General features: G+C 60.6%; 108 protein-coding genes (2 of these 108 cut by a window edge). 60 read left to right on the forward strand and 48 right to left on the reverse strand.

Translation table 11 applies throughout. The features are described 5' to 3' along the window. Positions 1 to 1,397, forward strand: partial view of a sigma-54-dependent transcriptional regulator gene (locus tag KZO34_RS07950; RefSeq protein ID WP_219475465.1) — the 3' portion only. 1 nt of this gene lie to the left of the window's left edge; the window shows 1,397 of its 1,398 coding nt (coding positions 2-1,398); the start codon is cut by the window's left edge — 2 of its three bases fall inside, at positions 1 to 2; it ends in the stop codon at positions 1,395 to 1,397. An 84-nt stretch (positions 1,398 to 1,481) separates the two neighbouring features. Here the strand turns inward: KZO34_RS07950 and KZO34_RS07955 are convergent, their stop codons facing one another. Further along, a complete protein-coding gene (locus KZO34_RS07955) occupies positions 1,482 to 1,736 on the reverse strand; it encodes a hypothetical protein (protein WP_219475468.1) in 255 nt (84 codons plus the stop codon). A 476-nt stretch (positions 1,737 to 2,212) separates the two neighbouring features. On the opposite strand from KZO34_RS07955, the gene KZO34_RS07960 reads away from it, so the two are divergent. Together KZO34_RS07960 and KZO34_RS07965 are read left to right on the forward strand one after the other, a co-directional pair. Then, positions 2,213 to 3,526 carry a YjgN family protein gene (locus KZO34_RS07960; protein ID WP_219475470.1) on the forward strand — a complete coding sequence of 438 codons (1,314 nt, stop codon included), beginning with the start codon at positions 2,213 to 2,215 and terminating at the stop codon, positions 3,524 to 3,526. Continuing rightward, positions 3,495 to 4,586: a M48 family metallopeptidase gene (locus KZO34_RS07965; RefSeq protein ID WP_219475472.1), complete on the forward strand. Its 1,092-nt coding sequence runs from the start codon at positions 3,495 to 3,497 to the stop codon at positions 4,584 to 4,586. Before KZO34_RS07960 ends, KZO34_RS07965 begins: the two co-directional genes overlap by 32 nt. A gap of 89 nt (positions 4,587 to 4,675) precedes the next feature. On the opposite strand, the gene KZO34_RS07970 is transcribed toward KZO34_RS07965, so the two are convergent. The 3 genes from KZO34_RS07970 to dauA form a co-directional block, all read right to left on the reverse strand. Further along, entirely contained in the window at positions 4,676 to 6,268 is a 1,593-nt protein-coding gene (locus KZO34_RS07970) for an isocitrate lyase (protein WP_219475475.1), read from the reverse strand. A 237-nt stretch (positions 6,269 to 6,505) separates the two neighbouring features. Then, on the reverse strand, positions 6,506 to 8,455 hold the full coding sequence (locus tag KZO34_RS07975; RefSeq protein ID WP_219477239.1) for a CASTOR/POLLUX-related putative ion channel: 1,950 nt from the start codon (positions 8,453 to 8,455) through the stop codon (positions 6,506 to 6,508). 77 nt (positions 8,456 to 8,532) lie between these two features. Continuing rightward, positions 8,533 to 10,257: a C4-dicarboxylic acid transporter DauA gene (gene dauA / locus KZO34_RS07980; RefSeq protein WP_219475477.1), complete on the reverse strand. Its 1,725-nt coding sequence runs from the start codon at positions 10,255 to 10,257 to the stop codon at positions 8,533 to 8,535. 180 nt (positions 10,258 to 10,437) lie between these two features. Between dauA and KZO34_RS07985 the strand changes: the two genes are divergently transcribed. Further along, positions 10,438 to 11,367, forward strand: coding sequence for a ChaN family lipoprotein (locus tag KZO34_RS07985; protein ID WP_219475480.1), 930 nt, complete (start codon positions 10,438 to 10,440; stop codon positions 11,365 to 11,367). Here the strand turns inward: KZO34_RS07985 and KZO34_RS07990 are convergent. Beyond that, the gene (locus tag KZO34_RS07990) at positions 11,336 to 11,863 is read right to left on the reverse strand and encodes a macro domain-containing protein (RefSeq protein WP_308318780.1); all 528 of its coding nucleotides are present in this window, start codon (positions 11,861 to 11,863) and stop codon (positions 11,336 to 11,338) included. The genes KZO34_RS07985 and KZO34_RS07990 overlap by 32 nt on opposite strands. 101 nt (positions 11,864 to 11,964) lie before the next feature. Here KZO34_RS07990 and KZO34_RS07995 point away from each other — a divergent pair, with 101 nt between their 5' ends. Next, positions 11,965 to 12,675, forward strand: coding sequence for an SIMPL domain-containing protein (locus tag KZO34_RS07995; RefSeq protein ID WP_219475483.1), 711 nt, complete (start codon positions 11,965 to 11,967; stop codon positions 12,673 to 12,675). Between the two features lie 9 nt (positions 12,676 to 12,684). Here KZO34_RS07995 and KZO34_RS08000 read toward each other — a convergent pair whose 3' ends face one another. Beyond that, positions 12,685 to 13,752 (reverse strand): beta-N-acetylglucosaminidase domain-containing protein, encoded by a 1,068-nt coding sequence (locus tag KZO34_RS08000; protein WP_219475487.1) that lies wholly within the window; start codon positions 13,750 to 13,752, stop codon positions 12,685 to 12,687. 151 nt (positions 13,753 to 13,903) lie between these two features. On the opposite strand from KZO34_RS08000, the gene KZO34_RS08005 reads away from it, so the two are divergent. From KZO34_RS08005 to KZO34_RS08035, 7 genes are all read left to right on the forward strand, one after another. Further along, entirely contained in the window at positions 13,904 to 15,004 is a 1,101-nt protein-coding gene (locus KZO34_RS08005; RefSeq protein ID WP_219475491.1) for an acyltransferase family protein, read from the forward strand. Positions 15,005 to 15,061: 57 nt separating this feature from the next. Further along, positions 15,062 to 15,520, forward strand: a complete 459-nt coding sequence (locus KZO34_RS08010; RefSeq protein WP_219475494.1) for an ATPase — start codon at positions 15,062 to 15,064, stop codon at positions 15,518 to 15,520. A 143-nt stretch (positions 15,521 to 15,663) separates the two neighbouring features. Continuing rightward, positions 15,664 to 16,740 (forward strand): TRAP transporter substrate-binding protein, encoded by a 1,077-nt coding sequence (locus tag KZO34_RS08015; protein WP_219475498.1) that lies wholly within the window; start codon positions 15,664 to 15,666, stop codon positions 16,738 to 16,740. 101 nt (positions 16,741 to 16,841) lie between these two features. Next, a complete protein-coding gene (locus tag KZO34_RS08020) occupies positions 16,842 to 17,387 on the forward strand; it encodes a TRAP transporter small permease subunit (RefSeq protein ID WP_219475501.1) in 546 nt (181 codons plus the stop codon). After that, positions 17,384 to 18,679, forward strand: coding sequence for a TRAP transporter large permease (locus tag KZO34_RS08025; protein WP_219475504.1), 1,296 nt, complete (start codon positions 17,384 to 17,386; stop codon positions 18,677 to 18,679). The genes KZO34_RS08020 and KZO34_RS08025 overlap by 4 nt, the downstream gene beginning before the upstream one ends. 233 nt (positions 18,680 to 18,912) lie before the next feature. After that, positions 18,913 to 20,226, forward strand: a complete 1,314-nt coding sequence (locus KZO34_RS08030; protein WP_219475506.1) for an SAM-dependent methyltransferase — start codon at positions 18,913 to 18,915, stop codon at positions 20,224 to 20,226. After that, positions 20,226 to 21,386, forward strand: coding sequence for an NAD(P)/FAD-dependent oxidoreductase (locus KZO34_RS08035; RefSeq protein ID WP_219475509.1), 1,161 nt, complete (start codon positions 20,226 to 20,228; stop codon positions 21,384 to 21,386). Before KZO34_RS08030 ends, KZO34_RS08035 begins: the two co-directional genes overlap by 1 nt. Before the next feature lie 82 nt (positions 21,387 to 21,468). Here the strand turns inward: KZO34_RS08035 and KZO34_RS08040 are convergent, their stop codons facing one another. Beyond that, entirely contained in the window at positions 21,469 to 21,942 is a 474-nt protein-coding gene (locus tag KZO34_RS08040) for a Dps family protein (RefSeq protein ID WP_219475512.1), read from the reverse strand. A gap of 193 nt (positions 21,943 to 22,135) precedes the next feature. Continuing rightward, entirely contained in the window at positions 22,136 to 23,590 is a 1,455-nt protein-coding gene (locus tag KZO34_RS08045) for a dihydrolipoyl dehydrogenase (protein WP_219475516.1), read from the reverse strand. A gap of 183 nt (positions 23,591 to 23,773) precedes the next feature. Here KZO34_RS08045 and KZO34_RS08050 point away from each other — a divergent pair, with 183 nt between their 5' ends. Next, positions 23,774 to 24,445, forward strand: coding sequence for a LysE family translocator (locus KZO34_RS08050; RefSeq protein ID WP_219475518.1), 672 nt, complete (start codon positions 23,774 to 23,776; stop codon positions 24,443 to 24,445). Here the strand turns inward: KZO34_RS08050 and KZO34_RS08055 are convergent. After that, positions 24,390 to 25,481, reverse strand: coding sequence for a 3-deoxy-7-phosphoheptulonate synthase (locus KZO34_RS08055; RefSeq protein WP_257900227.1), 1,092 nt, complete (start codon positions 25,479 to 25,481; stop codon positions 24,390 to 24,392). The two genes, KZO34_RS08050 and KZO34_RS08055, sit on opposite strands and share 56 nt — an antisense overlap. Before the next feature lie 354 nt (positions 25,482 to 25,835). Between KZO34_RS08055 and KZO34_RS08060 the strand changes: the two genes are divergently transcribed. Further along, a complete protein-coding gene (locus KZO34_RS08060) occupies positions 25,836 to 26,642 on the forward strand; it encodes a secretin N-terminal domain-containing protein (RefSeq protein ID WP_219475522.1) in 807 nt (268 codons plus the stop codon). A 3-nt stretch (positions 26,643 to 26,645) separates the two neighbouring features. On the opposite strand, the gene KZO34_RS08065 is transcribed toward KZO34_RS08060, so the two are convergent. Further along, the gene (locus KZO34_RS08065) at positions 26,646 to 27,152 is read right to left on the reverse strand and encodes a DnaJ domain-containing protein (protein WP_219475525.1); all 507 of its coding nucleotides are present in this window, start codon (positions 27,150 to 27,152) and stop codon (positions 26,646 to 26,648) included. Positions 27,153 to 27,371: 219 nt separating this feature from the next. Between KZO34_RS08065 and KZO34_RS08070 the strand changes: the two genes are divergently transcribed. Together KZO34_RS08070 and KZO34_RS08075 are read left to right on the forward strand one after the other, a co-directional pair. Then, entirely contained in the window at positions 27,372 to 28,475 is a 1,104-nt protein-coding gene (locus KZO34_RS08070) for an efflux RND transporter periplasmic adaptor subunit (RefSeq protein ID WP_219475528.1), read from the forward strand. Further along, positions 28,475 to 31,513, forward strand: a complete 3,039-nt coding sequence (locus tag KZO34_RS08075) for an efflux RND transporter permease subunit (protein ID WP_219475532.1) — start codon at positions 28,475 to 28,477, stop codon at positions 31,511 to 31,513. Before KZO34_RS08070 ends, KZO34_RS08075 begins: the two co-directional genes overlap by 1 nt. A gap of 66 nt (positions 31,514 to 31,579) precedes the next feature. Here the strand turns inward: KZO34_RS08075 and KZO34_RS08080 are convergent, their stop codons facing one another. Both KZO34_RS08080 and KZO34_RS08085 read right to left on the reverse strand, forming a co-directional pair. Further along, positions 31,580 to 32,548 carry an AraC family transcriptional regulator gene (locus tag KZO34_RS08080; RefSeq protein WP_219475536.1) on the reverse strand — a complete coding sequence of 323 codons (969 nt, stop codon included), beginning with the start codon at positions 32,546 to 32,548 and terminating at the stop codon, positions 31,580 to 31,582. Between the two features lie 102 nt (positions 32,549 to 32,650). After that, positions 32,651 to 34,327: a putative bifunctional diguanylate cyclase/phosphodiesterase gene (locus KZO34_RS08085; RefSeq protein ID WP_219475541.1), complete on the reverse strand. Its 1,677-nt coding sequence runs from the start codon at positions 34,325 to 34,327 to the stop codon at positions 32,651 to 32,653. 225 nt (positions 34,328 to 34,552) lie between these two features. Here KZO34_RS08085 and KZO34_RS08090 point away from each other — a divergent pair, with 225 nt between their 5' ends. The 5 genes from KZO34_RS08090 to KZO34_RS08110 all read left to right on the forward strand — a co-directional run bounded on the left by KZO34_RS08090 (position 34,553) and on the right by KZO34_RS08110 (position 40,185). Next, positions 34,553 to 36,163: a methyl-accepting chemotaxis protein gene (locus KZO34_RS08090; RefSeq protein ID WP_219475545.1), complete on the forward strand. Its 1,611-nt coding sequence runs from the start codon at positions 34,553 to 34,555 to the stop codon at positions 36,161 to 36,163. 48 nt (positions 36,164 to 36,211) lie between these two features. After that, positions 36,212 to 36,526, forward strand: a complete 315-nt coding sequence (locus tag KZO34_RS08095) for a DUF3301 domain-containing protein (RefSeq protein WP_219475549.1) — start codon at positions 36,212 to 36,214, stop codon at positions 36,524 to 36,526. A 118-nt stretch (positions 36,527 to 36,644) separates the two neighbouring features. After that, complete coding sequence (locus KZO34_RS08100; protein ID WP_219475552.1) at positions 36,645 to 37,571, forward strand: lipase family alpha/beta hydrolase; 927 nt, start codon at positions 36,645 to 36,647, stop codon at positions 37,569 to 37,571. Between the two features lie 7 nt (positions 37,572 to 37,578). Then, positions 37,579 to 38,697, forward strand: coding sequence for a lipase secretion chaperone (locus KZO34_RS08105; protein ID WP_219475556.1), 1,119 nt, complete (start codon positions 37,579 to 37,581; stop codon positions 38,695 to 38,697). Positions 38,698 to 38,772: 75 nt separating this feature from the next. Further along, entirely contained in the window at positions 38,773 to 40,185 is a 1,413-nt protein-coding gene (locus KZO34_RS08110; RefSeq protein ID WP_219475560.1) for a sensor histidine kinase, read from the forward strand. Here the strand turns inward: KZO34_RS08110 and KZO34_RS08115 are convergent. Beyond that, a complete protein-coding gene (locus KZO34_RS08115; RefSeq protein WP_219475564.1) occupies positions 40,154 to 40,816 on the reverse strand; it encodes a response regulator transcription factor in 663 nt (220 codons plus the stop codon). The two genes, KZO34_RS08110 and KZO34_RS08115, sit on opposite strands and share 32 nt — an antisense overlap. Positions 40,817 to 41,021: 205 nt before the next feature. Here KZO34_RS08115 and KZO34_RS08120 point away from each other — a divergent pair, with 205 nt between their 5' ends. The 4 genes from KZO34_RS08120 (at position 41,022) to KZO34_RS08135 (ending at position 45,480) form a co-directional block, all read left to right on the forward strand. After that, positions 41,022 to 42,350 carry a substrate-binding domain-containing protein gene (locus KZO34_RS08120; protein ID WP_257900228.1) on the forward strand — a complete coding sequence of 443 codons (1,329 nt, stop codon included), beginning with the start codon at positions 41,022 to 41,024 and terminating at the stop codon, positions 42,348 to 42,350. 106 nt (positions 42,351 to 42,456) lie between these two features. Further along, positions 42,457 to 43,200 carry a substrate-binding periplasmic protein gene (locus KZO34_RS08125; protein WP_219475567.1) on the forward strand — a complete coding sequence of 248 codons (744 nt, stop codon included), beginning with the start codon at positions 42,457 to 42,459 and terminating at the stop codon, positions 43,198 to 43,200. Positions 43,201 to 43,303: 103 nt separating this feature from the next. After that, positions 43,304 to 44,599, forward strand: a complete 1,296-nt coding sequence (locus tag KZO34_RS08130; RefSeq protein ID WP_219475571.1) for a pyridoxal phosphate-dependent aminotransferase — start codon at positions 43,304 to 43,306, stop codon at positions 44,597 to 44,599. Between the two features lie 56 nt (positions 44,600 to 44,655). Continuing rightward, positions 44,656 to 45,480, forward strand: a complete 825-nt coding sequence (locus tag KZO34_RS08135) for an inositol monophosphatase family protein (RefSeq protein WP_219475575.1) — start codon at positions 44,656 to 44,658, stop codon at positions 45,478 to 45,480. A gap of 4 nt (positions 45,481 to 45,484) precedes the next feature. Here the strand turns inward: KZO34_RS08135 and slmA are convergent, their stop codons facing one another. The 9 genes from slmA to KZO34_RS08180 all read right to left on the reverse strand — a co-directional run bounded on the left by slmA (position 45,485) and on the right by KZO34_RS08180 (position 54,028). Beyond that, positions 45,485 to 46,072 (reverse strand): nucleoid occlusion factor SlmA, encoded by a 588-nt coding sequence (gene slmA / locus KZO34_RS08140; RefSeq protein ID WP_219475578.1) that lies wholly within the window; start codon positions 46,070 to 46,072, stop codon positions 45,485 to 45,487. 90 nt (positions 46,073 to 46,162) lie between these two features. Next, the gene (locus tag KZO34_RS08145; RefSeq protein ID WP_219475581.1) at positions 46,163 to 46,972 is read right to left on the reverse strand and encodes a thiazole synthase; all 810 of its coding nucleotides are present in this window, start codon (positions 46,970 to 46,972) and stop codon (positions 46,163 to 46,165) included. Between the two features lie 39 nt (positions 46,973 to 47,011). Further along, entirely contained in the window at positions 47,012 to 47,212 is a 201-nt protein-coding gene (thiS, locus tag KZO34_RS08150; protein WP_219475584.1) for a sulfur carrier protein ThiS, read from the reverse strand. A 20-nt stretch (positions 47,213 to 47,232) separates the two neighbouring features. Continuing rightward, positions 47,233 to 47,619: a DUF423 domain-containing protein gene (locus KZO34_RS08155; RefSeq protein WP_219477247.1), complete on the reverse strand. Its 387-nt coding sequence runs from the start codon at positions 47,617 to 47,619 to the stop codon at positions 47,233 to 47,235. Between the two features lie 28 nt (positions 47,620 to 47,647). Beyond that, positions 47,648 to 48,448: a symmetrical bis(5'-nucleosyl)-tetraphosphatase gene (locus tag KZO34_RS08160; RefSeq protein ID WP_219475587.1), complete on the reverse strand. Its 801-nt coding sequence runs from the start codon at positions 48,446 to 48,448 to the stop codon at positions 47,648 to 47,650. Further along, complete coding sequence (rsmA, locus tag KZO34_RS08165) at positions 48,441 to 49,274, reverse strand: 16S rRNA (adenine(1518)-N(6)/adenine(1519)-N(6))-dimethyltransferase RsmA (RefSeq protein ID WP_219475590.1); 834 nt, start codon at positions 49,272 to 49,274, stop codon at positions 48,441 to 48,443. Before rsmA ends, KZO34_RS08160 begins: the two co-directional genes overlap by 8 nt. Beyond that, the gene (gene pdxA, locus KZO34_RS08170) at positions 49,271 to 50,281 is read right to left on the reverse strand and encodes a 4-hydroxythreonine-4-phosphate dehydrogenase PdxA (RefSeq protein ID WP_219475593.1); all 1,011 of its coding nucleotides are present in this window, start codon (positions 50,279 to 50,281) and stop codon (positions 49,271 to 49,273) included. Before pdxA ends, rsmA begins: the two co-directional genes overlap by 4 nt. Continuing rightward, positions 50,278 to 51,621 carry a peptidylprolyl isomerase gene (locus tag KZO34_RS08175; protein ID WP_219475597.1) on the reverse strand — a complete coding sequence of 448 codons (1,344 nt, stop codon included), beginning with the start codon at positions 51,619 to 51,621 and terminating at the stop codon, positions 50,278 to 50,280. Before KZO34_RS08175 ends, pdxA begins: the two co-directional genes overlap by 4 nt. 61 nt (positions 51,622 to 51,682) lie before the next feature. Next, on the reverse strand, positions 51,683 to 54,028 hold the full coding sequence (locus KZO34_RS08180; RefSeq protein WP_219477249.1) for an LPS-assembly protein LptD: 2,346 nt from the start codon (positions 54,026 to 54,028) through the stop codon (positions 51,683 to 51,685). Between the two features lie 210 nt (positions 54,029 to 54,238). Between KZO34_RS08180 and KZO34_RS08185 the strand changes: the two genes are divergently transcribed. The 3 genes from KZO34_RS08185 to KZO34_RS08195 are packed head-to-tail and all read left to right on the forward strand — an operon-like array spanning position 54,239 to position 56,725. Further along, entirely contained in the window at positions 54,239 to 55,285 is a 1,047-nt protein-coding gene (locus tag KZO34_RS08185; RefSeq protein WP_219475599.1) for an aminoglycoside phosphotransferase family protein, read from the forward strand. Beyond that, positions 55,282 to 55,959 (forward strand): N-acetylmuramate alpha-1-phosphate uridylyltransferase MurU, encoded by a 678-nt coding sequence (gene murU / locus KZO34_RS08190; protein WP_219475602.1) that lies wholly within the window; start codon positions 55,282 to 55,284, stop codon positions 55,957 to 55,959. Before KZO34_RS08185 ends, murU begins: the two co-directional genes overlap by 4 nt. A gap of 4 nt (positions 55,960 to 55,963) precedes the next feature. Then, positions 55,964 to 56,725 (forward strand): co-chaperone DjlA, encoded by a 762-nt coding sequence (locus KZO34_RS08195; protein ID WP_219475605.1) that lies wholly within the window; start codon positions 55,964 to 55,966, stop codon positions 56,723 to 56,725. Between the two features lie 9 nt (positions 56,726 to 56,734). On the opposite strand, the gene KZO34_RS08200 is transcribed toward KZO34_RS08195, so the two are convergent. Beyond that, positions 56,735 to 57,673, reverse strand: coding sequence for a DUF3530 family protein (locus KZO34_RS08200; RefSeq protein WP_219475607.1), 939 nt, complete (start codon positions 57,671 to 57,673; stop codon positions 56,735 to 56,737). 133 nt (positions 57,674 to 57,806) lie between these two features. Here KZO34_RS08200 and rpe point away from each other — a divergent pair, with 133 nt between their 5' ends. The 6 genes from rpe (at position 57,807) to trpC (ending at position 63,394) form a co-directional block, all read left to right on the forward strand. Beyond that, positions 57,807 to 58,493 carry a ribulose-phosphate 3-epimerase gene (gene rpe / locus KZO34_RS08205; RefSeq protein WP_219475610.1) on the forward strand — a complete coding sequence of 229 codons (687 nt, stop codon included), beginning with the start codon at positions 57,807 to 57,809 and terminating at the stop codon, positions 58,491 to 58,493. Beyond that, complete coding sequence (locus KZO34_RS08210) at positions 58,490 to 59,179, forward strand: phosphoglycolate phosphatase (protein ID WP_219475613.1); 690 nt, start codon at positions 58,490 to 58,492, stop codon at positions 59,177 to 59,179. Before rpe ends, KZO34_RS08210 begins: the two co-directional genes overlap by 4 nt. Positions 59,180 to 59,416: 237 nt before the next feature. Beyond that, a complete protein-coding gene (gene trpE, locus KZO34_RS08215; RefSeq protein ID WP_219475615.1) occupies positions 59,417 to 60,904 on the forward strand; it encodes an anthranilate synthase component I in 1,488 nt (495 codons plus the stop codon). Positions 60,905 to 60,920: 16 nt separating this feature from the next. Beyond that, entirely contained in the window at positions 60,921 to 61,499 is a 579-nt protein-coding gene (locus KZO34_RS08220; RefSeq protein ID WP_219475618.1) for an aminodeoxychorismate/anthranilate synthase component II, read from the forward strand. Positions 61,500 to 61,531: 32 nt separating this feature from the next. Then, entirely contained in the window at positions 61,532 to 62,560 is a 1,029-nt protein-coding gene (gene trpD, locus KZO34_RS08225) for an anthranilate phosphoribosyltransferase (RefSeq protein ID WP_219475620.1), read from the forward strand. A gap of 12 nt (positions 62,561 to 62,572) precedes the next feature. Further along, the gene (trpC, locus tag KZO34_RS08230) at positions 62,573 to 63,394 is read left to right on the forward strand and encodes an indole-3-glycerol phosphate synthase TrpC (protein ID WP_219475623.1); all 822 of its coding nucleotides are present in this window, start codon (positions 62,573 to 62,575) and stop codon (positions 63,392 to 63,394) included. Positions 63,395 to 63,540: 146 nt separating this feature from the next. Here the strand turns inward: trpC and KZO34_RS08235 are convergent, their stop codons facing one another. The 5 genes from KZO34_RS08235 to KZO34_RS08255 all read right to left on the reverse strand — a co-directional run bounded on the left by KZO34_RS08235 (position 63,541) and on the right by KZO34_RS08255 (position 67,454). Further along, the gene (locus tag KZO34_RS08235) at positions 63,541 to 64,155 is read right to left on the reverse strand and encodes a DUF4202 domain-containing protein (RefSeq protein WP_219475627.1); all 615 of its coding nucleotides are present in this window, start codon (positions 64,153 to 64,155) and stop codon (positions 63,541 to 63,543) included. A 44-nt stretch (positions 64,156 to 64,199) separates the two neighbouring features. After that, positions 64,200 to 64,865: a glutathione S-transferase family protein gene (locus KZO34_RS08240; RefSeq protein WP_219475633.1), complete on the reverse strand. Its 666-nt coding sequence runs from the start codon at positions 64,863 to 64,865 to the stop codon at positions 64,200 to 64,202. Between the two features lie 37 nt (positions 64,866 to 64,902). Then, complete coding sequence (locus tag KZO34_RS08245; RefSeq protein WP_219475636.1) at positions 64,903 to 65,520, reverse strand: glutathione S-transferase family protein; 618 nt, start codon at positions 65,518 to 65,520, stop codon at positions 64,903 to 64,905. Between the two features lie 97 nt (positions 65,521 to 65,617). Beyond that, the gene (locus tag KZO34_RS08250) at positions 65,618 to 66,352 is read right to left on the reverse strand and encodes an alpha/beta fold hydrolase (RefSeq protein WP_219475639.1); all 735 of its coding nucleotides are present in this window, start codon (positions 66,350 to 66,352) and stop codon (positions 65,618 to 65,620) included. Between the two features lies 1 nt (position 66,353). Beyond that, positions 66,354 to 67,454, reverse strand: coding sequence for a M14 family zinc carboxypeptidase (locus KZO34_RS08255; protein ID WP_219475642.1), 1,101 nt, complete (start codon positions 67,452 to 67,454; stop codon positions 66,354 to 66,356). 303 nt (positions 67,455 to 67,757) lie between these two features. Between KZO34_RS08255 and KZO34_RS08260 the strand changes: the two genes are divergently transcribed. From KZO34_RS08260 to KZO34_RS08275, 4 genes are all read left to right on the forward strand, one after another. Continuing rightward, positions 67,758 to 68,729: an ABC transporter substrate-binding protein gene (locus tag KZO34_RS08260; RefSeq protein ID WP_219475646.1), complete on the forward strand. Its 972-nt coding sequence runs from the start codon at positions 67,758 to 67,760 to the stop codon at positions 68,727 to 68,729. A 106-nt stretch (positions 68,730 to 68,835) separates the two neighbouring features. Next, positions 68,836 to 69,867, forward strand: a complete 1,032-nt coding sequence (locus KZO34_RS08265; protein WP_219475651.1) for an ABC transporter permease — start codon at positions 68,836 to 68,838, stop codon at positions 69,865 to 69,867. Positions 69,868 to 69,880: 13 nt separating this feature from the next. Then, complete coding sequence (locus tag KZO34_RS08270) at positions 69,881 to 70,939, forward strand: quaternary amine ABC transporter ATP-binding protein (RefSeq protein ID WP_219475654.1); 1,059 nt, start codon at positions 69,881 to 69,883, stop codon at positions 70,937 to 70,939. 79 nt (positions 70,940 to 71,018) lie between these two features. After that, entirely contained in the window at positions 71,019 to 71,858 is an 840-nt protein-coding gene (locus KZO34_RS08275; RefSeq protein WP_219475657.1) for a substrate-binding periplasmic protein, read from the forward strand. Here KZO34_RS08275 and KZO34_RS08280 read toward each other — a convergent pair. After that, positions 71,834 to 72,808, reverse strand: a complete 975-nt coding sequence (locus KZO34_RS08280; protein WP_219475659.1) for an META domain-containing protein — start codon at positions 72,806 to 72,808, stop codon at positions 71,834 to 71,836. The two genes, KZO34_RS08275 and KZO34_RS08280, sit on opposite strands and share 25 nt — an antisense overlap. Before the next feature lie 150 nt (positions 72,809 to 72,958). On the opposite strand from KZO34_RS08280, the gene KZO34_RS08285 reads away from it, so the two are divergent. The 6 genes from KZO34_RS08285 to modC all read left to right on the forward strand — a co-directional run bounded on the left by KZO34_RS08285 (position 72,959) and on the right by modC (position 78,289). Next, a complete protein-coding gene (locus tag KZO34_RS08285) occupies positions 72,959 to 73,708 on the forward strand; it encodes a glutathione S-transferase family protein (protein WP_219475662.1) in 750 nt (249 codons plus the stop codon). A 114-nt stretch (positions 73,709 to 73,822) separates the two neighbouring features. Next, positions 73,823 to 74,800, forward strand: coding sequence for a sterol desaturase family protein (locus KZO34_RS08290; RefSeq protein WP_219475664.1), 978 nt, complete (start codon positions 73,823 to 73,825; stop codon positions 74,798 to 74,800). Next, positions 74,763 to 75,725 carry an alpha/beta fold hydrolase gene (locus KZO34_RS08295; RefSeq protein WP_219475666.1) on the forward strand — a complete coding sequence of 321 codons (963 nt, stop codon included), beginning with the start codon at positions 74,763 to 74,765 and terminating at the stop codon, positions 75,723 to 75,725. Before KZO34_RS08290 ends, KZO34_RS08295 begins: the two co-directional genes overlap by 38 nt. Before the next feature lie 19 nt (positions 75,726 to 75,744). Next, positions 75,745 to 76,512, forward strand: a complete 768-nt coding sequence (gene modA / locus KZO34_RS08300) for a molybdate ABC transporter substrate-binding protein (protein WP_219475667.1) — start codon at positions 75,745 to 75,747, stop codon at positions 76,510 to 76,512. 20 nt (positions 76,513 to 76,532) lie between these two features. Beyond that, positions 76,533 to 77,210 (forward strand): molybdate ABC transporter permease subunit, encoded by a 678-nt coding sequence (modB, locus tag KZO34_RS08305; protein ID WP_257900229.1) that lies wholly within the window; start codon positions 76,533 to 76,535, stop codon positions 77,208 to 77,210. After that, positions 77,207 to 78,289, forward strand: coding sequence for a molybdenum ABC transporter ATP-binding protein (modC, locus tag KZO34_RS08310; protein WP_219475669.1), 1,083 nt, complete (start codon positions 77,207 to 77,209; stop codon positions 78,287 to 78,289). Before modB ends, modC begins: the two co-directional genes overlap by 4 nt. A 63-nt stretch (positions 78,290 to 78,352) precedes the next feature. On the opposite strand, the gene crp is transcribed toward modC, so the two are convergent. Next, on the reverse strand, positions 78,353 to 78,994 hold the full coding sequence (gene crp / locus KZO34_RS08315) for a cAMP-activated global transcriptional regulator CRP (protein ID WP_007153756.1): 642 nt from the start codon (positions 78,992 to 78,994) through the stop codon (positions 78,353 to 78,355). 275 nt (positions 78,995 to 79,269) lie between these two features. On the opposite strand from crp, the gene KZO34_RS08320 reads away from it, so the two are divergent. The 4 genes from KZO34_RS08320 (at position 79,270) to KZO34_RS08335 (ending at position 82,387) form a co-directional block, all read left to right on the forward strand. Then, the gene (locus KZO34_RS08320) at positions 79,270 to 79,692 is read left to right on the forward strand and encodes an OsmC family protein (RefSeq protein ID WP_219475670.1); all 423 of its coding nucleotides are present in this window, start codon (positions 79,270 to 79,272) and stop codon (positions 79,690 to 79,692) included. Positions 79,693 to 79,951: 259 nt separating this feature from the next. Further along, positions 79,952 to 80,746: an adenosylmethionine decarboxylase gene (speD, locus tag KZO34_RS08325; protein WP_219475671.1), complete on the forward strand. Its 795-nt coding sequence runs from the start codon at positions 79,952 to 79,954 to the stop codon at positions 80,744 to 80,746. Positions 80,747 to 80,900: 154 nt separating this feature from the next. After that, complete coding sequence (locus tag KZO34_RS08330) at positions 80,901 to 81,503, forward strand: FMN-dependent NADH-azoreductase (protein WP_219475672.1); 603 nt, start codon at positions 80,901 to 80,903, stop codon at positions 81,501 to 81,503. Positions 81,504 to 81,541: 38 nt separating this feature from the next. After that, positions 81,542 to 82,387 (forward strand): pirin family protein, encoded by an 846-nt coding sequence (locus KZO34_RS08335; protein ID WP_219475673.1) that lies wholly within the window; start codon positions 81,542 to 81,544, stop codon positions 82,385 to 82,387. Between the two features lie 6 nt (positions 82,388 to 82,393). Here KZO34_RS08335 and KZO34_RS08340 read toward each other — a convergent pair whose 3' ends face one another. Then, entirely contained in the window at positions 82,394 to 83,260 is an 867-nt protein-coding gene (locus tag KZO34_RS08340) for a phosphoribulokinase (RefSeq protein WP_219475674.1), read from the reverse strand. Between the two features lie 18 nt (positions 83,261 to 83,278). Then, entirely contained in the window at positions 83,279 to 87,049 is a 3,771-nt protein-coding gene (locus tag KZO34_RS08345) for a DUF1631 family protein (RefSeq protein WP_219475675.1), read from the reverse strand. A 203-nt stretch (positions 87,050 to 87,252) separates the two neighbouring features. Here KZO34_RS08345 and KZO34_RS08350 point away from each other — a divergent pair, with 203 nt between their 5' ends. Beyond that, complete coding sequence (locus KZO34_RS08350) at positions 87,253 to 88,293, forward strand: aminopeptidase (RefSeq protein WP_308318781.1); 1,041 nt, start codon at positions 87,253 to 87,255, stop codon at positions 88,291 to 88,293. On the opposite strand, the gene argA is transcribed toward KZO34_RS08350, so the two are convergent. From argA to coaBC, 7 genes are all read right to left on the reverse strand, one after another. Next, a complete protein-coding gene (gene argA, locus KZO34_RS08355) occupies positions 88,267 to 89,574 on the reverse strand; it encodes an amino-acid N-acetyltransferase (protein WP_219475678.1) in 1,308 nt (435 codons plus the stop codon). The two genes, KZO34_RS08350 and argA, sit on opposite strands and share 27 nt — an antisense overlap. Before the next feature lie 31 nt (positions 89,575 to 89,605). Further along, a complete protein-coding gene (gene argE, locus KZO34_RS08360; protein ID WP_219475680.1) occupies positions 89,606 to 90,775 on the reverse strand; it encodes an acetylornithine deacetylase in 1,170 nt (389 codons plus the stop codon). A 26-nt stretch (positions 90,776 to 90,801) separates the two neighbouring features. Further along, on the reverse strand, positions 90,802 to 92,052 hold the full coding sequence (locus tag KZO34_RS08365) for an acetylornithine deacetylase (protein WP_219475682.1): 1,251 nt from the start codon (positions 92,050 to 92,052) through the stop codon (positions 90,802 to 90,804). A 24-nt stretch (positions 92,053 to 92,076) separates the two neighbouring features. Then, a complete protein-coding gene (gene argB / locus KZO34_RS08370) occupies positions 92,077 to 92,973 on the reverse strand; it encodes an acetylglutamate kinase (RefSeq protein ID WP_219475684.1) in 897 nt (298 codons plus the stop codon). 47 nt (positions 92,974 to 93,020) lie between these two features. Then, positions 93,021 to 95,657, reverse strand: a complete 2,637-nt coding sequence (locus KZO34_RS18790) for a phosphomannomutase/phosphoglucomutase (RefSeq protein WP_308318782.1) — start codon at positions 95,655 to 95,657, stop codon at positions 93,021 to 93,023. 92 nt (positions 95,658 to 95,749) lie between these two features. Beyond that, positions 95,750 to 96,211: a dUTP diphosphatase gene (dut, locus tag KZO34_RS08380; RefSeq protein ID WP_219475686.1), complete on the reverse strand. Its 462-nt coding sequence runs from the start codon at positions 96,209 to 96,211 to the stop codon at positions 95,750 to 95,752. A 39-nt stretch (positions 96,212 to 96,250) separates the two neighbouring features. Continuing rightward, positions 96,251 to 97,453, reverse strand: coding sequence for a bifunctional phosphopantothenoylcysteine decarboxylase/phosphopantothenate--cysteine ligase CoaBC (gene coaBC / locus KZO34_RS08385; RefSeq protein ID WP_219475688.1), 1,203 nt, complete (start codon positions 97,451 to 97,453; stop codon positions 96,251 to 96,253). A gap of 188 nt (positions 97,454 to 97,641) precedes the next feature. Between coaBC and radC the strand changes: the two genes are divergently transcribed. The 3 genes from radC to rpmG all read left to right on the forward strand — a co-directional run bounded on the left by radC (position 97,642) and on the right by rpmG (position 98,936). Next, the gene (radC, locus tag KZO34_RS08390) at positions 97,642 to 98,316 is read left to right on the forward strand and encodes a RadC family protein (protein ID WP_219475690.1); all 675 of its coding nucleotides are present in this window, start codon (positions 97,642 to 97,644) and stop codon (positions 98,314 to 98,316) included. Positions 98,317 to 98,532: 216 nt separating this feature from the next. Then, positions 98,533 to 98,769 (forward strand): 50S ribosomal protein L28, encoded by a 237-nt coding sequence (rpmB, locus tag KZO34_RS08395; RefSeq protein ID WP_008173462.1) that lies wholly within the window; start codon positions 98,533 to 98,535, stop codon positions 98,767 to 98,769. Between the two features lie 11 nt (positions 98,770 to 98,780). Next, positions 98,781 to 98,936: a 50S ribosomal protein L33 gene (gene rpmG, locus KZO34_RS08400; RefSeq protein WP_008173465.1), complete on the forward strand. Its 156-nt coding sequence runs from the start codon at positions 98,781 to 98,783 to the stop codon at positions 98,934 to 98,936. A gap of 69 nt (positions 98,937 to 99,005) precedes the next feature. Here the strand turns inward: rpmG and KZO34_RS08405 are convergent, their stop codons facing one another. The 3 genes from KZO34_RS08405 to KZO34_RS08415 form a co-directional block, all read right to left on the reverse strand. Next, positions 99,006 to 99,866: an endonuclease/exonuclease/phosphatase family protein gene (locus KZO34_RS08405; protein ID WP_219475693.1), complete on the reverse strand. Its 861-nt coding sequence runs from the start codon at positions 99,864 to 99,866 to the stop codon at positions 99,006 to 99,008. Positions 99,867 to 99,926: 60 nt separating this feature from the next. Beyond that, entirely contained in the window at positions 99,927 to 100,565 is a 639-nt protein-coding gene (locus KZO34_RS08410; protein ID WP_219475694.1) for a thiol:disulfide interchange protein DsbA/DsbL, read from the reverse strand. A gap of 165 nt (positions 100,566 to 100,730) precedes the next feature. Continuing rightward, positions 100,731 to 101,339, reverse strand: coding sequence for a c-type cytochrome (locus KZO34_RS08415; RefSeq protein WP_219475695.1), 609 nt, complete (start codon positions 101,337 to 101,339; stop codon positions 100,731 to 100,733). A 174-nt stretch (positions 101,340 to 101,513) separates the two neighbouring features. On the opposite strand from KZO34_RS08415, the gene yihA reads away from it, so the two are divergent. Continuing rightward, positions 101,514 to 102,155: a ribosome biogenesis GTP-binding protein YihA/YsxC gene (gene yihA, locus KZO34_RS08420; RefSeq protein WP_219475696.1), complete on the forward strand. Its 642-nt coding sequence runs from the start codon at positions 101,514 to 101,516 to the stop codon at positions 102,153 to 102,155. 196 nt (positions 102,156 to 102,351) lie between these two features. Here the strand turns inward: yihA and KZO34_RS08425 are convergent, their stop codons facing one another. Beyond that, a complete protein-coding gene (locus KZO34_RS08425; protein WP_219475697.1) occupies positions 102,352 to 103,026 on the reverse strand; it encodes a TetR/AcrR family transcriptional regulator in 675 nt (224 codons plus the stop codon). 181 nt (positions 103,027 to 103,207) lie between these two features. On the opposite strand from KZO34_RS08425, the gene KZO34_RS08430 reads away from it, so the two are divergent. From KZO34_RS08430 to KZO34_RS08450, 5 genes are all read left to right on the forward strand, one after another. After that, positions 103,208 to 104,653: a coniferyl aldehyde dehydrogenase gene (locus tag KZO34_RS08430; protein ID WP_219475698.1), complete on the forward strand. Its 1,446-nt coding sequence runs from the start codon at positions 103,208 to 103,210 to the stop codon at positions 104,651 to 104,653. Positions 104,654 to 104,719: 66 nt separating this feature from the next. Beyond that, positions 104,720 to 105,358, forward strand: coding sequence for a hypothetical protein (locus tag KZO34_RS08435; protein ID WP_219475699.1), 639 nt, complete (start codon positions 104,720 to 104,722; stop codon positions 105,356 to 105,358). A gap of 26 nt (positions 105,359 to 105,384) precedes the next feature. Beyond that, positions 105,385 to 106,977 carry a GMC family oxidoreductase gene (locus KZO34_RS08440; protein ID WP_219475700.1) on the forward strand — a complete coding sequence of 531 codons (1,593 nt, stop codon included), beginning with the start codon at positions 105,385 to 105,387 and terminating at the stop codon, positions 106,975 to 106,977. 65 nt (positions 106,978 to 107,042) lie between these two features. Next, entirely contained in the window at positions 107,043 to 107,525 is a 483-nt protein-coding gene (coaD, locus tag KZO34_RS08445) for a pantetheine-phosphate adenylyltransferase (protein WP_218635778.1), read from the forward strand. A 10-nt stretch (positions 107,526 to 107,535) separates the two neighbouring features. Further along, positions 107,536 to 107,784 (forward strand): YfhL family 4Fe-4S dicluster ferredoxin, encoded by a 249-nt coding sequence (locus KZO34_RS08450; RefSeq protein WP_219475702.1) that lies wholly within the window; start codon positions 107,536 to 107,538, stop codon positions 107,782 to 107,784. A 45-nt stretch (positions 107,785 to 107,829) separates the two neighbouring features. On the opposite strand, the gene KZO34_RS08455 is transcribed toward KZO34_RS08450, so the two are convergent. The 5 genes from KZO34_RS08455 to KZO34_RS08475 all read right to left on the reverse strand — a co-directional run bounded on the left by KZO34_RS08455 (position 107,830) and on the right by KZO34_RS08475 (position 113,905). Further along, complete coding sequence (locus KZO34_RS08455; protein WP_219475703.1) at positions 107,830 to 109,119, reverse strand: DUF945 family protein; 1,290 nt, start codon at positions 109,117 to 109,119, stop codon at positions 107,830 to 107,832. A 14-nt stretch (positions 109,120 to 109,133) separates the two neighbouring features. Beyond that, positions 109,134 to 111,275: a polyphosphate kinase 1 gene (gene ppk1 / locus KZO34_RS08460; RefSeq protein ID WP_219475704.1), complete on the reverse strand. Its 2,142-nt coding sequence runs from the start codon at positions 111,273 to 111,275 to the stop codon at positions 109,134 to 109,136. 68 nt (positions 111,276 to 111,343) lie between these two features. Then, the gene (hemB, locus tag KZO34_RS08465) at positions 111,344 to 112,360 is read right to left on the reverse strand and encodes a porphobilinogen synthase (protein ID WP_219475705.1); all 1,017 of its coding nucleotides are present in this window, start codon (positions 112,358 to 112,360) and stop codon (positions 111,344 to 111,346) included. A 140-nt stretch (positions 112,361 to 112,500) separates the two neighbouring features. Beyond that, positions 112,501 to 113,526 (reverse strand): lipase secretion chaperone, encoded by a 1,026-nt coding sequence (locus KZO34_RS08470; RefSeq protein WP_257900230.1) that lies wholly within the window; start codon positions 113,524 to 113,526, stop codon positions 112,501 to 112,503. 157 nt (positions 113,527 to 113,683) lie between these two features. Continuing rightward, a complete protein-coding gene (locus KZO34_RS08475; RefSeq protein WP_219475706.1) occupies positions 113,684 to 113,905 on the reverse strand; it encodes a hypothetical protein in 222 nt (73 codons plus the stop codon). A gap of 277 nt (positions 113,906 to 114,182) precedes the next feature. Here KZO34_RS08475 and KZO34_RS08480 point away from each other — a divergent pair, with 277 nt between their 5' ends. Next, positions 114,183 to 114,815 carry a TetR/AcrR family transcriptional regulator gene (locus tag KZO34_RS08480; protein WP_219475707.1) on the forward strand — a complete coding sequence of 211 codons (633 nt, stop codon included), beginning with the start codon at positions 114,183 to 114,185 and terminating at the stop codon, positions 114,813 to 114,815. A 2-nt stretch (positions 114,816 to 114,817) separates the two neighbouring features. Next, a protein-coding gene (locus KZO34_RS08485) for an isovaleryl-CoA dehydrogenase (protein ID WP_219475708.1) crosses the window boundary here: on the forward strand, positions 114,818 to 114,828 show its beginning. 1,690 nt of this gene lie beyond the right edge of the window; 11 of the gene's 1,701 nt are visible here — the first part of the coding sequence; the start codon lies at positions 114,818 to 114,820; its stop codon lies beyond the right edge, outside the window.

The following is a 114,828-nucleotide window of genomic DNA, read 5'->3' on the forward strand; positions in this document are numbered from 1 at the left end:
TGATGGAAAAGCGACCGCTCGTCTGGTTGTCAGCGGCACAGACCAATACCACCGTGCGCAGAGCACTGGGATCCCGTTGGAATCTGATCGATTTCAACCCGGAGAACCCCGTGCCCATTCAAATGTCACCCCCGGATGGCTCGAAGGTTGGCGTCCTGGATCTCACCCGTCTTCCGGCCGATGACCTGCCATGGCTGGAACAATGGCTGGAGGCACTCAGCCTTGCCTACTGGGTGGGCATTGTGCCGCATCGGCCGATCACCGGGACCCGAACGGCCCAGCTGATCACCCGCTATTGCTCCGATTTTCACACCCTGCCGGTCAATCACGAACGGCTGGATACCGTACTCGGCCATCTCTGGGGCATGGCCACTATTCGCGAACCCGCCGTCGGCCTGCCCCGCGATGACTATCAGGCTCTGGTGCTGGAAGGCACTTCGCAGGCCATTCGTCAGGTTCGCGGGTTACTCCGACGCTTCTCGGTGACACCGGAGCCGGTCCTGATTACCGGCGAAAGTGGCACCGGCAAGGATGCTGCCGCGCGGTTCATCCATGAACACTCGACACGCGCCTCCGGGCCGCTGGTGACGGTTAATTGCGCGGCGCTGCCCGATTCGCTGACCCAGAGTGAGCTGTTCGGGTACGAAAAAGGCGCCTTCACCCATGCCCTGAGTGCCCACCCAGGCCGGCTGGAGCTGGCCAACGGGGGCTCCCTGATCCTGTCGTCCATTGATGAGCTGAATCTGGAGCAACAATCGGCAATCCTTCGCTTCCTGCAGGAGGGCCAGATTGAGCGCATCGGCGGCAGCGACCCCATCCCCATCGACAGCCGGATCATTACCACCTCCAGCCAACCCTTAACCGAACTGGTCGAGACCGGCCAGTTTCGCAGTGACGTCTATTACCGGCTTGGCGGTCTGGAAGTGAGATTGCCCGCCCTCAAGGACCGCCGCGAAGACATCCCCGAACTGGCAGAAGCCCTCCTTCAGGCCTCTATCCAAGGCGGTGAACAAAAACGGCTCAGCGAAACGGCGATCCAGCGCCTGGTCAATCACTCCTGGCCCGGAAATTTCCGGGAGCTTCAGAACCGGTTGCGGCAGGGGTTACTGCTGTGCGATCGGGAAGTGATTGAACCCGCCGACCTGGGCCTCGAACCGACCGGGCCGGAGGCGGATGTGCCGGCCACCTCCAACCTCAGCCTGGAAGAATTCCGGGCCCGGGCTGACCGTCAGGCCCTGTCCTGCAGCCTTGCCCTGGCCCACCACAACATTTCCGCCGCAGCCCGGATCCTCAAGATTTCACGAGTTTCGTTTTACCGGCTTATGGACAAGTACAACGCCGGCTCCCAGTCGGGTCATCACCGACAGGGCTCACACCACAAGGGAGATCCACCATGAGAAAACCGCTACTCTTTCCGCTGTTCGCCAGCACCTACCTGATACCCGTGATGCGGATTGCGCAGCCGAACTCTGCCAAGGACGTTACGGCAACCCCCGAAGAAGCTGAGGCGAAGAGGCACCCACGCCAGTGAAGTTGGCAGAGCTGTCGCCAATCTCATTGGAGGCACTGGCCATGGTGGAATGACCAGCACCATCAGCGTCGCCATAGGTGGCGGTTGAACCGTCGTCGGCGTTGGTGTTCGGACTTCCATCTCCACCCTGATCGGCGAAGGCCGCTCCAGACAGTCCCTGTCCCATTGCAATGGCGATCGCTAGCAAGTTTTTGTTCATAGTCATGTCGTCAATTCCTTTGATTTGCTGTCGTTGGTTTCCTGGAGATCCATTCCCAATCCGATGACTATCGGGGACTTCAGGATCCGGACCCGCCCGGAGGCCTGGGCGATTCCCGTGCCAGCTTTGCTCAAACTTTCCTGAACAGATTTATCTCAGATACTTTTTATTTGAATCAACGGATATAACGGAGACCCTGGAAGCATCCCACCTGTTTCAACGGTGAAACAGGGTGCCCGGCAGTTTTCCGAGCTTCACAGGAATTCGATTCTCGATTCATGGACATAGGAATTTATCCCGATGTTAAAAATATAAAATGCTAACGTCCGATTCCCGTCACAATCCTGTTGCACAAATGTCGGTTGACTCACACACGAACCATGAAATTCTGGTAATGTCGGGCAGGTTACCGTTCTGCCACAGCACGGACGCACAAGCGGGGCCGCGCCCCGTATCGTTGAGCCACACAGTAAGGAAGGTTTATGTCGACAGAGCTTTACCAGATTATTTTTGCCGGTCAGATCCTGGACGGATTTGACGAGCCGCAGGTGAAGGCCAACCTGCAGGATCTTTTCAACGCCACAGAAGAACGCATTGAGCGCCTGTTCTCACCGGCCACCGATGCACCGGCGATCAAGTCCGACCTGAACCATGAAGAAGCGGTGATTTACCACAAGCGTCTGACCGCGGCCGGCGCCGATGTCCGGATTTCGTCCCAGAACCGGGTCTCCTCGACCCCGGCAAAGCCGGCCCCCGCTGAAAAGGAGTCAGCGGGAACACTGCCGGCGGGCGCCACTGATGAGGCCGCCGGCGACCGCAGACGCGCTCCCCTCGAGTTCACTGGGCGCGGCGGCGAGTACTTTGGCATCTGGATCGTCAACATTCTTCTCACCATTGTCACCCTCGGCATCTACTCGGCCTGGGCCACGGTTCGCAACAACCAGTATTTCTATGGCAACACACGGCTGGACGGTGCCAGCTTCCAGTACCTGGCCAGTCCGATCACCATTCTCAAAGGCCGGCTGATCGCGCTTGCCGTGCTGGTTGCCTACGTGGCCCTGTCGGAACTGTTCGTGGAAGCGGCTATCGCTTTCGCCGTGGCTTTTGTGTTCCTGGTACCCTGGATCATGATTCGCTCGCTGCGCTTCAACGCCATCAACAGCGCCTACCGCAACATCCGGTTCGACTTCCAGGGTAGCTACGGTCAGGCCTTTATGGTCGCCTTCGTGTGGCCCCTGCTAAACCTGCTGTGCCTGCTTCTGCTCACGCCCCTGGTACTCAAGAAAACCCACCAGTTTATCGCCAACGGCAGCCGCTATGGCACAACCAGCTTTGAATTGGCAGCCGCCACCAAGACCTATTACGTGCTGTTTGGCAAGGTCCTCTTGCTGGCGATCGCTTTCGGTGCTGGCGCCTTCCTGAGCGCCCGGGCAGGCATTCCAATAGTGGCCGCCATCATTGGTGGCGTGGGTTACCTGACGATCCTTGGGGTTTTCATGGCGGGTGTGGCCAATCTGTTCCTGAACTCGACCCAACTGGCCGACCACCGCTTCGAATCCGGGCTGGGTCCGGCACAGATGGTCTGGATCTATCTGAGCAACAGCCTGCTCGTCGTCCTTACCCTTGGCCTGTTCACCCCCTGGGCCAAAGTTCGCATGGCACGCTACCGCGCCGCCTGCACAAGCATGCAGATTTCCGGTGATCTGGACCACTTCGTCGCAGCCGAGAAGAACCGCACCAGTGCCCTGGGTCAGGAACTGGGAGATGCCTTTGATGTCGAATTCGCCGCCATCTGACCTGGCCATTGAAGGGCAGTTCTATTCCGGCGACAACTCCTTCCGACAGGACGCTCTGCTGCGTTCTGTCGGGGGTGAACTGGTGCTGGTCACCGAATCCCTTCAACAGCGCCTGTCTCTGCAGGAGCTGACCATTTCCCCCCGGGTGGGCAATACCCCGCGATACCTTCACCTGCCGGATGACGGCGTGTTCGAAACCACCGATAACGATCGGGTGGATCAGCTCGGTCGGGGGGCCGCGACCGGCCGCCTGTCACGCCTGTTACATCGGCTGGAGAACCATCTCGCGCTGATCCTGACGGCGGTGGTGGTCACGATCGCGGTTACGGCGTTTGCCTTCGTCTACGGCGTTCCCTGGACAGCCAAGGCCATCGCGTATGCCCTGCCCGACAGCATTGCCGAGCAGGTAGGCGAATCCACCCTGGCCTCCCTGGACGGCACCTGGCTTGAACCCTCCGAGCTGTCGGATACCCGGCAGGAATCGCTGCAACGCCATTTCGAGCCGTTTCTGGCACCAGTCGGCGGGCAGGAACTGAACGTCCTGTTTCGCTCGGCTCCGGCCATCGGAGCCAATGCCCTGGCGCTGCCCAATGGCAGCCTGATCTTCACCGATGAGCTGGTCGAACTGGCAGAAACCGACGACGAGCTGGTGGCCATCCTTGCCCACGAAATTGGCCATGTGGAACATCGGCATGGCATGCAGGGCATGGTCCAGTCGTCACTGACCTTCTGGCTGATCGTGATGATGACCGGCGATCTTTCGGCCTTTTCCGATACCACCGTGGTGGTGCCGGCTGTGCTGATGAGTCTGTCCTATTCACGGACGATGGAGCGGCAGGCAGACCAGTACGCACTGGAAACCCTGCTACGGCATGACCTGGATCCTGGCCACTTTGCCAACATCATGGGCCGGCTGGCGGCCTCGGCGCACGACGGTCGGGACGACGCGGAAGAAGACGTCGAGGAGGACAGTCGCTGGAGCAGGCTTGGCGACCTGTTGTCGAGCCACCCGGTTACCGAGGAACGCATTCAGCGCTTTCGCGATGCAGCATCCCGGTAACGCCGGATCAGCCATAAAAAAGCCCCGCCATTGGCGGGGCTTTTCTGTGACTCCCGGGCTTGCCCGGGAGTGACAACCAGACCGTTCGATTAGCCGAACTGGTTCATGGTGTTGTCTTTACCACCGGCCTTCAGCGCCGCATCACCAGCGAAGAATTCCTTGTGGTCGTCACCGATATTGGAACCAGCCATGTCCTGGTGCTTGACGGTAGCGATACCCTGACGGATTTCCTTACGCTGCACACCGGCAACATAGGCCAGCATGCCTTCGTCACCGAAGTAACCCTTGGCCAGGTTGTCCGTAGACAGGGCCGCGGTGTGGTAAGTCGGCAGTGTGATCAGGTGGTGGAAGATACCGGCTTCGCGTGAACCATCACGCTGGAAGTTACGGCACCACTCGTCAGCCAGCTGACCCAGCTCGGTGTTGTCGTACTCTTCGCTCATCAGCTTGGCGCGATCGTACGCAGAGACGTCCTTGCCTTCTTCCTGCCACGCGTCGAATACCTGCTGACGGAAGTTCAGAGTCCAGTTGAAGGACGGGCTGTTGTTGTAAACCAGCTTGGCATCGGGAACCACTTCCTTGATGCGGTTAACCATGGCAGCGATCTGGCCAACGTGCGGCTTCTCGGTTTCGATCCACAGCAGGTCAGCGCCGTTCTGCAGGCTGGTGATGCAGTCCAGCACAACACGGTCTTCGCCAGTGCCCGGCTTGAACTGGAACAGGCCGGAAGCCAGACGCTTCGGACGAACCAGCTGACCTTTCTGCTTGATCACAACGTCGCCGTTGTTGATGTCTTCAGCCTTCTCGATCACTTCACCGTCGATGAAGCTGTTGTACTGGTCGCCCAGATCGCCCGGCTCTTCAGTCACGGCGATCTTCTGGGTCAGGCCGGCGCCCAGGGAGTCGGTACGGGCAACGATCACACCGTCGTCTACACCCAGCTCGAGGAAGGCCAGACGCACAGCGTTGATCTTGGACAGGAAGTCGGCGTGAGGAACGGTAACCTTGCCGTCCTGGTGACCACACTGCTTCTCGTCGGAAACCTGATTCTCGATCTGGATGCAGCAGGCACCGGCTTCGATCATCTGCTTGGCCAGCAGGTAAGTCGCTTCGGCGTTACCGAAACCAGCGTCGATGTCGGCAATGATCGGTACAACGTGAGTTTCGTGGTTGTCGATCTGCTTGATCAGCTCCTCAGCCTTGGCGTTGTCGCCAGCGTTCTCGGCTTCTTCCAGGGCACGGAACAGATGGTTCAGTTCCCAGGCATCCGCCTGACGCAGGAAGGTGTACAGCTCTTCGATCAGACCGGATACGGCAGTCTTCTCGTGCATGGACTGGTCAGGCAGCGGACCGAACTCGGAGCGCAGGGCGGCAACCATCCAGCCAGACAGGTACAGGTAACGACGCTTGGTGGTACCGAAGTGCTTCTTGATCGACAGCATCTTCTGCTGACCGATGAAGCCGTGCCAGCAGCCCAGAGACTGGGTGTACTGGGAGGTGTCGTTGTCGTAGTTCGCCATGTCTTCGCGCATGATCTTGGCGGTGTACTTGGCGATGTCCAGACCGGTCTTGAACTTGTTCTGGGCGCGCATGCGAGCGGCGTGCTTCGGGTTGATGGCGTTCCAGGTCGGGTGCTGCTTCAACAGGGAAGCAATCTGGTCAACGTCTTGTGCGTAGGGCATGGTCTCAATCCTTTCTGCGTTGGTTTTCTAAGTCGGTGCGGAGTAGCGTACAGCAACGTCCGAAGCCAACAGCCTGCTCATTTTTTAAGCATGGCGCTGACGTTGAGGGTTACTTTAGTGCTTTAAAATTTATAATTGAAATTTATATAATCTATTTTCAGCATTTTTTTCATGAATGTAGATGCCGACCCGACGGCGGTCGGTTGGAGCAGGACTGAGAGATCAGCGACACAGTGGTCAGAGGCTATGACAAAGAACCACCAGCCGGTCCCCCGGCTGGATATCGAGGTACTGCTTACGGGGAGGGTTCAGCAGCAGGTGGCGGCCCTTGTCGTCGGGACGGGATCGAAACACCCCGAGCGCCACCTCCCCTTCATTGGCGAGCGTCTTCTCAAGCAACTGGAAATCGACACTGGCGGGTAACGGGTAATCATCGGGATCCCGGAACTGGATTTCGGCGCCGCCAACCGTGAACAACTCATCCAGCACCACCCTTAACTCCCGTCGCAATGCCACCTGAGCCAGAACATGACTGAGAATCATCGGACTGATCAGCATTTCACCCTGATGGTCATACAGCAGGTGCCGGTTATCCGGATCGCTCAGTTCCATGATTAACTGCGGCCGCTGCGGGCTCTCTGCCAGAATTTCCTCCAGCTGCAAATAGCCAACCATGGCTCGGGCGTCGGCCTCCTCACCTGAGGCGAGACGGTCGCTACTGAGCAGAATCACGGTGTCGTAGCCCGAAGGCATCAGGCGCCTGAGCTCCCCCTCTACCATGTAGTCAGCCTCAACGTGGTGGCAACGAACCCCCGGATATTCGCCCACATAGCGGAAGATTGCCTGCTCCCGCTCCCGGGCGGGAACCACCGAGACCAGGTCCACCTGAAAATCCAGATGCCCATAGCTGGCAAACTCGGCCACCAGACTGGGCACCCGGCGATTCCAGCCCAGCACCAGAATACGCTGACCCCGGATCGCAGGAACCCGGTCGTTCTGGCGGGCCTCCTTCAGGGTGATAGCCGGCAAGGCGGGTAATTTGGGGTTCGGATCCGTTTCGGAGTAATCCCGGGCCATCATGATGACCCGGTCATCGGCATCAATCCGGGTGTCCGAGGGCGCGACGAGCCGGACGTCCCAATTGCTGCCTTGCCGGCGCAACAGCCCCAGCACAATCACGCCCGGCCGCGCCGAGGCCAGCTCCCCGAGGGACAGGCCGGCCACGGACTCCCCGCCGCGGACATAGATTTCATTACCCACCCCCGCTGTCAGCAGCTCGTTGAATATCTCGGACAGACCGGGGTGCAGGATGTTCTGCACCATCAGCCGGCTGATGGTGGCGTCCCCGGCGACCACTTCCACCGCGCCCGGGTAGGCCCGCTCAATGACCGCAAGCTTGCGAACGTCCTGAATTTCCGCGACGACGAACGGCAACGGCGAGCCGTAGTGCCGGGCTTGCGCCGCTATGGACAGCAGCGCCTTGACCGTCTCGACGTCGGAGGTCACCAGGCTGCCGGCCTCATGGGTGGCACTGGGCACAATGACTGCGGCCGCATCCAGACAGGCCACACGATGCAGGGCATCGGGCTGGATGGCCGATCCGGAACGCAGGATAATCTGTCGTGCCCGTCGTCCAATCCCCGGCTCACTGCGCAACTCATGAACCTGTTGCGCGGAGGCGTCCTCTGACAGAACCACCAGGTTCAGTTTCTGAGTGTCATGTTTCTCGAGAAACCGCCGCATCCGACCGGACGACCCCAGCAACTCGGACAGCAATGGCAGGGTCTGACTGGTCCAGCCCAGAACGACCACGTGATTCTTCAGGGTCACCGGCGTCAGTCCCCGCTCGAGGTCGGCCATCTTGGCGATCAGCCAACGGGTAAGAATCGCCACCAGGGTACCCATGAACACCACGTAGCCACTGACCGTGAGCATGGTGGAGACAAACCGCTGCCAGGTCCCGACATCGTCACCGAGATAGCCCGGATCGGTCAGCCGCAGAAAAGCCCACCAGATTGCCGATCCCACGTTCTCGAAGGATGCCCCCAGGGGCACGACCAGCAGCCCGCCGATAAGCGAGATCAGCGCGATGAAGGCCGCCACCACGAGCAGTTGGAACCCGGCGCCTTTAACCAGCTGGCGCTCGACGACGAACTTGATTCGGTCAACAATCCGGAAAGGGAGCATGGGCATCCTGTCTTCAAGCGGTATCGATACCGCCAGCATAGCCGATAATCAACTGATTTCCTGAATATTTCCTGAAATCACTGCGCCCCGACCGAGGCCAGCGCCTCGTCGAGGGAGGGGTAGAACCGGCTGACCCCGTCAATGGGCTTTACACCTGCCCGGGCCAGCGCTCTCAGGGGTTGGTACTGAAGATCGGCCAGCGCCACTTGCGTGCCCTCACGCTGACAGGTGCTGATCAGTTTGTTCATCGCCGACAGCCCACCGGCATCAAGGACCGTGACGCCGTCCATGTACAGGATAAAGCCCCGGGACTCCCGTGACAGCGACGCCAATTCGCCGAAGACCCGGTCGGCGGCCGCGAAGAACAGCGGACCGTTGATCTTGAACACCTGCCAGCCCTCGGGCAACTGGGCACCGACAACCCGCTTGCTGTGGGTGATGTCGGTGACCCGGGTCATCTGCGCCATCTCGCGCATGAACAACACCGCAGCCAGCAGGACGCCGGTGGTGATGGCAATGACCATATCCAGGATCACGGTCAGCGAAAAGCAGGCCAGGAACACCAGGATGTCACTGCGAGGAGCCGTTTTCAGGAGGTGGAACGCCTTGGGTGCCTCGCTCATATTCCAGGCCACCATCACCAACAGCGCGGCCATCGCCGGCATGGGCAGATAGGCCAACACCCCGGCCAGGGACATCAGAGCCAGCAGAATGACCAGTGAGTGAACCATGGCGGACACCGGGGATTCCGCCCCGGCACGATAGTTTGCTGCCGAGCGCGCGATCGCGGCGGTGGCGGTGATACCGCCAAAAAACGGTGTGATGAGGTTGCCAAGCCCCTGCCCCATGAGTTCGCTGTTGGCACTGTGGCGCCTGCCCGTCATACCGTCCAGCACCACCGCACACAGCAACGATTCGATGGCCCCCAGCATCGCGATGGCAAAGGCCGACGGCAAGAGTTCCCGGACCATGGACCAGGAGAGACCAAGCGGCTCCCCACTGGCATCCGGCCGCTGCCAGGGCCACGCCAGCTCCGGCAGGAACGGCGGAATGCCAGCGCCCACCGAGCCGTCCGGTAACAGATAACTGAATCGGGACCCGATTGTGTCAATGGAGGCACCGCTGGCATTGAGCAGGAACGCCAGCAGGCTGCCAACCACCACCGCTGGCAGATGCGCAGGAACCGGCGTTTTCAGACGGGGCCAGAGCAGCATAACGGCCAGCGTTGCGCCGGCAACCAGCGTACTCATCATATCCAGGTCAGGCAGCCCTCGGGCCAGCGCCGAGAGTTTGTCCCAGTAGGCTTCCGGAAGGCCGACCAGGGACAGACCAAAAAAATCCGGGACCTGCAGAGTAACAATAACCACGGCTATGCCGCCGGTAAAGCCCAGGGTGACCGGTTCGGGAATGTATTCAATGAACCGACCCAGGCGCATTATCGCCATAATGATTAACAGCACACCCGACATCAGCGTGGCCAGCAACAGGCCGCCAAGGCCGTACTGCTGGGCGATCGGATAAAGGATCACCACAAACGCGGCGGTGGGGCCCGAGATACTGAAGCGGCTGCCGCCGGTCAGGGCAATGACAAAACCCGCAACAATAGCGGTATAAAGACCATACTGCGGGGCAACGCCGCTGGCGATCGCCAGGGCCATGGCCAGGGGGATGGCAATGATGCCCACGGTCAGGCCCGCCAGCACATCCCGCAGCAGCCGCGCGCCATTGTATCGCTCGTCCAGACAGGCTTCGCGCAGCGCATGGGCGAACCGGAGAGAGAACAGGTGAGCGCGGTGGGACATGAACGTATCGCCTTGGAAAACTAAGGATTCTACCGCATATTGCGACAGTGGCCACCGGCTTGGCTGCCACGGACATAAACCACACCCAAACGGGCCGGGTTTTCGTATACTGCTGCCATGAACCTACTGACGCCTGTCCTGTTAATGACCACGCTACTCAGCCTCGGTGGATGCTCGACCATGACCGCGATCACATCACGGCCTGAAACCCAGTACGACGCCAGCATCGTCGAGGCCGCCAGCGGCCAGCCTCTGGATGTGGCAGCGCTGGCCCGGCAACTGTCACATACCGATGTCGTTGTCGTTGGTGAATATCATGGCCATCACGGCTCTCATCTGCTCCAGTCACAGCTCCAGGCCGCGCTTCACCGGCAGCGTCCGGACCAGGTGCTGACCATGGAACAGTTCGAACTGAATCACCAACCGGAACTGGATCGGTACCTGAAGGGACAGATTGGCGAGACCGAACTGATTGAAGACGCCACCGCCTGGGACAACTACCGGGCGTCTTACCGGCCACTGGTGGAGTTTGCACGACTCAACAACCTGCCGGTATTTGCCGCCAACGCGCCAGCCGATATCGTGCGCTGCGTCGGGCGAACGGGACCGGGCTTCCTTGACACGCTGAGCGAGCAACGGCGCAGCCGGCTACCCCGGGATCCGTTTGCTGATACACCCGCCTACCAAGATAAATTTGTTGCCGCCATCTCCAGCAGCCATGGCGCTGGCGATCCGACCATGACCGAGCGCATGCAGAACACCTATCGGGCCCAGCTCCTGCGGGACAACACCATGGCCATGCGCATTCTGGAAGCGCATCAAGCCTATCCGGACAACCAGATTCTGCACGTTACCGGCACCTTTCACAGCGAAGAAGGGCTGGGCACCGTTGCGATGTTGACGCGGCGTGCGCCGGAGCTCTCGGTTGCCGTGATTTCGCCGGTATTCTGGCCCGACGACCGGAGTGGTGCGCCGGTGGAAGAAAATCGCACCCTCGGCGACTTTCTGTATTTCATTCAGCCGCTGCCGGTGGAGTTTCGTGACCCGGAACGGGAACGGGCGGCCATGACGGCCCGTTTCAGTCTGTCGACGTCAACGAGCTGCGACTGAGCGCTGCCTGGAACAGCCTGCGATCCGAATCACTGAACAGCACCAGGCGAACGCGCTGGACGAAACGGAGCGCAGGCGCCATCGCGGCAATCGCGTCGATGGCAACGGCCGCAGCCTTGTCCACCGGATAGCCAAACACCCCGGTGGAAATGGCGGGAAACGCCACCGAGTTCAACCGATGCTGTTCCGCTACCGCCAGCGCGTTGCGGTAGCAGTCTCCCAGCAGCCGGTCCGATGGCTCGTCCACACCGTAAACCGGCCCCAGACAATGAATAACATGTCGGTTCGGTAGCCGGTGTCCGGAACTGATTACCGCCTCGCCGGGCGAGATCGGGGCCAGCGCCTGGCACTCCTCGGCAAGCCCCGGGCCGGCGGCACCGTGAATGGCGCCGGCAACGCCACTGCCCGGCATCAGGCGGGCGTTGGCGGCGTTGACCACGGCATCCATGTCCGGCTGCGATGCGATGTTGCCCTGCACGATCTCAACCTTCAGCACGTTTCCCCCTTTCCGCTCTGGCCACGAGGCGCTAGTCTTGAACCTGATTCAAGGATAGCAGCAGCGCCTGCCACGGGCTCTCTCAACACAAGGAAACCACCATGAAAGTTCTTGTCGCTCTGATTCTCGGCATCAGCGCCATCGTTTCCGCGTCGCTGATTGCCGACGGACTGACCGACCTGCGAACCGGCGACCGTTACGTCACCGTGAAAGGCGTGGCCGAGCGGGAAGTGAATGCGGACCTGGCCCTGTGGCCGATTCGTTTTGTTGCCACCGGCAACACGCTGACGGCAGCGCAGGACCTTGCCCGAAAAAGCCGGGACGCCATTATGGCCTTCCTGAAGCTCCAGGCCATTGAGGAAAGCGCGGTCGAACTCCAACGCCTGGATGTCACCGATACCCGGGCCACCCCCTATCAGGGCGGCAACGGTGAGCAGAAGTTCATCATCAATCAGACCCTGATGGTGCGCAGCACCGATATCGAAAAAATCCAGCGGGCGGCTCAGGGCGTGAGTGAACTGGTGGATTCCGGGGTAATCCTCTCGTCCGACTTCGGTCCAGCCGGCCCCACCTACCTGTTCAACGGACTGAATTCGATCAAACCGGGCATGATCGCCGAGGCCACCGCGTCAGCCCGGGAAGCGGCGGCACAGTTTGCCCAGGATGCCGACGCCGAGCTCGGGGGTTTGCGTCGAGCCAATCAGGGCGTGTTTCAGATTCTGGCCCGGGATCAGGCCCCGGGCATCATGGAAGGGCAGCAACCGGTCAAGACGGTTCGCGTGGTATCCACGGTTGAATACTACCTCCAGTGAGACGGCCGGCTACTGGGTCGCCACCATCTCATCCGTAACCTGGAACTCCCCCATCAGCCAGCGCAGGATTTCACTGGCCGCCGGGTGATCAAAGGCGTCGTAGGTTCGCAACAGAGCCTGTCGCTTTTCATCCCCGATGCGGCCAAGCCCGGCATCCTGCAACACCAGCAGGTCGGCGTGAACCTGCTCCGCCAACTCCCGCCCGAGCACCTCACGGGCGGCATGACGAAACGCCTGTCCGTACTGATATTCCGGCCCCAGGCGATAGGATTCCGACAGCGTTATGGCGGGAATGGTGGTCAGTGTCGGCTGCAAGGCCGGGTTGATTCCGTGACCGGCCAGGTGGGCAGCGTTCGCGGCCGGCCTCCCGGTGAAGCCCCTCAGGTGCAGGTGCGCGGACATCCGGTCGCCATCGTTAACCGGATAGTTGTCCCACAGCACCGGTTTGCGCCCCAGCACATCCCCGATCCGCTTCAGATGCCCCGGTGAGATTTCCCTCGAACAGACTTCTTCCCCGGTCCAGAAGATGTTTACGGAGTGATCGAGCTTACGTCCCAGGGTCGCCAGGTAATCGGCTGGACGTTCTCCGAAGACCCGGTCCAGCACCGGATCGTCCGAATAATAGCTGGGGCAGACACTGAGCTGAGGCGCCGAGATATGCTCGCGTACCCAATGCACAATGTCTGCCTGGGTCTGGGCGAGATCCGGGGTGCCGGAACGCATGTCATCGAACAGGATCGCCAGCTCATCGATCCCGATCCGGTCCAGCCAGTTCAGCTTGTCGGCCAATGCCTCCCGGGCCTGATCATCAAACCGGTTGAAGATTTCGAACGGGCTCAGCCCGATGCCAAACCGCATGCCCTCGGCCCGACAGAAACGACCGAACTCGGCCAGCTCGGCGGCAAGCGCCGGCGGGTGTGGCTCCTGCCAGCGACGCCGCAGAAAGGCGTCCGCCTTGGGGGCATAGAGATAGAACCTATAACCGTGAGGAGCCAGTGCACGCACCAGCTGACGGCGCTCCTGCCAGTTCCACAGGGGGCCATAAAAACCTTCAATAACGCCAAGTGGCGTAGTCATGACGGCAACTCCTTGCGTTGTCCCTGAGCCGGACTCCCGGCACTTGATCTATTAACACATCGTAGAGGCACTGCACGCAAATGGTAGCGCCAAACCGTATTGCCGCCCGTGAAAGCAGGCTATTATAGGTTCATCCAACGGGAACCGATTCATGACCTCATCTCCCAGCCGACTAGCCAGTCTTGATGCCCTGCGCGGCCTGGCCGCCCTGGCCGTGGTGCTATTCCATTACCTGCCATACTACGACAAGCTCTATGGCCATGGGTTTGAATTGCCGGAAGCCGCGACCGCCACTCTGCTCTTTGGCCGGTACGGTGTTCACCTGTTCTTTATCCTGAGCGGCTTCGTTATTTTCATGACCCTGGAGCGAACCAGCAAGGCCAGCTGGTTCGGGCTGGCCCGGGCCTTCCGGTTGCTGCCGGCGCTGTGGGCCGCCATCACCCTCACCTTTCTGTCCGTTCACTGGCTCGGCCCCGAGAGCCGGGCCGTGCCCCTGGAAGTTGCCATTCTGAACACCACCCTGCTGCACGAATACCTGGGCAAGGCCCATGTGGATGGCGCTTACTGGAGCCTGGTGGTGGAGATCACCTTTTACAGCTGGATGGCACTCCTGTTCTTCAGCTTGCGCAAATGGCAGCAGCTCCGGCTCGCTCTGGCGATCTGGGTAATCGCCTGCTACGCCGGCGTACTGTGGTGGAAACAGATCCCGCCGGCGCTGGAGTTTTTCATCAAGGACCTGCTGTTTGTAAAATACGCACCTCTGTTCGTTGCCGGCATGCTGATTTATCGCCGACACCGCTACGGTGGCGGGTCAGCGTTTGACAATACGCTGCTGGCTTTGAGCATCGGCCACGGACTGGTCGCCTACAAGCTGCCCTACAGTCTGTTCGTACTGGCCTGTTTCGCCGTGTTTGCCCTGGCGGTGTCCGGGCGCATGAACTGGCTGTCCAACCGCCCCATGCTCTGGCTCGGCAGCCTGTCCTACAGCCTGTACCTGGTGCATCAGAACATCGGCTACGGTGTGATTGGCTGGAGTTACGAGGCCGGTCTGCCCGGCTGGCTGGGCGTAGCAATGGCGCTGGCAACCGCGCTGACGCTGGCCAGCCTCATCCACTATTTAGTGGAAAAGCCGTCACTTGCCAGGTTCCGGGCCTGGCGACGCAAGGCCGAAACGCCCACTGCCCTGGTGGCGACACCGCAGTTCGAGAGTAGCGTGACCGTACCGGCCCGACGCGACCAGACGGATTCTTGACTAGACTGAAAGACACCCCCCTCCCGGCATCCACAAACCCGGCCCAAGGAGTTTGCCATGGAAATAAAAACTTTCGAGGACCTTATCGACTGGACCCGCCAGTTGCACGCGCACCTGGCCGAGAGCCTGCACGAATCGGCGGCCCTGACTACCAATGAACGCGCCAGCGCCCTACTTGATTACGTCAGCAGTCACGAAGCCAAGCTTGAACAGGCGGTCGCCGAGTTTGAAAAACAGGCCGATACCAAGGCGATGAAAACCCGCCTTTACGACTACGCCAACCACAAACCGATCAAATCCCATCGCACCTGCGACACCCACTATGCGGACCTGGATTTCGAAGGCATTGAGCGGGAAGTTTTCGACTTCCACGATCAGGTCATGGACCTCTACGACGCACTGATTGGCAAGGCGGAGATACCCGAGGCCAAAACCTTGCTGGAGGATCTCAAGGCGCTCGAGGAGCACGAGGCCATGCGGCTGGCGCGCCAGATTGGCCGGATGGATGATATGTAATCAGCCCTACGACCTAGGTCGTAGAGAATGGGTTTTTCATTCCGTTTACTAACGATAATTGTTAACTTGAACTACCGTAAAGAGTTGCCCCTCCCCAAAGGGAGGCGCTCTACATACAAAAAAGATAAGAGGATAGAAGAGCAATGAAGATCCGTTCTGTTCTTTCCGCGGCTGTGCTGGCTGTAGCAACTACCTTTGCCGCCACACAGGCATTCGCACAGGAAACCTTCACACTCCGTCTTGCAGAAACCTGGGGCCCGAACTTCCCGATCTTTGGTGATGCCTCCAAAAACATGGCCGAAATGGCCGAGAAGATGTCCGATGGCCGTCTGCGCATCCGCATTGATTCTGCCAACAAGCACAAGGCACCGTTCGGTGTGTTCGACATGGTCAAGGCCGGCCAGTACGACATGGGCCACTCCGCCTCGTACTACTGGAAAGGCAAGGTACCCAACACCCTGTTCTTTACCAGCATGCCCTTCGGCATGACCGCGCTGGAGCAGTATGCCTGGTTCTACCACGGCGACGGCATGGAGCTGATGCAGGAAGTGTATGAGCCACATAACCTGATGTCCTTCCCGGGCGGCAACACCGGCATCCAGATGGGCGGCTGGTTCCGCAAGGAAATCAACTCCGTCGACGATCTTCAGGGCCTGAAGATGCGGATTCCCGGCTTTGCCGGCGAAGTCTTCGCCGAGGTGGGTGTCAGCCCGACCAACATCGCTCCGGGCGAGCTCTACACCGCGCTCGAACGCAACACCATCGATGCGGTTGAGTGGGTAGGTCCGGCTCTGGATCTGCGTCTGGGCTTCCAGCAGATTGCTGACTACTACTACACCGGCTGGCACGAGCCGGCGACCGAACTGCAGTTCCTGGTCAACAAGAAGACCTGGGAAAAGCTGCCGGCTGACCTGCAGGAGATCTTGCGCATCTCCATGCGTACAGCTTCCTACGATATGCTGGTGCAGTCCCAGCACGAAAACGCCAAGGCCTGGGCAAGCATCAAGGAAGAGCACCCGAACGTGCAGATCAAGCAGTTCCCGGAAGAAGTGTTCCAGACCATGAAGGAGGCTAACGATAAGTTGCTGGAAGAAGCAGCAGCCGGCGACGAACTGGCCGCCAAGATCGTTGAGTCTCAGCAGGAGTACCTTGAGAAGTCACGCGCTTATACCGATATTTCCGAGCGCGCGTACCTCAACACAATGGGCGACGTAGAGTAAGATAACGCTCATTACGGAGCCGGGATCGCTCTCTGAGGGGTCCCGGTTTTGTCGTTTATAGCAGCTGGAAAAGCGCCAACCCGCTTGGCGGAGGATTATCAATGCGGTGGATTATCAAACTGGACGAAGGCCTGGGCCGGCTGTCCAATCTCTGTGGCTGGATCGCCTGTATCGCGATGATACTGATGGCCGCCAACGTGTTTTACGACGTGGTTTCCCGCTACGCATTCAATGAAGTGTCGATTGGCATGCAGGAAATGGAATGGCACCTGTATTCCATCGTCTTTCTGTTTGGTATCCCCTACGCATTGCGCACGGACGGCCATGTTCGGGTCGACGTTTTCTACACCAACTGGAACAACAAGGCGAAAGCCTGGGTCAACATGGTGGGCGCCGTTATCTTTGTCATCCCGTTTGCCTACCTGATCGGGACCTACGGCTACAGCTTCGCGCTGGACTCCTACAACATGGGTGAAGGCAGCGGCGATCCCGGCGGCCTGCCCCACCGATATCTGATCAAGTCGATCATTCCCATCACCGCCTTCTTTATCGCAACCAGCGGCCTTGGCATGATCACTTACGCGATCCGCGTGCTGTCAGGCGAGAAAAGTTACACCGGTGAGCACAGCGCGGGAGGTCTGGCATGATCGGTATGATTATGTTCGGCGTCGCCATGCTGATGCTGATGCTGGGTTTTCCGGTAGCCTTTACCTTCGGTGGTGTCGCGCTGTTTTTCGGGATCTACGCCGAAGGCATGGATCTGTTCGCGTTCATGCCGTTCCGGATCATGAGTGTGATGCAGAATACCGTGTTGATGGCGGTACCTCTGTTCATCTTTATGGGTGTGGTACTGCAGCGCACCAGATTGGCTGAGCAGCTGCTCACCTCCATGGGGCGCCTCTTTGGTGGCCTGCCCGGCGGTCTCGCCATCTCCACCATTCTGGTGGGCGCACTGCTCGCCGCCTCCACCGGTGTAGTGGGTGCCAGCGTGGTGGCCATGGGTCTGATTTCGCTGCCGGTTATGCTCGCGCACAAATACGACAAGCGCCTGAGTACCGGCGTTATCTGCGCGTCCGGCACACTCGGTCAGATTGTGCCGCCCTCCATCATCCTGATCATCCTGGGCGATGTTATCGGGCTGCCCGTGGGCGACCTGTTCAAAGCCGCGGTATGGCCGGGCGTAGTATTGGTCAGTCTCTATATCATCTACATCCTGGTGATGACCCGCCTGAAACCGGAAACCGCCCCGGCCATGCCGGAAGATCCGACCCGCTCCCGCAAACAGGAGGTGGTGTCCGCGCTGCTGTCGATCATTCCGCCGCTGGCATTGATCATTGTGGTCCTGGGTTCCATCTTCAGCGGTATTGCCACCCCGACTGAGTCCTCGGCACTGGGCGGCGTCGGCGCCGTCGTTCTGGCGATCATCTACAAGCAGTTCTCGTTCAAGATGATCTGGGACAGCTCCAAGGACACCGTGAAGGTGACGGCTATGGTGTTTGCCATCCTGATCGGTGCCACCGCGTTCTCCATGGTGTTCAGCTACACAGGAGGCGACTACCTGCTCGAGGAATGGCTGCACCTTCTGCCTGGGGGCCAATGGGGCTTCATCATCTTGGCGATGCTGGTCATTCTGGTTCTCGGCTTCTTCATCGACTTCGTGGAGATTTCGTTCATCATCGTGCCGATCCTGGCTCCGGTGGCCGAAGCCATGGGCATCAACATGCTCTGGTTTGCCATCCTGATTGCCATGAACCTGCAGACCAGCTTCCTGACGCCACCGTTCGGATTCTCGCTGTTCTACCTGAAAGGGGTGGCCCCACCGGAGGTAAGAACCGTGGATATTTACCGCGGCATCATTCCCTTCATCCTGATCCAGATACTGGTGCTGGCAATGATTGTGGTCTTCCCGGAATGGTTCGGGATGAGCGCCACCTACTAACCTCCTGAAAACCGGGCCCGTGAGCCCGGTTTTTTTATCCCCTTCGCAGACCGAAAACCACCGCTCGCCCCCAAGTTCACCGAAATTACCGCTCTACCTGACAAAATCTGAACGTTTTCTATACTGAACAAAGAACCGGCGATTCTCAGACCGGCAGTCGGGACAAGCCCTTACACAAAGTCGTTATCCATGACAGTGACGTTGAGGTCAGGTAAAGAGGGAGAACAGGATCCATGACTCAGAGTACTGCCCAAAAAACCGAGCAGACCGGCCAACAACCAAAGCCACATGTGCTGAACCTTCCACTGGGAGCTGCCCGGGTGGACAGAGAACCGCACAGTTACGAGCGCTGGCTCATTGCGAAACTGATGCGTATGGCTGGCTCTCCGCCGATCCGATTCCGGTTATGGAACGGAGACGTCATCGAACCCAACGGGCAGGAAGCCAGGTTTGTCCTTCAGCTGACAGACCCCAAGGCATTGTATTCACTGGTCGCCAACCCCAATCTGGCCTTCGGTGACCTGTACAGTGCGGGCCGGCTGGACGTCGAGGGCGAACTACCGGACCTGATGGAGGCGCTTTACCGATCGGTCCACGCCGCCCGCCAGAGTTGGCCGAAATGGCTGGATGCCCTGTGGCGCAACCACAACCCGAGGTCTACCGGAATCTCGGAAGCCAAGGAGAACATCCACCATCACTACGACCTGGGCAACGAATTCTATCGATTGTGGCTGGACCGGGCCGAAATGCAGTATACCTGCGCCTATTACGAGCAGCCGGACCTGACCCTGGAACAGGCCCAGCTTGCCAAGCTGGAACATGTATGCCGAAAACTGCGCCTGAAGCCCGGCATGACGGTGGTCGAAGCCGGCTGCGGCTGGGGCGGATTGGCGCGCTACATGGCCCGCCATTACGGCGTCAGGGTCCACTCCTACAACATCTCCAGGGAACAGCTTGCCTATGCCCGGGAAGAGGCCCGCCAGCAGAAGCTTGATCACCTGATTGATTACGTGGAGGACGACTACCGGAATATCGAAGGCCAGTACGATGCCTTTGTCTCGATCGGCATGCTGGAACACGTGGGCAAAGAGAATTATCCGGCACTGTCAGATCTGATCAAACGAAGCCTCAAGCCCGACGGCATCGCGCTGCTCCACAGTATCGGCCGCAACCGCCCCATGCTGATGAATGCCTGGATTGAGAAACGGATTTTTCCAGGTGCGTATCCGCCCAGTATCGGTGAGTTCATGGAGATCTGCGAACACGGCGATTTCTCGGTCCTGGATGTTGAGAACCTGCGACTGCACTACGCCCAGACCCTGACCCACTGGATGGAGCGATTCGACGAGAATAAGGATCGGGTGTCGGAAATGTACGACGAGCACTTCACCCGAGCATGGCGAATGTACCTGGCCGGTTCCATTGCCGCGTTCCAGGCAGGAGCGCTGCAGTTGTTCCAGGTTGTGTTCACCCATGGCGACAACAATCACCTGCCCCGGAACCGACAGGATCTCTATATCACCCCCGCCGCGCCGGAGGATGTCTGATGGAGTACTACGATCTGATCATCGTCGGCGCCGGGCCGGCCGGCTCGACCCTCGCCCGGAGTCTGCAGGACAGCGGCAAGCGCATTCTGGTCATCGACAAGCAGGACTTCCCCAGGGACAAGACCTGCGCCGGCTGGGTGACACCGGCGGTGCTGGAAACCCTGCACATTGACAAAGAAGACTACAACCGGGGCCGGACGCTGCAGCCGATTCGCCGCTTCCGCATTGGTATGATGGGGCAGCCGGCGGTGGAAAACGATCACGGCGAGGTGGTCAGTTACGGCATTCGGCGCTGCGAATTTGACGCCTACCTGCTGGATCGGGTGGAAGCCCCCAAGATCCTCTCCACGCCCGTAAAGACCATAGTCCGCAACGCCGGTAACTGGCAGATCAATGATACCTGGGAGGCGCCCCTGGTGGTCGGTGCCGGCGGCCACTTCTGCCCGGTGGCACGGTTACTGGGCGAAGGGCCCGGAAGCCATGAGACCGTTGTGGCGGCCAAGGAAGTGGAGTTCGAGATGACGCCGGATCAGGCCAACGCCTGTCAGGCCCGAGGCGATACGCCGGAACTCTGGTTTTGCCGGGATCTCAAGGGCTATGCCTGGGTGTTCCGGAAAGGCAACTTCCTGAACATCGGCCTCGGGCGCGAGGATAATCACAAGCTGACCGAGCATCTGGAGGCCTTCGTTCAGGACATGAAGGATTCCGGGCGCATTCCCGCGGACCTGCCCGGTCGGTTCAAGGGCCACGCCTACCTGCTGTACGCCCATGCCGAGCGGCCCCTGGTCGATGACGGCATCCTGCTGATTGGCGATTCCGCAGGACTGGCCTACACCCAGAGTGGCGAGGGCATCCGGCCAGCCGTTGAGTCGGCGCTGATGGCCGCTGACGTCATACGTCACGCTCCGGACTATTCGGCATCCTCCCTGCAAGTCTACGGCGATGCCATTGCCGAACGCTTTGGCAACCGTGCCACCGACCTGGACCAGGGCTGGCAGGTACCGGACTGGGTCAAGATGCCGCTCGCCAGCACTCTGATGCGCTCCCAATGGTTCACGCGCAAGGTCGTGACCGAGAAGTGGTTCCTGCACCAACAGGTACCACCGCTTGAAGTGCGGTTCGACACATCGGCCACCGGCTCAATGACAACCGCACTCTAAGCCGCCCAGGCTTCTGCCTCGCAAGGTCGCAAGCCAAACAAAAAGGGCGCCGTAACGGCGCCCTTTTCCAGTCTTTTCAGCATCAGTGCCCCAGATAACTGCGGTACATCCACACCGTTTTTTCCTGCTGCGAGATGTAATCACTCATCAGGGCGACCGTGCCCTCGTCCTCAGCATCGCCCGCAAGGCTAAGCAACTGACGCTGCTTACCAATCAGCTTGGCGAAGCTGTCGACAATGTTTTCCATCGCCTCACGGCCATCGGACACGTCCCGGCGTTCGGGCACTTCGGATTTCTCGATGTAGGTGCTGTAGGCGTGCGCCGGACGATGACCCAGGGTCAGCACGCGCTCTGCAATCTCATCAATCTTGAGCAGCAGGTCGTCGTACAGCTCCTCGAATTTCACGTGCAACTCGAAGAAGTTGTCGCCCTTGATATTCCAGTGATAACCGCGGACGTTCATATAAAAAATCTGGTAGTTGGACAGTAAGTCGTTCAAAGAATCCGCCAGTTTTGCGGTCTTTTCCGTGTCCAGACCAATGAAGTTCTTACCCATCGAATGTCTCCTTGACGGTGATTGGATTGCTATTGGCCTCACTGTAAAGCGGCAATGCGAGTTCGAGAAGTGGAGTTCGTCAATCCTATCGATAGACTTAGCATATTATCTTTTGGCTGACGATCCGGATACGCAATGATTGTGAGGTCTGCGCCCACACGCTATTAACCAATTACCCTCAACCACCGAGCCGCTAGACGCCTGGCCCACACTCGGTGCACCCTTCCGCCGGCTCAGGACCAATACTGAGGTTGCGGTTCAGCTGTTTCAAGGCGGTGCGCAGGCCTTCTTCAATCACCGGATGATAGAAAGGCATCTCGAGAACCTCACTGACCGTCAGTCGGCGCTGAACCGACCAGGCCAGCAGATGCGCAATGTGTTCGGCGGCCGGCCCAAACATTTCAGCGCCCATGAGCAGTCCCGTGCCATGCTCACCGTAAACCCGCAGCAGGCCGGTGTTCTTGCCGATGACCCGGCTCCTGCCCTGATCCTCGAACGAGACCTCACCAACCGCGAAGCAGCCCCGGCATCGCTCATTCACTTCATCGATGGTCAGACCCACCGAGGCAATCTGGGGATCCGTGAATACCACCGATAGGGGCGTCCGGCGCAGACCGGCCCGGACGTCGGGATAAGCGGCGGCGTTGTCACCGGCAATGCGGCCTTCATCCGCCGCCTCATGCAACAACGGCAAGGCATTGTTGGCATCGCCGGCGATAAAGATGTGGCTGTCGCCGCACCGGAGGGTATGGGGGTCGAACAGGGGCGCGCCCCTGTCGTCCAGTTCGATGTCCGCATTCTGGATGTCCAGGCCATCCACGTTGGGGCGCCGGCCCGTCGCGGCGAGCAGATAGTCAAAGGTCTCGGTGACCCTTCCCCGCTCCGGGTCCTGAAAGGTAATCCGGACACCGTCCGCGGTTCGCTCGACCTCTTTGACATCGGCGTCCGGATCGAGCGGAAACTCCCGGTTAAAGGTGTCGAGGGCATACTGCCGAATGGAGTCGTCGCGAATGGAGCCAATGGCACCGCCAACCCCGAACATCCGTACCCGGACCCCGAGACGACTCAATGCCTGACCCAGCTCAAGACCGATGACCCCCGGGCCAAATACCGCCACGGAGTCCGGCAGGTCCTGCCACTCGAACAGATCGTCATTGACCACCAACCGGTCCTTGGCCTCTTTCAGAAAACCGGGAATGTTGGGGCGGGACCCGGTCGCAATGATGATCCGACGGGCCCGGACTTCCCGCTCGTCACCATTACCGGACTCCACCATCAGCCGATTCGGGCCGGCAAACCGGGCGTGTCCGAACAGGCGATGGGCATCCGGAAATTTATCGACTGATTCCACCACCGAAGCAACAAACCGGTCCCGCTCCCGGCGAACCCGCTTCATCACCGCCCTGCCGTCGATTCGGATGTTGGCCGCTGACACCCCGAACAAAGGTGCCTTCGCCATCTGATGGGCGTTATCTGCGGCCGCAATCAACAGCTTACTCGGCATACACCCGACCCGGGCGCAGGTGGTTCCGTATCGGTTCGCCTCAATCAGCACGACACTGTCGGTGACTTTCCGGACCCGCTGGTACGCCACCATTCCGGCGGTACCAACGCCGATGATAGCAACGTCGACTTCTCGCTTTTCCATACAGACATCTCCTTGCAACCACCCATCCAGAGTGACGGGTAAAGGTGGGCCGATCGCCATTCACCAGTATAGAAGTATCGGCTGCGCGCGACAGGTCGGATTGCCGTCGGACTGAGGGGGAATTCGCCGATGAATTGGCTTAAGCTATGCCCCTTGGAATCGCAACCATCAGGGGAATCAGACGTGCAAAGTTATTGGCCGGAATTTCTGACCGTGGCCCTGGTACATCTGTTGGCGGTGGCCAGCCCGGGACCGGATTTTGCCGTGATGCTCAGACAGGCACTCAGCCAGAGCCGGTACAATGCATTACTCACCGCCGTGGGCATTGGCCTGGGCATTCTGCTGCATGTGGCCTATTCGTTACTCGGCATCGGCCTGATCATTCAGCAGTCGGTCTGGCTGTTCAATGTCCTGAAGGTGGCCGGAGCCCTTTACCTGACCTGGATTGCCGTTCAATGCCTGCGGTCCCGCGCCACCGGCGTGTATGTCGACGCCGGTCCCGGGAAAGTCCAATCCGGAGTCGCGGCTCTGCGACTCGGTTTCCTGACCAACGCACTGAATCCCAAGGCCACACTGTTCTTTGTGTCGCTTTTCTCCGTCGTAATCAGCCCCGGAACCCCCCTTGAACTCCAGGCAGGCTACGGTATCTACATGGCTGCCGCCACGGCCCTGTGGTTCGCGCTGGTGGCCGTGTTCTTTACCCTGCCTCGGGTCCGCCGCGGTTTCAGCCGATTCGGCCACTGGCTTGACCGCATGATGGGCGGTGTTCTTTTGCTATTGGCCGGTCAGCTCTTGCTGTCTACAGTGAGCGGATCAGAGCCTCCGTCTGGTCCCAGCCCAGGCACGGATCGGTAAGGGAGCAACCGTAAACCAGATCGTCGCCATCATCCTGCCGTCCCGGCTCCAGGAAGCTTTCCAGCATCAGGCCTCTGATGTGGGGATTGCCGGCCTTGCGTTGCGCCATCACCTGCCGGGCAATGTCCAGCTGACGCTCTGCCTGTTTGCGGGCATTGTCGTGACTGCAATCGACCATGACCGCCGTGGACAGGCCGGCCTCGGACAAAGACCGCACCGCCGCCGCAATGCTGTCCGCATCGTAGTTGGTCACGCCCCGACCGCCCCGCAGCACCAGGTGGGTATCCGGGTTGCCCGCGGTGGTAATCATCACCGGCGCGCCAGCGTTGGAAACGCCCATGTGATGATGGGGATGAGCCGCGGATTTCATGGCGTTGGTGGCCACCCCGACACTCCCGTCGGTTCCGTTCTTGAACCCGACCGGCATCGGCAGGCCACTGACCAGTTCCCGGTGCACCTGGGATTCGGTGGTGCGGGCGCCGATCGCCGTCCAGCTCACCAGATCACCCAGGTAGTCCATCGCAAACGGACTGAGCGCCTCGGTCGCCAACGGCAAGCCCATTTGCGAGAGATTCAGAAGCAACCGGCGAGAACGTACCAGCCCGGCATTCAGGTCGCCGGAACCGGTGCGCTCGGGATCGTAGAGCAGTCCCTTCCAGCCGACGGTGGTGCGTGGTTTTTCGAGGTAGGCCCGCATGACAATGAGGAACCGGTCACTCACCGCATCGGACAGGGCTTTCAGCCTTTCACCGTATTCCAGTGCCGCCACCTCATCGTGGATTGAGCAGGGCCCCATGACGATCAGGGTTCTGGCATCCTCTCCCCGCAGAACCCTCCGGATTTCTTCCCGCTTCCCGGCGATCTGCCGGGCCAGAGAGGCATCAACCGGAAGCTGCTGGCGCAAGGACGCGGGAGCGGGCAGAGCCACTTCCTGGCGCGACTCCAATGCGACCTCAGGCGCGGCCTCGCTCAATGCATCGTTACCCCTCAGGACTTCGGTACCCTTCAGAGCGTCAGTGCTAGGCGGCATGTTCATATCAGTGTTCCTGTTTCCCTGTATCAGAATCAAAAAAGCCCCGGCTGGGCTACCAGTCGGGGCTTTTTGAGTCCGGTGGCAGCCTGGGTTTCTGCCGGGCTGCCTTCCTCGTTGTTCGGTCGATGAAGATCTTACGGGCGGCCCGGACTCTGGCTAAAATAAAAGCCATAACCAAACCACCAAGAAAACACAGCAGCGCCTGCCGCCATCGGTTTTTCACCGAAAGCTTGCAGAACATTCAATTGACAGGTCGCGTGTGTCGTCTTCATGCTTTCCAATATATACCCCCGGTTTTCACCTTGGCAACCCCATGGAGCCGACTTTTTGGGATCGATGACAGGCTCAGGAGCAGAAATGACAACAGAAACGTCCTCCTACCTTCGACGTCAGGCAGGCACCCTGGTATCGGCACTGGCGCTGTTTCTGGCATTGAGCCTGCTCGCTGCCGGCGCCCTGGCACAAGCCCGGGTCTATGAACTGAACAATCGGCCCGCCGACGATGTCGCCAGCCAGATTCGTGCGCTCTACGCAGACACATCACTGACAGTCACGGCGCGGGGCCAGCAAGTGGTGGTGCGAGGGGAGGAACAACTGCTGGATGAAATCGGCATGCTCATAGGCACCCTAGACGTCGCGGCCGTGCAGCTACGCATCACGGTTCGGTCCCGGGAAGACATCGGTGGCAAGCGCTCGGGTGCCGGCGTTTCAGGCTCGAATGACCGGGTCAACGTGAACGTCGAGCGCAAGGTCACCAGCACCAACAGCGCCCGCCAGCGCACACTGGTTGTTCAGGATGGACAGTCGGCCCACATAACCTCGGGCCAGGTCCGCACCCTGCCGGTCGCTATTCAGGGTGGACGAAACCCGGCCGCCATTCTCCAACAGGTCGAGACCCGGAGTGGTTTCCTGGTCAGCCCGCAGGTCATCTCCGACCGTGCCATTGAGCTGAACATTGTCTCATTCGAGGAGGACCCGGCGTCCCTGCCCGGGTATGAAACAGAGGCGGTGGTGACCATTCGCCGGGTGGAACCGGGCCAGTGGGTATCCCTCGGCAGCACCTCGACACAGGCCAGTAGCCAACATTCCGGCATCACCTACAATGTCAGCAGCAGCCGTGGCGAGAATCGGAGCTTCGAGGTGAAAGTCGACATTCTGCCCTGAACGTCAGGCCCGATATCGACGGAGCAGAACACTCTTGGCCTCGTTGATCTTGGCGGCAAGGTAATCGTTGCCACCTCGGTCCGGATGCAGTTTCTGGATCAGCCGCCGATGGGCGGAGACGATCTCCTGTTCACCGCAGCCCGCCGGAACCCCAAGCACCTCGCAGGCTTCCTGCTCAGACATACTGCCATGGGATGCGGCCCGACGATCCTCACCGCCACCGGCATCATCGCCGTTGCCGGGCCCGGAATCCTGGCCAACGTACTGCCGGAACAGTGGTACATACTTCAGCATTGCTGGCAGTTTGCGCAACAGGGGAACCAGCGCAGCAACAGCGGCAGTCAACACATGCACGCGCCCCGTCAACACCATGAATAGCAGCAGCGCCCCACCCGCCACCAGGATCATCTTCCAGATCGCCGATTTCTGTTTCTCGGGCGTCAGGGCGCCCCACTGCTTCAGAATGACAAAGACGGCAGCCGCCAGAGCGAGGCCGAGAATCCACTGCATTTGTTGATCCTTCGCTAAAGTCCGATCGTAATTCTGACACTTACTTGATTCACCATACCAGCATCTCTGGTCGTAAGCCCGAACCACGACAAACGACCGCAACTGCCTGAATAGACTAAGCAGAAATACTGACGAACCGGTGACAACACCGGTCCGACTTTTATAGGATGCTATGTTTTATGGAATACACATAAAACTCCGATTCCCAGGACCCGAATTATGCGCACTGCCTCCCGCTTCCTGATTGTTATCATTTTCCTTGGTGTCGTCCTTGGTGGCATTTTTGGTTACAAGTTCTACCAGTTCGGCCAGATGCAAGAGAAGATGGGTCAGCCGCGGCCGCCCGCGCAGATCTCCGCCGTCCAGGCCCAGACCGAAATGTGGACGCCCGCGATCAAGGCGGTTGGCAGCATCGAAGCCGTCAACGGGATTGAAGTGGCCAACGAAGTACCCGGGGTGATCGAGACCATCAATTTCGAGTCTGGCGACACCATCAAGAAGGGTGACGTGCTTATCCGCATCGATTCGGCGATTGATCAGGCCGCGCTGCGTACCCGTCGGGCCGAAGCCCAGCTTGCCGAGCAGGAATTCAAACGGGTCTCCGACCTCCTGCCCAAACGGGCCGTCTCCCAGTCCCAGTACGACGAAGCCAAGGCCAACTTCGACGCCGCCCGCGCCCGCGTCAACGAGGCCGAAGCCCAGCTGAGCAAGAAGATCATCCGCGCGCCGTTTGATGGCCGGCTCGGTATCCGCATGGTGGACCGTGGCGAATACATTGCCACGGGCACCCCGATTGTCGAGATCAACATGCTTGATCCGATTTACGTGGACTACACCCTGTCGGAAAAGAATCTGCCGGACGTAGCAACGGGCTACCCGGTGCTGGCGACCGTCGCCGCAGTGCCCGATCAGGACTTCGAAGGCACGGTCAGCGCCATCAACACCTCCGTTAACCCCGAAACCCGCACGGTCCGAATCCGCGCCACCCTCGATAACGAGGAGAACCTGCTTCGCCCGGGTATGTTTGCAACGGTCATGACCCGCCAGCCCAGGGACAACGAAGTCGTCACGGTGCCTCGCACCGCCGTCTCCTACAACACTTACGGGGACTTTGTCTTTGTTGTTGGCGAGAACGAAGACGGAACCCAAGTTGTTACCCGCCGCACCGTCAGTACCGGCGAAACCCGCAACAGCCGGGTCGCCATCCTGTCAGGCCTAAGCGAGGGCGAGACTGTGGTGTCCAAGGGCCTGTTAAGGCTGCGGGCCGGTCAGCCGGTCGAAATCCAGGACGAGTCCGGCGAGTCGCAGGAGGCGTCTGAATAATGCGATTTACCGATATTTTTATCCACCGTCCGGTCCTGGCGACGGTGGTCAGTCTCCTGATCCTGCTGCTCGGTGCCCGTGCTGCCATGGAGATGGAGATCCGCCAGTACCCCGAGCTCGAAAGCACCACGGTGACCGTGACCACGGCCTACCCCGGCGCCAGCTCCGATCTGATCAAGGGCTTCATCACCACACCACTTCAGCAGGCCATTGCCGAAGCCAGTGGCATCGACTACCTGACGTCCACCAGCTCCCAGGGTACCTCCACCATCGAAGCCAAAATGGTGCTCAACTACGACGCCAACGCGGCCCTGGCGGAGATCCAGGCCAAGGTCGCCAGTCAGCGTAATGTGCTGCCGGCTGAAGCCCAGGATCCGGTGATCACCTCCACCACCGGTGACTCCACGGCGTTGATGTACATCGCCTTCTACAGCAGCGAAATTGGGGTTCCTCAGATTTCCGACTACCTGACCCGCGTGGTGCAGCCCAAGCTGCAGGCGTTACCGGGGGTTGGCAAGGCCGACCTGATCGGCCGCAAGTTTGCGCTTCGGGTCTGGCTCGATCCGGAACGGCTGGCGGCGGTCGACATGACCCCGCCGGAGGTGGTTGCCAAACTCCGCGCCAACAACTATCAGGCGGCTGTGGGCAACACCAAGGGTCAGTACACCGAGATCAGCATGACCAGCGACACCGATGTCGCCGATCCGGACCAGTTCCGCAACCTGGTGGTGAAGCAGTCCGGCAGCACCCAGATCCGCCTGCAGGACATTGCCCGGGTGGAACTGGGGTCTGAATCCTACAATCAGCTTGCCCTCTACAAGGGCGACCCGGCGACCTACGTCGCCATCGAACTGGCACCGGGCGCTAACCCCCTCACCGTCGCCGGCCTGGTCAAGGATTCCCTCCCGGACATCGAAAGCCAGTTGCCCTCGGGCCTGAATGCCCGTCTGGCCTATGACGCCTCCGACTTCATCGAGGATTCCATCAACGAGGTCATCAAGACCCTGCTGGAAGCGCTGGTGATCGTGCTGGTGGTGGTCTTCCTGTGCCTCGGTTCCATCCGCGCATCCATCGTGCCGTCCGTGGCGGTTCCCCTGTCACTGGTCGGCGGCGCCTTTATCATGCTGATGTTCGGCTTCTCCCTGAACCTGCTGACCCTGCTGTCCATGGTTCTGGCCATCGGCCTGGTGGTCGACGACGCCATCATCGTCGTTGAAAACGTGCATCGTCACATCGAACAGGGGGAGACCCGGTTCGATGCCGCTATCAAGGGCGCCCGGGAGATGGCGGTACCGATCATCGCCATGACCACGACGCTGGTGGCGGTATACGCACCCATCGGGTTCATGGGCGGCCTGGTCGGCTCGCTGTTCACCGAGTTCGCCTTCACTCTGGCCGGCGCGGTGGTGATTTCCGGCGTTGTCGCCTTGACCCTGTCACCGATGTTGTCTGGCCTGGTACTGAAGCCCCACGGCAATCCGGGCAAGTTCGAAGGGCTGGTGGAGCGCAGCTTCAACGGCTTGTCCAACGGTTATAGGAAAGCGCTCAGCTCGCTGATGGAGACCAAGTCTGTCGTCATCTTCTTCGCGGTTGTCGTGCTCGGTTCCATCTACTTCATGGCCATGATGAGCCAGAACGAGCTGGCCCCGACCGAGGACCAGGGCATCCTGTTCTATCAGGGCCTCGGACCACAGACCGCCACTCTCGACTACCTCACCGAACACGGTGACGAAATCCAGACCCGGATGTCGGAGCTGCCCGGGTACGAGGAAGACTTTATGATCATCGGCTTCACCGGGCCGAATGCGGTCTTCGGCGGCTTTAAGCTGGCACCGTGGAGTCAGCGGGAAATTACCCAGTTCGAAGTCCAGCCCCAACTGGATGCCGAACTCAAGCAAGTCACAGGTCTGCAGACGGCCGTATTCCCGAGGCCGTCGCTCCCGGGTTCCGGTGGCGGCCTGCCGTTCCAGTTCGTGATCACCACCGGCAACAGTTACGAACAGTTGAACCAGGTAGCCGACGAACTGCTCGGCAAGGCCATGGGCAGCGGCAATTTCATGTTCCTGCAAAAATCGATCAACTTTGACCGGCCAGTCACCCGCATCCATGTCGATCGGGACCGTGTCGCTGATCTCGGGCTGTCCATGCAGGACGTTGGCCAGGCTCTCTCGAGTATGCTGGGTGGCGGCTACATCAACCGCTTCAGCATGGAAGGCCGCTCCTATCAGGTGATCCCGCAGGTTGACCAGCAGTTCCGCCTGGACGCGCAGGCCCTGAGCGATTATTACATCCGCGCCGACACCGGTGAGCTGGTTCCCCTGGGCAGTGTGGTCAGTTTCAGCAACGATGTGGAACCGTCCAACCGGACCCAGTTCAACCAGCAGAACTCGCTGACCCTTCAGGGCGTGGTCATGCCGGGCGTGGCGGCCGGTACCGCCATGGACTACATGGAAAAGACCGCCGACGAGGTGTTCCCGCAAGGCTTCAGCTACGACTACACCGGCCAGAGCCGGCAGCTGGCAACCCAGGGCAGCGCGCTGGTGGTGACCTTCTTCCTGTCGTTGCTGGTGATCTATCTGGTGCTGGCGGCCCAGTTCGAGAGCTGGCGCGATCCGTTCATCATTCTGGTGTCGGTGCCCATGTCGGTGGCCGGTGCGATGGCCTTTATCGTGCTTGGCTTCGCCAGCATGAACATTTACACCCAGGTGGGACTGATCACCCTGATCGGCGTGGTCTCCAAGAACGGGATACTGATCGTGGAATTCGCCAACCAGCTACAGGTCGAACGGGGCCTGGACAAGGTCAAGGCGGTGATCGAGGCGGCGGCGATCCGGCTGCGTCCGATCATCATGACCTCGCTGGCGCTGATCTTCGCCATGGTACCGCTGCTGATTGCCATCGGCCCGGGCGCGGAAAGCCGCTTCGCCATCGGCCTAACCATCAGCGCCGGTCTGGGTATAGGCACCCTGTTCACCATCTTTGTGTTGCCGGCGTTCTACATTTTGCTCGCACGCGATCACAACAAGGCCGGTCACTGAGCGGCCTGAAAAAAAGCCCGGCCACCGAGAGGTGAGCCGGGTTTTTTATTTTTGGGCCCCAGACCATCAACCGACGGCCTCGTCCTGTGCCGACAGCCCCGCCGGGACCAGCAGATTCCGACGCCACTGAACCGTCTCACTCGGAAGCTCCCCGAAATGCCGGCGGTACAGGGCCGCGAACCGACCAAGGTGGGAAAAGCCCTCATCGGCGGCGTACCAGGAAATGTGGGGCAACTCGCACCGGCAATCCACCAGCCGCCGCCTGACCCTCAATAACCGGCAACGCTGAAAGAACCGATAGGGCGTCATTCCGGTTTCCCGCTTCATCAGGTAAAAAAGATTACGCTCACTGACCCCTGAATGACTGGCAAGTTCATGAAGGTCAAACTCCCAGTTGGGTTCAAGCTGGATCTTGCGGATCACCCGAATCAGTCGACGGTCCGGTTCCGGTCGGTCGGGTACTGCAATGGCTTGTCCGGTCTCGAATTTCGCTTTCAGACTACGGAACAGATCCCGGGTCATGGCCCGGGCATGTCCGTCATCCAGAAAAAAACCGGCCCGGAACAGGTAATTGGTAACAAGGCAGTTCACGTCAGACAGGCAGCCATATTGGCCATCATCGACAAGCCGGCTCCGTTCTGCCGACGACAGCGCCAGATACATCACCTGGCTGCCCGCTGAGAGGGACAGGTTGAACCGTGTTGCCGCTGGCACGACAGCTGGATTGTTCAATCGCGACCAGTGCAGGCTGTCTGAGGCAAACTCGACAACACCCTCAAGGGGCACAACCAGAGACAGGTGTTCAGCCCGACCGCCAGCGATCTCCATATCCTGACTGGCGTAAATGCACGCAAGGTCCCCACCTTCCGCTTGCAGGGCAGAAAGGGCGCCCACTCCTTCCTGGCTTGCACCCCCGGTGCACTTGAGACGCTCGAAGCCGTATACCGTACGTAGTCCGGCCAGCCATTCCTCAAGGGAAGCGCGGTTCAGCCTCAAATAGGATTCAAGCTGGATTTCAGGCAGGTCACTGGTCATAAATCAGGCTATCGGAGAGAAAGACCTATATGTAAACGATAGCCCGCCCCATCCCTAGCCAAATATTGCAAAAGCCGGAAACCCCGCCCTCGAATTACGCTTTCATTGATACCCATCAAGTAGCAGCGGTTCTATTGCCGACCAGTTCCCCGGTCTGGCCATCAGGTAACCCTGCCCCCGGTCACAGCCGAGTTCCCGGAGTTGACGGTATTGCGCCCGGGTCTCAACCCCCTCTGCGACCACGGTCAGCTCAAGCGCATCCGCCATTCCCAGAATGGCGGACACAATGCGGGAGTCCTTACCGGCACCGCCCAGCCGCGTGATGAATTGCCGATCGATCTTGAGCACCTGGACCGGCAGGGCATGAAGGTAGGCAAGCGAGGAATAACCGGTGCCGAAGTCATCAATGGCCACGATCACACCCTGATCCCGCAACGCGCCGAGCCGGGCCAGGCAGGCTTTGGACAGATGCATCAGGTTGGTTTCGGTAATTTCTACCTCTGGCAACCAGCCCAGTTGTCGAATCCGGGATATCAGAGGGGCCAGCACTTCTACCAGACGGGCATCCGGGATCTGTCTGGCCGAAAGATTTATCGCCAACGTTAAACCGGCCGGCAACGATGTCGACTCCTTGGGCAGGTCCTTCAGGATACACCGGACCAGATGGCCGGTCAGTTCGTGAATGTGGCCGCGCTGCTCGGCAATGGGGATAAAATCAGCCGGAGGAACGGCGCCCAACTCCGGATGAGTCCAGCGCAGCAAAACCTCGAGGCCGGCGACGGCTCCGGTCGCCAGAGTGTATTGTGGCTGGAACACCACCGAGAATTCCTCCGGCGCGGTCTTCAGGGAGGCCATCAGCGCCTCCGAAACCCGCTGTTTATAGTTCCCCTGTTCGTTGTCCAACTCGCTGTAGATCCGGTAACACGCTCTACCCGCCATTTTCGCCATGTACATTGCCCGGTCGGCATTCTGCAAAAGCTCGCTGCCCGACCTGCCATGAAGAGGGTGCAAAGCCGCGCCCACCGATGCGGACAGAAAATACTCCCGATTGTCAGCCACCAGGGGCGCGCGAAAGATGTTAATCATGCGCTGACAGACTCCCTCAAGCTCATTCCGGGAATTCAGTTCAATGATTGCGGCAAATTCGTCTCCCGACAGTCTGGCTACCACGTCGCCGACACGCAGGCAGCTTCGGATACTGAGGGCGGCCTGTTGCAACACCCGGTCACCACAGTCATGACCATGCAGGTCATTGACCGACTTGAAAAAGTCCAGATCGATATACAGCACCGCAAAGCAGGCATGGTTCCTCGGCCGCTGAGCGACCCTGGCCCGCAGGAATTCCTGAAACAGCGACCGGTTGGGCAACTCAGTCAGGGGGTCGTAGTATGCCAGCGACGCCAGACGCTCCTGGCCCGCGGTCACATCACCGACATCCATGAACACGCCAGCGAGCAGACGCTGTTGATCGTCTTCCACCGGATAGATACTTAACCACTGCGGATAGGCCTCGCCGCTCTTCCGGCGATTCCAGATGAGTCCCTCCCATCGGCCGTTCCGATTGAGAGATTGCCACATCGAATGATAGAACTCCGGCGAATGCAGCCCCGAACTCAGGATCGAGGGAGCACGACCGAGAACCTCGTCGAGTTGATAGCCCGTCACTGACCGGAACATCCGGTTCACGTACGCAATTTTCGGTTCCGTGGTGGCCAGCATGATGGCGCGTGGGTGATTGTCCACCAGTGCCTTGAAGTCTTGTTTTTCTAATACCTGCATGGACCGTACCCCCGTGTCGATGAAACCGCCGTTGGCGGTTCAGCACTCAGGATAAGCAGGAAATGTCGCGAACCTAGCCACATATTGCAAAATCGTGCCGGGATACGACCAAAGCACGAGAAAACGCGAGCGTATAGGCACTTTTTGCATTATTCGGATATGACGCCCTGGCATACCCGCCGATAGTACTGGTAACAAAAATGACAAGGCCCACGAGGAGTTGCCATGCGTCGGAATGAGCCCGTCACCCAGAGAGAGCTTCGGTACCCGGACCACTACCACCTGATTACCACCACCAATCTGAAGGGACAGATTACCGCCGCCAATGAGGAGTTCGCAGAGGTTGCCGGATTTACCGTTCAGGAACTGCTCGGCCAACCCCACAACCTGATACGACACCCGGACATGCCGCCGGGCGCCTTCGAGGATCTCTGGCAAACCATCAGATCGGGCGAGTCCTGGCGAGGCATCGTCAAGAATCGCTGTAAAAACGGCGACCATTACTGGGTCGATGCCTTTGTCACCCCGATTCGAAAAGACGGCGAGATCGTCGAGTACCAGTCTGTGCGGACCCGACCAGCGGAGGCCCAGATCGAGAGGGCCGAGCGGGTCTATGCGCATTGGAACAAGGGCAAGGTGCCTCGGCGGTGCCTGGCGACCAGTCCGGCAATCACCTGGAAACTGCTTTGTCTGTATGGCCTGCTCGCCGCCAGTCTTGCCGTTGTCGGCCTCTTTGAGCTGACCGCCGCGCACACCACTGTGATCCAGGTCCTGGTACTGCCCATCTTCGTGCTGCTGTACGTGATTACGCGCCCGTTCGTGTCTGTCGCCCGACAGGTGTGCTGCGAGACTCACCCGGCGATGCCATGGATCTACACTGGCAGGCGCGACGAGGCGGCCTGGATAGCCTATGACCGCGAAAAACGGGATGCCACCCTGCGAGCGGTATCGGCCCGCATGCACGCCAATATCGGAACGCTTTACGGACGCAAACAACGGACGGTCGAATGGGTCAACCATTCGGTCACCAGTATTCGTAGCCAGCAGGATGACATCCAGGTCATTACCCGGGCATTCGAAGAACTCGCCCAGTGCGTCAGCCGGGTCAGTGAGCTCACGACAAGAACCCACGACGCTACCCGTAATGCCGAAACGTCGGCCGGCCAATGCCGCCAGCAGATGATCACCATGAATGAATCACTGTCCCGCCTCCGCGACCAGCTTTCAACCGCCAACACACGGATTGAGGCGCTGTCCGAGAAAAGTAACGCCATAGGCGTGGTGCTTGACGTCATCACCGACATCGCCGAGCAAACCAACTTGCTGGCACTGAACGCTGCCATTGAGGCCGCCCGGGCCGGTGATTCCGGTCGCGGCTTTGCCGTCGTGGCTGACGAAGTCCGTGGCCTTGCACAACGAACTCACGAATCGACCCGAAGGATCGAGACCATGATCGCGTCCCTGCAAGAGGAAACCCAGGGCGTGGTGGGTACCATTGGCGATGGCGTGCAATCCTGTGAACAGACCGCAGGCATGGCAGCAGAAGCCAGTGACGCTCTGAATGCCACCATGAGCGATATCGAGGTCATCGCCAGTTGCGCCCACGAAGTGGCGGGGGCGACGGAAGAGCAATCAGCACTGAGCTTACAGGTTGAGCAACAGGCCGCCCGCCTGATGGAGCTGGGCAATCACTCGGTGCGGAGCAGTGAAAGCGCGCGTGACGAATCCGAGCATCTGGGCACTAACGTGGACCAGGCCCAGCTTCTCACCAATCATTTCCTGCAGATGTTGAGCGACCGACAGACAGCGGACAAGTTTCCCAAGGCGGTGCAATAAGGTAGGCTGGCGCTCCACCTTACTTTTACCGGGATCGATCGCCAAACCGTGACTCTGGGAACCCTTTTCTGGCTGTTTTTAGCCGCCTTCGCCATCTGGTACTGGTGGCGCGCCAAAGCCATAAAGGACTTTGTACTCCAGGCTGCCCGTCGCTACTGCAAGACCATGGACGTCATGCTGCTGGATGACGCCGTCTACCTTCGCGGCATCTGGTTCAAACGGGACGCAAACGGCCGCGTGAGAGTCTGGCGCCGCTTCCTGTTTGACTTCACGTCGACCGGCGAAGAGCGCTATACCGGCCGTGTGATCATGCTCGGCCAGCGCATCCTGCATATGGAACTCGAGCCCCACCGCTTCTCCTGATCCTCCTCCCCCAAATGGGCGATTCCTCGTCCGCGCTTTCGCGCGAATAATCGTCGACGCATTAACGACCAATGGCCGCCACCGAAGCGGTCGCCTACAAAAACAACAGGAGTTAATCATGCGTATTCGAACTACCGCAGCCATTGCGCTGGGGCTTGTTATGCTGTCAGCCTCATTCCTTACCCACGCCAGCTACACCCAGACCCGGTACCCGATCGTACTGGTCCACGGTGTCACCGGCTTCAATACCATCGGCGGGCTGGTCAACTACTTCCACACCATCCCCTGGAACCTGGAACGCAGCGGTGCCAAGGTCTATTCCGCCAGCGTTTCCTTCGTCAACAGCAGTGAACAACGCGGTCAGCAACTGGCCAATTACGTCAACGGCCTGGGCCACTCCAGGGTCAACCTCATGGCCCACAGCCAGGGCGCACCCACGTCCCGGGTAACGGCATCGCTCATTCCCCACAAGATTGCCTCCATCACCTCGATCGATGGCGTCAACAAGGGCTCGAAAGTGGCCGATGTGGTGCGCGGCATCATCCCGCCTGGCAGCTACGTTGAAGGCGGCGCACAAGCCATCGCCAACGCCCTGGGCGATCTGGTGAACGCGCTTTCCGGCTCAAGCAACCCCCAGGATGGCGTGGCTGCCCTTGAGACCCTGACCACGCCAGGCACCACTGCGCTGAACGATGCCCTCGGCTGGAAGGGGGTGAACCGCTCCTCCTGCTCCGGCACCGACGAAAACGTCTGGATCAACGGCAATCGCATCAAGTACTTCTCGTGGACCGGCCGTTCTGTCTGGACCAACATTCTCGATGTTTCCGATCCGTTCCTGGGCATCACCTCACTGGCGTTCGGCAGCGAGCCCAACGACGGTCTGGTCGGCGTCTGCTCCACCAAAATGGGCAACGTGATCGGCACCCACTACTCCATGAACCATGTGGATGCCATCAACCACCTGTTCGGTGCCCGCTCCCTGTGGACCAATCCGGTATCGCTTTACCGGGCACAGGCCAACCGCCTGAAAAACCGCGGTCTGTGAGGCCGGCATGAGACATCGTCACGTTAAGTACCGTCGATGGCTCGCCGCCATCGTACTGTCGGCCACGGTGGCCGGCGGTGCGATGTGGCTGTATTCGCCCGGGGACATCACCCGGGCGGTTACCGCCGACAGCGACGCCCCCAGTGCCCAGCCGGCCGCCAGGGACTCCGCCCGGAAACCACAAGGAGGCAGCACCGCCCAGACTGGCCCCGAGCACCAGACCACAGCTACCCCGGCCATCACGGCCCGAACACCAACCACCCTGGGGCCTGATCCGTTCGCCGCTTCGCTTGAAGGTACCGACATTGACGGCGCACTGAAGGCCGATGCCTCCGGCAGGTTGATCGTCGATCTGGGGACCCGGGATTTCTTCGACTACTTCCTGAGCACTGTTGGCGAAGTGTCGCCCGACGAAGCTCTGGAACGCATCCGGACACTGGCTTTCGCAAGCCTCCCTCGGGAAGCCGCCGAGCAAGCCATGGCCCTCCTGGACCAGTATCTCGACTACAAGCAGCAGGCGCTGGCCATGCAGGCCACCCCGCTGGACCCGACGCTTCGGAAGGACCCCGCGTATCAGCAGCAAATGCTGGAAAAGGCCTTCACGGATCTCAAGCAGCTCCGACAGGCCGTGTTCAGCCCGGACGCTCACCAGGCGTTTTTTGGCATGGAGGAAGCTTACGGCGAGTACACTCTGGAGACCTTGGCCATCGCCCGCCGGACGGACCTGTCCGATTCGGCAAAAACGGCGCTGATCGACTGGCACCGCAACCAGCTTCCGGAGCCCCTGCTTCAAACCGAACGCCGGCTCCTGGAGAGCAACGAGGAAAACCGGCAGCGGATGGAGATCATGAAAACCGCCGACTCTCCCGAGAGCGCCGGCCAGAAGCTGATGGACCAGGGCATGTCCCCGGACGCCGCGGCCAGTGTGACCAGCTACCTGCAGGAGCGCGAGGACTTCGATGCCCGTTACCGGCAATACCGCGAGGCCCTTGCCCGGCTGAGGGAATCCGGACTGGCCGACGGTGACGAGGCGGCCCAACAGGCCAGACTCCTGGACCAGTACTTTCCGGACAACAAGCAACACACCTGGGCCCGTTTGAAGATGCTCGGCAGCAATCCGCCATAATGTGCACCCACTCCCGTCTTCTCCGGGCGCCGGGCATTACACTGCAGAGTGCTCCGTAACGGCAGGTGGGCGTCGATGGATACCCAGACAATCAGATCGCAGCAATCAACCGGGTTCCGGCGCCTACGATTCGGTCCCGATCTCGAACCCCGCTACCGCCGACTGCGCGCGGCGGCGGTCCGGGAGCGCGCTCGCCTGGTTTCCGCCGCCGGGCTGCTGATCTTCGGGGGGTTCGTGTTGCTGGACCTCGCGATGCTGCCGCCGGATCTGGCCAGGATTACGGCGGCCATCCGGCTGTGGGTCACCTGTCCGGTCATCGTCCTGGTCTGGTGGTTTTCATACTGCCGGTGGCCCGGGGACCTCGGATTCGAGCGCCTTTACACCCTGGCCTATCTGGTCGGCGGCCTGAGCGTGGTTGCCATCATCGCCGCGGCCCGACTCCGGGATTTTCCGCTGCCCTACGAGGGCATGCTGCTGATGCTGATGTTCGGCTACTTTGCCATGGGCCTGCCCTTCTTTTCGGCCTCCCTCGCCTCAGCCATTATCATCCTCGGCTACCTGGTTGCAGAGTTGTCAATCGGGCTGATGCCGGGCGCCATCATGGTCAATCTGTTTTTTGTCCTCACCGCGAACACCATCGGCATGGTGGGGGCCTGGCTCAGCGAATACCGACACCGGGCACACTTCCTCGACCAGCAGCTGGTCAGTCTCCTGCACCAGACAGCAGCAGAAGAGAGCGAGCGCAAAAGTCACCTGATTACCGTCGCCAGCCACGACCTTCGCCAGCCGTTGAACATCATCGGCCTGACCCTGGACAACCTGTCGACGGCCCCATTGCCCCCTGAGCAGCAAGGCCTGGTCCGGCGCCTGCAGGGCACGGTCAGTCACTTTCAGCGTTTGCTGGGCACCGTGCTCGACATATCCCGCATCAACGAGGGCATGGTTCAACCGCAGAATGAGGTCGTGGATCTGGACACCTTGCTGGATCAGCTCGTGGACCTCACGGTTGATCACGCCACGTTGCACAACATTCAGCTTTACCGCGCCTCCGCGGGTCCGGATGTTCAGGTGGTAGCCGATCCGGAGCTCCTGCTAAGGGCACTGCAAAACCTGGTTTTTAACGCCATTGATCACAGTGGCGGCGACGAGATTCGCATTGCCACGACGTACCGGGACACCGCCATACGAATCGGCATCGGCGATAACGGCAATGGCCTCGACGAGCAGCTTCAGGACTCGGTTTTCCAGCCCTTTGTCCGTGGCGGCAAGGGCCGGGACAATTCGGCGGGACTCGGACTCGGGCTCGCCATTGTCAAAGAGTTGACCGGGATGATCGAAGGTGCCTGCGGGGTCACGGCGGAGCCCGGCGCTGGCAGTACCTTCTGGATTGACGTCAGGCTGGCCGCGGACGCCCCGCCCCTGGCGCCCTGCGATCCACTAACCGCCGATGCACCGGTTACAGCCAGCCCACCTGGCGTGCCTGACTGACACACTCGGTGCGGTTATGCACTCCCAGATGGGCAAAGATCGCCTTCAGATGGGTCTTGACCGTGTGCTCGGTCAGGTTGAGGCTCTGGCAGATCCGTTTGTTGGGAAAGCCCTGAGCCAGGAGCGACAACACTTCCATCTGCCGGGGCGTCAGCGGCTGGACCTGGGCCGCCGGCTGCGGCCGTCCCGGAAAATACTCGCCGCCCCGGCTGATGGTCCGGAACATGCTGAACAGCGCGGTACGCCCGGCCGATTTCGGCAGGAAGCCCCGGGCTCCGGCGGCACGTGCCGCCCGAACGGTTGTTTCATCCTCGGAACTGGAGATCACGACCACGGGCACCGGAGGCTCCCGGGCAATCATTCGAGGCAACAGCATCAGCCCGGTCTCACCCTGCAGCGAGACATCCAGCAACACCAGATCGACCTTGTTGGGTGCCGCCAACAGGGCTGCTGCCTGGTCAACCGAATCGGCCAGATCAACCGACGCGACCAGCAACGCCTGCGTCAGCAGGCCCGCCAGCCCCTGGGAAAAGAGGGGATGATCATCAACAATCAAAACCCGGCGTAACGGCAATCCCGGATCGGGACGAACGTGATCGCCGCCGCTGGCCTCGGACGAGGGATGGCTCATTATTGACCCCGCAATTTGTGTATTTTTGTTACTGCGGAACGGCAACTATAAGCCACAAATCACTCAGACACCGCGGCCTGCTTAACACTTTTCGCCCAAAGGTCGCCCGGGCCAAAACCTCCCCACCTGCAACTGAAACAATATTGTCACATTTCTGTCGCATTCTTCCGGCAACGCTAACTATTTGTTGTCACGAGGTTTTAGGATGAAACAACGCCATTTCCCCATGGCTCTGCGCAGCGCTTTTCTGGCACTCGCCCTGTGGATGCCCCTGGCCCACGCCGAAGACCTGGCGATCCACGGCTCCAACACCATTGGAGCGACTCTCGCGCCAATGCTCGTGGAGGGGTTCCTGGATCGCCAGGGCAATGACCCGGTCACGACCCGCAGCAACGGCCAAGAAAACGAAAAGGTACTGACGGGCCAGCAATCCGGTACCCGCGTTCGCGCCCTGGTTGCCGCCCACGGCTCAAGCACCGGGTTCAAGGCGCTGAACAATGGCACGGCGAACATCTGGGCCTCGTCCCGTCCCGCCAAGCCCGGGGAAGTGTCGCAGATGGCCGGGCGAGCCAACCTGAACGATCTCGACAGCGAGCATGTGATTGCCATCGACGGCCTCGCGGTCCTGGTGCATCCATCCAACCCGGTGGATCAGCTCAGCATCGAAACCCTGGGCAGGATCTTCGCCGGCCAGATCCGGAACTGGTCCGAAGTCGGTGGCGACAACCAGACCATCCACCTGTATGCCCGTGATGACCGCTCGGGTACCTGGGACACATTCAAGAGCCTGGTGCTGGGCAAAGCCTATCCCCTGGCCCCATCCGCCAAGCGCTATGAATCCAACGACCAGCTCTCTGACGATGTCAGCCAGGACCCATCGGGCATCGGCTTCGCCGGACTGGCCTCGGTGCGAAACAGCAAGGTACTGGCGATCTCTGACGGCGATGCCCCGGCACTCAAACCCAACCAGCTGACCGTAGCCAGTGAGGACTACCCCCTTGCCCGTCGCCTGTTCATGTACACGCCCGGTAATGCAACAACGCCCCTGGCGGCAAGCTTCATTGATTTCGTGCTGGGCGAGGAAGGTCAGGCAATCGTTTCCCGCTCCGGGTTCATTTCCCAGAATCCGATCGCGGTCAAACCGGAGCTGGACCACAGCACCCCGCAGACATTCCGTCGCCTGACCGAGAATTACCGGCGCCTGACCGTCAATTTCCGGTTCTCGGAGGGGAGAACCCGGCTCGACAACAAAGCCCGACGGGACTTACACCGGGTCTCCGACTTCATGAGCAGCAACGACCGCACTGCCGACGATCTGATGCTGATCGGCTTCGCGGACCAGCAGAGCAACGAGCTGCGGGCGCAGATGATTTCCGAACTTCGGGCGCTTTCGGTGCGCAAGGCGCTCTCCGATCTTGGGATGGGTGACATCGCCTATACTGGCTACGGTCACTACATGCCGGTGGGGATGGCCGGTGGGGACAGCGGCCAGCAACGCAATGGCCGGGTGGAGGTCTGGATACGCTCTCGCTGAGTCTGGCCCGATCTTCCCGCAATGCCTCCGGATTGCCAGAATTCCCGGGCAAATCAGCTAGACTTCAGAACAGAGGGACGCACAACCGCAAGTGGAGACCGAGCCTATGCTGATTCGGCGCGTTATCAGCATGTTGATTCTATGGGCCGCCATGCCGGTGCAGTCCGAACCAGCCCCTGTTCTGGAAGTGGTTACCACAGAGTACCCCCCTTTCGAGTACCTCGAGAATGGCACGCTTCGGGGGCAGGATGTCGCGACCGTCCGGGCCGTTGTCGAGCGAATGGGCTACGCCCCGAGGTTCAGGATCCTGCCCTGGGCCAGAGCCGAGTTGATGGTCCGCAATGGCACCGCCGACCTCCTGTTCTCCCTGACCGCGTCTCCCCAGCGCGAGCGCTACTATCTGTTCACCGACCCGATCAGCACGGCCCGGGACGTGTTCTATGCCCGCAAGGACACCGATCTGTCCTGGTCCGAATTCGACGATCTGGCCAACCTGCGCCTGGGCATCTCCGCCTCGTACAGTTACGACCCGGCGTTTATGGACTGGCTCGCACAGGACCAGGCCGAGGTCAGAACCATGCGCCAGGAACAGCCAGACCTGGCCGGTCTCCGCATGGTTGCCCTGGACCGGATGGATCTCTTTATCTGCGAGCAAACCGCGTGCAACTACCTGATTCGAACATACCAGAAGCAGTACCCGGAACTCTCCGAGGTTACCGCGATCCCCGGCACTGTCGGGGAGGAGCGCCACTTCCGGGCGGCCTTTTCCCGGCAAAGGCCGGATGCGGAGCAACTGCGATCGGACTTCAATCGGGTGCTGAACCAGCTCGGCTTACCCGACTCCGACTAAAGTCCCCCTTCCGGATTCGGCAATCACCTATCCTGTGCCCGGTCACAGGTATGTTTGGGTTACCTATACTGAACCTGTCACTTCCAAACCACAGACAGGGACAATGGACATACAATCCGATCACCGCTATGCGATTAACCTGAATGTTCGGGGTATCCAACCCTCTTCCACTCTCCGCATCAATGAACTGAGCAACCAGCTCAAGGCTGACGGCAAGGACATCATCAAACTGGGGCTCGGGCAGTCTCCGTTTCCGGTGCCCGAGAGAGTGGTCGATGCGCTGAAGGCGCACGCCCACGAAAAGGACTACCTGCCGGTCAAGGGCCTGAAAGGGCTGCGCGAAAGCATCGCGGGTTACATCAATCGCAGCGAGCGCATGCGTTGCACCTGGGAGGACGTGCTTATCGGCCCCGGCTCCAAGGAACTGCTGTTTATCCTGCAGCTGGCCTATTACGGTGATCTGCTGATTCCGCGCCCGAGCTGGGTTTCCTACGCACCGCAAGCACGGATTATCGGCCGTTCGGTGCACTGGCTACCCACCCACGCCGAAAACAACTGGCAACTTACCGCCGAGGAACTGGACATCATCTGCCGGGACGACCCGTCCCGTCCGCGCATCCTGATCCTGAACTATCCGTCGAATCCAACCGGCTGCACCTACACGGACGACCAGTTGCTGGCAATCGCCAATGTCGCCCGCAAGTACAAGCTCATCCTGCTCTCCGACGAGATTTACGGCGAGGTCCATTTCGAGGGTAAACACAAGTCCATTGCCCGTTACTACCCGGAAGGGACCATCATCAGCACGGGCCTGAGCAAGTGGGCCGGCGCTGGCGGCTGGCGCCTCGGTACGTTCATTTTCCCACCCGAGCTGCGACCCCTGCTGGATGCCATGGCCATCATCGCCAGCGAAACCTTCACCTCCACCAGCGCCCCGATCCAGTACGCGGCCATAGCGGCGTTCGACGGCGGTGACGACATCGATGAATACCTGGTGCAATCCCGGCGGGTTCTCAAGGTCATTGGCGAATACGTGCATCGGCGCCTGACCGCCATGGGCGCGGTGGTCCAGAAGCCCGAGGGCGCATTCTACCTGTTCCCGGATTTCTCGAACTTCCGCGACCAGCTCGCGAAACGGGACATCAAGACCAGCCAGGCGTTCTGTACGTCCCTGCTCGAAAACACCGGGGTGGCGATTCTGCCCGCCAGCGACTTTGGCTTTGTTCCGGATCATCTGGGTGCGCGCCTGGCATTCGTCGACTTTGACGGTGCCGACGCCCTGAAGCTGGCCGGCGGTGACTACGCCGATCACGACCTGGGCGACGCCTTCGTGCAGCAGGCTTGTCCGCGCCTGGTCAAGGCCATGGACAAGATGGAGGACTGGTTGACCAGCCTCTGATCCCGGCGTGTTAGACTGGCGCCCTCACTCTTTCCCAAGACAGCCATGGGGGCGCCGTGTCCGATACCGTTTCTCTCCGAGCGATTACCGACTTTGCTGAACAACTGGCTCTGGAAGCCGGTGAACTGATCCGGCGGGAGCGGGATGAGAACACCCTGCGGACGGATTACAAACAGCAAACGGAATTGGTTACCCACGCCGATGTGATGGCCGACGAATTCATCACCGGAGCCATCCGTAAGCGGTTCCCCGACCATCGCATCCTGTCAGAAGAGACCATGCCGGACCTGAGCCAGGCTGAGGAACTGGACACGCCGCTGTGGATCGTTGACCCCATCGATGGCACCGTCAATTATGCCTACGGCCACCCACAGGTCGCCGTCTCGATTGCCTACGCCGAACAAGGCAGGGTTCGGGCCGGCGTGGTCCACGCCCCCTTCCCCGGCGAGACCTTTCGGGCCACCAAGGGCGAAGGCGCGACCCTGAATGGCCGCGCGATCAGCCACAGCGGTGCAACGGTCCCGCGCGATGCCCTGTTCGCCACCGGTTTCCCATACACCAAGGACAGCCTGGGCCCCCTGGTGGCACGACTCGACGCCATGATTCACCAGTGCCGCGACCTGCGGCGCATCGGCTCCGCGGCCCTCGACATCTGCTGGGTCGCCTGTGGCCGCCTGGATGTCTACTATGAAAACGTCAGCCCCTGGGACTTTGCCGCGGCGCGTCTGATCGCCTTGGAAGCCGGCGCAACCGCCGGGCACTTCGGGAGTGTGCCGGAGGGCTATCCCGCCGATCTCTATGGCCGCGACATTCTGATTTCGGCACCGGCGATCTGGGCACCGGTTCGCGAAATACTCCGGAAGGCCTCGGGCTACGATTGAACGCTCAGGCCCAGACACCCTCGGCGACCAGCGACCAGCTTTCCTCAAAGTCCGCCGACGGCAACCGGGCGAACGAGGACCGCACAAACCGCTGAATCCGACCCTCAAGGAACACCAGGACAAAGTCCGCACCACGCGCCGCGCTCGTTCGCGGGCGCAATCCCTGGCGAATTTCCCCTTCCTTGAGCGCCTGACGCACCTGGGTCTCCAGGCGTTCAAAGAACTGGGATGCCCGCTTGCGCAGGGCCTCGTTCTCCCCCATCAGCGCATCACCGGTCAGCACACAGCACAGGCCGGAATTGCGCTCGGCAAACACCAGTACCAGATGCACCAGCTGTTGCAGCCGCACCCGGACATCCTCCTGCTCCTGCAGGATCAGCTGGCAGCGGGAAAAGACGGCCTCCTCGGCAAACTCGATAAGAGCCTCGAACATTTTCCGCTTGCTGGGGAAGTGGCGGTATAGGGCGGCCTCGGTAACACCCACGGATTTGGCGAGACCCGCGGTGGTAATACGGGCCCCGGGATCGGTTTCCAGGAGCTCCACGAGGGCGTGAAGGATCGCCTCACGGCGACTCGGTTTCTGATCGGTCATGACAGGACTGCAGCGCTCTGATTTGTCGTTGTCGGGGCCGGTCATCGGGTGCCGGCCCTCGTTTATTCGTAGTGGGGATTGTGCCCCAGATCAGAAGAAGGTGCCATCAATGGGCGAGGATGCACTGGCGTACAGCTTCTTGGGCATGCGCCCGGCCAGATAGGCTTCACGACCGGCTTCAATCGCCAGGCGCATGGCGTTGGCCATCTTGATCGGGTCTTTGGCCTGGGCGATGGCGGTGTTCATCAGCACGCCGTCGCAACCCAGCTCCATCGCGATGGTCGCGTCGGATGCGGTACCGACGCCCGCATCGACCAAGACCGGTACGTTCGAGTTCTCGACAATCAGCCGGATATTGTATCGATTCTGAATGCCCAGGCCGGAGCCAATGGGCGCGCCCAGAGGCATGATGGCAACACAGCCCATGTCTTCCAGACGCTTCGCCAGCAGCGGGTCGTCGGAACAGTAGACCATTACCTTGAAACCATCCTTGATCAGCGTTTCTGCCGCATCCAGGGTTTCGGTCATGTTCGGGTACAGGGTTTTCTCCTCCCCCAGCACTTCCAGCTTCACAAGGTCATGACCGTCCAGCAGCTCCCGGGCCAGCCGGCAGGTTCGCACTGCATCCTTGGCGGTGTAACAGCCGGCCGTGTTGGGCAGGATGGTGTAGGTTTCCGGGGAGATGACATCCAGAAGATTGGGCTCATCCGGATTTTGCCCCAGATTGGTCCGGCGCACGGCCACGGTCACAATTTCGGCGCCACTGGCCTCGATGGCATGACCGGTTTCCATCAGATCACGGTACTTGCCAGTACCGACCAGCAGACGCGACTGATAGACGCGGCCCGCAATTTCCAGGGGCTTGTCTTCGGGAAGCAGAATCTCGGGAGTCTCGCTCATAACCTTCCTGCGGTTGTTAATTTGTCATGGAATACACGATCAGCCACCGCCAATCGCGTGGACAACTTCCACCCGGTCGCCCTCACTGAGAACGAATTCCCGGTGCTGGCTCCGCGGTACGATGTCCTCGTTAACCTCTACGGCCAGACGCTTGCCCGCCAGGGCCATGTTTTCAATCAGGGTCAGGATGGTTGCGCCGACCGGCAGCTCCATCGCATCGCCATTCACCTCAACTTGCATAGGCTTTCTACCTCTGTTCCTCACTCCGCTCGGAGCCCGAGCGGCCGCAACCCGGCAATCACCAGCAATGCCCAGGCAATCATAAAACACACCCCGCCGAGGGGTGTGACCGGACCGATCCAGCGAAGATCCGTCAGCACCAGCACATAAAGACTGCCACTGAAAAGCAGTATACCCACAAGGAAGAATCCGGCGGCCACCGACAGTAGCCTGCGGCTCAGCCCGGTCAGCGCCAGGGCCGACACCACGACCAGGGCGATGGCGTGGTACATCTGATAGGTCACGGCGGTCTGAAACACCTCCAGCCCCCGTTCACTGACGATACCACGCAGGCCATGAGCGCCAAAGGCACCGGCCATGACCCCAAACAGGGCGCAGAGGGCACCGATCACCAGCGGGAGGCGCATGAAGCCTCGACAACCCTGATCTACGCGCTCAGCAGTCACAGTGGATCTTTTCTCCGGTATCCAGATTCATCATGGTCAGCACACCACCCCAGACACAGCCGGTATCCAGGCCAATAAACTGATCGCTGCCGGTCTGGCCCTCGAGCGCCGCCCAGTGTCCGAACACCACTCGGACGTCGTCGCCCCGAGGGTACTCGAACCAAGGCTTATACCCATTGGGCGCGCTGCCCGCCGCCTCCTTGGTCGCCAGTTCCAGCGTTCCGTCTTCGGCGACGAACCGCATGCGGGTGAAGTAGTTGGTAATGACCCGCCAACGTTCCATACCACTGAGATGCTCGTCCCAGCGGTCCGGCTCGTTGCCATACATGTGGGCAAAATACTCCTCGGCGTCATCACCGCGAATCACGGCCTCCACTTCCCGGGCGTAGGCCACGGCCTGATCGACGCTCCAGATGTGGGGCACACCGGCATGGACCATAACCAGATTCCGGGCGGAGTCCCGGATGCACAGATGCTGCTGTCTGAGCCAGGCAACGAGCCGGTCGTGATCCGGCGCCTCCAGGATGTCCGCCAGCGTATCTTTCCGGCGCGGTGGGTGACCGCCCAGCGCCACCGCCAGCAAGTGCAGGTCGTGGTTGCCGAGAACCACGACCGCCGAGCTCCCCAGACTCTCGATGTAACGCAGGGTGTCCAGCGAGGCGGGGCCGCGGTTAATCAAATCCCCGGCCACCCAGAGACGGTCCCGGGACGGTGAAAACGACACCTGCGCCAGGACATCCCGCAACCGGTCGTAACAGCCCTGAATATCGCCTATGGCGTAGTCAGTCATTACTTACCTCATCGGAACGGTGCCCGTTGGCTTTCTCGTCAACCAACAGGTCTGCAATCAATACGTAGTCGGCGAGGCTGAGGTTTTCCGGGCGCAGGCCGTCGTTGATCCCCAGACTCTGCAACTGCTCCACGGAAATCATCCCGCCCAGCGCCTTGCGCAGCGTCTTTCGGCGGGCATTGAACGCCGACCGGACCACCGCCTGCAAGGTCCCCAGATCCTTGGCCGGATGCGGCAGGGTCTCGTGGGGGACCAGACGCACGATGGCGGAATCCACTTTCGGTGCCGGCCGGAACGCGCCCGGTCCCACTTCGAACAAGGGCTGCACCTTGCAGAAATACTGGGCCATAATCCCCAGCCGGCCATAATTATTGTCGCCCGAAACCGCCGCCAGGCGCTGGACCACCTCTTTCTGCAACATGAAATGCATGTCCTTGACCACGCCCGCCTGCCCCAGCAGGTGGAAGATCAGAGGTGTCGAGATGTTGTACGGCAGGTTGCCAATGATGCGCAGGCGGTTGCCACCCTCGACCAACTGGCTGAAGTCGAACTTCAGCGCATCCGCCTCATGGATGCGGAACTCCGGATAATTGAAGAACTTGGTGCGCAACACCGGAATCAGGTCACGATCCAGCTCCACCACCTGGAGTCTCGGGTTCACCGCGAGGATTTCCTCGGTGATCGCCCCCAGACCCGGCCCGATCTCGACAATCGCGTCGTCGGGCTTGGGGTTGATGGCGCGTACGATCCGTTCAATCACCCCGGGATCGTGCAGGAAGTTCTGGCCAAATCGTTTTCGGGCCTGGTGGCCGGGCTTGTTACTCACGGGCGTGCCTCTTGGTTAGCAGCTTTCCGACAGCGGGCCATGTGCGCGCCAACCCCCAGAGCGGTCCGCAGGCTGCCGACATCGGCCCGGCCGGTACCGGCAAGATCCAGGGCGGTGCCATGGTCGACGGAGGTGCGGACAATGGGCAGCCCCAGGGTAATGTTGACCGCTCGGCCAAAGCCCTGGAATTTCAGTACCGGCAGGCCCTGATCATGGTACATGGCCAGCACCGCATCCGCGTTATCCAGCCAGTGGGGGGTAAACAGGGTATCGGCCGGCAGGGGGCCGGTCAGCTGAATGCCCTCGCTCCTGAGCCGTTCCAGGGTCGGTTCAATGGTCTCGATCTCCTCGCGACCGAGGTGCCCCCCCTCGCCGGCGTGGGGATTCAGGCCCGCCACCAGGATACGGGGGTGTTCAATCCCGAAGAATGTCCTCAGGTCGGCATCGAGAATTCGGGTAACCTGGCTCAGGCGTTCCGGCGTTATGGCCGCCGATACATCCTTGAGCGGTAAGTGGGTGGTTACCAGCGCCACCCGCAAGCCCTCGGTGGCCAGCATCATGACCACCCGTTCGACACCGCAGAGTTCCTGCAGGAATTCGGTATGACCGCTGAACGCGATCCCCGCTTCGTTGATCACGCCCTTGTGCACCGGGGCCGTGACCATTCCGTCGAAATCGCCCCGCAGGCACCCCTCGGCAGCCGTCCGTAACGTTTCGAGGACATAGGCGCTGTTGGCCGGATCAAGGACGCCAGCCTCGGTGCTGACACAACCCTGGGTCTCGAGCACTGAAAGCTGCCCAGGCGTTGTGACCGGAGACTGCCCCGGCTGCCAGTCGTGCAGCGATACGTCGAGGCCGAGCATTTTCGCCCGGGCGGCCAGCAGGGCTTTGCTGGCGACCACCACAATTCCGGCCTCGCGGCTCTCGCCTGCCAGCTGCAGACAGAGTTCCGGGCCGATTCCGGCCGGTTCACCGGCCGTCAGCGCAAGGATCGCGGGGGCCGTCATGACTCGCTGCTCTCTCCTTCAACGGCATCCTCACGGGCGTACTCACCCTTGAATTCGATAAAGGCCTCGTCCCGGATTTCCCGCAGCCAGTTCTGCAGCTCGGTTTCGAACTTGCGACGGTAGATTGCCTGGCGGGCTTCCGCCTTTTCGACATCACCGCTGATATCCTTTTGGCGACGCTCCTCCACCTGCAGGATGTGCCAGCCAAATTGCGACCGGAAGGGTCCGCGAAGCTCACCCAGATCCGCTGCCAACATGGCCTGCTCGAACGCCGGAACCATCTGCCCCCGACTCACCCAGCCCAGATTGCCGCCATCGGAACCGGAGACCGGGTCATCTGAAAATTCCCGGGCCAGATCGGCAAAGTTTGCGCCCTCCTGGAGCTGCCGGAAGATATCGCGGATCCTGGCCTCGGCCTGGGCATCGGGCACGGCCTCTGACGGGCGAATCAGGATGTGGCGAACCCGGTGCTGCTGGATCACCTGTTTCTGCCCGCCGCCGCGCTGGTCCATCACCATCACGAGATGGAAACCGCTATTGTTTTCGAGCACCGGGGAAGGCTCATTAACGGCAAGCTCGGGCACCACCGGGGCGACCAATGATGGCAGCTGGCTTTCGGAACGCCAGCCCATGTCGCCGCCGTCCAGGGCGTTACTGGCATCGGATTCCGCCACCGCCACTTCCCGGAAATCGCGGCCATCGACGATCTGCTGACGCAGGTTTTCTGCCCGTTCGCGGGCCGCGTCAACCGAAGCCTCGCTGTTCGGGTCATCCACTTCGATGAAGATATAGGCCAGACGGTACTCGGCGTTGTTGCCGCCCCGAGCCTCCACGGCCTGCAGGTAATTCTCGACTTCGCGGTCGGTCACCCGGACCCGGTTGCCAACCTGGCGTTGCTGGACCCGGCTGGTCAGCATTTCATTACGGATCTGCTCCCGCGCCTGACGGAAGGTGACACCCTCGGACGCCAACTGCTGTTCGAACTGGGCCATGGTCATGCCGTTGCGCTCGACGATGTTGTCCATGGTCTCGTTCAGCTCGTTGTCGCTGATCCGCATGCCCATTTTCTCGGCCATCTGGAGCTGGATGGATTCCGTAATCAGCTGCTCCAGAACCCGATCCTCCAGAATCGCCCTGGGCGGCAGCCCGGTGCCCTGGGCACTCAGGCGTCCGGTAATGGTATTGATGCGGGCGTCGAGTTCGGTCTGCAGGATGACGTCGTCGTCGACGATCGCCACCACCTGGTCGAGCAGTTTACGCTCCGCCTGCACCGTCAGTGACAGCGTGACGGCTGCCACCAACAGCAACGTTTTAACAACATGGCGAAGGGTCGCCTTCATAAACACCTCTTGTAAGTAAGTAAGCTGCGGGCACGATATCCGGGGTTAGTCATCAGCCGGATCAGGGAGTTCCAAACCGGCGACGCTCCCGCTCATCAAATCCGTAAATGGCCTCGGCAATCCGGGTGGAGGAGCCGCCACTTCCGCCCAGCCCCTTGAGCTTAACCTGAAACAGCACGCGGCTTTCGAGTTCGCGATCATCGGTCAGGTAGTTCTGATGCACCACCTGGACACTCCAGCAACAGTTGTTGTATTCCAGCCCCGCCAGTGACCCCACCGTCCGATCCAGCGTGGAATCGTATACCCAGCGACCGATCAGGCTAACACGATCACTGACCGGGAAAACCGTGGCAACATCCGACTGTTCAATCTCATCCTTGCTGTAGGTGTGGCCAAGGCTGGCGAGGTAGCGGTAGTCCTCGGAGTGAAACACCAGCTGACTGCGCCCCTCCTCGGTTTCGCCCGACTCGGGATCCCAGAGGCCGGATGAGCGTATCTCCAGGGTGTCGAGGGGATTCAGAACCACTTCACCGGCCAATGGCGAACGGCTTCGGGTACTGGAGCCCGCGCCAAACAGGGTGACTTCCCGATCCTGGAAATACTGGACCTGGCCGATACTGAACCGGGCCCGCTCCGCCCCGGTGAGCAGGTCATTAAAACGGCTGGTCAGAGCCACGGTCAACTGATTGGCGTCACCCACCCGGTCGCCGCCGGTGAATCGGTCCGGCTGGAACAGCTGGTCAAAACGAAAGGCCTGAATGTCGGTATCGAAATCCGGAATGTCGTTCTGATCGGCATCAGCATCGGCCCAGGCGTAGTAAAGCCGGGGCTCCAGGGTCTGATTGTAGGGCACATCGAAAACACGGGACTGGCGATCGAAGTACAGCCCGTTGTCCCATTCGGCCACAGGCACGGTACGGTCAAAGCTGCCGTCGCCCAACGTGTAGTCATCCAGCTCGTATCGGGTGTAATCGACACTGACCGACGGCCGGCTAAAGCCCCAGAGGGTTCGCAGCGGCACCGCCAGCTCCGGTATCGCCCGCAGGCGCTGACCGTTGGCCCGGTCCAGTCCGGTCAGGTTTTCGTTATCCCGGTAAAACAGGGTGTACTGGCTTTCCAACCCGGTTTCCAGCCAGCCCAGTTCCCGGGTGGTGCCGTAGATAACTTCCGGAAGCTGGGCATAAGGTTTATTGACGTCGGCGATGCGGTCGCTGATCGTCTGGTAATCATTGAGGTAGCTCTCGAAATACTGATTGCGATCGCGATAGCGGAAACCGCCCCGACGCTGCAGGTGGGTGGCCTGGTTGATCTCAAGGCTGCGGTTCAGGTCACTCAGGTAATCCTCGTCGCTGACCACGGAGTAATCGCCGTAGCCGGTCCAGCCGCCCCCGAAACGGGCCAGCGTGGAGGCGTCCAGCGCCCAGCGTTCGCCGCTTTCGCTCGGGTTTTCACCCCGGTAGGCGGAGTCGTTACCGATGTAGCCCAGTTGCAGAACAGTCTGACCCAGCGGGCTCAGGTAACGGCCCTCCGCTTCGTTGAACAGGCCCCGGCCGTGAATGTACTGGGGCGTCAGCGTCGCGTCGTAATGGGGCGCCAGGTTCAGGTAATAGGGTACTGAGACAAACCCACCACTGCCGGCGCTGGAGGAGCCGAACTCGGGGTAGAGAAAACCGGTCTTGCGCCGGTCGTCGATGGGGAAACTCGCCCAGGGCCAGTAAAAGACCGGCACGTCCAGGACCTCAAGGCGGACGTGCTTGGCGGTGCCAAAGCCCTCGGCCTGATCCAGATGAATGTCCGAGGCGATAATCGCCCAGTCGTTTTGCCCCGGGCCGCAGGTGGTCAGCATGCCGTCGCGGATCTCGACCTGGTTCTCGGCCAGCCGGGTAAGACTGCCGGCATTACCGCGCATCTCCGGCCCATGAATCAGGAAGGTGGCGGTGTTGATATCAAATCGGCCGGAGTCGACGTTGTACTGGGCGTTCTCACCGGTCAGCAGGAACCCCTCACCCCGACTGACCAGAGGCCCCTGCACGGACACCCGACTCTCGGCCTGATTGTACCGGGCCTGGGAGCCGCTCACTTCAAACGCTCCCTGCCGAACCCTAACATTGCCCTCCAGATAAAGGACGCGATCGATCTCGTAGCGGGCGCTCAGACCGCTGGCCTCCAGTGGCGTCTGCGCCCGGTCACCGGCACTCACCACACTGCTCACATCGTCGCCAGCTCCGGACGGCAGATAGCCGCCGTCACAGAACACCGGCAACTGCGCACGGGCTGATTCCGGCAACTGCGCCCTCGGTCGCCAATCAATCTCTGCAGCGGTCGGCGCCGACTCGGCGCTCGCCTGGGCGGAAGCCAATCCGATGAACGCGGCCACCACACACCCGCCTAACCGGAACGCAGGCATCTGCAGATGGCTATCGGAAATTGGCACAGTGACAGGTTCCTGTTGCTGGTGAATGGTTGGACGGGTATGGATAACAGGCGCCTAGTTTACACGTGCCCTTGGGGGTTGTTAACGGAAACTCCGCTGCAAAACCGTTTTACCCTCTTTATACTCCTCTGCTAACTTTCGCTGTCAGCGATCACCCATTTTTCCAGGATAGCAATCCGTACCATGGATCCCCGTCTGCAGTTGCTGACCGACTGGGTCAGACAGTTCACCGGCCTGAAACAGGCCATTGCCGAGCCGGTCTCCGGCGACGCCAGCTTTCGCCGGTATTTCCGGGTTTGGCGGGACAATGACACCGCGCCACCCACCCCTCTGATTGTCATGGATGCGCCGCCAGAACACGAAGACTGCGCGCCCTTCCTGGCCATTGCCAGACACTGGCATCGGCATGACATCAACGTTCCCGACATCGTGCAGGCAGATCTGGAGCAGGGCTTCCTGCTGCTGGAGGATTTTGGTGACCAATTGATGCTGGGACAGCTTAACGATGCCTCGGCGGATTCACTCTATCGCGGAGCCCTGACCGAACTGGTCCGCATCCAGCGGATGACTGCGCCAGACGACTATCCCCTGCCACCCTACGATGCGGCCTTGCTGAACCGGGAAATGGCGCTGTTTCCGGACTGGTTGCTGGAGCAATACCTGGGCATGGAGTTGGGCAACAGCGAACGTGCCCTGCTGGACACCACCTTTGCCTTCCTCAGGGAGAGCGCCCTGGCACAACCGGAAGTGACCGTACATCGTGACTATCACTCCCGAAACCTGCTGGTTCAACCGGGCACGAACCGCCCCGGCGTCATCGATTTCCAGGATGCCGTTCTGGGGCCAGTCACCTATGATGCGGTGTCGCTGCTCAAGGATTGCTACATCAGCTGGCCGGAACAGGCGCTCTGCAACTGGCTGGATTTCTTCCGAGAACAAAGTGCCGAGGCCGGCCTGCACCGGGCGGACGAGGAGACGTTTCGTCAGTGGTTTGAGCTGATGGGCATGCAGCGCCACCTTAAGGCGGCCGGCATCTTCGCCCGGCTCGCCATTCGGGATGGCAAGCATGGCTATCTCGACGACATTCCCCGGACCGTCCGATATCTGATCACTGCCAGCGCCCGGCAACCAGCGCTTCGCTGTTTCCACGAGTGGCTGAGTGATGTGGTCATGCCGGAAATTGAGCGCCGAATCGGCCCGGCCCCGGGACAGGAGCCAGCATCCCAGTGAAGGCGATGATCCTGGCCGCCGGCAAGGGCGAACGCATGCGGCCACTGACCCTGACCACGCCCAAGCCACTCCTGGAAGTCGGCGGCAAGCCACTGATCGAGCATCACCTCGACCACCTGTATCGGGCCGGGTTCCGCTCCGTGGTCATCAACCACGCCTGGCTGGGCGAGCAGATCGAATCGACCCTCGGCTCCGGTGACCGATTTGGCCTTTCCCTGACCTATTCCCGCGAAGGGGAGCCCCTGGAAACCGCGGGCGGCATCGTCCGCGCGCTTCCGTGGCTGACCGACGATTCGGACTGGTTCCTGGTCATCAACGGGGATATCTGGAGCGACTTCGACCTGTCGGGGCTGACCCCACCGGACCAGGCGGATGCCCTGCTGGTGCTGACCGGCAACCCGCCCCATCATCCAGACGGGGACTTCCACTTGCAGGCCGACGGGACCGTATCGGAAGATGGAACGGACACACTCACGTTTACCGGCATCAGCCTGCTGCACCGCCGCCTGTTCCAGGGCCTGGACGAGCATTCCGGAAAGCTCGGCCCGATACTTCGCGAGGCCATGCGCCGGGGGCGGATTCGGGGCATCGAACACGCCGGGGAATGGGTTGATGTCGGAACCCCCGACCGTCTTCGGGAACTCGACCGGACACTGCTGAGCAGGGAGCTCTGACCCCATGGACGACAGCACGCGACAGCCGGCTCTGCCCAGCCGGGTTGAGGCAGAATTCTCCAGTCTGCTCCAGGAACTGTCCGCTTGCGGCCATCAAACCTCGACGCTGCTGGACCGCGCCCAGCTTCCCAACTGGTGCCGGGCGCCGCTGTTTTTTTACCTCGGCTACATCGCCAAGGCCGAGGGCCGGGTCAGTGAAACCGACATCAGTTACGCCGAAGCGCTGATCAAGGCGCTTCGACTCTCCCGACGACAACGTCGCCGTGCCATCGACTGGTTCCAGCAAGGCAAGTCCGTGGAACAGCTGCCCTCCATGAAAGGCCTGTCCCTGCGGATGACCCATCGGTTGTGGCCGGCACCGGCCCTGACCGTGGCCATCTGCCTGTGCCACGCCACCCAACTGAAAGGCCGCCCGACCAAGCCCCGCCGGTATCGTTGCGAGGATGCCATTGACCAGATCGGGCTACCGGTCACCGTCAGCGATGACATCTTTAACAGTTACGCCAGCAAGGTCTGGACCCGCTACGCCGAGAATCTGGCCAAACCGGTCAGTTACGAGCAGGCCTGCGAACTGCTCGGAGTGACCCGCCGGGACTCCCTGGACATCATCAAGCGGGCCTACAAGAAAAAGGTATCCGGCTGCCATCCAGACAAGCTGGCCCAGAGAGAGATCAGTAGTGAGGAAGAAGCCCTGGCCAAGGAACGCCTGTTCCGCTATCAGCAGGCATGGGAACTGGTCAAACGTCGCCACCGACTGCACCGGTAGGCGCGGTCGCTAACGGGACCTGAGCCAGGCGTCGATTCGGCCCGCCAGGGCTGGCGCATCCTGTCTCGACGGTGGCTCTTGCAGGCTGACCGGCTGGCGCTCGTAGGTCTCAACGCCGGCCCGGAGCAGGTTCGCCCAACGCCGTCGGGCGTCCTCGCTGCCGGCACTGCGAGAGGCATAGAGCTCGAGAATACCGGTGCCGCGAGGGGACAGGCTTTCCGCCAGGCTGAGCGCATCCCGGGGATAGAACTCCGGCGCCACCCAGATCATGATTCCCGGATTGGGCAATGCCAGCTGCGCCGCCACCAGGTGGCCACTGGCACGCCCCACACCCAGAAGCACCGGCCGGTCATACCCCCGCGACGCCAAGGCTTCAACGGCAGCCTCCAGGCTCTGGCGAACCCGGCCTCGATACCGCTGCTCCGGCGACTCCCCATCCGGGGACGCCATCACGTCAATCATCACCGCCGAAGCGTCGTCGCCGGCGCCATCCCCAGCAGCCTGATCGTCGTTATCGAGCCGCTCTTCCAGCGACCGCTGAAGCGGCAGGGAGGGTGCCGGCAGTCCCACGGAAAGTACCGCCCAGCCCCTCTCAACGAGCTCCAAACCCAAGCCGCCAACGACCCCGGACGCCGCATTGCCACCGACATCGGCCAGAAGAACCAGCGCGCCCTCAGCCGGCGGCTCCCGCTCCGGATAGAATAACCCCAGCGCCCGGTCATCGTCCTCCAGCTCCAGCCAGAGCGCCGCGTCCGGAAACGCCTGACTCAGCTCCACCTCACCCAGCCCGGTGGTGAACCCGGACCGGCCCGGATTGGCACCAGAATCTTCGCGGGCAGGCGTCTCCGCCGCTGTTTCGCTGGCACTGGCAACGGAGCAGTCCAGCCATAGCGGGACCGTGAGGATCAAAAGCAACTGTTTAATGACACTACTGGCGATTCTAGGCACAGATCCTGACTCTTAGACTGCGAAAAAAACGTTCCGAACTGTTAGACTAGCACTCGTTTTTCATGTGCGGCAGGGACCGCTGGCCACGCCATTATCATCGTATTCGCGCGCAAAAGTCATTGAGAGAGCCATCATGAACCCATACCTGATTGCCCCATCCATCCTGTCGGCCGATTTTGCCCGCCTCGGCGAAGAAGTCGATAACGTATTGGCCGCCGGCGCCGACGTTGTCCATTTCGACGTGATGGACAATCACTACGTTCCGAACCTGACCATTGGCCCCATGGTCTGCGAGGCGCTGCGCAAACATGGCGTGACCGCACCGATTGACGTCCACCTGATGGTGTCCCCGGTGGACGACCTGATCCGCATGTTCATCGATGCCGGCGCCAGCTACATCACTTTCCATCCCGAAGCCAGCAGTCACATTGACCGGTCCCTGCAACTGATCCGTGACGGTGGCTGCAAAGCCGGGCTGGTATTCAACCCGGCTACGCCGCTGCATTACATGGACCATGTCATGGACAAGCTCGACATGGTGCTGATGATGTCGGTCAACCCGGGCTTCGGCGGCCAGAAATTCATCCCTGGAACTTTGGACAAGCTACGGGAGGCGCGCAAGCGCATCGACGCCAGCAACTTCAACATTCGCCTGGAAATCGACGGTGGCGTGAAGACCGAGAACATCCGGGAGATCGCCGAGGCGGGCGCCGATACCTTTGTCGCCGGCTCCGCCATCTTCAATACCGACGACTACAAGACCACCATCGACGCCATGCGTGAGGAGCTGGAGCGGGCGCGCAAGGTTATCGGCCAATGAGTCTGACGGGACTGTTCAGCCCCCGGTGGCCGGGTGTTGCCCTGTTTGATCTGGACGGCACCCTGGTCGACAGCGCCCCCGACCTCGCCGCCGCCGTAGACCAGATGCTGGAACAGCTCGGCCGCTCACCGGCCGGCATTGACCGCGTTCGCGATTGGGTTGGCAACGGCGCCAGCGTGCTGGTTCGTCGCGCGCTGGCGGGCCAGAGCGACTGGGAACCGGCGCAGCCGAAAGACGACGCCCTGTTCAAGGACGCCCTTGCCATCTTTTACTACGCCTACGAGCAAATCAATGGCCGGCATTCGGTGGTGTACCCGGGAGTCGATGCCTGCCTCCGGCACCTGAAACATCACGGTTGCAAGCTCGGCGTGGTCACCAACAAACCGGAACAGTTTGTCGCGCCACTGCTGAAGCAGATGGGACTGGAGCACTGGTTCGACGTCAGCATCGGCGGCGATACCCTGAGCGTGAAAAAACCGGACCCTGCGCCTTTGCTGCACGCCATGGAAGCCCTGGGCGGCACCCGCGGCACCACGGTCATGGTGGGCGACTCCGCCGCGGACATCAGCGCGGCCCTGGCAGCCGGCATGCCCTGCGTGGCAGTCCGCTACGGATACAATTTCGGTAAGCCGGTTGATGCCCTGGGCGCCGACGCGGTTGTTGATTCACTGGACGAGCTTTTGTAATCTCACAAGGACTTTACGTTGATCACTTCATATCGGGAGATTCCTGCCATGCAGGGACTGAATCTGACTGCAGCGCGAGGCATTCTCACCACCCGCGCGACACGATGGTGGCGATGGCGCACTGGCTGAACAGGCCCGGCGGCTGACTGGCGCGTACCTGCCCAGCCACCACCCATCTGGCCGCCCCGGTCGCAAACCGGTGTCGCCCGAAAGCAGATCAGACTTCAGGAACGAGACATGACACCCGAGCAATTCTCCGAGCTCGCCCAAGCCGGCTTTAACCGTATCCCTGTCTACCGCGAAGTGCTCGCAGACCTGGACACGCCACTCAGTACTTATCTGAAACTGGCCAGTGGACCTTACTCCTATCTCTTCGAATCCGTTCAGGGCGGTGAGAAATGGGGCCGCTATTCCATCATCGGCCTGCCGAGCCATGAAGTGCTCAAGGTCTTCGATCATCGGATCGAAGTGACCCGGGGCGGAAAACTGGTGGAGGAAGCCGACGTCGAGGACCCACTGGCGTTTGTGGAACAGTACCAGGCCCGCTTCAACGCGCCGGACCTGGATGAGCTGCCGCGATTCAACGGCGGTCTGGTCGGCTACTTCGGCTACGACACCGTCCGCTTCATCGAAAAGCGCCTGCGCAAGAGCTGCCCGCCGGACAAGATCGGTACGCCGGATATCCTGCTGATGGTGTCAGACGAAATTGTGGTGTTCGACAACCTCCGCGGCAAGTTGCATTTGATCGTCCATGCCGACCCGTCGGTGGACGGTGCCTTCGATAAGGCCCAGGCCCGGATTGATGAGCTCGAAAACCGGCTGCACCGGCAGACCGCCAACGCCCCGCGCACGCCCGAGCACCTTCGCGGCAAGACCGTGGACGAGAGCGATTTCGTCTCCGGCTTCACCCAGGACAAATTCGAGTCCGCGGTCGGCAAGATCAAGGAATACGTGCTGGACGGCGACGTGATGCAGACCGTGATTTCCCAGCGCATGTCGATCCCCTTCGAGGCACCGCCGCTGAACCTGTACCGGTCGCTGCGGGTGCTCAACCCCTCGCCTTACATGTATTTCCTGGATCTGGACGACTTCCACATCGTCGGCTCGTCGCCGGAAATCCTGGCCCGGGTGGAAGACGAGGAAGTGACGGTCCGCCCCATCGCCGGCACTCGCAAGCGCGGTGCCACCGATGCCGAGGACAAGGCCCTGGAAACCGAGCTTCTGGCCGACCCGAAAGAGATTGCCGAACACCTGATGCTGATCGATCTGGGCCGCAATGACGCCGGCCGGGTCTCGGAAACCGGCACCGTTCGACTGACCGACAAAATGATCGTGGAGCGCTACTCCCACGTCATGCACATCGTCTCCAACGTCACCGGCCGCCTGAACCCGGACACCAGTTGCCTCGACGTGCTCCGGGCCACCCTGCCCGCCGGCACCCTCAGTGGCGCCCCCAAGATCCGCGCCATGGAAATCATTGATGAACTGGAGCCGGTCAAACGCGGCGTCTACGGCGGGGCCGTCGGCTACCTCTCATTCAATGGCAACATGGACACGGCCATCGCCATCCGCACAGCGGTGATCAAGGACAAGACCCTGCACATCCAGGCCGGGGCCGGCGTGGTGGCAGACTCGGTGCCCCGCCTCGAGTGGAAGGAAACCATGAACAAGGGCCGTGCGATTTTCCGCGCGGTGGCCATGACCTACAACGATTTCGACCACTGAGGCGGAGGAACGGATTATGTTGCTGATGATCGATAACTACGATTCCTTCACCTACAACGTGGTGCAGTACCTGGCCGAGCTGGGTGCCGACGTGCAGGTCCATCGGAATGACGAAATCACTGTGGAAGAGATCGAGGCCTTGAAGCCGGAGCGCCTGGTCATTTCGCCGGGGCCGTGCACGCCCAACGAAGCGGGCATTTCCATGGCGGCCATTCGACACTTTGCCGGCAAACTCCCGATCCTTGGCATCTGTCTTGGCCACCAGGCCATCGGTCAGGTCTACGGCGGCGACGTCATCCGTGCCGGGCGCGTGATGCACGGTAAGGTCTCCCCGGTGTATCACCGGGACACCGGGGTCTTCCGTGGCCTGAACAACCCGCTCCAGGCCACCCGTTACCACAGTCTGGTCATCGACCAGACGACCCTGCCGGAGTGCCTGGAAGTCACCGCCTGGACCCGTAATGACGACGGCTCGGTGGAAGAAATCATGGGCGTGCGCCACAAGACCCTGCCCATTGAGGGGGTGCAGTTCCATCCTGAGTCTATTATGACCGAGCAGGGTCACGAACTGCTGCGCAACTTCCTGCGAAGCTGAATCCGCCAATAACAACCGAGAGGCCGCATAACATGGACATGAAAGACGCTCTGAACCGGATTGCCTCCAACCTGGACCTGTCCCGGGAAGAGATGAAACAGGTCATGCGCATCGTGATGAATGGCGAGGCCACCGATGCTCAGATCGGGGCTTTTCTCATGGGGCTGCGACTCAAGAGCGAAACCATCGATGAGATCACCGGCGCCACCGAAGTCATGCGCGAACTGGCCACCGGCGTGACGGTCAAGGCCGAGCCGCTGGTGGACATCGTGGGCACCGGTGGTGACGGCGCCAACCTGTTCAACGTGTCTTCAGCCTCCGCCTTCGTGGTCGCCGCCGCCGGCGGCTATGTCGCCAAGCATGGCAACCGGGGCGTGTCCTCCAAGAGCGGCAGCGCCGACCTGATCGAGAAAGCCGGCATCAACCTGAACATGACACCGGACCAGGTCGCCCGCTGCATCGAACAGATCGGCGTGGGCTTCATGTTTGCCCCGGCCCACCATGGCGCCATGAAGCACGCCATCGGACCGCGCAAGGAACTCGGTTGCCGCACCATCTTCAACATCCTCGGGCCGATGACCAACCCGGCCGGCGTCAAGCGCCAGCTGCTCGGGGTGTTCACCCGGGACCTGTGTCGGCCCATGGCGGAAGTACTCCAGCGCCTGGGTTCCGAGCACATCATGGTGGTCTGTTCGAAAGACGGGCTGGATGAAATCAGCCTGGCCAGCCCCACTCATGTTGCGGAGCTGAAAAATGGCGAAATCACCGAATACGACATCACCCCCGAGGACCTGGGTGTGAAGAGCCAGTCCCTGGTCGGTCTGACCGTGGACAGCTCCGAGGACTCCCTGAAACTGATCCGCGCCGCCTTTGGCCGTGGCCACGACGAGATGGCGGAAAAGGCACGAGACCTGATTGCCCTGAATGCCGGAGCGGCCATCTACGTGGCCGGGCTGGCAGACACGCCGAAGGCCGGCGTCGAGCTGGCCCTGGACGCCATCGGCTCTGGCCTGGCTGCGGGCAAGATGTCCGAACTGGCCGACTTTTCCCAGTGTTTCTGAGCGACATCGACAATGACTGACAGACATCTGGACAAGACTCCCACCATCCTGCGGAAAATCGTTGATCGGAAATGGGAAGAGATTGACGAGCGCAAACCCAGGGTCAGCATCGACGACCTGAAAGCCATGGCCGGTGACCAGCCGCCAGCCCGCGGATTCGCCAATACCCTGCGCCGCCGTATCGAACAGCAGACGCCGGCGGTGATTGCCGAGATCAAGAAGGCCTCGCCCAGCAAGGGCATACTGCGGGACCCGTTTGAACCCGCGGCCATTGCCGACAGCTATGAACAGGGCGGCGCCGCCTGCCTGTCCGTACTCACCGACAGGGATTTCTTCCAGGGCCACGAAGATTATCTGGTGGCCGCCCGCAACGCCTGTGGCCTGCCGGTCATCCGCAAGGACTTTATGGTCGCGCCTTACCAGGTGTATGAGAGCCGGGCCATTGGCGCAGACTGCATCCTGCTGATTGCCGCTTGCCTGACCAGGGACCAGATGCAGGAGCTGGAAGGCATCGCCCATGAAATCGGCCTGGACGTGCTGGTAGAAGTTCATGATGGCGCCGAACTGGACGACGCCCTAACACTAAAAACCCCGCTGGTCGGTATCAACAACCGCAACCTGCACACCTTCGAGGTGTCCCTGGACACCACTTTCGACCTGCACGAGCGCATTGCCGCCGACCGGCTGAGCATCACCGAAAGCGGCATCATGACCCGCGCCGATGTCGAGGCGATGACCGCCCGAGGAATTTATGGATTCTTGGTCGGGGAATCGTTCATGCGAGCTGAGGAGCCGGGGCAGAAGCTTCAAGAGCTATTTTTTCCGGAAGGCTGACGCAAAAGTCGAAACAGGCCATTGGGTGGGACGGAGCAAAATCGTGCGGAGCCATGGATGGCGGAGCCGAGCGTACAGGGAGGTATCTACAGCGTATTTTGCTTCGTCCCACCCGATGGCCTGTGCACACAGATGAGGTTGGAGAATCATTCCCGCGGTTCAGCCAACGCCTCCTGCAACACCGCCAGCAGATGTGCCGGCATACCCTCAGCCAGCTTCAATGCCGCCTCATGCCCCCGGGGCGACATCTTGCCCCAGGTCCGGCGCACGATGCGCAGCCACTTTTCCCGATCGTAGTCCGCCTTTTCCTCATAGAAATCGGCGAAATACCGTTCCAGAAAGACCATGCAGGCGACATCTTCCAGCAGCTGGGTGTCGGCATCGTTACGCAGTTCGCGCTTGGTCAGGATGGTTTCCACCTTCTCGCACTCCGCGGAATCGTACCCGCACCCGGCCATGATCTCGGCCGCCCGCTGCCCATGCATCCGGCCACAGGCCTGACGCCACTGGTAATAAGATTTCCGGCCTTCCGGATAGTCTCTGCGGGGGATGGTCCAGCGTTCAATGTGCTGGGCCCGACAGGCAATCTGCATGCGCTCGGAGGGAGCCGTCTCAAGGGTAAACAGCCAACGGGTCATGTGCAGGCTGTAGGCATATTCCCGGGGCAACGATTCGCCATCGACGGTTTCCCGATTGGGATCGGCACGATTGGCGCGATCAATGGTCTCCAGCGCACAGTCTAATTGTGCTAAGGCGGTCATCCCTTGCTCCTGTCGGTCAAATTGGGCTCAGGTTATCACCGGCCTTACCGGGTCACCATGGTCTGGGCACTTTTGACCAGATCGTTGGTATTGTGCGGCCGCTCCGGCTTTCGAATACCGGCCGCGCAACCCGGGCGCTCATACAGCTCATCGACCCAGCGTTTCAGGTGATCCAGGCCTTCCATGGACACGCCCGACCAATTGTAGGTACGCACCCAGGCCCAGTTGGCGAAATCGGCAATGGTGATCTCGTCACCGGCGAGATAGCGCGACTCCGCCAGACGGCTGTCCAGAACCTCGAACAGGCGGCGGCATTCATGCTGGTAGCGATCGATGGCGGGCTGGATCTTCTCCGGGAAATACCGGTAGAACACGTTCGCCTGACCCATCATCGGTCCGACGCCACCCATCTGGAACATCAGCCATTGCAGGGCCCGGGAGCGAATTTTTGGATCGGCCGGGTAGAACTGGCCGTATTTTTCGGCCAGATAAATCATGATGGCGCCGGATTCGAACACGACGAAGTCATCGTTGTCCCGGTCCACGATTACCGGAATCCGGCCATTGGGGTTCATCGCCAGAAACTCGGGGGTTTTCTGTTCGCCCTTGGACAGGTCGACCGGAATCAGGTTGTACTCGACCGCCAGCTCTTCCAGCAAAACCGACACCTTGTGCCCGTTCGGCGTCGGCGAGGTATACAGATCAATCATGGCATTCTCCTGGCGGGTAGTCATCGGATCGGCGCCATCAGACCTGTGCCGACGGGCGCGACTTGATCCGGTCGAACCAGGCCTGCAGGTTGGTCTGTTCCGGCTTGATCCGGATTTTTACGACCCGGGCAAAGGCCAGGGTCGTAAAGGCATTGATGTCCGCCGCGGTGAAGCGGTCGCAGCAGATGTACTCCTTGCCCTCCAGATGCTGGTTGAGGAAGTCCATGAACTTCTCGACCTGCTGGCCGCACTCCTCGCCCCACTCCTTGATCGGGTTCATCCGGTCCTTGAAATAGCCGCTGGTGTGCTGGAAACACATGCCGGTGGGCATGAAGAAAAACAGCTCAATCCATCGCAGCCACTGTTCCAGCTGAGCCCTCTCCAGCGGGGTATCGCCCAGCAGGCTCGGGGTGTCCGGATAGCTTTCCTCAAAATAGCGGCAAATCGCCATGGTTTCGGCAATGCAGGTCCCGTCGTCCAGCTCCATGACTGGCACTTTCTTCATCGGGTTGCGGGCGACGTATTCCGGTGTCAGGTTCTCGCCCTTCTCGAGATCGATCTCGACAAATTCAGCCTTGTCCAGCAGCCCTTTCTCGGCCATGAACATGCGGACCCGGCGGGGGTTGGGGGCGGTTTTGGTCTCGAAGATTTTCATTGTTGTCGGCTCCGTTCCGGACTGGTGACAGGTTTGTACAACTGAAAGACAAACCGAGAGCCTGCCCCGAACAAAGAGTTGCGTCAAGCAACCAACGCTAACGGATCAGCCACGCCTCCAGCTCGCGCACGATCCAATCGGGCTCGTCGATAGCCAGATCATGCCCGGCATCGTGGTGCACCCTCAGGGTCCACTGCCAGCGTTGTTCCAGTGCCGAACTGCACTTCCAGTGCACGAGTCGATCGCCCCGGCTGGCCAACAACAGGGCATCGGACAGCGGACGTTTTTGGCCCGGGCGATATCGGGTTGCGGCCTTCAACTGTCTCCAGGCATTGCTGGCACTGACTGGACGCTGGCGCTGAATCCGGTACCACTGCTTGACCAGCTCGAGAGGCAGTTGCCGATTGGAGGTCAGCCGAAGGAGATCGCGCTCCCGGTAGAACAGTTCCCGACGGGACAACATTCGCAACAAGCGTGGCCAGGTTCCCGGACGCATGCGCTGCCAGAATGGACTGAAACCGGAGCTGGTATTGATCAGCACCAGGTTCTGGATTTCACCCTCGGGCGCATGCTGGGCCCAGTCCAGCGCCACCATGCCGCCCATGGACAATGCCAGGATGCTGAAGGGTTTGGGAATGTGCTGGACCTGCCGGCGCACCGCCTCCCGGATGCCGGTGATGGTGTCCGGGCTGGATTCGCGAAAATGCACACCGGTGCCGGGCATATCCACCGGATGAAAACGCTGGTCGGGAAACGCCGCTTGCAGACGCTGGGGAAAGTCGCCCCAGTGGCCCTGCTCGCGGGTCAGTCCCCGCAACAGAATCCAGTCCATGTCATTGAGTATCCCGATACCAGTGCATGATGGCTGCTTCTCTAAGCATGGACTCCTCCTCCCGGACCGGCAACCAGTTTTGATGGCTGGCCGCGGCGCTCAGGAGGAAGTCAATCCAGGTCAGGTGGCTGCGCAAGACCCGCTTGTGCCGGTGCGGAACGAGAGGATTGAAGAATCCGTCCAGCCTGAGCAACTGCCGGGGCCGCTTCCGGATCCAACGCCAGGACCCCATTTCCAGAGTCAGGGGCAGGAAAACCCCATCACTGTTGCGGTTGACCTGCTTGTAGAAATAGTCCCAGAGATCGCCGTGGGTGAGGTAGTGGCGGGACTGGGGTTCAAAGTTGTAATCGTGGTTGGGATAGGCCTGCTCCCAGATCAGTTTCAGGGCCATCACCGCGGCGATGCGACGCATGGGCCGGCGGCGGTAGGCATAGGGAAACCAGATCTGGTCTTTCCAGCCAAAGCCGGAATGGCAGTCCAGGGCCACATTGAACGGGCGCCCCGGGATCAGCTCGCTGATGACCACGTCGAGCGCCCGATTCTCGGGTTCCATGCCCTGCTCCGGGTCGCCGATGTACCAGGGCAGCCTGGACGACAGCCGCTGGCCACCAAGCATGAACGCGCTGCGTTCCTGGGCAACAATCGGCGCATTGCGCATCAGATCCACGCCATTAGGGTTGCTGCGCTGGTTCAGAAACATTCCACCGGGGTTAAGTATCGGCAGTATGGTTACCCGCACGCTGTCCAGCAATTGCCGAAGCCGCTCGTCCCATCGCAATCGTGCAAGCACCGAACCCAACCATGCCATGACCACCTGGCTGCCTATTCGCTCCAGACCGTGAACGCCACCCACCAGTAAGATGGCCGGCACATCGGGCCGCTCACTGCCAAGGTCCACCCGGTAGACCGACAGAGACAGCTCGGCGACTGGAATTCGTTCGACCACCTCGGTAGTTACGGTCGGCGGTGCCTCAGCCAGCAAGCGCTCGAGCTGCACCATTTCCGGAAGAAAGGTTCGCAGCAGTCGCCGCTGACGACCGTCCCGGGCGGCCTGTTCTGAAGAGATGGCTGTGTGAGGTGTCAGTCTCCGCAATTCGGTCATGGCGCGCTCCCCCTAAACGGCTGGAGTCTAGGCCATTAATGCTACAGTTGGTTGACAACGCACTCTCGAACGCCGGACCAACATGACCTCACAATGTACACATTTACATTAACAGACTTGTAACTCTTCTCAGGATCCTTATCCTGAAAGGTCCTGTTGTTCGAGATTGAATGGTTTGATTGATACCACCGATAACTCAAAGAACACTCCCCATCCGATCTGCAAAGGTCGCGATCTCGTACTCGTAAGTCTGTCCCCCATGCATAATCAAATGAATCACCAACCTGAAAAGGAGAAGTGAGTATGCGTAAGATTACTTCCGCAGTTTTACTGTGCGCTGCCGCCGCGCCGGGCCTCGCCCAGGCCAACCAATGTGGCGAAGTCTCGATCACCGAAATGAACTGGGCCTCTGCCTCTGTTGTCACCAACGTTGCCAAGTTCATGATGGAACAGGGCTACGGCTGCGAGGTCAATGTGGTCCCGTCTGACACCGTCCCGGCCGTGACCTCGGTTGCCGAAAACGGCGAGCCTGACATCGTGACCGAGCTGTGGCTGAACTCCACCGGTGAGGTTTACGAGCGCCTCGAAGCCGAAGGCAAGGTTGAGCGTCTGGGCAAGGTCCTGACCCCGGGCGGCGTTGAAGGCTGGTGGATCCCGACCTACCTGGTCGAAGCCCATCCCGAACTGAAGACCATCGAAGGCATCATGGCGAATCCGGAGCTGGTGGATGCCCGCTTCAACAACTGCCCGGATGGCTGGGGCTGCCGCATCGTCAACGACAACCTGATCAGGGCCCTGGATCTGGAATCCTCAGGCATTGAGGTATTCAACCACGGCTCCGGTGAAACCCTGGCTTCGTCCATGGCCTCTGCAGTCGGAAGCGAAGAACCCTGGTTTGGTTATTACTGGGGTCCCACCGTACCACTCGGCAAGTTTGACATGACTCGCGTTGATCTTGGCGAATACGATGAAGCCGCCCATACGGCGAACCAGAACCAGGATAACGCCAACCCGAAGGTTTCCGATTTCCCGGCCGCGCCGGTACTGACCTCGGTCACCACCGATTTCCGGGAGCGGGAGCCTGAAGTGGCTGACATGCTCAGCAAGATGACCTTCGAGACCGACACCATGAGCCAGGTGCTGGCCTGGAAGAGCGACAACAATGCCTCTGCAGAAGAAGCGGCGGTCTACTTCCTGAGCAACAACTCCAACACCTGGAAAGAGTGGCTCAACGATTCCGCCCGCGAAAAACTCGCAGCAATCCTGAGCAACTGAGTTGTTCCAGCTGAGACGGGGCCGTCAATGGCCCCGTCCGTTTCCTTCCTCCATTAACCCGATGTCCGTTGACCTGGCGGAGATACGCGCAGGAACCTGACAAATCATGGCTACTTACGATTTTGTTTTTTCATCACTCGGTCTGGATGACTGGTGTTCCGAGGGCAAGAGTGATGCCCCCATGTCCATGGCTCAGCTGCTGTCGAAAACAAAAGGCGAAGAGGCCACCACGACCTCAGTCTGGGATTTACCTTTCCCCTCCATGGATGCCCTGAACAAGGCTTGCCCGGCTTTCCCTCAATCCCGGGAACTGACCAAAGGTCTCGAAGAAGGCTTCCTTGCTATCAAGGACAGCTTGAGTGTTGTGCTCGACCCCATTACCCAACCACTGAGCTGGGCGCTCGACGGTACTTTGTACGCGATGCTGAGCGCACCCTGGTGGATCATCATCCCGATCCTGCTGGCGGTGGTCTTTCTGGTCAGCAAATCCTGGAAGCTGGTTTCATTTGTCGCCATCAGCTTTGTCACCCTGGCGTTCATTGACTACTACGAATACGCCATGCAAACCCTGGCCATCATCTTTGTCTGCGCCTTGATCTGCGTGCTGATAGGGGTGCCGATAGGGATCGCAATGTCGCGAAGCGATATGATGCAGCGGCTGACCATCCCGGTGCTGGATATGCTGCAAACGCTGCCGCCGTTCGTCTATCTGATTCCGCTGATTTTCCTGTTCAGCGTCACCGAGTCCAAACTGTACGGCATTGCCATCATCCTGTACGCCATTGTTCCGGTCATCCGTCTGACCAACCTCGGTATCCGACTGGTGGATAAGGAAGTGATCGAGGCTGCCGATGCCTATGGCATGACGCCCCGGCAGAAGTTGTTCAAGGTCCAGATTCCGCTGGCGCTGCCCAACATCATGGCGGGTGTAAACCAGACCATCATGATGAGCCTTGCCATGGTTGTAATCGCGTCCCTGGTCTCCGCACCGGGACTTGGCGTCCTGGTTCTGCGCGGGATTCGTAACCTGGAACTGGGCGTTGGCCTGGTGTCCGGCCTCGGCATCGTCATTCTGGCCGTTATCCTCGATCGGGTAACCAAGGCTTCTCTGGCACGCATCAATGCCGCCCAAAAGTAGTGAGGACAGAGACGTGGCAAGAGATATCAAGATTTCCATCAAGAACCTGTACAAGATTTTTGGCCCGACACCGGATGTCGGGCTCGAGTACGTACGCAAAGGTATGGGCAAGTCCGAGCTGCTGGAAAAGCAGAATCACGTGCTCGGGCTCCAGGACATCAACGTCGACATGCGCGACGGCGAAATCACCGTCATCATGGGCTTGTCCGGCTCCGGCAAGTCCACCCTGATCCGGCACCTGAATCGCCTGATCGAGCCGACCGCGGGTGAAATCCTGTTCGACGGCGAGAACGTGCTCGATTACGACGAGGAAGATCTTCGTAAGCTGCGGCGTGAACGCATGTCCATGGTGTTCCAGAAGTTCGCCCTGCTGCCACACAAAACGGTGCTGGAAAACGCCGGCATGGCCATGGATGTTCGTGGCAAGAAAACCGAAGAGTTCGAAGGGGAAGCCCGCAAGTGGCTGGCCCGCGTCGGCCTGGAAGGCAATGAAAACCAATACCCTCATGAGTTGTCCGGGGGTATGCAGCAGCGTGTGGGTATCGCCCGCGCACTGGTCTCCAACTCACCGGTCATGCTGATGGACGAGGCCTTCTCGGCGCTCGACCCGCTCATCCGGTCGGACATGCAGGACCTGCTGCTGGAACTGCAGGAGGAGCTGCACAAGACCATCGTGTTCATTACCCACGACCTGGACGAAGCCCTGAAGCTGGCCGACCATCTGGTGATCCTGAAAGACGGCAGGGTCGTCCAGCAGGGTGATCCCCAGGACATTCTGCTCAATCCCAATGACCCGTACATCATCGACTTCATCAGCGACATCAATCGCGCGCGGGTTCTCCGGGTACGCTCGATCATGACCCAGCCGGACCGGGACGATATCGAGTACGCCGGGGACATCTCCGAGAAGGACAATCTGGAGACCGTGCTGTCGCGCTCCGAAGGCGACACCTCCCTGGTTTTCCGGGTTGTGCGCGATGGCGAACAGATAGGCGCCCTGACCATGAAGGATTTGACCCGGGCACTGGTTCCTACAGCGGCCTCCGAGGAAAGGGAGAATAGGGCCAACTAGGATCGGCCGCGTTACAAAGCGCCGGGCACGGGGTATGATTCAGGTTGAGTCGCACTGACGGCATACCGGCCATACCATCATGCTGAGAGCCTTTCTGCTGATTGCCCTTACGTTTCTGGCGGCGTGTTCGCCGCCAGAAGACCCTCCCCCCGTGGTGCCGGAAACGGAATTTTCCGAACCTGCCGTCTTCCCTGAAAACAGCCAGTCCAAGCAGTGGCGCACGATAACGATCGCCGCCGACCCGTGGTGTCCGCACAACTGCGAGGCGGGGTCCGAACGGGAAGGCTACATGGTCGAAATTGCCCGGGAGGCCTTTGCGTTGGCGCGGCTCAACGTCACCTACGTCAATATGAGCTGGGCCCGGGCACTGGCACAGGCCGAAGAGGGCTACGTTGACGCGGTCGTTGGCGCCTTCATCAGTGATGCGCCAGGGTTCGTGTTCCCGGAGGAAGCCATTGGCCAGGCCCGAACGGCGCTGTTCGCCCATTCCGACAGCCACTGGAGCTACCGGGATATCGACTCCCTTAAGGCTTACAAACTGATCGCCATCAACGGATACTCCTACTCCCCGGAACTCGACGAATACATCGAGGACCACAGGGAAGACCGGAACCGGGTGTGGATCATTTCAGGCCCGTCGCCCCTTGACCGGGCCATCGAACTGCTCGGGCAGGATCGCACCGATGTGCTGCCCGAAGACAAGCGTGTCATGCAGTGGACCCTTGCCCATATGGATAATCCGCCAGCCCTGCGCATGGTCGGGCAACTGGAGCAGATGCCGACCTACATTGCCTTTTCGCCGGCCAATCCCGATTCGCCAGAGTTCGCGGCCTTGCTAACCGAAGGTGTCCGCAAGCTCCGGGAAACCGGTCGTTTTCAGGAAATCCTTTCCCTCTACGGGCTGTCGTGGCCGGACTGAAACGCCTTGATCACTTCTCCCTGCGGGGTCGTTAGCAACAACTCCCCGGCTTGTCCGATCCGGGCCCCGGACACCCGGCCCATGACATCGAAAAAGCGGTCTTCCTGCATCATCAATGCCGGTGCACAGGCCATTCGGGTAGCCGCCAGCCGGCTGAACGTGAGTCCGCCCTCACCACTGAACTCGTAACGACCGCTATAGCGATTGCAGGATCCTCGTCCGGAAACCCGATTATTTTCCAGGAATCGGACAGACATGCGGGAACGGTCAATGATCCCCTGCTCCGCCAGGTCATCGACCACCCATTCAGCCCCCCGGAACAGACGCAAGGGGTCTCCGCCACACCCCTCATAGACTTCGCCATTCAAGGTTAAGCGGGCCTGATTGGGAAACTGGACGCCGGACATGGTGTCCTGACACAACTGCGTGGCCACCGTCAGTACGGCCCGCATGCCGTCGGCTTCACCGACAAATTCCCGGCCATGGCGGTCTGCGGTCTTCTGCTCAACAAGGACGCTCATTATGGCGTCTGGCTCATAGGGACGGGTTACCTCCAGCATGCCGGCCTGCACCTTGGCCCTCCAGAACGGCTCGTTACCCTGGGCACTGAACGGCATCGCGAGCGCGCCCGGCTGAAGGCATTCCGGGTACTTCTGGCCACGAATGGAGAGCATGGCTCGCTCGCCTTTGGTCCAGAGCCGGGTGCTGTCGTCGCCCGGCGCAACATACAGCGCACCGGAAGCGGCCTCTGCCGGCTTGAGCAACATCCGCTTGTCCAGATAATCAACACTCAACAGCCGGCTGTCCGGGTCGGCTGACACCTGAATATCCAGCTGGCCACAAGCGTAGTCGTTGACCATCGGACTGGCCGGTCCGGACGGTGTTGAACAGGCAGAGACGACAAGACCGGCAACTGCAAGGGGCAGCGCCAGAATTCGAATGGAGGGCATGGTCAGTTTCCTTGGTCAATTGAACCTCGGGCCACAGTGTAAAACGCAGGCCCCCATTAGACCATCGATCCCCGGACACGGCCCGCCCATCAAGGCTTCTTATCCGGCTTCTTCCTGATTATGCTAGGGGCTCAAACAAGGAGATACACCATGGCTCTCAAGCTTTACCAGTTCGCCATTTCCCACTATTGCGAAAAAATCCGCTGGGCGCTGGATTACAAAGGCCTCAATTACGAGACCACCACCCTGCTGCCTGGCCAGCACATGAAAACCATCCAGGCACTCACCGGCGGCAAGGACTCATCGGTCCCTGTACTGGATCATGACGGCCATATCGTCCAGGGATCCGCCCGGATCATCGACTACCTGGACCAGACCTTTCCGGAACGGCCACTGACACCGGCCGACCCTGACGTCCGGGAGCAGGCCCTGGCCTGGGAAAAACGGTTGGACGAGGAAGCCGGCCCGGCGGTTCGCTGCTACTCCTACCATCATTTCCTGCAGCGGCCGAAAGTGGTGGTGCCCATGCTGGCGGCAGGCACCCCCTTCTATAACCGTTTCTTGCTGAGCCTGGCCTTCAGCCGCGTCGACGAGGTCATGCGCAAATGGATGAAGATCAACGAGAAAACCTCGGAACAGTCGCGCCTGGTTATGGAAGAACTGCTGAATGATCTGGCGGAAGCCTACGAAACGCGCCCCTACCTTGCCGGAGACGCCTTCTCTCGTGCCGACCTGACCGCGGCCGCTATGTTTTCGCCCATGTTCCAACCGGCCGAGTACCCGATACCCTGGCCCAAGCCCGGCAAAATACCCCGGGACATCAAAACCTGGCTGGAACAGTGGCAACCGCAGCTTGAGGTACTGTCGAAAGTTTACGAGAGCCACCGGAAACCCCGCTGACTGCCGGCATCGGTGTCGCAAATCGCCAGCGCTTGTGTCGGAAACCGACAACGGCCTGCGCAGGCTTTCATGCCAGAATAAACCCCGAACAATAACAACACTGGCAGATTCGCTATGGCTTTGACTGACATGCTGCTCGCCGTGCTCGACGACAGCGGGCTCCGGCCGCTTTGGGACGCCGTGTCGCCCTGGCTGGCTCTGGACGAGCGACAGCTTATTTTCGTGTTTGCGACCCCGGTGTTCATCGCGGTCGCCCTCTGGGAGTATCTCCGAATCCGGCACAACCCGGCGCTGATGGATGCCCGGGAAGCGGTGCGCAATTTTGCCCTGGGTGCGGGCTACCAGACCACAGAGCTGCTGTTCGCGGGGATTATCGCCTTCCCGGTCTATGCCCTGTGTTACCACTACCGGGCCTTCGATCTGGAACTAAGCTGGCTGACCGGATTCCTCACCTTCCTGGGCGTCGACTTCTGCTTCTACTGGATGCATCGGGCCAGCCATCGCATGCGCTGGTTCTGGGCCGCCCACGTGGTCCATCATTCCTCGGAGCGCATGAACTTCTCCACGGCCATGCGCCAGAACGCCACCAACATCTTCAACGGCATGTGGGTGTTCTACCTGCCCATGGCACTGCTGGGGTTCAACCCGGTCTGGATCGGCATCGCCTATGCCCTGTCCCTGGTCTACCAGTTCTTCATACACACCACCCTTTTGCGACGCCTGCCGGGCTGGGTCGAGCTGATCTTCAACACGCCCAGCCATCACCGCGTTCACCACGGCCGCAACCCGGGCTACATTGACCGCAACTACGGTGGCACCCTGATCATCTGGGATCGTCTTTTCGGCTCCTTTGTGGATGAGGATGCCAAGGATCCGCCCGACTACGGCATTACCCGGCCGGTACCGTCCAATAACCTGTTTGTGCTCTGGACCCATGAATACGTGGACCTGTTCCGCGACATGGCCCGGCCAGGCAGCTTATTGTCTCGACTCAAACACCTATGGAACCCGCCGGAATGGGAACGCCCGGCACCGTCAGACTCAGGGACCCCCCATGCAAGAACACCCGTTAACACTGACCAGTCGGGATGACCATCAGATCACCGGCACCGTTTTCGAGCCGGAGCACCCGTCCTCGGTTCTGGTGATCGCCCACGGCATGGCCGAACACGCCGGGCGCTACACCGAGTTTGCCCACTGGCTCTGCGCCCGACAGGTCGCCGTGGTCACCTACGACCACCGGGGGCACGGCCCGAACTGTCCGAAATCCCGGCTGGGACACTACAGCGACGACAATGGCTGGGAAAAGGTCACCGACGACCTCTATCGGGTTTTGCTTCATACCCGGGACCATTTTCCAGGCCTTCCGCTTGCGCTCCTGGGACACAGCATGGGGTCCTTTATCGCCCAGAACTGCGCACAACAACATGGCGATGCCCTGGACGCCCTGATCCTGAGTGCCACCAACCGCATCCACCGATCACAGCTGCTGGCCTCAAGCATGCTGATCGGTGGCATTCGCACGGTTTATGGAGCCCGGCACCTCAGCCCGACCATTGCCCGGATGACCTTTGCCAAGTTCAACCGCCAGTTCCGGCCCAACCGAACGGACAGCGACTGGCTCAGTCGTGACGCCAATCAGGTTGATGCCTACGTCGCCGACCCCTTCTGTGGCTTCGAGTGCAGCGCAGGTCTGTGGTACGACTTTATCCGGGGCATGCTCGCAATTTCTCCGGCCAAGTGGCGCAAGGACCTGCCGGTGCACCTGTTTGCCGGCACCGATGACCCGGTCGGGGAAATGGGCAAGGGCATCACCCGCCACTTCCAGGCCATCCGCAATGCCGGCGTCCATCGGGTAACCCTGCGCCTGTTCGATCGCGGGCGCCACGAGATGCTGAACGAAATCAACGTGAACGAAGTCCGTGATTACATTCTGTCCTTGTGTCAGCCACAGGCTCACCGGCATGATATGACCTTAGCCGGAGATACCCAACCGGCACCCATCGGATCCACCTGAACAATCGGGGAGTTGGCAAGTGCCAGGCCAGAACCGTCGAGTTGCCGTTATTGCCGGACTGGCGTTGTGGCTGATTGCTTGCGGCCCGGCTCTGGCCGCCGACGTGCGCCTGGCCGTCGCGGCGAACTTCACCGATACCGGCGATGAGCTGATTGCCGCGTTCGCCGAAGCCACCGGACTGCAGGCATCGGCAAGTTACGGCTCTACCGGCAAACTGTATGCGCAGATCCTTCACGGTGCCCCGTTCGACGTTTTTCTCGCGGCCGATCGGCGCCGCCCCGAGCTGCTTGAAGACAATGGCCACGGTGTAAAGGGGACCCGGTTTACCTATGCCCAAGGCCGGCTGGTGCTGTGGAGCCCCCAACCCGGTTTGCTTGAGACGCCGGAAACCTGGCTGGCCTCGGGCGACTTTACCCGGCTGGCCATTGCCAACCCTAAAACCGCACCCTACGGGCAGGCGGCCAGGGAGGTGCTGTCCAGGCTCGCTCTCTGGAATCCCTTGCAACAACGCCTGGTTCGTGGTGACTCCATCGCCCAGACCTTTCAGTTTGTCGCCACCGCCAACGCCCAGGCCGGCTTCGTCGCGCTCTCTCAGATTCGCGCCTGGAACGACAGGAACGGTTCGCTGTGGCTGATTCCGCCAGCCCACTATTCCCCTATCAATCAACAGGCTATCCTTCTGACCCAGGGCGAGCACAATACCGCCGCACGGCAATGGCTCGATTTCCTGCGCAGCGAGACGGCCCGGAACATTATCGAACGCTACGGCTATGACACCCTCAACTGAGCAGTAACCCGGTCAACATCATGGACGCATACTGGGAGCCTGTCTGGCTCACTCTGAAACTGGCCAGCCTGACCACGCTACTTCTTCTGGTGGCGGGCACGCCCATTGCCTGGTGGCTGGCCCGAAGCCGGCACTGGTTGAGGCAACCGGTGGCGGCCATCGTCGCCCTGCCCCTGGTGTTGCCACCAACGGTCCTCGGGTTTTACCTGCTGATCCTGATGGGGCCTGAGGGCGTCGTGGGCAAACTGACCGAGGAACTCGAGTTGGGCCTGCTGCCCTTCACCTTCGAAGGTCTGGTGATCGCATCAATGATTTACTCCCTGCCATTTACCGTTCAGCCTCTCCAGAACGCGTTTCAGGCGGTCAACCAGCAGTTCCTGGACGTTGCCGCCACACTGCGCGCCTCACCCACAGACCGCTTTTTCTCGGTGGTGCTACCCCTGGCCCGGCCCGGATTCCTGACCGCCGGCGTGCTTACCTTTGCCCACACCATTGGCGAATTTGGCGTGGTACTGATGATTGGCGGCAATATTCCAGGTGAAACCAAGGTGCTCTCCGTCGCCATCTACGACCATGTCGAAGCCCTGGAATATACCCAGGCCCACTGGCTGGCCGCCGGCATGGTTGCCTTCTCTTTTGTCGTCCTGGTGGCGCTGTATTCCCTGAACGGGCGGTTGCAGCCGGGGATGATGAAATGACGTCAGTGGCCGGCATTCAGGTGCGCGTTCAGTACCGGGTGGAGGGCTTCACCCTGGATGTGGATCTTGATCTGCCAGGCACCGGCCTTACTGCCCTGTTCGGCCATTCCGGTTGCGGCAAGACCACGCTGTTGCGCTGCATCGCGGGTCTGCAAGCCGCCGACGGCGACGTGACCGTCAATGGTGATCAATGGCAAGGCAGCGAGGGCACGCGCCCGGTTCACCAGCGCCCACTGGCCTATGTCTTCCAGGAAACGTCCCTGTTCCCGCACCTCAACGTGCGCCACAACCTCAATTACGGCTACCGCCGCATACCCTCGGCGCAGCGCCGGATAAGCTTTGAAGAGGTCACCGAGTGGCTCGGGCTGTCGCACCTGCTGGATCGGATGCCAGACGGACTGTCCGGTGGCGAGCGCCAACGGGTCGCCATCGCTCGCGCCCTGCTGACCAGCCCCCAACTGCTGCTGATGGACGAGCCCCTGTCGGCGCTGGACCGGGCCAGCAAACAGGAAATCCTGCCCTACCTTGAGAACCTGAGAGACAGGCTGGCCATTCCGATCCTCTACGTTTCCCATTCCGCCGCCGAGGTCGCGCGACTTGCCGACCATATCGTGATGATGGATCGGGGCCGTATCATCGCCGACGGGCCCTTGAAGGAAACGCTGGCCCGAGCCGACCAGCCATTTGGTCTGGAGCCGGATGCCGGCGTCATCATTGATGCTCACATCGGGGAACAGGACGAGCAGTGGCACCTGTGCCGGGCCGATTTCCCGGGTGGCCACCTGTGGCTCCGGACGGAGGACAACCTGACCACCGGCCAGGCCATTCGAATGCAGGTCCTGGCGCGGGATATCAGCCTGGCCCTCAGCGAACAAACCGGGCAGAGCATTCAGAACCTGCTTCCGGCGGTCATTGACGAGATTGCCTCGGAGTTGAGTCCGGGCACCTCCATGGTTCGGCTCCTGGCCGGCCAGACTCCCTTCCTGGCCCGCCTCACCTCACGGGCCGTTCACACCCTCAATCTGACAATCGGCCAGAAGGTCTGGATGCAGGTCAAATCCGTCGCCCTTGTGGAGTAATCGATAGCCCACAAAAAAGGCCGCTTGATCAAACGGCCTTTCGGGGGGCAGCAATCAGTCACGCTAGCGCGTACCGTAAACCACCATGGTTTTGCCTTTGACCCGCACCAGTCCCTGGTCTTCCAGGGTTTTCAGGACCCGGCCCACCATCTCCCGGGAACAACCCACAATGCGGCCAATCTCCTGACGGGTGATCTTGATCTGCATGCCATCCGGGTGGGTCATGGCATCCGGCTCCTTGCACAGATCCAGCAGCGTGCGCGCTACCCGGCCGGTGACATCCAGAAACGCCAAATCGCCCACCTTGCGGGTGGTCTGGCGCAGGCGGGACGCCATCTGCTCACCGATAAAGTAAAGCACCCGGGGATCCTGCTGCGCGATTTCCCGGAACTTGGTGTAGGAGATCTCCGCCACTTCGCACTCGGTTTTGGCTTTTACCCAGGCGCTGCGGGAATCCATGTTGTCGAACAGACCCATTTCGCCAAAAAAGTCACCGGCGTTGAGGTAGGCCATGATCATCTCCCGGCCATCATCATCCTCGATAATGACGGTCACGGAACCCTTGACGATATAAAACAGGGAGTCGCTCTTGTCACCCGCGTAGATAATCGTGCTCTTGGCTGGGTAACGGCGGCGATGGCACTGCGAAAGGAAATAGTCGAGATGTTTGGTTTTCTGCTCAACCGGCTTGACGATAGTGGCCATAATGCGAGTCGTGCCTCCTCAAATACTGGCGGGTCCCGATGTTTGTTATACACCCGGCTTTCCCTGCGGGTTCGTTCATTTTTCTTCAAAAACAGCGCAACTTATAACAAGAAGGCCTGATTTGGGCAACCGGAAACCGTATACAAGTTGTATCCGGTAGCATTTTGCGCGGCTGCCCCACACCTGCGACTGTGCTAGCATCCGGCGAACATTATCGACTTTGGCTGCCGGGGCCGCCCGGCGCACTATCCCTACTGAAACGGAGAGTATCCGCTATGAAAGCAACCGTTGACTGGACCGGCAATGCCAGTTTCAAAGTCACCAGTGGCAGCGGCCACAGTGTTCAGCTTGATGGTCCGCCGGATCATGGCGGCGAAAATCTCGGGCCGCGCCCGATGGAAATGCTGCTGATGGGCCTTGGCGGTTGCTCCTCCTTTGATGTCATGAGCATCTTGAAGAAGAGCCGGCAGGACGTTACCGCCTGCCACGCCGAGCTCGAGGCCGAGCGCGCCGACGCCGTGCCCGCGGTCTTCACAAGGATTCACCTGCACTTCGTCGTCACCGGCCACCAGCTGAAAGAAAACCTGGTGAAGCGTGCCGTCAGCCTGTCGGCGGAGAAGTACTGTTCAGCGTCAATCATGCTGGAACAGGCCGGCGTCGAGATTAGCCACAGTCATGAAATCCGGGAAGCCGGATAACGGCCCCCGGCCCCTTCCGAATCGGCCGCCCGGGCGCGGCTAGCGGGCACCGCCCAGCGGCGAGGATGCATCGGCAATCACGGATGCTAAAATGATGCACCAATACTATTCAACGTCACTCGCGGTGTGCATAATACGCACCCTCTCCGCCGGTCTGCGCAAAAGGTATACAACCGGGTCAGTAGTCGGTGGCGGCCTCGGCAGAACGCACTAACGCATTTCTGCAGTCATTCATCTCCATTCTACGGAGGGGCTGAGCATGGAAACCAAACTCCAGCTGCACGGTTTCAACAACCTGACCAAATCCCTGAGCTTCAACATCTACGATATCTGTTATGCGCAGACCGAAGAACAGCGCGAAGCGTACATTGATTACATCGATGAGATGTACAACGCCGAGCGGCTGACCCAGATCCTGACCGACGTGGTCAAGATCATCGGTGCCAACGTGCTCAACATTGCCCGTCAGGACTACGAGCCACACGGCGCTTCGGTCACCATGCTGATTGCCGAGCACGAACTGACCGATGGTGAAGAGCCGGACAACGCCGAATCCCCGGGCCCTCTGCCGGATGCCATTGTGGCCCATCTGGACAAGAGTCATGTCACGGTGCACACCTATCCGGAGAGCCACCCCCACGACGGCGTCAGTACCTTCCGGGCCGATATCGACGTGTCCACCTGTGGCCTGATTTCACCACTCAAGGTGCTGAACTACCTGATTCACAGTTTCGACTCGGACGTGGTCACCGTGGATTACCGGGTCCGAGGCTTCACCCGTGACGTCGACGGCACCAAACACTACATCGACCACGACATCAATTCGATCCAGAACTATCTGACCGAAGATACCCAGAACGCCTACCAGATGATTGATGTCAACGTGTATCAGGAAAACCTGTTCCACACCAAGATGATGCTGAAGAACTTCAAACTCGATAACTATGTATTTGGCGTCAACGCCAGCGATCTTGATCCGGGCGAGGCGCAATCCATCGAAGACCGTCTGCGTCGGGAAATGCTGGAGATTTTCTACTCCCGCAACGTGGAATAACGGCTGATACGCCGGGCCGGGCGCGCCCTTGGGGCGCGCGCCATCCCTTTATCAAAAATTCTGAACAAACCTTCCAAGATTCTCCGATTTCATCTTTGCCCTCAACGCAGTTCAATACTCTCGTATCCCTAGAGTTACCCCGGAGAGATTGAACATGAAAAACGTACTCGTCATCACCGCAAGCATCTTTGGCCAGGACGGCCAGTCATCCCAGCTCGTCAAGCGCACCCTGGAGCAGTTGAAACAGGCTCATGGCGAGATCCGGACCACCCATCGCGATCTGGCCGCCGAGCCCGTTCCACATCTCGATGCCTCGCGATTCGGCGCCTTCCTGACCGGCCAAGACGACCGCAGCGACAACCAACAGCGGGTCGTCGATTATTCAGATTCACTGATTGAAGAAGTCAAGCAGGCGGACGTGGTGGTCATTGGCGTACCCATGTACAACTTCGGCATTCCATCGGTCCTGAAGGCCTATTTCGATCACATTGCCCGGGCCGGCATTACCTTCCGCTACACTGAGAACGGTCCGGTGGGTCTGCTCGAGGACCGCCCCGTCTATATTCTGGCGGCGCGCGGCGGCATCTATGCCGGCACACCGAATGACTCACAGACGCCGTACCTGAGATCGTTCCTGGGCTTCCTCGGCCTGACCGATCTGCACTTCATTTATGCCGAGGGCCTGAACATGGGTGACGAACAGAAAGAAACGGCCCTGAACGAAGCCAGCCGGGATATTGAAACCCTCACCGCCTGAGCCGGCGGCACCCATTCCATTGCGGGAGGAGGTCAGTCATGACAGAACGCACACTCAGACAGGTCATACCGGGCGCTGAGACCTCAGACGGCGCCGGGGTTCGCATCAAGCGCTCATTGGGTCAGCACCCTGCGGTACGGCTGGACCCCTTCCTGATGCTGGACGAATTTGGATCGGCGGAGGCCGCTGATTACATCGCCGGTTTCCCGTCACATCCGCACCGTGGCTTCGAAACCGTGACCTATATGATCGAAGGTCACATGCTGCACGAAGACCATCTGGGCAACCGCGGGAATTTGCGCAATGGCGGCGTACAGTGGATGACCGCCGGACGCGGCATCATCCACTCGGAAATGCCTCAGCAGGAGGAAGGCGTGATGCGCGGCTTCCAGCTCTGGCTGAATCTGCCGGCAGCGGAGAAAATGACCGACGCAGGCTACCGCGATATCCAGCCGGAGGACATTCCGGACATCGCCATCGACGGCGGCCGGATAAAACTCATCGCCGGAACCATGACGATGGCCGGCGTCGCCCGGCACGGCGCCATTACCGGTCAAAGCACCGAACCGGTCTACGCCGACCTTCATCTGGACGCAAACGCCCAGGTGACCCTGCCGGTCCCGGAAACCCACAACGGCCTGCTGTACCTTTATGACGGCGAGGCCAGCCTGGGCACTGAGGAGCTGCAGCGCAACGCAGCCAGCGTGCTCGGAGAGGGGGATCGGATTGCCGTCACCGCCGGCGCAAACGGGGCCCGCCTGCTGCTGATTGCCGGCAAGCCCATTGGCGAACCCGTGGTGCAGTACGGGCCGTTTGTGATGAACACCCGCGAGGAAATCGAGCAGGCGTTACAGGACTTCCGGGACGGCCGACTGACTGCCTGACGGGCATCAGGCGAACGGTTTTCTGGCCATCAGGCGCTGAACCATGGGCCTCACCAGCAGGTCCATGGCCAGCGCCATTTTTGTTCCCGGTATCACCAGCGTGTCATGCCGGGACAGACTGCTGTTGGCGATGACCTGAAGCAGGTACGGGAAATCCACCTCGGACGGATCCCGGAACCGGATCACCAACATGCTCTCGTCTTCGGTCGGCACATCGCGGACCACGAACGGGTTGGAGGTATCCACCAGCGGAATACGCTGGAAGTTGATGTGGGTCTGGGAAAACTGCGGCACGATGTCGTGAACGTAATCGTCCATCCGGTTGATGATGGTCTCCACCACCGCGTCCTGGCTGTAGCCTCGCTTGTTGGTATCCCGATGGATCTTCTGGATCCACTCCAGGTTCACAATCGGCACCACACCAATCAACAGGTCCACGTACTGGGCGATGTTGTAGGCATCGCTGACGACACCCCCGTGCAAGCCCTCATAGAACAGCAGATCGGTATCCGCGGGCAGCGGCCCCCAGGGGGTGAATGTTCCCGGCTTGTGGCCGGCGGCCATCAGTTCCCGATCCTCATCGTGCACGTACCGACGATAGCGACCGTTGCCGGTATGGCCATAGTCGTAAAACAGGGCTTCGAGTTTATCGATGTGATTGGCCGCCAGCGCAAAGTGGTTGCGCTCTCCGAACTGACCCTTGGCGGCGAGTCTGGCCATCTGCTCCCGATTGTACCGGTGAAAACTGTCGCCGCTGACCATGGCCGCATCCAGCCCTTCACTGGCAAACATGCGATTGAAGATCTGGCCGGTTGTGGTCGTTCCGGCGCCGGACGAACCGGTGACCGCAATAATCGGGTGGCGCTTGGACATACAGATAGGGTCCGAAGATCAGATAAGACTGTCGAGTAAACGGGGTTTCTCGACGACGAAGCCCTGAGCGTAATCAACACCCAGCTGTGTCAGCATATCCAGAATGTCCCGGGATTCAACCTGACAGGCAATAACCTCCCGCTTCATGTAATGGGCCATCTCCACCATCGACTGCACCATCGCGCGGTCGGTCTCGCTGGTGGTGAGCTGGCCGGTAAAGGTGCTATCGATCTTGATCAGGTCCACCGGGAGGGATCGCATGAACTGGAAGGAACTCGGGCCACTGCCAAAATTGCCCAGACAGAAGCGACAACCCAGCTCTTTCATCTCCCGCATGAAATCCGCCACGGCCTCGACATCGTTGATGGCAGATGCCTCGGTGAGCTCAAACCAGAGCCGCTCGATGGGCGCGTCCTTCTGGCTCAGCTTTTCGTAGATGAACTCCAGTAACGACTGGTCATTGAGTGAGTAGCCGGACAGGTTGATACAGATCCCCCCCATGTGCCGGGGATCCGGCGCCTTGGCCTGCAGCCAGTCCAGCATGTGCCCGACGACCCAGCGATCCACCGCCTGCATCCGGTCATAACGTTCGGCCATGCGCACAAAGTCGCGGCCGGTAATCAGGGTGCCGGCATCGTCGTACATGCTGATCAGCACTTCGTACTGGGGCGACATGGCCGCCTGACCATGCAAGGGTATGATCTTCTGGCAGCGCAACAGCATGCGCTCCTCGTTGAGATCGCTCAGCCCCGCGACTTTCGCAGCGATCTGCTCCTGGCGAGCCTGATCGCCGGCATCCAGCGAATACTGCGCCACCTTGCCGTGACCCTGTTGTTTGGCAGCCGCCAGCGCCTGCTCCGATGCCCTCAGCCAGCGCTCGGCGCTGACCAGCGCCGGCAACTCCGGAACCACACCGGCACTCGCCGACAGGCGGTAGGTGCGGCCGTCAAAGGTGAATTCCGCGGCTTCGACCGAACGGACCAGCTCACCAGCCATCTGCAGGGCGTTTTCAGCCGGTACCAGCAAGGCAAATTCGTTACCCGCCAGCCGGGCCAGTGGCATACCGTCTTCCACGGCACGCCCCAGCAGGTCCGCGACCATCTTCAGGGTCTCATCGCCCGCCTGATAGCCAGCGGTATCATTGAGCAACCGGAACCGGCGCAGATCCAACCGGACCAGCGTCCGCTCGTCCTCGCGCCGGGCCAGCTGCTGCTCCAGCATCCGTTCGAATTCGCGGCGTCCCAGCAGCCCGGTCAGCTCGTCGTGGGTGGACGCCCAGGACAGCTGGTCATAGACCTTACGCACCATCCGATCGATGCTTTCATCCACCAACGGACGCTCGTACTGGTTGTCCGGAACTATGATGCCCTTGCGCATCTGGCGGGCCAGCGCTTCGAGTTCAAGCTCAACCACCCGCATGCCCTGATGGTTGACAAACACGAAACGGCTGAAGCTCCGGGCAATCCACACCAGACGGATGTACTGGGGCTCATCGGGCTTTTCCTGATCCCGCAGCCAGTCGCCGGTGCGTAACCGCTGGGCACGGTTGACCCAGCGCTGCAGGCTGCGTTGCTCGCGTTCGGACAGCACCTGCGTGTCTTTCTTCTCAGGCTGTGCCGGGGGGACTTCCACCAGATCGGGTGCCTTGTCCGGAGCGCGCACCAGAAACTGCTTCAGTTCGTCACGAATCTGGGACGATGGCATGTGGTTACTGGAGATTGACGCCAGCCCGTCCTGGATCACCCGCAACAGCTCAGGCAGATTGATCGTGCTGTCCGGGTCAACCGCAAACGACAGCAGCGAATCAATGACCGCCAGGTAGTCGTGCCAGAGCTGGCTGTCCGGACCCTGGCGGATCCAGGTCAGCGACAGCAGGTCACGCCAGCCACCGTCGAGCAGGCTGAGGACCGCCTTGGGGACCTTGCGACCTGCCAGCTTCTCGTCCAGCACATCGGCCACGGCCTGTTTCGACTCGGCTACTTTCTGCGCCCCTTCCGCGGCCGCTGTCACCCGCTCGACATTGCGCCGGTAAACCAGATTCTGACGATCGATGAGGGAATCAAGCTCCTGCACGGTGCTCTCAAACACGCCCGTGTCCTGCTCAAAATCCGTGGTGATGCGCTGAATCAGCTCATCAACCTTGCGCTGTACGACCGGATTGATACGGCCGCCTTTCACGCCGAGCTGTGCCAGTCTGTTCATCACGCCCCGAACCGGACTGTCCTGATCATCGAAGAAGGCGGGATCCCGCATCACCACCTTGAGCACCGGCACTTCAAGCTGGCGCATTCGTTCCTGGGCGTACTCGCTCAGTTTCGGGCTTTCTACCACCGACCGGAAAAACCGGTCCACCACGTCCAGTGTGCCCTGTTGCTCGTCATCAAGCTTGCTGTCGCCGCTGGCCCGGACCTTTTCCACCACCCGCTCCTTGAGCGTCACCGCATCGGAATCGGGGGCAACAGCCTGCACCTGCAACTGCTGCAACTCCCGGTGCAGCTCTCCGGTGGAAAGCGGCCGGGCATTCGGCGGAAACGACACCGGCTCGGAATCGCCCCGGGCAACACGACTGGCCGACAGGGTGTTGAGCAGGTTGCGCACCGTGGCGAACGCGGTTTGCGCCGCCTGGGCATAGCCACGGAACTCCCCTCCTGCCCGAGACGCCTTGGCACGGTTGGAGGCCGAACTGGCCACAGGCTCATCAGAGGGGACCGTCTCCCGGGCCGTCGCCTTCTGCTTCTGTTTCTGCTCCGGTTTCGGCGCGGGGGCCTCGGCGGGTCTGGATTCTGGTCGGGTGACGGCCTGATCACTCAGGTACTTGCTCAGGTCCAGGTCCGGCAACACCCCCTGCCGGATCAGGATATTATTGAGTTCCTCGTACAGGGGCCCCAGTTGCTGCAAAACCGTTTGCTCGAATACCTTCAGGCACACCTTCTCCACCTCACGGCTCGCCTTGAGCTGGCTAAGTCCGGCATGAAAGGACTCGCACACGAGGGAGGGCCCCAGCGGATTATGGTGGCCCGTAGCATTGGCAATGCCCAGTTTGTCCAGGCGCAGTTTGAGCTGGAGCAGGTCGCCGCGGTATTGGGTGTCGGCCTTGGTGACCATCACCCGGATGGTCAGCCAGTCCTCAAACTCCCCTTTGTCCACCACGGACAGCTCGGAACCGGGAAAGCCCTTGGGGGCAGGCTTCAGTGGTGATTCCAGAGTCCGGGCCATCTGGTGCCAGATAACCCGCTGTCGGGCCAGGAGCTGCCCGGAGGCATCCATGAATTCGTTGGCCTGCTGATCGTTCGGGGCTTTCTGGGCGGCCTGCTTGAGCCCAGCCGCCATCTGCCCGAAACAGTTGTCCATCAGGGGTTCAATAAATTGAATGACCGCCTTGGCCGACTGATGCAGAACGTACTGGACACGATCACTGGGCGCCCTGAGCGAGGCACGGTCCTGGTTGCGGGAGCTACCACACTGCTGCAGCATGGCATCGACGGCCTCGGGGTTCGACCGGGTAAAGTTCACCCCCATGGCACCATCAATTCGCCGGACGATACTGACATGCAATTCGTGCCGGCGCTGGCCGTCCGGGCTGCGGAAACGCACCACCAACTCGGGCGGATTGCCGGAACCGAGCGCACGATCAAGCTTACGGGAGGTTTCGCCGGAATAGCGGACAAACAGCCCTTCGGCGCAAAAATCGGCGATCTGGCAGGGCCAGGAATCTCCGCCCCCCAGATCTATTTGGGCCGCCAGCTTGATGGGTTTGCGGGGGCTGCTACGACGTTCTCTCGGATCCATGAACTACCTGATCATTCGCAATACCGTGACTGGCGGGAGTTTGCATCCACCGAATCCGGCCTTCATCCCTGGAATCAGTGGCACCAAATGCCACCTGCTACTATGGGAACCATGTCTGTAATATAGCGGCCTGGCCCCCACAGGTAACCCTTGCCATTATAACATCCTGATCCATGAAACAGCTTAGTCAGATATATCTTCTTTTGCTACTGGTAACAGGGGTTACCGGTTGTACGACCATTGGCTACTACAGCCAGGCGGTGAGCGGCCATCTGTCCCTGATGATGGCCGGGGATTCGGTGGACGGGCTTATTGCCAATGACGCCACGCCCGCAGAACTGAAGGACAAACTGGCGACCAGCCAGCGGGCCCGACGCTTTGCCCGCGACGCTCTCAGCTTGCCAGTGGGCGACGCATTCACCGACTATGTGGCCCTGGACCGGCCCTGGGTGGTGGTCAACCTCGTTGCCGTACCCGAGTTCGCCCTCGCCCCCCACCGCTGGTGCTACCCGGTACTCGGCTGCCAGGCATACCGGGGCTATTTCAACCTCGACGATGCCGTGGCGGAACAGACCGGGTTCAACGAAGCCGGCTACGACACCTTCATCGGCGGGGTAACGGCCTACTCGACCCTGGGCTGGTTCGACGACCCGCTGCATTCGGGATTCACCGGGATGTCCGACGACCGAATGGTGGCTCTGATGTTTCACGAACTGGCACACCGTGTGGTGTACATCGGCGACGACACTGCCTTCAATGAAAGTTTTGCGACCGCGGTCGAACTCGAGGGCCTGAGGCTGTGGTCCAACCGCTCGGGCGATCCCGAATCATTCCGGCGAGCACTTGAGCGCCTGCAGCAACGCAACCAGACCCTGGCACTGGTGGAAACCACCACCTCGCAGCTGGAGGCCCTGTACCAACAGCAGGAACGACTGTCCGTCGACACCATGCGCGAACGCAAGGCTGATCTGCTGGCGGGACTTCTGGAGGCCTATTCGGAGCTATCCCGGCAGTGGACCCAGCCCGGCCCGTTCGGCGACAGCCCCGCCAGCCTGAACAACGCCAATCTCGCCCTGTTCCGGCAGTACAACCAGTATGTCCCGGGCTTTCGCCAGCTGTTGCGCGACCAGAATCATGATTTCAAAGCGTTCTACGCGGCGGTGGAAGCCTTGTCGGAGCGCCCGGAAACCGAGCGCTCTCGTCAACTCGCCGAACTGTCAGAGCGGTTTGTAGAAGACTTTTGAATTGCGCTGGGTGTTGTAGGAGGCCAGCTTGGGTCCGGGCAGGGACTGCACGGTTGAGGTCTGGAAGCCCCGTTCCCGGAACCAGTGTTCGGTTTGCGTGGTCAGTACGAACAGTTTCCGGATGCCCTGCCCGCGAGCCAGTTTCTCCACCATGGCCAGAATCTCATCCCCCCTGCCTGCACGGCGATAGGAGGGATCCACCGCGAAGCAGGACAGCTCTCCGCTCTCCTCCTCCGGGTAACTGTATAGCGCGGCACACCCGACGATAGTGCCGTCCCGTTCGGCCACCACAAACCGGTCGATTTCAGTCTCCAGCATTTCCCGGGACCGGCGCACCAGGACACCCTGCTCCTCGAGAGGCTGAATGAGCTCCAGAATACCGCCAATGTCCTCGACCCGGGCCGGTCGGATCTGTTCGTAGTTGTCGCCGCTGACGAGGGTTCCCGAGCCATCCCGAGTGAACATCTCCTCAAGCAGTGCACCGTCATCAACGTAGCTGATGATGTGAGCCCGACGCACACCTTTGACACAGGCATCACAGGCGGCTCGCAGCAACGCGGCATCGTGTCCTGTCACCGCGCCGGCGGCAAGCCGGTCCGACGCCTGCCGCGCCGAGAGTTCGCGAATCAGGGAGCCATCCTCCTCAAGCAGTCCCTGGTCATCAATAAACACCAGCAGTTTCTCGGCCTGCAGCGCGGCCGCCACCTGGCTGCCGACGTCTTCGTAGGACAGGTTGAAGGCATCACCGGTGGGCGAGTACCCCAGCGGTGGCAACAGAACAATGTGCCCCAGTTCCAGCAGTTTCTCGATGCCGGCCACATCGATCCTGCGGACCTTGCCGGTGTGGCCAAAATCGATTCCATCAAGCACACCAACCGGCCTGGCCGCGACATAGTTGCCGCTACTGACCCGGATCCGGGCGTTGTGCATGGGCGAGTTCACCAGCCCCATGGACAGCCGGCTCTCCAGATAGGCACGCAGTCCACCGACGGCCTCCATCACCATGGGTAGGTGCTGCTCCGCGGTGATCCGCAGCCCTCTCGAAAAGGACGACTCGACACCCGCCCCGTCCAGCCGGGCCTGGATTTGTGGTCGGGCGCCGAACGCCACTACCAGCTTCACACCCAGGCTGCTCAACAACGCGATATCGTGAATGATGTTGATGAAATTGCCATGCTCGATGGCATCGCCCGGAATGGTCAACACCACGGTCCGACCGCGGTGGGCATTGATGTAGGGCGATGAGTGGCGGAACCCGTGCAGCCAGTCGTTCGATTTCAACCCGCTCTCCAAATCAGTCGTTACAGGCAGTTTAAAGACAGAATTGTCTGATCAGCCCCTTCAGGATCCGGACCGTCGGCTCCAGCTGGGCCAGTTCCAGAAACTCGTCGGGCTGGTGGGCCTGATCAATGGATCCCGGCCCCATGACCAGGGTCTCCAGCCCAAGCTTCTGCAACCAGGGTGCCTCGGTGGCAAACGCCACCGCGTGGGCAGTATGGCCCGTCAGTTTTTCACAGGCCTTCACCAGGGCGGCGTCGGCGGGCGTCTCAAAGGGCGGCACGCCATCGAACAGCGGCTCGAAAACCATGGCCAGCTCCCGACGCTCGGCCACAGGCTGGACCTTGCTCAAAATCGCCTGGCGCAAGGCTTCCATGTCCATGCCCGGCAAGGGCCGAAGGTCAAAATGCAGCTCGCACTGGGCGCAGATCCGGTTCGGGTTATCGCCACCGTGAATGCACCCGAGGTTCAGGGTCGGCACCTGTACCTCGAAGTTCGGATTGCGGTACTGCTCCTGCCACTGGCCGCGCAGGGCCAGCAACTCGGACAACGCCTCATGCATGCCCTCCAGCGCATTACGCCCCAGGGCCGGGTTCGAGGAATGACCGGACTGGCCCTCGAACTTCAACCGTTCCATCATGATGCCCTTGTGCATCCGGACCGGCCTGAGACTGGTCGGCTCCCCGATGACCGCATAGCGGGCCTTGGGCTTACCGGCTTCGGCAAGCGCCCGGGCGCCGTTCATAGAGCTTTCCTCATCCGCGGTCGCCAGAATGATCAGCGGCTCTTTCAGAGCCTTTCCGACGTATTCCCGGGCCGCCTCTATGGCCAGCGCGAAGAACCCCTTCATGTCGCAGGTGCCCAGACCGTACCAACGGTCGTCCCGCTCGGTCAGGGTGAACGGATCGCTTTGCCAGCGCTTGTCATCGTAGGGCACGGTATCGGTGTGACCGGACAGCACCAGCCCGCCCGGGCCGCTGCCCAGGGTCGCGATCAGGTTGAACTTGCCCGGCATGCCGGGGACGTCCAGAATTTCGACCGCAAAGCCCAGGGGTTCGAGCCACTCCGCCAGGGTACGGACCACCGCCTCGTTGCTGTGATCCCAGGTGGCGGAAGCGCTGCTGATGGACGGCAGGGAGATCAGGCGCGCCAGCATATCCTTGACGCCCGGCACCGACGCGTCATTCACAACGGACTTCGACATAGTTTTCCCTCACCCCCGAATCCGGGTCATTGCTTGCGGCCGCGGCGCCAGACCTCAAAGTCGGTAATCGCTCGAACCAGCATCGGATAGGCCACCTCACCTCCGGCAACCACCCGGGCCACTTCCAGCTCCCGGTCGCTCACGCTGACCAGGCGCCCCTCGACCACATTGTCATTGGACAGTGTCACCCGGACCTTGCGATCGATCCACCGGCCGGCATTCTCGATCGAGTCAGCATACCACCCTTGCACATCCGGGTTCTCCTCCGGAACGTCCGACCCAGACGCCGCCTCGTTCGGTTCCTCCGCCACCAGGGCAGCTTCACGGAGAAACACATCCGGCACCCTGGCACCGTTGTACGCCACCTGCCAGTCATTGCCGTCATCCTCCTCCCCGGCCGGAGATATCGGGATACCGAGGGCGACCCCCCCCGGTTCCAGCGTTGCCGTCAGCTCGCCCCCCTCCAGCAACCACTGGCGATACAACGCCAGTAACTGATCGCTGGCAACCAGACCCCGAGCCTCGAGCCCCTCCCGGAACGCCGACAGCACCCGACCGGCCCACTCCGGCGGTTCGAGGCCAGCCTCCCGCGCACAATAGGCTGCAACCCGTCGCATCAGACCACCATCGCGAAGCGTAACTGTCATCGGCTCGGTGGAACTGTCGACGAGGTCTTCCGGTTCGAGAAGATTGAGACGGGCACCGGGCCAGTCCAGCTCCAGGCTTCCGGTACCCGCGGTATTCAGCTCCGCGTAGAGGCTATCGGGGCGTTGCTGGAGCAGGACTTCACCCCCGAGACCGGTAATGCCCATGCGCATCAGGTCACCACTACCCAAGCGCTGACGGGGATCTGGCGCACAGGACAGAACAAACAGAGCGGGTTCACCGGCACTGTTCTCGCCCTCGGCGGTTACCCAGTTGCGAAACATGGTCGCTTCGAGCACAAGACCCACGCCTTCGGCCTGCAGCGACCAGCTCGCAGGCAGTGACGCAGGATCCATCAGGGCCATGATCAGATCGACCGGCGAGCCGGCGTCAAGCTCCACCCGGCCGATTTCCAGGGAGCGGGTCAGGCGGAAGTCCTGCCAGCTGTTACCGGAGAGAACCAAGCGACCATCAACTCCCGAGCTGATGGTTCCCCGTTCAAGCACCCCGGAGGATTCCAATGCGGTACGTGCTTCGTCCAGACGCTGGTCCGCCAACCACCAGACCGCGGCCTTGAAGGCGACAAAACCAACCAGGCCGAGAACGACCAGCAATGTGAACAGGCGCTTCATCCGGGGACTCCTAAGCCAGAAACATCAGTTGCGCGAAATCAGGGTGCCGACACCCTCGTCGGTAAAGATTTCCAGCAGACAGGCGTGAGCCACGCGGCCGTCAATGATGTGGGAGGTTCGGACACCGTTCTCGACGGCGTTCAGGGCACAGCGGATCTTCGGCAACATTCCGCCATGAATGGTGCCGTCTTCAATCAGCTCATTCACCTGCTGCGCCGTCAATCCGGTCAGGACCTTGTCTTCCTTGCTCTTCAGCCCTGACACGTTGGTCAGAAGGATCAATTTCTCCGCCTTCATGGCTTCGGCAACCTTGCCGGCCACCAGGTCGGCATTGATGTTGTAGGAGGCCCCATCCGGTCCGACCCCGATCGGCGCGATCACCGGGATCACATTGCTGCGGGTGAGCATGTCGATCACATCAACGTTGACGCTGGCGACCTCGCCCACGTGTCCGATGTCGATGATTTCAGGACGTTCGAGCTCGGGAGAGCGGTCGACCACCTCCAGTTTCCGGGCCCGGATCAGGTTGGCGTCCTTACCAGTCAGACCCACCGCCGTGCCGCCCTGGGCGTTGATCAACGAAACGATTTCCTTGTTGACCTGCCCGCCGAGGACCATTTCAACCACGTCCATGGTTTCAGCATCTGTAACCCGCATGCCGTTCACGAACCGGGACTGGATATTCAGACGTTCCAGCAATTCGCCAATCTGGGGCCCGCCGCCATGGACCACGATGGGGTTGATCCCGACCAGCTTCATCAGCACCACATCCCGGGCAAAACTGCTTTTCAGGTCTTCGTTCTCCATGGCGTTGCCGCCGTACTTGATCACCACGGTTTTACCGGTAAACCGTTGAATATACGGCAGACCCCGGCTCAGAACCGAGGCCACCTGCATTGCTGTATCACGATCCAACGCCATCTTGATGCCTTATTGATCCGTAAGTTAAAACGTTACCTGGGCAGCGATCAGAAGTCCGCTGTGATATCGGGAGCCGCCTTTTTCAGTTGCTCCCGGAATATACCCTTGATTCGCTCCAGCCCCTCTTCGGATTCCGCCTCAAATCGCAGAACCAGTACCGGTGTCGTGTTGGATGCCCGGCACAACCCCCAGCCATCGGCGTAATCAACCCGGATGCCGTCGATGGTACTGATGTTTCCGTCACCGAAATGGCCGTCCTGACCGAGACGTTCAATGATCGCGAATTTGCTGCTCTCGGTCACTTCGACATTCAGCTCCGGGGTACTGATATCTTCCGGGAAATCCTCGAACACCTCGTCGCTGTGGCGGTCCTCGATGCCCAGGATCTCCAGCAGTCGGGCCGCCGAGTACAGACCGTCATCAAAACCGTACCAGCGTTCACCAAAGAAGATGTGACCGCTCATCTCGCCAGCCAGCAGCGCACCGGTCTCCTTCATCTTCGCTTTCATCAGCGAGTGACCGGTTTTCCACATGATCGGCCGACCACCGGCCTCCGAGATCACCCCGGCCAGCCGCCGGCTGCATTTAACATCGTACAGTACGTCGGCACCGGGGTTGCGGGAGACCACATCCCGGGCAAACAGCATCAGCAGGCGGTCTGGCCAGATGATCTTGCCGGAATTGGTAACCACGCCCAGCCGATCACCGTCGCCATCGAAGGCCAGGCCGATATCGGCTTTCTCCTGTTCCACCCGGGCGATCAGGTCTGCCAGATTGGCCGGCTTGCCCGGATCCGGATGGTGGTTGGGGAAATCGCCGTCCACTTCACAGTAGAGCGGGATCACCTCACACCCCAGTTCCTCCACCAGCATCGGCGCCAGTTCACCGGCAATGCCATTGCCGGCATCCACCACCACCTTGAGGGGTGCGGCCACGGCAATGTCACCGACGATCCGGTCGAGGTAGGCCCGGCGGACATCTTCGGTGGACTGGCCACCCTGACCACTGGCCAGGTCACCGGTCCGGGTACGCTGATACAGTTTCTGGATGGCCTCACCCGACAGGGTTTCGCCGCCGAGCATGATTTTCAGGCCATTGTAATTGGCCGGATTGTGGCTGCCGGTGACCATCACACCGGATCCGGTCTGGAGCTCATGGGTGGCAAAGTAGAGCACCGGGGTCGGCACCGCCCCGACATGAATCACATCGCAGCCACTGGCCATGATGCCGCGTGCCAGCGCATCCGAAAGCTCGGGGCTGGAATGTCGGCCGTCGTAACCAATGCAGATGGCCTTGATGCCGCGTTCGGCCGCTTCCGAACCAATGGCCCGGCCGATGACCTGCACACCGTCAGCGGACAGAGTTTCACCAACAATGCCCCGGATGTCGTAGGCCCGGAAGATATCCGGGGACAGATCCACTGCAGGCGCCGCCATTTCTTCCACGCCCGGTGCATCGGAACCGAACACGGTGTCATCGCCACTGCCGAAACCGAGCACGTCTTCATCCCCATCCAGCATGTCGATATCCGGCATATCCTTGTCCTGGAACAATGGCTCGTCTTGGTCGGCCGCCGACGGCTTCTGGCCGGCTGCCTTTTTCGGCTTGGCCACGTCCACCGCTTTGACAATGCGCCTGTCGACCACCTGGGATAACCGGAGCAGGACCTCACCAGTGGATGCGACCATGTCCCACTTGAAGGCCGGTAGCTTGACCCGCTCGCCCCCGAACACCTTGTGCGCCCACTGGATGAGCACCGTTACATCCTGGCGCAGACCACGCTGGGCGCCGCCGAGCAGGCCCCAAACCAGAATGGCTGCGACCAGCACAGGCACGCCTACCAAAACAGCCACCATCACCAGATCTACCGGCGCGTCCGTCCCCCTGGCAGGCGTGTAGGCCACCGACCAGTCCGGGTTGCTCAGGGGCCGGGTTTCCGCCGTCCCCGAGGCGCTGCCCTGACTGACCACGGTTCGAGCCGTGCCGCCCACGCTCTGAGTCAGCGCCAACTGCCCGCCGAGTTCGGAATTGACGACTGTCAGCAGGGGCTGCAACCGGGCAGCATCAAAGATCACCAGCAGGCTGCCAACCACGGCGTTACTGGCCGGATTACGCACCGGCGTGGCCATCTGGAGCAGCCAGCGGTTGTCCCTGGGAAAAGCATCCGGATGCAGCGGCTTGCCGGTTTCCGCGCGCCGCGCCAGCTCCAGTCCGGCAAAGCCCAGCAGACCCTCTTCCCGCGCGGTGCGGGGTATTTTCCGGTAGGGGAACAGATGCACCGCCTGAATGCCGGGCAGGGCCCGGGCAAGACTCGCTTCGGTTTCGGCAAAGTCACCCGAGCCCGTCAACGTCGTAACGACATCCGGCCGGGTAGCGAGACCATCCACACTGCTTTGCATCAGCTCCAGGTACTGGTTCAGCCGCAGTGCCGCGGCATCGGCTTCCACCGCTTTCTGAGCCGCGAACCGCTCCATTGCCGCAGGCTGGACCGCGAAGAAATGAATCAAGGCGGCCGCAATCACGCCGGCGAGGATCACCACCAGAGCCTGGGTGGTCGCCACGGAGTCCAGGCGTTTGAGTCTCGGTCCCGCCGACGCCTTTTTCCTGTCGGTTTTTGCGGCCTTCCCCCTGGTTGGCTGCTCCTCACCGGACGTGTCGGAAGTCTTCTTCTTACCCAGCTTCATAGTCCATCCTGCAGTTGTAATTTTTCATCCTGGACAAGCATTTTTCGCAAAGTATAGTCGTCGGCCTCCGGCTGTGGTCGGCCGGCCCCGATTCAGTGTTTGCCGGTGGAACCGAATCCGCCTTCGCCCCGGTCACTGGCACCAAATTGCGAAACCACCTCGAAGTCCGCCTGCACAACCGGCACCAGGACCAGCTGGGCGATACGTTCTCCCACCTCGACGGTAAACGTGGTTTGCCCCCGGTTCCAGCAGGACACCATCAGTTCGCCCTGGTAATCCGAATCAATCAGTCCGACCAGGTTACCAAGGACAATGCCGTGCTTATGGCCGAGGCCGCTGCGTGGCAGAATCATGGCCGCCAGGGAAGGATCGCCGATATGAATGGACAGCCCGGTCCGGATCAGTTGGGTCTGGCCCGGCTCCAACGTCAGGGGCTCGTCCAGGCAGGCCCGGAGATCCAGGCCGGCTGACCCATCGGTGGCGTATGCCGGAAAGGCAATCTGGTGTCCGATGCGGTCATCAAGCACCCGCACCTGCAGTTTTTTTCTGGTCATGAATCATCCTTTGTCGCAAAAGCGGTCGGCGGACATGGGTCAGTCCGGCGTCCTGTCGAGGTGCTCACCAATCAACGCCACCAGGCGATCGGCGATCTGTTGCTTGCTGTCCGGTCCTATCGATGCCTGGCCATCTGGCCAGAATACCGTGACTGCGTTGTGGTCGCTGTTGAAGCCCAGGCCCGGCACCGATACATCATTGGCCACAATCATCCTGAGCTTCTTGCGCTGCAGTTTATCCCGCGCGTACCGCGCGACATCGGTTGTTTCCGCCGCAAACCCCACGGTGAACGGCGCATCGGTGCGTGCGGCAATCGTCGCCAGCGTGTCTGGATTGCGCACCAGGGGCAACGCCATCTGGTCAGCAGATTTCTTGATTTTGTCCCCGGCACAGGTTTCCGGGCGGTAGTCGGCCACCGCCGCACTCGCGATAAACAGGTCGCAGCCCTCATCCACGGCGGTGGACGATTCACGCAACATGTCTTCTGCGGTGACCACGTTCCGGATCTGGACATTGGGCGGCACCGCAATATTCACCGGCCCGCTGACCAACACCACCTCGGCACCGGCATTCCGCGCGGCCACTGCCAGGGCATAGCCCATTTTCCCGGAACTGTGATTACTGATGTAACGCACCGGGTCGATGGGCTCACGGGTCGGCCCCGCGGTGATCACCACCCGTTTACCCACCAGAGGACCATCCCGCCTGTCGTCATTGATAAACCCGGCCAGCACCAGCGGCTCCAGCATTCGGCCCGGGCCGGTGTCGCCACACGCCTGTTCACCCTGGTCCGGCCCCCACAGGGTGATCTGCGGATCCTCCTGCAACAACCGGATATTCCGCTGGGTACGGCAATTACCCCACATCGCCTGGTTCATCGCCGGGGCCACAGCGATGGGTGCCTCCGTGGCGCAACACAGTGTGGTAAGGAGATCGTCGGCCATCCCCTGGGCCAGGCGGGCCATAAAATCGGCAGAGGCCGGCGCAATCACCACCTGGTCAGCCCACTTCGCAAGCTCAATGTGTCCCATGCCCGACTCGGCCTCCGGGTCCAGCAGGGAGGTTCGAACCGGCTCGCCACTGAGCGCCTGGAACGTCAGGGGCGTCACAAAAGCCTCGGCGCCGCGGGTCATGACCACGCGGACGCTGTGACCGGACTTTTTCAGCAGACGAACCAGTTCCGCACTTTTATAGGCAGCAATACCACCAGTGATGCCGAGCAGAATTCGTTTGGCAGCCATACGGGCTCCGTATCCTCGTAAAAAGAAAGGCTTATAAGATAGCATGCTCGGCCAGTACAGACAGCCTGCGAGGCCACCGCGACGTTTACCGATTGTTACTTTTTAAAGTAACCTTTGTAACCCTGAGACCTGTATCCCGGCGCAGGACGCGCCCGAAGCAACACCGCCCAACCCGCAAGGAAGCACCTATGCCCAATTCTGCCTGGCCCACGGACGAACGTCCCCGGGAACGCCTGCTCACCCATGGCCCCCAATCACTCTCCGACGCCGAACTACTGGCGATTTTTCTGCGCACCGGCACCACCGGGGTTCCGGTGATGGCAATGGCCCGCTCCCTGATCACTGAGTTCGGCAGCCTGCGAGGCCTGATGACCGCCTCCTGCAATCAGTTCTGCGAGGGCAGAGGCCTCGGCACCGCCAAGTACGCCCAGGTTCAGGCCGCCATGGAAATGGCCCGGCGGGTTATGGACGAACCCCTGCGCCAGGGCGATCCCCTGCGCTCGCCGGAAGACACCCGGCGATTTCTCACCAGCCGTCTCGGCACCCACCCTCACGAAGTGTTCGCCGGCCTGTTCCTGGACAACCGGCACCGGGTCATCCAGTACCGGGAACTGTTTCGCGGCACCATTGATGGTGCCGCCGTCTATCCCCGGGAAGTGGTCCGCCAGGCGCTTGATGATAACGCAGCTGCGGTGATCTTCGCCCATAATCACCCCTCTGGCGTGGCCGAACCCAGCCAGGCCGACATCGCGCTGACCCGACGCCTGAAAGAGGCCCTCGGCTTGGTCGATATCAGGGTTCTTGACCATATGGTTGTCGGCCACGGTGAGGTAATATCGCTCGCTGAACGGGGATTGATGTGATTGTCGGAACGCGGCCACCTGAAAATTGGCCAATTTCCCAACAATTTTTTGCGTTGGGGGGCGAGTTCTGGTATAAAAGCGTCCCTTTCTGGCGGCGTCTGGCGAGCAGCGTTCAGTTTAGAGGCGCGAATGGGGGCGTAACGGCTCCTTAGCAACCAGAGACGCATTAAAAACGAATTCGTATTATTGAGACCATTGCTCAGGTCGGAGGCAAGTATGTCCAGAGTTTGTCAGGTTACCGGTAAGCGTCCGGTATCCGGTAACAACGTTTCCCACGCGATGAACCACACTCGTCGTCGTTTTCTGCCGAATCTGCAGAACCATCGTTTCTGGGTTGAGTCCGAGAAGCGTTTCGTGAAGCTGCGCGTATCCACCAAGGGCATGCGCATCATCGATAAAAAAGGCATTGACGCTGTGCTGGCCGATCTTCGTGCCCGCGGCGAGAAATTTTAAGGAGCCGCATCATGCGCGAGAAAATCAAGCTGGTTTCATCAGCAGGTACTGGTCACTTCTACACGACCAAGAAGAACAAGCGTAACACTCCGGAAAAGATCGAGATCAAAAAGTATGATCCGGTTGTCCGCAAGCACGTTGCGTACAAGGAAGCCAAGATCAAGTAATTCCTGATCCGGCATCCACAAAAAAACCCGGCCATGCGCCGGGTTTTTTTGTGGCTGAATGCAAGGTAATCAGAACGTTCCCAGGTAACCCTTGGGCAGGGCCACATCCATGGCGATCGGCAAGTGATCCGAGACCGGGTAACTGACCACCTCGGAACGCCGGATCTCCAGGGACGGGCTCACCAGGATGTGGTCAAGCGCCTTCTCCGGACGCCAACTCGGGAAGCTGTGCGCCGAGTCCGGCAGCGGCACCAGATCCGTTTCCTTTAACGGCGTCTGTGTCAGCAATTCCTCCGCATGATTGTTCATGTCGCCCATCAACACCACGTGGCGGTAGTCGGCAATCTGTTCGCGAATGTAGCCCAGCTGTCGTTGCTGCGCGGCCTTGCTGAGGGAAAGGTGCATCAACACCAGCACCAGTGGATCATCCGCCGACCCGTAGCGGGCGATGATGGCGCCCCGCCCCGGAATCAATCCGGGCAGGCGATGCTCGGTAACATCCAGGGGCCGGAACCGGCTCAGCAGCCCATTACTGTGCTGGGCAATCTGCCCGAGATTGCGGTTGAGCTGCTGATACCAGTAGGGAATACCGGCAGCTTCTGCCAGATACTGGACCTGATTGATGTAGCCGCTGCGCAGGCTGCCACCGTCACACTCCTGCAGGGCAACCACGTCGTAGTTGCCAATCAGATGCGCGATCCGGTCCAGGTTTTGAATCCGTTTACGGTGGGGCAGGATGTGCTGCCAGCTGCGCGTCAGGTAGTGGCGGTAGGACGAGGTATTGATCCCGACCTGGATATTGAAGGTCAGCAACCGGATATGACGGTGGGGCTCGAACTCAGGCACATGTTCAAAGCCTGAGCAGCGACCACGGGGCTGACCGACGGTATTCACAATCCCGTTAAGCTGCTTGCGGATTCGCTTGTACATGACAACAGCCCTGCTCTGCACCCGGAAAGCCCGCAACCCGGAAGCTGCGGGCGTACCGATCTATTCAGCGTCGGCGTCACGCTCTCTGGCAACCAGGTAATCGACCACCTCAAGCGCCGCCTCATGACTACCGGCCATGGACGCACTTACTTTGTACTTGCCATTAACCAGCATAGTCGGAACACCGGTGATGCGCGCGCCGCGGATCTTGGCCTGGGCCTGCTGCATGCGGGCATTTACACCGAAACTCTCGTAGTTTTTCAGGAAAGCTTCCGCATCCACGCCATAACCGGCGACGAAATCCGCCAGCGCTTCCGGCGTGTTCAGGGGGCGCCGTTCACCAGCCAGCGCATCGAACAGGGCATCGTGAACCTTGTCGAGATCACCCATGGCCTCAAGGGCATAATAGGCGCGGGCATGGGGTTCCCAGGAACGACCCAGAGCCGCCGGCAACATCTCGAATTCGACGTCATCGGCCAGGTCCTGCTCCCAGGCCTCGACTATCGGCTTGAAGTTGTAGCAGTGGGGGCAGCCGTACCAGAACACCTCGGCCACTTCGATCTTGTCGTCACTGTCGGTGCGAACCGGTGTATCCAACGTTTGATAATGCGTTCCCTCTTCCCAGGTTTCAGCACTGGCGGGCGCGCCAAACGCAAAAACCGCTGCCAGCAAAGCCGCCGTTCCGAGTGTTCTGATCATTGAGCATCTCCGGTCTCGTGAATTCGTAAGTGTGAGGGATTATGACCCAGGCAACCCGAAAAGTTCCACCGGCGAGCGAAAACCACAGGCTACAGAGCCGTAAGCAACAAAAAACCCCGCACTCAGCGGGGTTTTTCAGTGTCAGGCCAGTCGCCGTTCAGGCGATCAGTGCAGGCCGGATACGTAGTTGGCCACGGCCTCGATCTCTGCATCGGTCAACTTTGCGGCCACATCCATCATGATCGCAGCGTTGGAACCGGTTGCACGCTCGCCACCGCGATAGGCCTTCAGCTGCTTGACCACATACTCGGCGTTCTGGCCACCCAGGCGCGGGTAGCCGCCAGGCTCGTTGCCCTTGCCTTGCGGGTTATGACAACCGGCACAAGCCGGAACGCCCGAGGCCATGTTACCGCCACGATACAGGGCAGCGCCCTGCTCGATCAGGTCAGGATTGGCCTGGCTGACAACCATCTCCTGATCGTCAAAGTAGGCCGCCAGGTCCTGCAGCTCCTGATCAGACTTGCCATCCAGCAGTCCGGTCATCTCTGCGATCACACGGTCGCCGGACTGAATGGCCACCAGTTGGTCGTGCAAATAGTTTTCGCCCAGCCCGGACAGCTTGGGGTACGCTCCCATGATGGGCTTCTGGCCACCCTGGCCATGACAACCGGCACAGACTGCCGCGTTCTGTTCGCCCGCTTGAGGATCTCCTGCCCCGTGAGCCATCGCTGTGAGGCTAACACCGAGAACAACTCCTGCGATCAGTTTTTTCATGCTCGCTCCGCTTCTCTCATCTTAAAGGTATTCTTCGTTGTGCAGCCGGCAGGCACTGATCAGTCAGGCTCAAAACCGGGGCTGACAGCGGTCACGCTCAGCGCGCCGCCCGGAATTGGTGTAGCATTATACATTAATCCCTGATAACTGAAATCCAAAGGAAAGCCGACCGCTGTGGACCCTGATCTGACTCAAAAATCCCTCTCTTTTAACAGTGCCCGTTTCTTGATCAGCGCCTCCAGGCTGGATGAGTGTCCGCCGGATTTTGGTGCTGAAGTAGCCTTCGCCGGACGATCCAATGCCGGCAAGTCCAGTGCACTCAATGCCATCACCGCCCACGGCAAGCTGGCCCGCACCAGTAAAACCCCTGGGCGCACCCGCCTGATCAACTTCTTCACCCTGAACCGCGAAGGCTGCCGGCTGGTCGACCTGCCCGGCTATGGCTACGCCAAGGTTTCACGGGACATGAAAGACGACTGGCAGCAGCATCTGGGCCATTACCTGAACGATCGGCGTTGCCTGCGCGGTCTGGTGCTGGTGATGGACATCCGGCACCCACTCACGGAATTCGACCAAATGATGGTGGAATGGTGTGAACATAACAACCTTCCGCTGATGATTCTGGCCACCAAAGCCGACAAGCTGAAATTCGGCCAGGCAAAAACCGCGATGCTCGGCATCGCCAAAAAGTTGAAAGCGTTTACCTGCGTGGAACACTTGATCATGTTCTCGGCCACGTCAAAGCGCGGCGTTGAAGACTGCCGGGAGGCACTGACGGATTGGCTTGAGGCGCCGGAAGCGGAGGAAGAGCCCTGACTGAAAAGAAAAAACCGGTCTGCCAACAGACAGACCGGTAAAACGTCAGGGTTTGCGACGTGCTAAAACCTGAGAACTCACTCAGGAGACGCAAGAAATGTCCGGATTTCCCACGTCATTAACTCTGATGGCTAAATCCGGCAAAAGTTCCAGATCCGATCATTTTTTAATCAGCATTTCGACTTCTACCTATGCGCTACACCAGAATGCCCGCCTCCGTGCGCTCGGGCAGTGATGGCCGATAGTTCTCCCGCAAGGCCATAACCCGATCACGATAGGCCGGTGTGAGGTAGGGAATCTCCAGGGTCAACACCTGATAGATCCCCTGCTTCAGCTCGGTCAGCGTCAGCTCAGCGTAGGTTTCCTCGGCGTGGGCGGTTTTCAGGAACGCCATCCAGTTGGTGATCACCAGCCAGACATTCAGCGACATCGCCGCACGCAGATCGTCAGGCTGTTCCTCGACGATACCGGCCTCCGATAACCTCTCGAAGATACGACTGATGGCCGTCAGGCACCGGTTGGTGAACTCCCTGTAGTCCTGACGCAGCCGGGAATCGCTGTCGAGGAGGTACTCCAGATCCCGGTGGAAGAACCGGTAGCTCCAAAGACCATCGAAAACCGATTCCAGATAGAACGTCATGTCATCCAGAGTCATGGCGCGGTCTTCCGGAATATCGAGGTAGTAATCCACCAGCTTCTCGTATTCGAGGAAGATCTCGTAAATGATGTCCGACTTGTTCCGAAAGTGGTAATAGAGGTTGCCCGGAGAGATCGCCAGGTGCGCCGCAATGTGGTTGGTGGTGACGTTACGTTCGCCCCGCTCGTTGAACAGCTCCAGACTGGAAAGCAGTATTTTGTCTCTGGTTTTCATAAACCTGCCGGCGCTTGTTGTTTTGTGGCTCACGGATGGCCCGATAGGCCATCGCCCCCTGCTTGACTACCTAGAGTATATACTCTAATAATACCCCTAAGTGCAAATTGAGCATTTTTTCGCCACCACACAACAACAGACTGCCGCCCGAACCCGGCGACGTCGTATTGGGGAGTACGCTATGGGAGCCACTGTCGTCCAGCTTACCGAGAGCAAGAAACAGATCCAGCACACCCATCGGGTTTTCCAGGACCAGAAAAAGGCATTCCGCAACAACCCCATGCCCTCGCAGACCGAGCGCCAGGAAAACCTCAAGCGCCTGAAACGGGCCCTGCTAACCAACCAGGACCGACTGCTGGAGGCCATTGACCGGGATTTCAGCTGCCGCTCAAAGGATGAATCCCTGATCGCCGAGGTCATGCCCTCGATTCAGGGCATCAATTACACCCTGAAAAACCTGAATGGCTGGATGAAGCCCTCGAAGCGCCATGTGTCGGTGCTTTTCCAGCCAGCCAGCAACAAGGTTCATTACCAGCCCAAGGGCGTGGTTGGTGTCATCGTGCCCTGGAACTACCCGCTGTACCTGGCCGTTGGTCCCCTGGTGGCGTCGCTCGCGGCCGGCAACCGGACCATGATCAAGATGTCCGAGTTCACGCCCCATACCGCCGCACTGTTCAAGGAAATCATTGAGGCCTCGTTTCCGGAAGACCTGGTCTCAGTCATCACCGGTGAAGCGGACGTCGCCGCCGATTTCTCGTCCCGGCCATTCGACCATCTGCTGTTCACCGGCTCTACCTCCGTGGGCAAGATGGTGATGCGGGCGGCTGCCGAGAACCTCACGCCGGTCACCCTGGAACTCGGTGGCAAATCGCCCGCCATCGTGTCCCCGGACGTGCCCATGGAAGACGCCGCCCAGCGCATTGCCTTTGGCAAGGCCTTCAACGCCGGCCAGACCTGCGTTGCGCCGGACTATGTCCTGTGTCCCGCCGACCGGGTTCAGGCCTTTGTCGATGAATTCCGCACCCGGTTCTCGGAAATGTACCCGAGTCTGCGGGATAACGACGATTTCACCGCCATCATCAATGAGCGCCAGTACGACCGCCTGCAGGGCTACCTTGAGGACGCCCGCGCCAAGGGCGCCGAGATCATCGAGATCAACCCGGCCCGGGAAAACCTGGGCGATGGCACGCGGAAAATTCCGCTAACCCTGGTCCTGAACACGACCCCGGACATGAAGGTGATGCAGGACGAGATCTTCGGCCCCCTGCTGCCGGTCGTCAGTTACAACGGCCTGGACGAAGCCCTGCATTACATCAACGACCGTCCGCGACCGCTGGCCCTGTACTTCTTCGGCTACGACAAGGACCAGCAGCAGCACGTGGTGGACAACACCCATTCCGGCGGCATGTGCATCAACGATGCGCTCATGCACGTCGCCCAGGATGACCTGCCGTTCGGCGGCATCGGTGACTCCGGTATGGGCCACTACCACGGCAAGGAAGGCTTCCTGACCTTCTCCCACCATCGCGCCATCTTTACCAAACAGAAATTCAACAGCGGCAAGTATGTGTACGCACCGCACGGTACCGCTGCCCACAAGATGGTATACAAGTTCTTTATTCGCTGACGCTTGGCACGGGAGTCCAGTCAGGGCTCCCGCGCGCCTCACCAACAAGAATAAGAGAAAAGATCCATGAACAATCAGCCGCACGCCCCATCGCCCGGCAGCGACATTGCCCACCCTGATCGCCGCAGCTTTCTGAAAGCGGGCATGGCCGGGGCGCTGTTTCTCGGTACCGTCAGCGTCACCGCGGGCCTCAGCGGGTGCGCCACAGCGCCCGCCGGCCGGCTGGGCGCGGTCGACACCCGCATGGACGCCCGATACCAGTTCCAGTTTTTGACCCGGGACGACATCCAGCTGTTCGAAGCCCTGCTCCCGGCCATGATTGGCCCGGCGCTGCCGGAGCAGCCCCAGTCCCGGCGCCTGGCCATCGCCTCCACCATCGAACGCATTGATGCCGGCATTTACAAGTTCGGACCTGCCAATCAGCGGGAGTTACGCCGCCTGTTTGATTTGCTCAACTTCGGTTTCACCCGGGTCACCGTTGCCCGGGTCTGGTCGAGCTGGCCCAACGTGACCACCGCCGAGGCCGATGCGTTTCTCGAGCGCTGGCGCACCAGCGGTATTGGCTTGTTCAACAACGGCTACATCGCCCTGACCAAGATCAGCAACGTGGCCTTTTACGGCTACCAGGACCACTGGCACCTATCCGGCTACCCCGGACCTCCCCAGTGGGCCATCGACGCCCTGCCCCACATCAAGAACGCCTGATTCACTGCCGATTTACGGAGCCAACCATGTCGTTAACCGATCGCATTGCCGAGGGCCTCGAGGCCGGCTGGGACGTCACCGATGGCGCAACCCTGGTCGAAAACCAGACCCACGAGGCCGACGTGGTGGTGGTCGGCACCGGTGCCGGTGGCGGCACCACCGCGGAGATCCTCGCCAAGAGCGGGCTGTCGGTAATTCTGGTGGAAGAGGGCCGGCTGTATTACCAGAAAGACTTCAAGATGGATGAGCTCACCGCCTACGCCAACCTGTATCAGGAGGGCATGAGCCGGGTCACCCGAGACGGCGCCATTGCCATCCTTCAGGGCCGCTGTGTCGGTGGCTCCACCACCGTCAACTGGACCTCCAGCTTCCGTACGCCGGACGAAACCCTGAGCTACTGGTCCAGCCAGTTCGGGCTGGACAGCCTGACTCCGGACGCCATGGCGCCCTGGTTTGAAGGCCGTGAGCAACGGCACTCCATGGCACCCTGGCACATGGACCCCAACACCAACAACGACATACTGCGCCAGGGCTGCGAGAAACTTGGCTACGCCTGGCAGGTCATTCCAAGGAATGTGAAAGGCTGCTGGAACCTGGGCTATTGCGGGGTCGGCTGCCCCACTAACGCCAAGCAGGGGGCCCTGATGACCACCGTGCCCGGTGCCCTGGACCACAAGGCCCGGCTGTTCCACGGGCTTCGCGCCGACCGGCTGGTGATGGCCCAGGACCGTATCGATCACCTGCAAGCCATGGCCATGAAGGTCGACGGCGTTACCCCGTCGGGCGTCATGGTGACCCTGAAAGCCCGTCACTTTGTCGTGGCCGCCAGCGCCATCGGCTCGCCCGGGTTATTGCTAAGATCCGAAATTCCCGACCCCTACAACCGGGTAGGCAAGCGCTCCTTCCTGCATCCGGTCAATGCCACGGTCGCGCAGATGCCGGAGAAGGTGGACCCATACTATGGCGCACCCCAGTCGATCTATTCCGACGAATTCAACTTCAAGAATGGCGTCGATGGCCCGGCGGGGTTCAAGCTCGAAGTCCCGCCACTGCACCCCGCAGTATCCGCCGGTGTCATTCCCGGCCACGGACAACTCCAGATTGATGCCATGGCCGGCCTGCCCTGGACCCAGTCCGTCATTGCCCTGCTCCGGGACGGTTTTCACCCCGAGAGCCCCGGCGGCACGGTGTCTCTTCGGGACGACGGCAGCCCGGTACTGGACTACCCGATCTCCGACTACCTCTGGAAAGGGCTTCGACAGGCCTACCACACCATGGCCGAAATCCAGTTTGCCGCCGGCGCCAGCAAAGTTCGGCTGGTGCACCTGGACTCCGACTGGTACCGCAGCTGGGCCGACGCCAAGGCCTCCATCGAGACCATTGCCATGCAGCCGCACCGGGTCCGTCTGTTCACCGCTCACCAGATGGGCGGCTGCGGCATGGGCGCAAACCCGCAGGAGTCGGTGGTCAACGGCTTCGGCGAACACCATCACGTGAGCAACCTCAGCGTGCACGATGCCTCGATCTTCCCGACCAGCATCGGCGCCAATCCGCAGCTGTCGGTCTATGCCCTGGCCGCCAGGAACAGTACGCGGCTGGCGAGTAAACTGGCAGGTTAAACACCAGCCGTTTTGGGATGGGCAGCAAACTGGTATTCTAGGCACTTCCGAAAAAGGAGCTGTGCATGCCGAAAGTTATCTACCCGGGCACCTTCGACCCCATCACCAACGGCCACACCGATTTGATTGAGCGTGCCGGCCGCATGTTTGATGAGATTGTTGTTGCGGTTGCCTACAACCCCAAGAAACAACCACTTCTGAATCTGGAAGAACGTTGTGAGCTGGTGCGCCAGGCGACCGACCATCTCCCTAACGTTAGTGTTACGGGGTTCAGCAACCTGCTGGCCGATTTTGTCCGTGAGCAAGGCGCCACGGTGATTCTCCGGGGACTGCGTGCAGTTTCTGACTTCGAGTACGAATTCCAGCTGGCGGACATGAACCGTCGCCTGGCACCGGAAGTGGAAAGCGTCTTCCTGACCCCGGCAAACCACCTGTCCTACATTTCCTCGACCCTGATCCGGGAAATCGCCTCCCTGGGCGGTGATGTCTCGGAATTTGTCGATCCCGCCGTCGAAGCGGCCATGAAAAAGAAGTTCAAATCAGCCTGAGGTACCACAGATGGCCCTGATGATTACCGACGAATGCATCAACTGCGACGTCTGTGAGCCGGAATGCCCGAACGAGGCGATCTCGCCGGGCGACGAAATCTACATCATTGATCCGAACAAATGCACCGAGTGCGTCGGCCACTTCGATGAACCCCAGTGCCAACAGGTGTGCCCGGTGGACTGCATCCCTCTGGACCCGGCCCATCAGGAATCCGAGGCCCAGCTGATGGACAAGTACCGGACGCTCACCGGAAGCTGAAACGCAAAAAAGCCCCGAAAGGGGCTTTTTTATGCCGCCTGAACCTCAGAGCAGCGGCGGGAGCGGAATTTCCATGCCGTTCACATCGACCATCAAATCCTTCATGACCCCTTGCATCACCAGCTGGTCGCCGTCCTGAATCAGCAGACCCTGCTTGACCAGGGGAGCCAGCTGCAGCCGCACTTCCGGGTATTTCTCCGCCAGTGCCGACGGCACGCTCAGGTTCATTTCGCCCGTCAACCTCTGCATCACCATCAGCATCCCGGCCTTGTCTTCGGCACTGAGTTCAGGGTGGCGAATCATCGCGTGGCCGGTCACCGCGCCCTCTGGCGTGCTCAGGCTCAGTGCGGGAAAGCCGACCGAGAAACCGGCAGCCGCCAGGTCCCGCAACGCCTTGTTCACCTGTTCCATCGCCGCTAACTGCCGCTCCGGCTCAGGCCCGCCACTGGGGCCGGCCTGCACCACCATGCTCTGCAGGTCGGACATGCCTTCGGTCAGGGAACTCCAACTGGCCACATCCAGGCCTTCCAGTGCAAACTCGACCCGATGCGGACCATACCCCCGATCAGCCCGCACGATCTCCTCCAGCTCAATGGTCACCGTCGAATCGATCCGGGTCCGATCAGGATTGGCCTCGGTGGTGGTGGTCATGCTGAAATCCCGGAAATTCACAGGCTCATCGGCCTCAGGGGTTACCACCATCGATCCGACATCAAGTTCGCCGGCGCCGGTCCAGACGTCCCCGACCAGGTGCTCCATATTCTGTTCGAGATGGATGTCAGCAATGCGAATATCCACTTCGGGGCCGGACAGGCTCAGGGCCGGCCAGACCATCAGGGCCTCCGCCCGGGAACCGGCATCACTGATTTCAACCCGGGCCAGCCCGCCGCTGGTGCTCAGAGACTCGCCGGTGGTGTCATTGGTCATGGTCATGGTGGGCGCTTCGAGCTCGACCGTTGCCGTACCCCAGAGACGGGTTTCCAGAGTCAGGCGGGGCTGGGACTCCGGGAACCAGTCGGTGCCCTCCGGCGACCAGCCGCCCACCGGCTGGAAATCCAGCAGACTGCCGGTGACCCCATGACTCACCCGGGCCCGATAATCGAAATGATGGGACTCTCCGGTGTCCGGGTTCTGCACGACGAGTGATCCGGTCAGCTCCGACCCCAGCACACCGCGACGGTAATCTCCGGTTTCCATCCGCACGAAAGGCTGGGACCGGTTCACCTCCTGGGTCGCCTGCTGCCACTGCTGCTCAGTGACAAAGCCAACGATCCAGGGCATGGCCCCTGCCACAACCAGCACCGAGGCGCCGGCAATCATCCATTTTTTCTGCAAGAAATCTCTCCGTCTCAGGGTTTGCCGGTCAGCCGCTCGAGCAACACCAGTTGCGACGCCAGTCGTTCTTCGCCCTCGCCAGGCTGCTTCTTAACATAGCTGCCATCCGACTGCAGCACCCAGGACTGGCAATTATCCGCGAGATAGGTGTCGAGGTCTTCGCGCACGCGCGCCACCAGTGCCGGGTCTTCGATGGGGAAGGCGGTTTCCACCCGGCTGAGCAGATTGCGCTCCATGCCATCGGCACTGGAACAGTAGACATCGGGGCGTCCGTTGTTACCAAAATAATACACCCGGGTGTGTTCCAGGAACCGCCCAACGATCGAACGCACCCGGATGTTGTCAGACAGCCCGGGCACTTCCGGCCTCAGGCAGCAAATACCCCGGATGATCAGGTCAATCTTCACACCGGCCTGGGAGGCGCGGTACAGGGCCTTGATCATTTGTGGCTCGGTCAGGGCATTGAACTTGAAGATGATCCGGCCCTTGTCCCCGAACCCGGCCTCACGGTCGATCAGGCTCAGCAATCGGGTGTGCAGGGTAAACGGCGCGTGAAACAGCTTCTTGATCTTCAGGGCCTTGCCCATACCGGTCAACTGCTGGAACAGCTTGTTGACGTCGTCGCCAATGGACTCATCACAGGTCATGAAACTGTAGTCGGTATACAGGCGGGCGTTGCCTGCGTGGTAGTTGCCCGTGCCCAGATGCACGTAACGGCGCAAACGCCCCTCCTCGCGACGGACGATGAGAATCATCTTGGCGTGGGTCTTGTAGCCAACCACACCGTACACCACGATGACCCCGGCCTCCTGCAGACGGCTGGCCAGCTCCAGGTTCTCCGCCTCGCTGAACCGGGCCCGCAACTCGATCACCGCGGTTACTTCCTTGCCGCGCCGGGCGGCATCCGCCAGGGCCTCAACAATTTCGGAGTCAGCGCCGGTCCGGTACAGGGTCTGGCGAATGGCCAGCACCTGGGGGTCCTTGGCGGCCTGGCGCAACAGATCCACCACCGGACTGAAGTTTTCATAGGGGTGAAGCAACAGGATCGGCCGCTTGCGAATGCTGTCGAACATCGAATCCTTGCTGCGAATCTGCTTCGGAATCGCCGGCGAGAACCCGGAATAGGTCAGATCCGGCCGGTCCACCAGGCCACCGACCGCCATCAGCCGGGTCAGGTTGACCGGACCATGCACCTGATAGAGGTCCCGCTCCGTCAGGCCAAACTCGGTCAGCAGGAACTGCGTCAGTTCCTCGGGGCAATTATCCGCCACCTCCAGCCGGACCCCGTCACCAAACCGGCGACTCAGCAGCTCACCCCGCAGGGCCGACGCCAGGTCTTCGAGGTCGTCCTCCAATTCCAGGTCCGCATTTCTCGTCAGGCGGAACTGGTAACAGCCCTTCACCTCCATGCCCGGGAATAGCTCGTCGGCGTGGGCGTGAATCATTGACGACAGGAACACCAGATTGTCACCGCCGTTACAGACCTCATCGGGCAAACGCACCAGGCGGGGCAAAGACCGCGGTGCCGGTACGATGGCCATGCCGGTTTCACGGCCAAAGGCGTCTTTGCCGTCGAGCTCGACAATGAAATTCAGGCTCTTGTTGACCAGACGAGGGAACGGATGGGAGGGGTCCAGTCCGATCGGGCTGACCACCGGCAGGATTTCCTCCTCGAAATAATTGCGGACCCACTCGGCCTGAGCCGGTGTCCACTCCCGGCGGCGGACAAAGTGAATATTCTCCCGCTCCATTTCCGGAATCAGGACATTATTGAGGATGTCATACTGCTCGTGGATATATTCGTGCGCGACCCGGCTGATTTCCGCCAACACCTGCTCGGGCATCATGCCGTCGGAACCCACGGTTTCACGCCCGTACTTCATCTGCTGGCGCAGACCGGCCACGCGGATTTCAAAGAACTCGTCCATGTTGCTGCTGAAAATGCAGCAGAAGATCAAACGGTTGATCAGCGGGTGGGTGGTATCCAGAGCCTGCTGGAGAACCCGGTAATTGAACTGCAGCTGACTGATTTCCCGGTTAAAGTAGTTCTCGCTGGCATCGAGATTGATGCCGTCATCGACCGCAGGCACATCCATGGGTGCGGGCACGCTCTGGCCGCTGTCCGACTTGTGTTGCTTTGCCGTTTCCGTCGTCATAATCCCTCAACTCCAGTTGGGTGCATGGCCGGCCTCCGGCCCGCCATGCTGTCGTATCGCTCGCCGGCTCAGCCCCGCTGATCACGCATCAGCCGCGCCGCACGCACTGCAAAATAGGTCAGGATGCCATCGGCCCCGGCCCGGCGCATGGCCATCAGGCTCTCCATCATCACCGCATCGCCATCCAGCCAGCCGTTCTTGGCCGCCGCCATGTGCATGGCGTACTCGCCACTGACCTGATACACAAAGGTGGGCACCCGCAGCTCCGTTTTCACCCGGTGCACAATATCCAGGTAGGGCATGCCCGGCTTGATCATCACCATGTCAGCCCCCTCGGCCAGATCCATCGCCACCTCGTGCAGCGCTTCGTCAGAATTGGCCGGGTCCATCTGGTAGGTCGACTTGTTGCCCTTGCCCAGGTTGCCCGCAGAGCCGACCGCGTCCCGGAACGGTCCGTAGTAGCTTGAGGCATATTTGGCAGAATAAGCCAGAATCCGGGTATTAACATGCCCGGCGGACTCCAGCGCCTCCCGGATGGCGGCAACACGGCCGTCCATCATGTCCGACGGCGCCACCACATCCGCACCCGCATCGGCGTGTGAAAGCGCCTGATTGACGAGCGCCTCCACGGTGACGTCGTTCAGTACGTAGCCCTCGTTATCAATGATCCCGTCCTGTCCATGGGTGGTAAACGGATCCAGCGCTACGTCGGTAATCACCCCCAGTTCCGGGTAGGCCTTTTTCAGGGCGCGAACCGCCCGCTGGGCCAGGCCATCGGAGTCCCAGGCGCCGGAGCCGGACAGGTTTTTCTTGTCCGCCGCCACCACCGGAAACAGGGCAATCGCCGGAATACCGAGGTCCACAAGCTCTGCCGCCTGCTCCACCAGCAGATCCACGCTCAACCGCTCCACCCCGGGCATCGACGGTACCGATTCCCGCTGACCTTCGCCTTCGAGGACAAACACCGGATAAATCAGGTTGTCCGGCGCCAACTGGTTTTCCCGCACCAGGCGACGGGAAAAATCACTCGCCCGGTTACGACGCAGACGAGTGGCGGGGAAAACACGGGGGGTCGGACTCGGCACGGATTACCTCCTGATTGGCATGACCGGAAATTCGATGACAGACGACAACGTCGGGTCGACGCTCTTCGCCCCATCATACACGGCCTCGGCCGACGGTTGCAGATCCCGCATCAGGTTAGGGGCCGGGTGTGACAAAGCGGTTACCGGACCGAATCCAGCGCCCGGGCCCGAACCCGTTCCATTTCATTGAAATGCTGGTTACGCAGGCGTTCAACGGCGGCCTCCCGCTCCGGTCCGGCCAGACCCGATGCCATCAGGGTCTCCCGTTCCTGAGAGTACGCCTGCCAGCGTCGGGCCCAGTCTTGCTGCTCCTGTTCCAGCGCTTTTAGACGTTCAGCGGATTCGGTACCAAAGGCCTGCTCCCGCCATGCCCGGAGTGCTGCCGGGTCGTCGGCCAGCTGCTGACGCACCCGCTCGTAATCGGTAAAGCGGCGAGTTTCCCGCCGCGCCTTCCGCAGGGGCTCCGGCAGCGCGGCTTCAGCTTGCTCCAGCGCGGCCTTTCGTTGCTGTTCGGTCAGCTCCGAGTCGCGGGTTATTTGCAGCTTCTGAACCTGGAAACGGTCGATAGCTTCGTCCTGGGCGAAAAACGCGTCCGCCGTGGCACTGTCGAGCCAGGTCCGCCTCAGGGCATGGATTTCCTCCATACGCCGCTGCATTTCCAACCCACCCGCAGAGCCCCCGTAGCCGGCTTCCAGGTCGGATACCGCCAGCTTGTAGTCAAGGTAGGCGCCCAGGGTATCCAGGGCCTGGCCCCGGGCAGGCTCATCCAGAACCGCAAGGCTCCGTTTGATGCGCGCAACCAGTTGCGACAGGGGTTCCTCACCAAGGGCCGACAGGTAGTACTCGAACATCTGGCGCAGCGCGAGGGTCGGAATCAGATCACCAAAGGCATCGACCCTCGCCCACCCGGTTGGAACGGAAGTCCCGACCAACGAGGCGGGCATCTGTTCCGGCACCAAAACCTCCTGGCTCCGCCCCACCAGTTCCGACGGAGTTGCCGGTTCCGCCGCCAGCGGGGCCACACGACCGGTCAGTACCGACGGTGGTTCCGAATTGACGGTGTCCTCTGGCTTCCGGTTATCCGGTCCGGGCCAGAGCCACAGGGCTGCGGCCAGACCGATCATGGCAAGCGGCACGTAAACAAGGGGGCGGGCAAGGGCTATCATGGTCAGGGGCAGTCCGTGTTTCCCGGGAATTGACGACCGTACCGGTTCCACTCCGGACACGATGGGTTGCACGAGCATAAACCAGGACGACCAGCCCTGTTGAGAACGGCGTCAAAAACAGGCCGGGATGGATCGACCCGGCCTGTCCTGACAAGCATCAAAGGGAGCGGTTATTGAAACCCACGTCCACCTTGCGGGGAGAGTCGGACCGGAAGAAGGTATCAACCTCGTGAATCTTTCCGCCCTGGCTCAGATAGGCTTCGATGTCTGCCTGCAGCTGGGCACGAACCCGCGCACGGCCGGCAATGGTATGGCTGTCGTCACTGTCGCCGCCCCAGTTTCCGGACGACTCCAGATTGCTTTCGTCGAATTCACTCATGATATTGTCTCCCATCAACGAAAACAGATGGTCGAGTGCCGGCAGCCTTCACAGGGCAACTACACTCAGTCTCGACGAACTGCCGACTGGGGGCATCGTCTTGGCGTCTTTATAATCCGGTTTTTATGACGGCGCTATTTCCCAGCAACGACTTTTTTGTAGCTTTTTGTAACAAAAAATAAGTTGCTGATTTTATATGACAAAATGGATCACCATTAGGACCCTCGCAAATTGACTAAAAGAATGAATAATGATTCACTACTTGTAGGGAGCCGGTATGGCTTATCGTGAAACAGAGAAGATGCGCCAACGTAAGGCCGAGGCGCGACAACGCATCATCGACTGCACCTACGAATGCGTTGCCAAGGGTGGTTTCCGGAGCGCACGGATCACCCGGATAGCGGGCCTCGCCGGCGTCGCAACCGGCACCATCTATCGGCACTTCGAGTCCCGGGAAGACCTCTTCGCCGGGGTGTTTCGTCTGGCGACCCAGCGCGAAGTGGACAAGGTGGCTGAAGCACTGACAACGGACGGCGATGCTGCCGTTCGCCTGGAAACAGCCCTGAGACAGTTCGCCGAACGCGCCTTGCGAGGCCCGATGATGGCTTGGTCGCTGATTGCCGAGCCGGTAGACCCCAAGGTCGAAGAGGAACGGCTGAAATACCGAAAGGCTTACGCAAGCCTTTTTGAAACAGCGATCCGCGATGGCATCGAAGAGGGGTGCATCCCGGATCAGGATGCCCGCCAGAGCAGCACCTGCCTCGTGGGCGCCATTGCGGAGAGTCTCGTCGGCCCGTTGTCTCCAACTCAGGCCGGAACGGATCCCGCAGCGAAAACTGACAACAACGATCAGCTGGTCGACACCATCATTCGCTTTTGCATGCAGGGGTTGACCGGCGCCAGGAGATAGCCATGAACGCACG

It is taken from the genome of Marinobacter sp. F4206, from assembly GCF_019392195.1.
In the GTDB taxonomy this organism is placed as follows: domain Bacteria; phylum Pseudomonadota; class Gammaproteobacteria; order Pseudomonadales; family Oleiphilaceae; genus Marinobacter.

Coding starts and splice junctions, on each gene's coding strand:
- KZO34_RS07955 (WP_219475468.1), bottom strand. CDS start 1,736: ATGACTATGAACAAAAACTTGCTAGCGATCGCCATTGCAATGGGACAG.
- KZO34_RS07960 (WP_219475470.1), top strand. CDS start 2,213: ATGTCGACAGAGCTTTACCAGATTATTTTTGCCGGTCAGATCCTGGAC.
- KZO34_RS07965 (WP_219475472.1), top strand. CDS start 3,495: ATGCCTTTGATGTCGAATTCGCCGCCATCTGACCTGGCCATTGAAGGG.
- KZO34_RS07970 (WP_219475475.1), bottom strand. CDS start 6,268: ATGCCCTACGCACAAGACGTTGACCAGATTGCTTCCCTGTTGAAGCAG.
- KZO34_RS07975 (WP_219477239.1), bottom strand. CDS start 8,455: ATGCTCCCTTTCCGGATTGTTGACCGAATCAAGTTCGTCGTCGAGCGC.
- dauA (WP_219475477.1), bottom strand. CDS start 10,257: ATGTCCCACCGCGCTCACCTGTTCTCTCTCCGGTTCGCCCATGCGCTG.
- KZO34_RS07985 (WP_219475480.1), top strand. CDS start 10,438: ATGACCGCGATCACATCACGGCCTGAAACCCAGTACGACGCCAGCATC.
- KZO34_RS07995 (WP_219475483.1), top strand. CDS start 11,965: ATGAAAGTTCTTGTCGCTCTGATTCTCGGCATCAGCGCCATCGTTTCC.
- KZO34_RS08000 (WP_219475487.1), bottom strand. CDS start 13,752: ATGACTACGCCACTTGGCGTTATTGAAGGTTTTTATGGCCCCCTGTGG.
- KZO34_RS08005 (WP_219475491.1), top strand. CDS start 13,904: ATGACCTCATCTCCCAGCCGACTAGCCAGTCTTGATGCCCTGCGCGGC.
- KZO34_RS08010 (WP_219475494.1), top strand. CDS start 15,062: ATGGAAATAAAAACTTTCGAGGACCTTATCGACTGGACCCGCCAGTTG.
- KZO34_RS08015 (WP_219475498.1), top strand. CDS start 15,664: ATGAAGATCCGTTCTGTTCTTTCCGCGGCTGTGCTGGCTGTAGCAACT.
- KZO34_RS08020 (WP_219475501.1), top strand. CDS start 16,842: ATGCGGTGGATTATCAAACTGGACGAAGGCCTGGGCCGGCTGTCCAAT.
- KZO34_RS08025 (WP_219475504.1), top strand. CDS start 17,384: ATGATCGGTATGATTATGTTCGGCGTCGCCATGCTGATGCTGATGCTG.
- KZO34_RS08030 (WP_219475506.1), top strand. CDS start 18,913: ATGACTCAGAGTACTGCCCAAAAAACCGAGCAGACCGGCCAACAACCA.
- KZO34_RS08035 (WP_219475509.1), top strand. CDS start 20,226: ATGGAGTACTACGATCTGATCATCGTCGGCGCCGGGCCGGCCGGCTCG.
- KZO34_RS08040 (WP_219475512.1), bottom strand. CDS start 21,942: ATGGGTAAGAACTTCATTGGTCTGGACACGGAAAAGACCGCAAAACTG.
- KZO34_RS08045 (WP_219475516.1), bottom strand. CDS start 23,590: ATGGAAAAGCGAGAAGTCGACGTTGCTATCATCGGCGTTGGTACCGCC.
- KZO34_RS08055 (WP_257900227.1), bottom strand. CDS start 25,481: ATGAACATGCCGCCTAGCACTGACGCTCTGAAGGGTACCGAAGTCCTG.
- KZO34_RS08060 (WP_219475522.1), top strand. CDS start 25,836: ATGACAACAGAAACGTCCTCCTACCTTCGACGTCAGGCAGGCACCCTG.
- KZO34_RS08065 (WP_219475525.1), bottom strand. CDS start 27,152: ATGCAGTGGATTCTCGGCCTCGCTCTGGCGGCTGCCGTCTTTGTCATT.
- KZO34_RS08070 (WP_219475528.1), top strand. CDS start 27,372: ATGCGCACTGCCTCCCGCTTCCTGATTGTTATCATTTTCCTTGGTGTC.
- KZO34_RS08075 (WP_219475532.1), top strand. CDS start 28,475: ATGCGATTTACCGATATTTTTATCCACCGTCCGGTCCTGGCGACGGTG.
- KZO34_RS08080 (WP_219475536.1), bottom strand. CDS start 32,548: ATGACCAGTGACCTGCCTGAAATCCAGCTTGAATCCTATTTGAGGCTG.
- KZO34_RS08085 (WP_219475541.1), bottom strand. CDS start 34,327: ATGCAGGTATTAGAAAAACAAGACTTCAAGGCACTGGTGGACAATCAC.
- KZO34_RS08090 (WP_219475545.1), top strand. CDS start 34,553: ATGCGTCGGAATGAGCCCGTCACCCAGAGAGAGCTTCGGTACCCGGAC.
- KZO34_RS08100 (WP_219475552.1), top strand. CDS start 36,645: ATGCGTATTCGAACTACCGCAGCCATTGCGCTGGGGCTTGTTATGCTG.
- KZO34_RS08105 (WP_219475556.1), top strand. CDS start 37,579: ATGAGACATCGTCACGTTAAGTACCGTCGATGGCTCGCCGCCATCGTA.
- KZO34_RS08110 (WP_219475560.1), top strand. CDS start 38,773: ATGGATACCCAGACAATCAGATCGCAGCAATCAACCGGGTTCCGGCGC.
- KZO34_RS08115 (WP_219475564.1), bottom strand. CDS start 40,816: ATGAGCCATCCCTCGTCCGAGGCCAGCGGCGGCGATCACGTTCGTCCC.
- KZO34_RS08120 (WP_257900228.1), top strand. CDS start 41,022: ATGAAACAACGCCATTTCCCCATGGCTCTGCGCAGCGCTTTTCTGGCA.
- KZO34_RS08125 (WP_219475567.1), top strand. CDS start 42,457: ATGCTGATTCGGCGCGTTATCAGCATGTTGATTCTATGGGCCGCCATG.
- KZO34_RS08130 (WP_219475571.1), top strand. CDS start 43,304: ATGGACATACAATCCGATCACCGCTATGCGATTAACCTGAATGTTCGG.
- slmA (WP_219475578.1), bottom strand. CDS start 46,072: ATGACCGATCAGAAACCGAGTCGCCGTGAGGCGATCCTTCACGCCCTC.
- KZO34_RS08145 (WP_219475581.1), bottom strand. CDS start 46,972: ATGAGCGAGACTCCCGAGATTCTGCTTCCCGAAGACAAGCCCCTGGAA.
- thiS (WP_219475584.1), bottom strand. CDS start 47,212: ATGCAAGTTGAGGTGAATGGCGATGCGATGGAGCTGCCGGTCGGCGCA.
- KZO34_RS08155 (WP_219477247.1), bottom strand. CDS start 47,619: ATGCGCCTCCCGCTGGTGATCGGTGCCCTCTGCGCCCTGTTTGGGGTC.
- KZO34_RS08160 (WP_219475587.1), bottom strand. CDS start 48,448: ATGACTGACTACGCCATAGGCGATATTCAGGGCTGTTACGACCGGTTG.
- pdxA (WP_219475593.1), bottom strand. CDS start 50,281: ATGACGGCCCCCGCGATCCTTGCGCTGACGGCCGGTGAACCGGCCGGA.
- KZO34_RS08175 (WP_219475597.1), bottom strand. CDS start 51,621: ATGAAGGCGACCCTTCGCCATGTTGTTAAAACGTTGCTGTTGGTGGCA.
- KZO34_RS08180 (WP_219477249.1), bottom strand. CDS start 54,028: ATGCCTGCGTTCCGGTTAGGCGGGTGTGTGGTGGCCGCGTTCATCGGA.
- KZO34_RS08185 (WP_219475599.1), top strand. CDS start 54,239: ATGGATCCCCGTCTGCAGTTGCTGACCGACTGGGTCAGACAGTTCACC.
- KZO34_RS08195 (WP_219475605.1), top strand. CDS start 55,964: ATGGACGACAGCACGCGACAGCCGGCTCTGCCCAGCCGGGTTGAGGCA.
- rpe (WP_219475610.1), top strand. CDS start 57,807: ATGAACCCATACCTGATTGCCCCATCCATCCTGTCGGCCGATTTTGCC.
- KZO34_RS08210 (WP_219475613.1), top strand. CDS start 58,490: ATGAGTCTGACGGGACTGTTCAGCCCCCGGTGGCCGGGTGTTGCCCTG.
- trpE (WP_219475615.1), top strand. CDS start 59,417: ATGACACCCGAGCAATTCTCCGAGCTCGCCCAAGCCGGCTTTAACCGT.
- KZO34_RS08220 (WP_219475618.1), top strand. CDS start 60,921: ATGTTGCTGATGATCGATAACTACGATTCCTTCACCTACAACGTGGTG.
- trpD (WP_219475620.1), top strand. CDS start 61,532: ATGGACATGAAAGACGCTCTGAACCGGATTGCCTCCAACCTGGACCTG.
- trpC (WP_219475623.1), top strand. CDS start 62,573: ATGACTGACAGACATCTGGACAAGACTCCCACCATCCTGCGGAAAATC.
- KZO34_RS08235 (WP_219475627.1), bottom strand. CDS start 64,155: ATGACCGCCTTAGCACAATTAGACTGTGCGCTGGAGACCATTGATCGC.
- KZO34_RS08240 (WP_219475633.1), bottom strand. CDS start 64,865: ATGATTGATCTGTATACCTCGCCGACGCCGAACGGGCACAAGGTGTCG.
- KZO34_RS08245 (WP_219475636.1), bottom strand. CDS start 65,520: ATGAAAATCTTCGAGACCAAAACCGCCCCCAACCCCCGCCGGGTCCGC.
- KZO34_RS08250 (WP_219475639.1), bottom strand. CDS start 66,352: ATGGACTGGATTCTGTTGCGGGGACTGACCCGCGAGCAGGGCCACTGG.
- KZO34_RS08255 (WP_219475642.1), bottom strand. CDS start 67,454: ATGACCGAATTGCGGAGACTGACACCTCACACAGCCATCTCTTCAGAA.
- KZO34_RS08260 (WP_219475646.1), top strand. CDS start 67,758: ATGCGTAAGATTACTTCCGCAGTTTTACTGTGCGCTGCCGCCGCGCCG.
- KZO34_RS08265 (WP_219475651.1), top strand. CDS start 68,836: ATGGCTACTTACGATTTTGTTTTTTCATCACTCGGTCTGGATGACTGG.
- KZO34_RS08275 (WP_219475657.1), top strand. CDS start 71,019: ATGCTGAGAGCCTTTCTGCTGATTGCCCTTACGTTTCTGGCGGCGTGT.
- KZO34_RS08280 (WP_219475659.1), bottom strand. CDS start 72,808: ATGCCCTCCATTCGAATTCTGGCGCTGCCCCTTGCAGTTGCCGGTCTT.
- KZO34_RS08285 (WP_219475662.1), top strand. CDS start 72,959: ATGGCTCTCAAGCTTTACCAGTTCGCCATTTCCCACTATTGCGAAAAA.
- KZO34_RS08290 (WP_219475664.1), top strand. CDS start 73,823: ATGGCTTTGACTGACATGCTGCTCGCCGTGCTCGACGACAGCGGGCTC.
- KZO34_RS08295 (WP_219475666.1), top strand. CDS start 74,763: ATGCAAGAACACCCGTTAACACTGACCAGTCGGGATGACCATCAGATC.
- modB (WP_257900229.1), top strand. CDS start 76,533: ATGGACGCATACTGGGAGCCTGTCTGGCTCACTCTGAAACTGGCCAGC.
- modC (WP_219475669.1), top strand. CDS start 77,207: ATGACGTCAGTGGCCGGCATTCAGGTGCGCGTTCAGTACCGGGTGGAG.
- crp (WP_007153756.1), bottom strand. CDS start 78,994: ATGGCCACTATCGTCAAGCCGGTTGAGCAGAAAACCAAACATCTCGAC.
- KZO34_RS08320 (WP_219475670.1), top strand. CDS start 79,270: ATGAAAGCAACCGTTGACTGGACCGGCAATGCCAGTTTCAAAGTCACC.
- speD (WP_219475671.1), top strand. CDS start 79,952: ATGGAAACCAAACTCCAGCTGCACGGTTTCAACAACCTGACCAAATCC.
- KZO34_RS08330 (WP_219475672.1), top strand. CDS start 80,901: ATGAAAAACGTACTCGTCATCACCGCAAGCATCTTTGGCCAGGACGGC.
- KZO34_RS08335 (WP_219475673.1), top strand. CDS start 81,542: ATGACAGAACGCACACTCAGACAGGTCATACCGGGCGCTGAGACCTCA.
- KZO34_RS08340 (WP_219475674.1), bottom strand. CDS start 83,260: ATGTCCAAGCGCCACCCGATTATTGCGGTCACCGGTTCGTCCGGCGCC.
- KZO34_RS08345 (WP_219475675.1), bottom strand. CDS start 87,049: ATGGATCCGAGAGAACGTCGTAGCAGCCCCCGCAAACCCATCAAGCTG.
- argE (WP_219475680.1), bottom strand. CDS start 90,775: ATGTCGAAGTCCGTTGTGAATGACGCGTCGGTGCCGGGCGTCAAGGAT.
- KZO34_RS08365 (WP_219475682.1), bottom strand. CDS start 92,052: ATGAAGCGCCTGTTCACATTGCTGGTCGTTCTCGGCCTGGTTGGTTTT.
- argB (WP_219475684.1), bottom strand. CDS start 92,973: ATGGCGTTGGATCGTGATACAGCAATGCAGGTGGCCTCGGTTCTGAGC.
- KZO34_RS18790 (WP_308318782.1), bottom strand. CDS start 95,657: ATGAAGCTGGGTAAGAAGAAGACTTCCGACACGTCCGGTGAGGAGCAG.
- dut (WP_219475686.1), bottom strand. CDS start 96,211: ATGACCAGAAAAAAACTGCAGGTGCGGGTGCTTGATGACCGCATCGGA.
- coaBC (WP_219475688.1), bottom strand. CDS start 97,453: ATGGCTGCCAAACGAATTCTGCTCGGCATCACTGGTGGTATTGCTGCC.
- radC (WP_219475690.1), top strand. CDS start 97,642: ATGCCCAATTCTGCCTGGCCCACGGACGAACGTCCCCGGGAACGCCTG.
- rpmB (WP_008173462.1), top strand. CDS start 98,533: ATGTCCAGAGTTTGTCAGGTTACCGGTAAGCGTCCGGTATCCGGTAAC.
- rpmG (WP_008173465.1), top strand. CDS start 98,781: ATGCGCGAGAAAATCAAGCTGGTTTCATCAGCAGGTACTGGTCACTTC.
- KZO34_RS08405 (WP_219475693.1), bottom strand. CDS start 99,866: ATGTACAAGCGAATCCGCAAGCAGCTTAACGGGATTGTGAATACCGTC.
- KZO34_RS08410 (WP_219475694.1), bottom strand. CDS start 100,565: ATGATCAGAACACTCGGAACGGCGGCTTTGCTGGCAGCGGTTTTTGCG.
- KZO34_RS08415 (WP_219475695.1), bottom strand. CDS start 101,339: ATGAAAAAACTGATCGCAGGAGTTGTTCTCGGTGTTAGCCTCACAGCG.
- KZO34_RS08425 (WP_219475697.1), bottom strand. CDS start 103,026: ATGAAAACCAGAGACAAAATACTGCTTTCCAGTCTGGAGCTGTTCAAC.
- KZO34_RS08430 (WP_219475698.1), top strand. CDS start 103,208: ATGGGAGCCACTGTCGTCCAGCTTACCGAGAGCAAGAAACAGATCCAG.
- KZO34_RS08435 (WP_219475699.1), top strand. CDS start 104,720: ATGAACAATCAGCCGCACGCCCCATCGCCCGGCAGCGACATTGCCCAC.
- KZO34_RS08440 (WP_219475700.1), top strand. CDS start 105,385: ATGTCGTTAACCGATCGCATTGCCGAGGGCCTCGAGGCCGGCTGGGAC.
- coaD (WP_218635778.1), top strand. CDS start 107,043: ATGCCGAAAGTTATCTACCCGGGCACCTTCGACCCCATCACCAACGGC.
- KZO34_RS08450 (WP_219475702.1), top strand. CDS start 107,536: ATGGCCCTGATGATTACCGACGAATGCATCAACTGCGACGTCTGTGAG.
- ppk1 (WP_219475704.1), bottom strand. CDS start 111,275: ATGACGACGGAAACGGCAAAGCAACACAAGTCGGACAGCGGCCAGAGC.
- KZO34_RS08470 (WP_257900230.1), bottom strand. CDS start 113,526: ATGATAGCCCTTGCCCGCCCCCTTGTTTACGTGCCGCTTGCCATGATC.
- KZO34_RS08475 (WP_219475706.1), bottom strand. CDS start 113,905: ATGAGTGAATTCGACGAAAGCAATCTGGAGTCGTCCGGAAACTGGGGC.
- KZO34_RS08480 (WP_219475707.1), top strand. CDS start 114,183: ATGGCTTATCGTGAAACAGAGAAGATGCGCCAACGTAAGGCCGAGGCG.